Raw genomic sequence first — 115,343 nt, forward strand, 5'->3', positions numbered from 1 at the left:
CTGAGCTTGGGCGATAACTTCAACATAACTCTTGTTTGATTGGCTTTTTAAAAGTTGCTTTGGAAGAGTATCTGCATAATTAAAGCAGGATATTGAAAGTAAAAAATATAAAGCGCTTTTGTATATTTTATTTTTGTTATTTATATCATTGTTTTTCATATTAACCAGCCACGGTAGGGGAATGGCTTAAAATAAATTCATTAAATACGGGACGTTTTTTTAATGACTTTTCCCCTTTGTGTTTATAGTTTTTTTCAAATTCCAAGATGTTGTTATCAAGTTTTTTCAGTAATTTTTTCTTGGTTTTAGCATCTAAAAAGCTGAAAGATAATGAGTTTTTACTTAAGCTTGTTATTTCAGACCATGACAAATTAAAATATTTAACCCCTATAAAGAATTCATCGGTCATATTTGAATGCCACATACCTCGATCGTCTGTTGATAACGCTACAGGAATCCCTAAGCGTAAAAATTCAGGAAATGGATGCTGATTAAGGTCAGCCACGTAACCGAGTTTTAAATTACTGATCAGGTTAATTTCTATTAAATAATCATTATTGCGCATTAATAATAGTGTTTGCGGATCACTTAATAAGTTAATTCCATGGCCAATCCTTTTTGCACCTAACAATAGCGTATCGCGAATATTAAAATTAGGCGCTTCAGATTCACCCGCGTGTATGGCTAAATTAATAGCTGGGTATTTGCTCCTAAGTTTTTTCAGGGTAGGTAAAAAACGAAGAGGGTGGCCTTTAGGGTTATCTTCACGGCCTACCATATTTATACCTACATAAATATTACGGTGCTTATCAACAAAGTCATACATAGATGTTAAGGCTTGTTCGGCATTGGGTAAAAATCGTAATAAGGCATATTGTAGACGCACAGTTACACCTGTTTTAATTGCATCTGGTTGACTTAAACGAGCGATATATATGTTTAATGCTTCTTCCTGTGTATAAGGGCTACCGTCTACTTTATATTTTTGCGTTGCATTTAATTGTGCTTCTATATACAGAAGTCCTTCTTTACCGAAAGACTCCATGTTTTTTACTAACATTTCTGCTGCAATAAAAGGATTTGCAGTAAGTTCGTTAAGTCGTTGCCAATGAGTTTGGAAAAACTCATCTCGTCCCTCATGAGGTTTATCTAACCAAATGCTTTTTTTCCAAGATTCAATTTCACTGTTATTGAGTTTATTGAGGGCAGTGTAATTATTTTTTTCACATTCGTTTAATTTGTTATAACTACTACCACTAATAGTACGAAACATGAGGGTTTGAGTTTCCATACCAAATTCATTTTTACCGTAACCGTTACAAATGTTTAGGTGAGTTCGGGTGAAATAGGTGTATCCACCATTTTTTTCTTTGTTCAATGCAAGCTCGTACCACCATTTAGGTAGGTGACTACCACTAGAATGATGATGGAGATCTCCACCTTTAGGCATGTTATATAAAAAGTGATAAAGCTGTTTATCTGTTGCGTTTTTTTTAAATTGTTCAAACCAAAGATGATCGTTATTTGAAGATATAAAGGAAGAAGTCACAGTTTTGTTAGCTGTAATATTATTCTTATCAACTGCAAATGAGTGCGTAGCAAAAATTACGAGTAACCCAATTATGTAATGTATGCGCTTTATAAATAAGAACATTTAACTTTCCTTATTAGAGTAATGAATGAAATGGATATGAAATCCCTTAAAGTTTAATGATAATTTTGTGTAGCATTGTTGATCACGCAACAAAAGGTTAAGCATTTCTTAGATTTATAGATACAAGCAAAAACATAACCACTTGGTTTGTTTTTTGTTTTTTATATTTTATTTTGGTGTAAGTGGTTGTATTTTAATTGAATAAATCTTTATGACATTTGCTAGATATTTTCTTATGAGGTTTGGTTAGTAATAAGTTGCAATTTAAACAATCGATAATCCTCTTTGTTGCACCAAAATCGATAGGCTTTTTTGATGAAGAGAATACAGTTAATTTAAGCCTGTTTAGTTTGTTTAAGGCTTTACTGGTTTTATAAATTGCAAAAACAGGCCGATTTACTATGTTGTAAGGCGAAATGTGCGGAGTAAATCATAAAACATTCATCATAAATGACGAATGTAGAGTAGGGTTTAAGTCGTTATTCCTGTATACTACGCGACCTTAAATTTGAGTCTTTGTTATTTAATTTTTTATTTTTATATAGCTGTTAGCACAACCTAGGAATATCCTTTTGATCACTACATCTAACATTACAATGCAATTTGGCGCAGAGCCTTTGTTTGAAAACATCTCGGCTAAATTTGGCAACGGTAACCGTTACGGTTTGATTGGTGCTAATGGTTGTGGTAAGTCTACCTTTATGAAAATACTGACGGGTGAATTAACACCAAGTTCAGGTAATGTTTCCATTTCAACGGGTAATAAAGTCGGTACCTTAAGCCAAGATCAATTCGCTTTTGAACAATACAGCGTAGTTGATACGGTTATTATGGGCGATGTGGCTCTATGGAAAGTTAAGCAAGAAAGAGACGCTATTTACGCTCAAGCTGAAATGAGTGAAGACGACGGTATGCGTGTTGGTGATTTAGAAAGCCAATTTGCAGAAATGGACGGTTACAGTGCGGAAAGTCGCGCGGGTGAAATTTTATTAGAAGCAGGTATTGAAGAATCTTTTCATTACGGTTTAATGCAACAAGTGGCGCCCGGTTGGAAACTACGTGTGTTACTTGCACAAGCTTTGTTTGCTAATCCAGATATTTTATTACTGGATGAACCAACTAACAACTTGGATATTCATACTATTAGCTGGTTAGAAAACGAGTTAAATAAACGTAAATGCACCATGATCATTATCTCTCATGATAGACATTTTCTTAATGAAGTTTGTACACATATGGCGGATATTGATTACGGTGAGTTACGTATTTACCCTGGTAATTACGAATTCTTCCTCGCGCAATCCGCCTTATTACGTGAGCAATTATTATCAGGTAATGAGAAAAAAGCTGCTGAAATTGAAGAGCTACAAGACTTTGTAAATCGCTTTGGCGCTAATGCTTCTAAAGCAAAACAAGCCAGTTCTCGCGCTAAAAAAATGGATAAAATTAAACTTGATGATGTGAAATCGTCAAGCCGTATAACACCTAAAATTGCTTTTGCTGCGGGCAAAAAAATGCATCGCCAAGCGTTAGAGCTTGAAAACCTTAGTCATGGTTTTGATGGCGAAACACTTTTTAAAAACGGTGATTTACTCCTTGAAGCGGGTGCTAAGCTTGCCATTATTGGTGAAAACGGCGTAGGTAAAACAACATTCTTACGTTGCTTAATGAAAGAATTAGAGCCACTCGATGGCGTAGTTAAGTGGTCTGAAAATGCTTCAGTAGGGTATTGCCCACAAGACAGCGGACACTTTTTTGATAACGATTTAACCTTAATGGATTGGATGTCGCAATGGCGTAGACCGTGTCATAACGATTTAACTGTACGTGGCATGTTAGGACGTATGTTGTTTACTGACGACGACGCTAACAAGAAAGCCCGTAACTGTTCAGGTGGAGAGAAAAACCGTTTACTTTTCGGTATGTTAATGATGCAAGACGTTAATGTATTAATTATGGATGAACCAACCAATCATATGGATATTGAAGCGATTGACGCATTAAATAATGCGCTTAAAGACTTTGAAGGTACACTAATTTTTGTAAGCCATGACCGTGAGTTTGTATCAAGCTTAGCAACACGTATTATTGATATTAAAGATAAAAAGGTGATTGATTTTCAAGGCACATTAGACGAATATCTTGATAACCAAAAAACTGCGGACAAAGTAGCTTAGTTTTCTAAGCCATAGTTCAGGTTATTAAATTCAAACTGTTATTTGCTATAAAAAATGCCAATCAGGTAATACTGATTGGCATTTTTATTCATGATGCAATTTAGGTATTAATCTTCCTCACTTGATATTTCAACTCATCGTACCAATTTAATAATAACGTTTACTTATAAAAACTTATTATGTTGTCATTTCTGTTACCTATTATTATTTGTGTTTTACTTATAGGGTTTTCTGTAGGTAAACCTTATTGGCGTGAATATAAACGTAGTGTTATTCGAAAAAAGCCGTTTAACAAACAGTGGCGTAAAATTATTCAACAACGTATGCCATATTTCAGAAGAATGCCGGCTGATTTACAACTACAGTTAAAACAACATATTCAAGTGTTTTTAGCTGAAAAAGAATTTGTGGGTTGCAATGGTGTTGAAATAACCGATGAAATAAAAATTACCATTGCCGCACAAGCGTGTTTACTTTTATTGAATAGAAAAACTGATTATTACCCTAAATTAAATACTATATTAGTCTATCCAAGTGCATTTGTTAAAGAACAACAAATACGAAATGCAGACGGAGTGCAATACACAAAAAGAACCGCGCTAGCAGGTGAATCTTGGGAACTTGGTAAAATAGTGTTGTCGTGGCAAGACACCTTAGATGGTGCTGAAATTCCTGATGATGGGCATAATGTTGTTATTCATGAATTTGCCCACCAGCTTGACCAAGAAGACGGTAGCGCAAACGGAGCGCCTATTTTAGGTAAAGACCAAGATTATAAAAGTTGGTCTGATGCTTTTTCAAAGCAATTTGAGTTGTTAAAAAAACAAGCCATGTCAGGTAGTCCGTCACTTTTTGATTATTACGGAGCAACAAATCCGGCTGAGTTTTTTGCCGTGGCAAGTGAGGTGTTTTTTGAGCAATCGAATAAATTCAATCATCATTACCCTACACTTTACCGACAGTTAAGTCAGTACTATAAAGTTGATCCTGTACATTGGTAGGGTAAGCCATACTAAAATACAAAATGATAATTATAAAAATTATTGGTCGGTTATCCCTGCATTTGCTAGCTGCTTAGCTTCAGTAAACAAACGTTGTGTTAGTGCTTGGAGTTCATTTGGGCCGTCTACGCCATAAGTCACGCACTTCTCATAATCAGGTAAGGTAAAACAAACCGTTGCACTTGACGCGTCAACCATACGTAAAGCATTAGTACCAATAGAGCCATTTTCGTTTAGATAAACTGAATATTTAATGTTATGACGACTTGGTAGATCGAAAAAGCGAATTTGATAGAAACTATTTAATATTTTTATAATATCTTTAGATGAATAATTTAATGGGGTTAGGTTCCCGTTTTGTTCTAATGTTGAATTACCTCGTCCAAAAATGTTGAGGCGCTGAGCACTGCTACCTTTTTTAGCTCCAGCGTGTATTGTTAGGTTAATACTAAGCTCGTCTAGTTTGTAGGTTGCAGGAGGGAAATTTGTTGTGGTGTTTCTTTCTTTTGCCATACAAGCTGTTCCCGTTAATAAAGTTCCTACTACATATATTGCGATAAGTTGATTAAACCACATTGCTTGAATACCTCGGGACAAAAACAAAAAAAAGCTCGTTTCCGAGCTTTTTAATCATTTATTTTAACACTTGTAACCGTATTATGCTTTACGGCGACGTAAAAATAATCCAGCAAGGCCAAGAAAAGCTAAACCTAAAGTTCCTGTTTCTGGCACACTTGTTGACGCAACTCTAGTGTAACCAATATCTGTTAATATACCAACGTCTACAGGACTATAATCACGAGTTTCTGGACCAAAATCTCTATCGTATTTCATCATATCAGTTGGGAAAGGCGTACCATCAATATGGCTACCACTGCTGCCGTCAACCCAAGTAGTAGGGCTGAATATTTCAACAGCGTTACCACCATTAGCCGCTACAGCATTAGCGCCACCAAAGTATAAACCATTACCTGTTCCGCCAACACTAGCAGCGTCCCAAACTGGTTGATTGATAAAGAAAGTATCAGTAACAACTTTTTCGCCTGTAGAGTCTTGTAAAAACGTATCGAATGTTGACCATTCGTCATTAAAGAAACCAACACCGTTTTGATCGATTAGTGAACTAAAACCAAGCGCATGAGTTAATTCATGAAAAAGCGCTGCAAAAAAATCAAATTCATTTGCTGTTGCGTCAGCTGGAGTGTTTGGATCTAGTTGCCAATCCCATCCCCAGTTTACATCTACGCTACCATCTAAGTCAGTGCCATTAGCATCAACACCTGTTTGTAATTTAGTTTTAACAACTTCTGTAATAACACAACCACCAGAAACAGGACACGTACTTACAAGATTTGAACCAGCTGAAGCTAGCGTACCACTTGTACTATCGTCAGTTGACGTAACGCTAATATCTAGAGTAGCAGAGTCGCTAAAGTAGCTACCAAACATAGATGAAAACATGTTGCCTGCAGTATCTAATGCAGCACGACGTGCCACACCTTCGCTGCTATCTAAAAAGCCAACACCAGCAGTGTTACTTGAGTAGTCGAAATTAAATATCACGCTAGCTTGGCTAGGCATTACAGCCATAGCTGCAAACACTGACGCTGTTATTATTGATTTTTTTAGCATTTTATATTTATCCTTGATATTAAAATGAATTCTAGATTCAAGATGATTGCTATTACATTGTGATACAAATCCGACGACGCTAGTAAAAATAGCTTGATTTTTAATCACTATTTTTTGCTTTAAAAAGCTTTTTCAACTTTAGCAAGCATCAAGCCATGTTGTTAATTTCTTGTTAAGTTACTATAAAGTAAAACTAATTTTTATATTTGAATGTGTTAAATTGTATATATAAGTATGAAGTGTAAAGTATTTCGACATCTTACGTTTGTATACAAAATACATTTCTAATGTGCTGTTTTAATAAGGTTTAATTTATAGTCAGATATGGCAGGTATTTTACTTTTATAGAAAAGGAAACAAAGCTAATTGAGTTTTTTGTTACTTATAGGTTAAGAAATAAATTCTTACATTTGTTATTATTTTGTTAATATTTTTGAGTGTGCATGATATTATTCACGCGCAATTTTTGCAGGATAAAGCATTAACTCTATTAGTACCCCTTAAGAGCTATAGGGTTAATTTTATGACATTTACAAATGGAGTGCTGTCATGTTAACTAATCTAATAAAAAATTCTAGGAAATCCCCTAAACTCAACTCAACCGCTATAAAGGTATTAATGCTTACTGCTTTTATTGGTGGCTGTAATAATGATGATAAAGATGTTGTTGTCGTTGAGCCTAGCCCTGAATCACAAGTACATTTTATGTTGTCATCTGTTGATGAAGGTACCTGTTCGATTTATGCTAATAATGAAACTATTGCTTCGGCTATTACTGAAACAGGTGTTGCAACCTTTAAAGATATTCCTGCAGATTTAGGTTTTGCACTTATTGAATGTGAAGGTGGCGAATATAAAGATGAAGCCACTGGCGAATTATTTACAGCTGGCCTTACGCGTGCCTACTACAATGTAACGTCTTCTACTTTTAGCACTAGCGTAACCCCATTAACTGAAATAGCGACACAAGTTGTTGAGGTGTATGACCTTGACCCAATTTCGCAATACTCAGGTGTTTTAACGAATGTAGCTAATGCCTTTGGTATGAATGGTTTTGATCTTACCAGCGCTATTCCAATGGATTTAAACATTGAAGAAGCTGACGGTACTGCCGGTGGTCGCTACGGTGTTGTGCTTGCTGCGTTATCTCAAATGCAACAAGATATTGAAGCTGAAAGTGCTGATGAAGTGATTGAAACGTTAGTCTATGGCATAGCAAATAATGGCTTATTCACCAGTGATGAAATACGTGATTACTATTTTTATGCAATGGAGAATATGTTTGATAACCCGCTTATTGATCCTAATTTAGGTTATGACGTAGATCTTGATGCCTATTTCCATGACGTAGTGTTAGCCCCGCTTGCTTCACAAGTTGAGTATGTAGATGCGGAGCATCCTGATAGTAATGATCATGAAGCCTTTTCAAAAATCACAGCTTTTGAAACATCGACTTTTGATATTGTAGGAACACATTTATCAATGAGTTTAGACGTTACTTTAGCGGGTGAAAAGTGTGCGGTATACGATCTTCAATCATTAAGTGATACCAATAACGCAACTAAATACAATATTATGTTTGCTGATTGTCCGGCGCAGAATGAAGGTGAAGTTGACCTTGTGATCATGGATCACGGCCGATTAGAAAACACGACGACTATTACGGTTGAAGCACCTAACGCAACTGCAAATATTAAAGAGAAAGCACCTGCTCGTGTTTCTGCTATAGCTACAGGCACAAGTATTTTATCTGGCCATATAACGGCTGAAGCACCAGGTATCGTTTACACAGAAAGTGCAGCGCATAATTACAGTAGTAACAGCTTAGAAATATTTGCTGTTGCAGGTGTACCTGTTGATATGATTGACTCAAACGGTGCAGTAATTGCTAGTACCGTGTCAGATGATCAAGGTTTTTATCAATTTGATAATGCACCTGAATCAACAACAGTTAAAGTTGTTGTTAAAGCGCAAATTCAAAAAACTCGTTCAACACCTAATGTGGGCCCTGAGTATAATTTTGCCATTCGTGACAATACAAGTGCTGGCGCGGTTAAAAAATTATACCAACTGACCTCAGACGCTATAACCATTAAAGATGAAGCCGAAAGTACTAACAAGCTCGATATTAGAGCGAAAGTTGGTTTTGACAGTGATGGGTATGTGATTGCTGATAGCGAGCGTGAATCAGCACCATTCTCAATATTACGTATTGTAAAAAGTGCAGCTGATAAATTAACAACTCTTAATCCTAATATTGAAATGCCAGATTTAAACCTTTATTGGTCTCCTAAAAACATTGCTGTTTGGGGAGATAGATCAATAGGTGAAATAGGAACTTCTCATTATAGCGGTAGCGGTTTATCGCCAGGTGTATATGTATTAGGTAAAGCTGATGCTGATACTGATGAATTTGACAAAGGTGTAATCGGTCATGAATTTGGTCATTACTTACAAGCGCAATTATCTTATGCTGATAGCCCTGGTGATAGTCATTCTTATAATGAATATAAAGACGCAAGTTTAGCCTACGGTGAAGGCTATGGTACTGCTGTGGGTGGTTTGTTGTCTGGAAGTCATTACTACTGTGATACTGCAGGTGAGCAGCAACTTGATGGTGCCTGTGAAGATTTAAACGCACCTATTGGTGAAGACCGAGCAAATGGCTTTTATTCTGAAGAGACGGTTATTAAGCTAATGTATGCAATGGGTAATATTGATGGTAAAGGTTTTAATGAGTTTTTTGATGCTGTAACTAAAATGAAAACGGGTATTCATTCAGCCACTATTTTTACCTTTTTAGATTATTACTTAAAAGCTAACCCTGATGTTGAAACAGAGGTTAAAGATTTAATGGCAATAGCTAACGTTAAAACAAGTGACCCTTTTGGTATGTATCCAGCCAATACTCCTGCGGATCCTAAAATAAGTGCAGCGGCAAATAAAGGTGGTTCAAGTGTAGGTGCAAATGATTTAGAGCAGTTATATATCACTATTCCACTTATTCAATCTGAAGCTCCAACGGATGATGCTGTAGTGATTTCATCTAATTCACCTGAGTTTTGTATCAATAATAACTTACCCGGTGCTAATTCTAGTAATGGGTTAGGGATGAGACGTAGAGCATTATTTACAGCTAACTTTACTGGTTATGTGGGTATAAAGGCTTTAAACAAGTTAGGTCATGAGGTAAGTGATCAATCGGGTTATATAAAAATACGTACTAATGCAGGACAAGCAGTTTCTCTTTATGATTATGACGATGGCTACTTTGGTCAAATTAGTGTTGTAGAGGGGAATCAGTACTCTATTGTATTAAGTATGAATAATCCTGAAGTTATTCTTCAAGGCAGCCAGTGTGGCTTTAAGTTTGAATTAGTTAGAATTGCTGATTAATTTGAATGAAACATTCATCGTTAATAAAAAGGCAAAATAAAGTGAGGGTTGCAAACTCACCTTGTTTTGCTTTATTTGCTCCTATTATTATATCTTTTGTAATGATGGGGTGCTCGCCTGAAATGACAGATACAAAAGCGTCGCTTAGCTCTGGCCATGAAGATAAAGTTGAACATGTAAAAGTAAAAAAAGTGAGTGTAAATAAGCCACTTGAGTTTGCTGTAACTGTTGACGAATCTCGAAGTGGATTATGGTTAGGTGGTAGCCCACCAATTAATAAGCGCGCTTCAGGTATGGATACTTACTATAAAATGTCTGTAGGTAGTCAACCCAATCGTTTATTAGTCACTTTGCAATTTGAAAGAGTAACAGCAGACGATGCTTATATTTCTTTTAATGCGCTTGATGGGGCTGAAATTTCATTAACTCAACCATTAAAGTACAAATTGAAAGCAAATAAAGTATCAGAAGTAACGTTTGAGGTGGCTATACCAGAAACACCTAGTTACTTAGCTCTTTATACCTTTCAAAATGGTCGAGGGGCATCTAGAGCCTTTAAATTAAAAGAGACAAAACACCTATAGTTAGTGTTTCGTTGATATTATGAAATTAAAAAATCGAGCTACGGCTCGATTTTTTATCTGATATTATTTTAATCTCAACTCGGCTTAATGAATGTTAGATGATTAATTTAAAGTATTATTTATCAAAAGTTTAACCTACTTTTTTTCCTAACCTTGTTGAGTCACTTTGCTTATCCTGAGTTGAGGTTATTTTAGCTTTTCTATTTCAATCAACGGAATATGTACGTTGTAAGAGTGCTCTCTAGTTTCGTCTGCTGCACAAAATAAAATGGCGGGCTTTCCGTCTTTAAACCAAATCTGTGGTCGTTCTAAATGATTAATTTTTTGACGACCTGATTGCCAATTTATCTCAATTTTTGAAACGAGTGGATTATTCGCTTTATGCCAATCAAAACCGTCTTTGGAGTTAAATAAAGCTAACGATTTGCCTGAACCAGTGAAGGCGCCTTTCATATCTTTAACAATGGCCCAATATTGATCATCTTGAAGCCAAATATAAGGATCTTCAGCGGGAAATTTTTCACCAATTTTAGTAAATACAGGATCTACATGTTTAGTGAAAGGTCCTGTAGGGGATTTTGCTGTTGCCATTAAGTGAACCACTGGACCACCTGCGGGTAGGGGGGCTTTTTTAGCTACCGCTTTGTAAACCATGAGAAAGGTGCCATCTGCTTTTTGCAGTACAGAAGGATTACTCACCATAAGCGCATCCCAAGCGTTGTTATTTTCGCTGGTATTAATTAACGGTGTATCTGTTCTTTTCCAAGGGCCATACGGGCTATTTGCTACAGCAACACCAATTCTTTGATTGTTACGATGAGAAAAGTTAAAGCCTTTCATCACTTTGCCATCGCCTGTATTGCCCATGTAATAAATATAATATTTATCGCCAAATTTATGAACCGTTGGGTTATGCGTAGATAAACCATCCCAGTAATTTTTACCTCTTGCAGGTAAAGCTATGTCTACATGTTTGTATGGACCTAAAGGTTTATCTGCTACAGCATGAGCTATTTCTGAGTGAGTTAACCAAGCATTATGACCGTATGATTTAAGCCAGCGGCTATAAAATAAATGATACTTTCCATCATCTCCTTCAACCATGCTAGAACCCCAAATATAATAATCAGGATCTATGAACTTTGCTGTATCAGGTACTGCTTGCATCGATTGGCTAATATCTAACTCAGCTGTATTACTTGATACGCAGCCTGATAAGCCCCCGAAACAAGCGATTAATAACAGAATATTCTTTATCATTTAATTTTATACCTTACTAGGTTTTTTTATTTTTCATGTTTAAATTTTATTCGAATTAAATGCTTGTTGCTCGCGGTGCAAGGGATATAGCATAGTTGTTCTATGTAAATTCCTTGCAACAATAATTAGCAAATATAAACAGACTCTAATCAACTAGTGATTTTTTAATAACTCATTTAGCGTGTAGTAAACTTTATCAACACTCACTGCACGGCCTTTAATATCACGTAAACCAGTAAAGTCTATTTGCACAACTTTGTCGGCTGTTAATGGCATATCAATATCAATCGATTTTCCATCTGCAGATAGCTTTATGCTATTAAGTTTTAATGATGTTAAGTTCTTTTTAGGAGAGCCGTAATTACCAGAATAATGATAATTCCATTCTTGCGCGTTTAAGCTTTCTTTGACCACACTATTTTTAGCTAATGCTTCAGTAAAGGTTAATCGAAAACCTGTTGTTGTTAGTTTTATGTCTAATAACTCAAAAGGGTTAGTACCATCCCAAACCACTTTTTGTAATCCAAAAGGTTTTCCGCCTTGTGCTCCCCAGCCTCTGGCTGTTTGCCCAACCCAAAGTTGGCCTAAAGAGTCAAATTTTGTGCGGATGTTGCCGCTTTGAAATTTGTTCATAAAGTTGATAACAGCGCCTTGATATTTACCATTAACTTTATCGAGTAGTACCCTAAATAAGTTAGATTGGGTTTGATCGCCTATAAAGATTTGTCCTGCAAATGGGCCAAACTTTCCTTTCGTTGTATCCCATTCTGGATTACCCGGTGAATTAGCCACTTCAATATGAGGGATCCAAACGACAGGTTTTTCACTCATCGCGGCAAAAGCTTCTACCGGCATTTCTTTTAGTTTATCTCGGGTGTATCCTTCAACATCAATTAACGATACCGGATGGCCGTAAAATTTGCCTTGTTCTAGTAAATGTAATTTTGACGTAGGAACCCAATCACCTTGGTTATCAGTAAAAAAGATTAATCCTTCTGGGCTAGCTCCTATCCCTGCTGGTGAACGAAGTCCCCAAGCGTAAGGGGTAAATTCGCCTTTTGGTGTTACTTTAAATGCAAATCCTCTATAACCTCCAGCACTTCCCATAGCTCCTAAACTAAAGGCTCCTGGGTTGTTATGACTTAAATTTAAGGTGCCATAAAAGTTACCATTTTTGTCTTTAACTGGGCCAAAAGTGAATTCGTGGTAATTATCATGAAAGTCCCAACCGCTCGCTAAGTTATCATATTGATCGGCTACGCCATCTTTATCTGTATCAGTTATACGGGTTAATTCAGGTTTATGAGCGATTAAAATAGAGCCTTCATCAATTAATAACCCTGTAGGTTCATGTAAGCCTTCAGCAAAAATTTTCCATTGTTCATTTTTATATAACCACACATCACCCAGTCGTGTAGTAACGTATACACCTCCGTTTTTATCTGTGTCTATACCGGTAACATGGAAGCGAACATCTTTAGGTGTTTCTATGGTGACAATTTTATAACCATCTGGTTTGTAAATGTTTTTTGGTGCACCTTGAGCAAAACTGTTAAAGGCCAAACTACTCAGTAATAACGAGGCGATTGATGTGGTAAGTATTTGTTTTTTCATGTGAACCTGCTTATTTAGTCAAGGTAGCAATTATGGCGAAGTTTCCTGATGCGTCAGGGGTAATTGTGGCACTGTTTTGTGTAATTGTGCCGCTGGGGGTTCTCCAAATTATAGAGTCTGTTTTAGGTAATTGAAGTGTAAATGTTGAGCTGTTTTTGTTATTGGTTATACGATAGTTAAAGCTGATCTCATCTGATTTTTTACTTACGGCTGTTACGGTAAACGTGTCATTTCCAATATTAAAGGTGAATACTGGTTCTTGATTTACTAATTTATAACCTTTGTAAGTGCATGATTTAGAATCGATATTATTTAGGTGTAATGTCTCAGGTGAACGGAATAACCAATTACCAAGAGGTAAACTTGGGCTTTCTCCTCTACCTGAAACGTTAGGACCTATGTTGAGTAAATCACCTTTCCATAATCCAACAACTGAACATGAACGTGTATTAAATGCATAATTAACTTTACTAGGTAAACCAACTGAAATTGAATAACTCGGTAATTTATGTATTGTTTTTCGAAGTACAAGCGTTTTTTCTGTCGCTTTAACTTCAATTTTATTGTCTGATAACACTAATTTTGCACGTGTAGATACAGGGAACCATTTAATGGTTCTATCTGAATTAGTTACAATTAACGAAAGATTTCTTTGATTAGGTTTGTTATTACCTGCGCGGTATATAATTTTTAAATGTTGTTTACCTTTTTTCAGTTTCCATGTGGGATACCAAATGGGCTCTTCTCGCTCAATTTTTTCACCATCAGTATAAAAATCAATATCGATAGGGCGGCCCCATTCAACCCAAATTTTTGTGTCTTTATCTTTTGGCGCATAAAAATCACCTTCAAACTCAATGGCGTAATGTTTTATTTCTGCTAATTGAAAATCAGGAAGGTTAGAAGCTAACTCACCTGTTTTTATAATTTTTTCAGCAGAAATAACTTTATCGTTAGCATCTTTCATTTGATATATTTTGTAGGTAAGACCTTCAAAACCTTCTCTTTTAGATAATACATAAGCAACAATTGATTGAAGTTGTAATTCTGAAAATACATTATTGAAGGCGAGCATACCGGCATCTGCAAAACCACGTTTTACGTTTTCAATTATTTGTGATGGTTGGCTGCCGTGGATCCATTCCCCATCTTTTAGGTTAAAACCTGAAGCTCCACTTAAGTCTTTTGAATGGCAAGATGCGCAAACTTGTTCAAATAATACTTTGCCTTGAGCTGTTATTTCTTGCTTGTCCGCCATATTTTTTAATTTTTGATTTAAGTCACTATCGTAGGCGTAAGCATAAATAGTAAAAGAAAATAAACATATAATGTTAAATCCTTTTTTGATTAAGTTGTTCATAACTCTGTATCCTGTTTTGTTAGCGTTATCATTTTAAGTTAAACGTATCTAAATTGTGCAGTGCCTTAAAAGTGGGTTTAAATCAGATAATATTGTTAGTCTTTTAGGTTTATTGCTGAAATAAAGCTTTCCTAAATTTGCGACCGGAAATAATTGTTTAGCTAATTGCAGGTAAGTGCAATAAAACCTTTAGCTACTTTCATAAAATTATTACTTGTTATTTAACTTCTTTGATTTTATTTTTTGGGTAGTTTTGAAAATGTAAAAATATCACATGTAGGATAGTTTTTGTCAATTGTTAACTTGTTTTATTTGATTTGTTGTTTTTATATATAAAGTAGTGTTCGGGTTTGAATGAACATTTTAACAGAAAATATAAGAGGGAAGGTGTTGTTTGATATGATTAGGTCATTTATCTTTTAAATGTTTAATGAAAATTTACTAAAAGTCAGATCAATTTAATCGTTTCAATCAAAGTATATTACCAACAGCGATGATACGATTAAATGATCTGTTTTATTGGAAAATTACTTTTATTTAAACAGCTCTTTAATTGCTTTACCTGCTTTAGGATTAAAGGCTTGTGGATCTTCATTTAAAAGCATTAATGCCGTAGCTGCAATTTGTTCTTGTTTCACTTCTTCTGTTGTTTTTAGTTCGCCCTGAGCTTTTATTTTAGGACCAATAGCAGCAAACCAAATGTTTTCTGAACCGATAATACCTTTTGGAAACTCTTTCAGGTTTTTCATGTAGTTTTGAATGGCAAGAGGTGAAGCATGATGCTGCCAATCTTTAGCTGTACTACCTCGTCCATGATCTGTGGTGATCATTAATACGGTATTATCTTTATAGTTGGGCATTGTTTGAATGGTATCCCATAAGTCTGCAATAAAAGCATCGGTTTGATGAGCTGACGTTAAATAACTGTCGTAATGGCCGTCATGAGCAAAATCATCCGTTTCTCCAAAAGAAATTATCATAACCTTAGGTTTTACGTTTAATAGATAGTCTTTTGCATATCTGTAGGTGAAGCTGTCTAAACGTACATTATGCCAAGGGCTAGGAATTTCTTTTTGTAACTGGTTGAGTAATTTGGCTTCTTCAGACAAAGCATAACCTTTTGCTTCTATAAATCCTGCATTTACATATAATTTGCTACGTTGTGTATTTAATATATATGGGATCACATCCCAGCTACCAAAAGCTGCAAGTTTATTTTGATAAAAAGGTTTGTTGTTTAACCATTCTAAAAATGACACTTGGGGATTTTCTTTTTTAGCGTTGCTGTCGAGAGAGTGATCAACAACCCCTGTAAATATTTCACTGTAACCCGGATAAGAAAAGTGCCATTTATTAGCTACAGACATAGTAGAACCTATGTTTCTGTTACCTATTAATACACCTTCTTTTGCGACTGTTTGCCAAATAAAAGGCATTAGCATTTCTCTACGTTGTGCTTCATTTGTATGCCAAAATTTTTCTTTAACCTTGAAGCCTTCACGTACAAACTCTTTATTATTAAGTAAGTTTTTGTCAGCACCTGAAAACATTTCTTGCCAGCGTAGACCGTCAATTGTAACTAAAATAAGGTTGCTATCATTTGCAGCAAATACATTGGCTGTAAATAAATTTAGGGTGATTAAAAGTAGTGAAATTTTTTTATACATATTTGATCTATTTTTATGTTGAAAAGTATGGATAAGGTCAGTTTATTGAATACATATGACGGATTGTTTAATAAATAATGACGGTTAAGTTATCTGAATCATATTTCTTCAGGTGTTAGAGAAATAACTCGGTTAACTGAGCTACTATTTTTGAGAGGAACAGCGTAAAATAGCGCTTTCAACTCTTCCTATTTTATTTGCCTTTCATGATTTCTTTATTAAAAAACACTTTACCTGCCAGTGTGTGGTATATGCTTCTTTCTGCTCTGGGTTTTTCACTCATGGCGGCTTGTGTAAAATTAGTAAGTACCTATGGCATTCCAGTATTAGAAATTGTTGCGGCTAGGGCGATTGTTTCAGGTTTTATTAGTTATGTTGATATTAAGCGTAAAGGCATATCTTTATGGGGTAATAATAAACCTTGGTTAGTTGCACGAGGTGCTGTAGGGGCATTAGCCCTTATTTTTGTTTATTATGCTGTAACCACATTACCTTTAGCTGAAGCGACTATTTTACAATATTTACATCCGGTTTTTACTGCGGTGTTGGCGGTTATATTTTTAAAAGAAAAAGTTCAGCGTTCTACTTTACTTTGTATTGTTATAAGTTTACTGGGTTTAAGTGTAATGGTTTCGCCTAACATTCAATTTTCTTCTTCTGCAATATCCACAATGCAATATTCATGGATAAGTATCGGGGCTGCTATTTTGGGGGCTTTTGGTAGTGCGGTTGCCTACGTTATTGTAAAAAAACTCACAAAAACTGAAGACAGCTCAGTGATCGTTTTTTACTTTCCTTTTGTTTCGCTTCCTATCGCCATTGCTTTATTAGGTAGCGATTTTGTTATGCCTTCATTACCGGCTTTTGGACTGTTACTTTTGGTAGGGATTTTTACTCAAGTAGGGCAAGTGGGATTAACCAAAGCGCTGCATTGTGAAGATGCCAACAAAGCAATGGCTTACGCTTATGTACAAGTGGTGTTTTCGGTATTTATTGGTTGGTTATGTTTTAGCGAAGTACCGCTTGTTACTACCTTAATTGGTGGTGGCTTAGTGGTGGGTGGTGCGTTGATTAATGTTTTGTGGAAACGATAATTTTTATGGATGTATTCACTCAAATAAAATCACTGTTAAGTGATACCAGCATTGTACTTGAAGAGGAGGTGCAATCGCTATGGAGTGGCTATGGCCAAATTATTCGCTGTAAAAGTAATAAAAGTGGGCAAAGCTATATTGTAAAAGTTGTCGCTCCTGAAAACGCCGGTGAGCATCCAAGAGGTTGGAACACATCGGCTAGCCATCAACGAAAAATACAATCGTATCAAGTTGAAGCGAGTTTTTATCAACATTATTCATATCTTGCCAATACACCTAATTATAGCCCTTTTTGTAAAGTTCCTCATTTAATGGCTAGTAGTGCAAACGACAGCCATACATTACTGGTAATGGAAGATTTAGATAGTGCAGGCTACTCTATTCGTAAAGCCTCGGCTGATTGGAGCAGTTTACGCTTAGCTATACGTTGGTTAGCATATTTTCATGCGAGGTTTATGGGCAGTTCAGCAGAAGGTTTATGGGAAATAGGAACCTATTGGCACTTAGCTACTCGAAAAGATGAATGGCTAGCTATGACTGAAAGTGGCTATAAAACACATGCTCAGGCGATTGATAACGTATTAAATAAGGCTAAATTTCAAACTTTAGTGCATGGTGATGCGAAGTTTGAAAACTTATGTTTCCACGTTAATAATGAAGAGGTAGCCGCGGTAGACTTTCAATATATTGGCCGTGGTTCCGGTGTAAAAGATCTCGCTTATTTAGTGGGGAGTTGTTTAAGTGAAGACAAACTCATTGAGTTTGAACCGTTAATACTTAATGAATACCTAAAGCAATTGAAACAAGCGTTAACCGAATACCATATAGCGTTAGACTTTGATGCGTTAGCCGCTGAAACAACTTATCTTTATCCTGTCGCGTGGGCTGATTTTTATCGATTTTTATTGGGCTGGAATCCACAAAGTTGGAAAGTTTGCGACTTCATGAAAACTAAAGCTAAGCAAGGTTTAGATATTGTTTTATCAAATTAAATTATGTTGCTCATTTCTATTTTGTTACTTAATGCCCAACCACTAAATAAGCTTTTTAAGCTGTTCTACTTGATGATAAAAAATATCATCAAAAGCGGCAATTGTTGAGGTGGCTAATGCAAAATAGCGTTGGTGATCTATGGCTATTGTTGGGCTATTTACCAAATCGTTAGATATTACTTGAGTAAAATCCTCCATTTTTAACGTTGCAGCGTTTATATAGTCGTCGTGTTGATCTACTTCATCCGATAAATAATGGAGTTTATGTAATGTGTTTGTGGTTATTTTTTTCATATTTTCAGTTAAAAAATTCAATCTGATTTTATCAACACTTGAGCAAACTTTTTGCACACAAACACTGGTGCCTATGGCTCTGGCTTGGCCAATATTTTCAGTTGAAATAATTAACTCTCTCCAGGTGTAACCAATATTAGGGAAACCATTACAATACTCAGCGGTCAATAAATAGGTTTCTGACGTATCTTCTAGCAAATAAGATAAATTTTTAACTAGTAAGCAATGCTGTTCAAAGCTATTCGCAACAGAGGGTTTGGTTTTCAGGTTCAGTAAACGTTGCCAATGATCATTAAAACTTACCCAACGTTCATTGGTGTGTAACTCGGTTTTTTTTAGATCCTTGATCATGTTTGCAATTTGTTTTTGTAAACTGGTTATCTTAGGTTTAACCGTTATATCACCGTTTAACCATGCCGATGACAGGCCTCTGTGTTGTTGTACAAGAGAAATAAGAGGCTTTAATTGCGTAATATAACTAATGCCTAACAATTGAGTTTTTTTAATTTTATTTTTGTTAAATCGTTTAATTATTAAAATACAAATAGCTAACAAGCAAATTGCAGTTATAAAAAAGTATCCCATATATGCTCCTAAACACTCGTTTGAGTGAGTTTGCGTAAATGATTGGCAACAGATTCTGATTGGTCTGCTATTTCAGCATTTTCTTTAGCACCAATAACAACAAGTGAAATATGCTCTGCTATTTCATGGGTTGCGGCGGTTTGTTGCTGTGAAGCCGCACTTACTACCTCCATGCGTAATTTAACTTGGTCTGTTGCATCATAAATATTGCTAAATGCTTCATCTACTTGTGCGGTTTTTTCTAAGCTTTGATCTGTTTTTTCTACCACTTCGGTCATGGTTTTTACAATTTCGGAGGTTTCTACGAGTACTGAATTTATGTTGGTGACAATTGCGTCGGTCGCGTTATTGGTTTTTTTTGCAAGTTCACGTACTTCTTCAGCAACTACAGCAAAACCTCGTCCCATTTCTCCTGCTCGAGCAGCTTCAATAGAGGCATTTAAGGCTAATAAATTGGTTTGTTGTGATATTTGCTGAATAGACTGAGTAATTTTTCCAACGTCTTTTACTAAATCATTGAGTAATATCATACGTTGTTGGGTTGATTGCGCACGATTACTAACATCGGTTACCGCTAAGCTTAAAGACTGTAAGGCGCTTTTTCCTTGCTCAGCAATATTTGAGGCTAAACAAGAAGATTCGTGTGTACTTGATATTTCATTATTGACTTCAATTAACGACTGACTTAATTCTTCAATAGCAGCCGCGGTTGATCTAGTAGCATCTGATTGTTTGTGTACATTGTCTTTAACTTTCGATGAGGTTTCTATTACTTGAATAGCTGAAAACTCGACTTCTTTATTACGCTCTTCATTATAGTTATTAAGTCGGCCTAGTTCGCGGTAAGTGCGTAATAATTGATCTAATAATTCAGTGTTGAAAATACTATTAAAATGTACATCTCGGTGATCAAAATCGTGTACATTAATCCTTTTTAATACACGAGTTAAATGATCTATTTGGTTTCTTGTTATAATCGCGATACCAAGCAGTAAATAAAAATAACAGGCAAAAACAATAGATAAAGCAACACCTTCTATTGTTAAACAGGCAACATAAAGCGCTAATGTATATAACAAGGTAAAAATAGTTACCTGAGTAAAGCCCACTATTTTTATAAAAAAATTGATAGGTGAGAACAATAGGTTCAAAAGCACATACTCCTTAACTTAGTTGATATTAACTAAAGCAAAACATGAGCCATTGTTAAGTTGTTGATTTATAATTGCTATGGTCTTTTTGTTTTTTGTGGTGCACTATTTTGGAGCGATAAATTAGAAAAAATCATCTTTCTGTTGAAAAGGTGAAGTCAACAATCAGATACATTAAATCGTTAAAATACATTATAAAAATGAGAGCTAATATGAATTATTCTAACTTTGGTCAAAAATTCTCAGGCAAGTCAGGCATTGTGGAATTAATGGACGACCTTGGTAGCGCATTAAATGAAAATCCAAATATGTTATTTATGGGAGGCGGTAACCCCGGTAGAGTGCCAGAGGTAGAAGCGTATTTTGAAAAACAATTAACAAGTATTGCTCAAGATCCTATTGCTCGTCATAACTTATTAGGTATTTATCAATCACCTCAAGGAGAAAAAGGCTTTCGTGAGCAATTAGCAAACTACTTAGCTAAAACGTTTAATTGGAACATTAGTGATAAAAATATTGCGGTGTCAAACGGGAGTCAATCCGCTTTTTTTATTATTTATAATATGTTGGCGGGTACGATGGAAAATGGCGATAAAAAAACCATACATTTTCCACTGGCACCTGAATACGTAGGTTATGCTGACGCTGGCTTATCTGATGAGTTTTTTTCTTCAACCAAGCCGAGTATTGAAATTATTGACAATGAAACCTTTAAATATCATGTCGATTTTTCTACGTTAAATATAGATAACAGTATCGCTGCTTTATCTGTGTCTAGACCCACTAATCCAACAGGTAATGTGATCACCGATGAAGAAATTGTTCACTTAGACAAAATAGCCAAACAAGCCAATATTCCATTAATTATTGACGGTGCTTATGGTTTACCTTTTCCTAATATTTTATTTACTGATGCTAAACCTCACTGGAACGAAAATACGATTGTAGTATTAAGTTTATCGAAACTGGGCTTACCTGGAATTAGAACCGGAATAGTCATTGCCAATGAGCAATTTATTAAAGACTTTACCAATGCCAATATTATCACCAACCTTGCTTGCGGTAATTTAGGCCCCGCACTCAGTAAAGATTTATTTAGTAAAAATGATATTCAAACATTAACCGATAAAATCACACCGTTTTACCAAGAAAAAGCAGAAAAAACCGTTGAGTTATTAAAACAAAACTTAGCGGGAATTCCTTTTAAAATACATAAACCTGAAGGCGCTATATTTTTATGGTTGTGGTTAGAAGGTTTGCCTATTACTTCCAAAGAGCTATATCAACGCTTAAAAGCTAAAGGTGTGTTAATTATTCCCGGAGAAGATTTTTTTATTGGAATTGACGATAGCTGGCAACATAAATATGAATGTATACGTTTATCTTATGCGCAAGATGAAAGCGTAGTAGAGCAAGCGGTAAAAATAATTGCAGATGAAATTAAAGGGCTCTATGTGATTTAATATTTTTTAGTGTAATTTTTAGTGTGAGTTAACTCATTTAAATAAGGAATAAGTATGAATATATCTCTTAAAGTTTTTTCAATTTTTCCGCTGTTAGTGTCAGCATCTATTTTTGCGGGTTCTTTTACTTTAACGAGTAAAGATATTACAGCAGGTGTATTAATGAATAAAACACAGGTGTTTAATGGTTTTGGCTGTACAGGGAGTAATTTATCTCCTCAGTTAAAATGGAGTAATGCACCTAAAGATACTAAGAGTTTTGCTATTACAGTATATGATCCTGACGCACCAACAGGTAGCGGCTGGTGGCATTGGCAAATAGTTAATATACCCGTAACTGTTACTGAATTAGCAACTGACGCAGGTAATACTAAAACGAATAAAGCGCCAAAAGGTAGTATGCAAATTAAAAGTGATTTTGGTAGCCGTGGCTTTGGAGGCGCTTGTCCACCAGAAGGTCATGGTGTTCATCGCTATCAATTTACCGTACATGCACTTTCGGTAGAAAAGCTTGAACTACCTGAAGATGCCTCTGGTGCATTAGCAGGTTATATGATTAATGCGAATACGATTGAAACGAGTACGATAGAGGCTTTGTATAAGCGCGATAAAAAATAAACGTAAGTATGTATTGGTTTTTATATTCGTCAATTTAAACAACGGGCTTCGGCTCGTTTTTTTGTTTTATAAACATTCAGTTCCGATAATGGCCAGTTTTTATTAAAAAATTCGTTATGATGTCGTTATCAAAAACACTTATCTTAGGTCGTTATGTTAAACGTTAAAATTTGCCAAAAAGCTCGATTATCTCGCGACCCGCGTTTCGACGGTAAGTTTTTTACTGCAGTTAAAACCACTAAAATATATTGCCGAACTATTTGTCCTGTTTATCCACCTAAAGAAGAAAACGTTTTGTATTTTTCAAGCGCGGTTGAATGCGCCAATGCAGGTTTTCGTCCTTGTTTACGTTGTAGGCCAGACAGTGCTCCAAATTCACCTGCATGGAAAGGCGTAAACGCAACACTCGACAGAGCAATTTGTTTAATTGATAACGGTGCTTTGCAACAAAGCTCATTACCTAAACTCGCAGAACGATTAGGCATTAGCGATCGTTATTTACGACAATTATTTGATAAGCATTTAGGTATGTCGCCCAAGGCATACGCCCTTTATCAACAGTGTTTATTTGCCAAGCAGCTACTACATCAAACGCAATTACCTATTACGCAAGTGGCGTTGGCAAGTGGTTTTTCAAGCATTAGACGATTTAACGACTGCTTTCAATCGCAACTTAAATTAACGCCATCGTCATTACGTAAATCGGGAGGCAACAAGCAAAATACACTACAACTTAAGTTGTATTACAGACCTCCATTTAATTGGCCATATATGCAAAATCTACTTAAAGCCAGAGCAATTAAAGGACTTGAGTGGTGCGAAAAAAATAGTTATGGTCGAAATTTTACGTGGTTAGATACCGAAGGAAGTTTTACTGCAACACATGTTAATGGCAAAAATAGATTTGACGTAACTATAGAGCTAGACGATGTAAAACACTTAAAAGGTATTGTTAATAACATTAAACGTGTTCTAGATTTAGATGTAGATATGCAAGCAGTAGAGCACGATCTTCAACAAAGTTTTGTTGCTGAGTTTCAGCTCAACACAGGTATTAGATTACCTGGTATTTGGGATATGTTTGAAGCTGGCATTAGAGCCATACTTGGGCAACAAATATCAGTTAATGCTGCAAAAAATTTAGTTGAAACCCTAGTTGTTAATTTAGGAAATAAACTAGATAACAATAAAGTCACTCGTTATTTATTTCCAACGCCTGAAGCTATTGCTAATAACGAGTTAGATTTTTTTAAAATGCCCGGTTCACGTAAACAAACCCTACGAAACTTAGCTCAGCATTTTATAACTAGCGATACACCTAACGACCCCAGTCAGTGGCTTAAATTAAAAGGCATAGGTCCTTGGACTGTAGAATACGCACAGCTTAGAGGCTTAAGTGATCCTGATATATTTTTAGCAGGAGACTTAGGCGTGAAAAAAGCAATGGAACAACTTAAAACACAATTTAAAGCCGACTTCTCACCTGAGCAAGTATCGCCATGGCGTAGTTATTTAACCTTTCAATTATGGAGTCAGTTGTAATGAACACTCAAGTTTATACCGATACGTCGACTAAAACATATATCGATTATTTTAATTCGCCTTTAGGATTAATTGAATGTAAAGCGACAGAAAACGGCCTTGCTCATGTTATTTTTTGTGGTGAAGAAAAGGGGGGTATATCGCCTAATCACTTTACCACCTTATGTAAACAGCAACTTGAGCAATATTTTAAAGGTGAACTAAGACAATTTGATATACCGTTAGATCCTAAAGGAACCGAATTTCAAAAAAGTGTATGGCAGTGTTTATCTACAATACCTTTTGGTGAAACGGTGTCGTATCTCGATATTGCTAAAATGGTAAATAAACCTAAAGGTTCCCAAGCTGTTGGCGGGGCAAATGGTCGAAACCCTATTAGCATCATTGTACCGTGTCATCGAGTGGTGGGTTCTAATGGTTCGTTAACGGGCTATGCTGGCGGAATTGAACGTAAGCTATGGTTATTAAATCATGAGGGGATTGAAGTAAAAGCATCTAAAGAAACGCAGACGCTTGATATTAACCATGTGATCAATGCAAGACAGTCAAAAACAGAGTTTTTATAAGAACTTTATATTTTTAACTTAAGCGATGAGCTCATAAAAATATTTAACCTCGAACAATGACGAGGTTAAATATTATGTATCTAATACCGTTTAGCTAACCTATGTTTAGCTTATGTATTGCTTATTAACGCGGCGTGTTAAACCACAAAATAAAGCGTAAGCAATGGTTTCTGAATACTTAGCAACTTGGTTCGCTAAAATATTATTTCCCCATAGCTCAACATCAAAACCTACACAGTTTTGACCTTCGAACATAGATAAATCAACCATCAACATGTCCATAGATACTCGACCTAATATACGGCTCTTTTTTCCATTAATATAAACAGGAGTGCCGTTGGCTGCATGCCTAGGATAACCATCTGCATATCCAATAGAAACTGTGCCTATTTGTGTCGTGCTTTTAGCTTTCCATAATGCGTTATAGCCAACGCCATCGTTTATATTAACGGTGCGTTGAGCAATAACTTTGGCATTAAATAACATAGCGGGTTTTAGTGTATTAGCTATGTCATTATCTTCTACAGGTGAAGCGCCATACATCATAATTCCTGGTCGTATCCAGCTGTTTTTAATATCACGAACCTTATTAGCTGGGTTAACTGCGTTTGTTAAAATAGCTGATGAATTAGCTAAACTAATGACTCCAGGTAAATGGTTAATTGTATTTAAAAATAGCGCTGTTTGATGCTGAGTTGCCGAAGAGTTTACATCATCTGCCGATGAAAAATGACTCATGTGTACAATTTGCTCAACTTGATTCATTTGATCTAATTGCTGCCAAGCATGCGCGTACTCATCAGGTAAAAAACCTAAACGATGCATACCTGAATCCATTTTTAACCAAACATTTATTGGCTTAGTAAGTTGAGCCTTTTTAAGGGCATCAAGTTGATATTGCGTATGTATTACGCACCATAAATTGTTTTCGCTAATGTAGGTTAATTCGTCGGCGGTAAAAAAACCTTCTAACAATAAAATAGGTTGTTTAATACCCGCATCACGTAACTCTTTTGCTTCTTCAATGCATGCAACACCAAAGGCGTCAGCAACATCGGCTAATGCAGTAGCGACTTCAATAGCTCCGTGTCCGTAGGCATTTGCTTTAACGGTTGCAATAGCTTTAGCGGGTTTAGCGAGTGATTTTGCGTATAAATAATTTTGTTTAATTGCATTTAATTTAATAACTGCAGTTGCTGTCCTAGCCATATATCCTCCTAATGTCTGTAACGTGCTATTGATAAGCCCGATTCATCAATGTCAGGTGGTTTATTACTAATAACATCGCTAATAAACTTCGCCGATCCAACTGCCATAGTCCAGCCCAAAGTGCCATGACCTGTATTTAGGAATAAATTGTCGATACCCGTTTTACCTAAAATAGGCGTGCCGTCTGGTGTCATAGGTCTTAATCCTGTCCAAAATTCAGCTTTACTTAAATCAGCTGCATGAGGGAATAAATCAGCAATCGAAAATTCGATATTTTTACGACGTTTCTCTGATAATGCTAAGTTATAAGACGTGATTTCTGCTGTGCCGCCCACTCGTATTTGATCACCTAATCGAGTGATCGCAACTTTATATGTTTCATCCATAATGGTTGATTCAGGAGCTGCTGAAAAATCATCAATGGGTACTGTAAGTGAGTAGCCTTTAATCGGGTAAACAGGGATTTTTATTCCGATATCAGCCAGCATATGTGTAGAGTATGAACCTAAAGCCATTAAATAAGCGTCAGCAATAAATTCGCCTTTACTTGTTGATACACTGGTTAATATATCGCCTTGTTTATTGAGCTTTTGAATGTCGGTATTCATAACAAACTTCACTCCTAACTTTTCGCATTCTTGAGCTAATTGGGTTACAAACATATGACAGTTTCCTGTTTCGTCGTTGGGTAAACGAATACCGCCAACAACTTTATGAATAGTATGTTTTAGAGCTGGTTCGTACATTAAGCATTCGTCGGGTGTTAATACTTGATGATCAACGCCACTTTCGTTTAATACTTGAATGTCTTTTTGCGAGCTTTTTACTTGGCTTTGCGTACGAAATAATTGCAATGTGCCTTGCGTTCTATGGTCGTAATTAATAGAAATTTCGTTACGAAGTTCTCTTAAACAGTTACGGCTGTATTCCGCTACCCGCATCATTCTTGATTTGTTTATGTGATAATCTTTGCCATTACAATTAGCGACCATTTTGGTCATCCACGCGATGGTTTCTAGATCAAAATCTTTTACGTTAATCTTTAATGGAGCAAGCTCCTGCATAAGCCACTTCATTGCTTTTGCTGGAATACCCGGTGCTGCCCACGGAGCTGAATAGCCTGGAGAAATTTGACCTGCATTTGCAAAACTTGTTTCGTTAGCTACGGTTGATTGTCTATCCACCACAATAACTTCATGGCCAGACTTAGCTAAATACCAAGCACTGGTTACTCCTATAACACCAGAGCCTAAGACTAAAATTTTCATTTATACCTCACAATAATTTTATACCCAGTTGATTCATCTATTATTCAAATGGATACGAGTTAAAAAAGATATGATAGATGACATCAATAATGATTAATGTTGGTATTTACAGAGATTTCAGGATAAAAAACCAAATTAAAAATAAAAGCAGCGCTTTAATCTGAAAATGTAAGTGGTCGAACCTGTGTGATGTTTTAATGTACAAATGTTAATAGCGCAATATTCATTTTTAAGTCGTATTTAGCTGTTTAAATAAAACATATTAATTTAAATGAATAAGCTCGTTGAAACTCAAAAAAAGAGCCATATAATAAGTTTTCTAAGCGGTGGGATTATTTTCATGTGGCGTAAATTAACAATTTTATTGTTTTTATTCGTTCTGGCTAAAACAGCTGGTGCTTTGCCGATCTCTAAAATTAATCATAATGCTTATTTATCTCATGAGAATATTTCTCAGGTAGTACCGCAAACAGTTTTTGATCTAGACTTAGAAGAAGATTCAAGTATAGATACAGAAGCACCTCAAGTTTTATATAATTTGCCAAGTTCTAGTAGGCTTAACGCTTCGTTATTTTCTGTTGAGGTTCAAAACAGTCCTGAATATGTGCTTATTGTTGAATTTTTCAAAATTAAGCTTAACGCGGGTGTATTCAAGCATTTAGCGAATCCTCCTGTAATAACGCCATGGTTTGAACAATTAAGCCATAGCAGCAATTCATCGCGACTTTCTGGTTGGAAAGACGGCAACTCTTTGTATTCTTCTCGAACGACTTACCACAGCTAATTCATAAAATGCGTTTATGAAAGTACATATCTGTATTTTCTGAACGGCAAAATCAAAAAAGTTAATTTTCCATGCTGATGTTTATCATCAGTTATTTACCGTACTTGCGATCTATAAGTCTAGTTTTTTAGCTGGGTTTTAATTGAATTGTTTGAGCAAAGTACGGTGCTATTTGATTTATATCTGTTTCGTTTATTTATTATGAATTTATGGAATGGGTGTTAGAGATTTTATGATGAATTCACGTAATAAAAAGCACGTAAAACATACAAAATGGCAGAACATTGTCATTATCTTCGTATTGTTATTTATGATAGTTAGCGCGTTGCCTAACTTATATTCTGACAAGCTAACGGTTAATTTAGTCAACAATAACAGTCAAGCTGAACAGATATCTGCGCAAGAAATTAAGACCTTGTTAGCCGAGCACAATCTAGCCATTGATGAGATAAGAACCTCGGCATCAACAACGTCTATCAGCCTATCGAACGAAGCGGATCAAAAAGCCATTGAAAAGCTTTTAAATACTGAGCTTAGTGATAGTTTTTCTATTGAAAGTGTTACAGAAAATACAGCGCCGACTTGGTTAAAAATGTTACACGGACAACCCATTAAACTGGGTTTAGATTTAAGTGGCGGCGTATTGTTTGTACTCGATGTAGATACTGAACGCGCATTACTTGATAAGTTAACGGGTATCGCTTTAGACGTTAAAACGTTAGCGATAGATAGCCGCATTCGTTTAAGTAAAGTTGCTCAGCCAGATAATCACTCAATCGTGATTAACTTTTCTTCTGCAAAGCAGTTAAGTGAAGGCACATTGTTGTCTGAAATTAAGAAAATGTACCCTGAACTGAGCCAAAAGAAACTTGATGATAACCAAGTTGTTTTAACCTATTCAGAGAAAGAACAAGTACTGTTTCGTCAAGAAACTATGACCCAAACCCTTAAAACCATGCGTGGCAGAATTGAGGAGCTAGGTATTACCGAAGCGGTAACTCAAAAGCAGGGTAAAAACAGAATTCGCATTGAATTACCGGGTGTTCACGATCCTGAAGAAGCGAAAAGAATTATTGGTGCAACGGCTTCGTTAGACTTTTACCAACTGGCTGAAAATTCAAAAGCCGCTGGTATTATTCAAATGACAGATAAAAATGGTCAACGACTTCGCATGAATAGCCAAGTGGTGTTTTCTGGTAGCCACATTAAAAATGCACGTTCAGGTGTGGGTGAAATGGGTATGCCGCTAGTTAATTTAACCTTAGATGATGTTGGCGGTAAGCAAATGTCTAACTTTTCTAAGAAGAATATTGGCAAGCCTATGGTGACTGTTTTTTCTGAGTTTTATCGTGATGTTAACGATGTGATGGTGAAGAAGAGCAAAGTAATTAACGTTGCAACGATTCAGCAACACTTAGGAGCGCAATTCAGTATTACCAATATGTCGAGCCCACAAGAAGCGCAAGAGTTAGCGTTATTGCTGCGTGCAGGTTCTTTGACAGCGCCTGTAACGATTGTTGAGCAACGTAGTATTGAAGCAACTTTAGGTGCAGACAATATAGACAACGGTATTAAAGCGTTAAGCATAGGCATAGGTATTACTTTAGTGTTTATGTTTGTTTGGTATCGCAGTTTAGGTTTGATCGCTAACGTAGCTTTAGCGCTAAACTTAGTGAGTTTACTTGGATTAATGTCTTTATTACCTGGCACGGTATTAACGCTTCCCGGTATTGCAGGCTTGGTGTTAACGGTTGGTATGGCGGTTGATACTAACGTACTTATTTTTGAAAGGATTAAAGAGGAATTGAAACGCGGTCGTAAAGTACTTTCAGCGATTGAATATGGCTATAACAATGCTTTTTCAACGATTTTAGATGCAAACATTACCACAATGATCACAGGTATTATTTTATATGCCATTGGCTATGGAGCGGTAAAAGGTTTCGCCATTATTTTATGTTTAGGTATTTTAACCAGCATGTTTACTGGCGTATTCGTATCAAAAGCATTAACTAACTTTTCTATTCGTGAAAACAAGTCTCAGTTACTTGGAGTAAAACTATGAACAACTTTATTTTAAATCAAACAGAAACCTTAAGTAAATTTCGTGTTGTCAGCTTATATTTTGCGGCCGCTTTAGTTATTTTTTCGCTAGCAGGTGTATTGAGTAAAGGTTTGAATTTAGGTTTAGACTTTACCGGTGGTTATTTAACAGAATTTACCACTCAAGAGCCTGTGAATAAAGCAGACATGGAAACCTTATTAACTGACTATCTACCCGATACATTTGGCTTAGCTTCAGCCGAAAATGGTACACATTGGAGCGTACAGCAAGCCGATAACGATATTAGCTTGAAAGGTAAAACGTGGTTAACTGACTTTTCTCAACAAAATGGCTTAAACATTACACCGCAAGACTCTATCTATATTGGTAGCCAAGTAGGAGATGAGCTGATTGATCAAGGAGGACTCGCTTTGATAACGGCTGTAATCGTTATATTGTTTTACTTGTCGTTTAGATTTGAATGGCGTTTAGCTGCGGGCTCTGTTATAGCTTTGTGTCATGACGTTATTGTGGTTCTGGGGCTATTCGCTTGGCTTGGTATTAAGTTTGATTTAACTATTGTGGCTAGTTTACTGGCGATTATTGGTTATTCACTCAATGACTCGATTATTGTCGGCGATAAGATACGTGAAATTATGAAACGTAATTCAGGCGCCAGTATTGAAAATATTGTTAACTTAGCAATTAAATCGACTATTGTAAGAACTTTGATCACTTCAGGTACAACACTGGCAACTATTCTAGCGATATGGATATTTGCAGGTGAGTCGTTATCTGGCTTTGCTATTTCATTGTTTACGGGAATTTTGATTGGTACTTTTTCATCAATTACCATTTCAGCAACAGTACCTCAGTTAATTGGTTTGTCTGCTGATTATTACAATAAACAAGAAGAAGAGGTTTGTGCGTTACCTTAATTGAAGAGGGGGGAATGCTTAATTTATAATGTGCCTGCTGTTATTTGGTAGGCACACTTATTGTTTTTTATTTACGTTTAAGCGAATTTGTTATCGTTTTAATGAATGCCTATACCTGCAATCATACTATCAATACTGTATTCAAGCTGTGACTGTTCAATACCTGAACGAGCCATTGACGCTGTTCCTTTTAGTATAGTGTAAATACTTACCCCATTGGCTTGTGCGTTTTTATTCAATCCTAAGTTTATGGCTTCAACATCATTATTAAATAAGTCTGTATAAAGCTGGCTCGGCATTACATCGGCTTTTTTAAGTAATTCTTTGGCTTGCTCTGGAATGTCGCCACTAATCAGTTCTGACTGGCATAATGCTAGGTAGCATCCTTTCGATTGTTCAGAAGCACATTGCATCGACACAATAGACATCATGTGGTTTTTTAAGCGTTGTTTTAAAGTAATGCCTTCTTCAAATAAAAATTTAATATGAGGCTGTATTTTAGTATCAATATAACATTGTGTGGCTTTAACAAATAAAGTTTCTTTATTACCAAAAGCACTATACATGCTGGGTTTGTTAATCCCCATACGTGTTGTTAGGTCTGTGAGTGAAGCACCCACATAGCCTTTTTGCCAAAATACATCCATAGCAGCATTTAAAGCTGTTTTTTCATCAAATGATTTTTTTCTGCCGCTCGTCACAATGAATGATCCTAAATTAAAAGAGATTAATAACCAATCTATTGTACCTATCGGTATTTTTTAGTCAATATGGCTGACAGGTACATAAAGCTTGCCTAACTTATTGATAATTTAGACTCATTGAAGAAGCGCTTGAACAAAATTACTTTCACTTTAATACTTTTATAAGGGAGTAACGATTATTACAAAGCACAGCTTTGAATTGATATCGATCAAGAGCTATGAAATATGCATATTGACGGGTAACGGGTATAACTGGCGCTGTGTCGATAATAGTTACTTGATTTTGATGTTTTTAAATATCATTATTTTTAAGTTTTAATGCTAGCACATTGTCAATATCTTCAGCGCTATGGCGGTTTTCAAGTTGTTCCCATGGTTCGCCCCAAGTTCGGTTGATAATACATCCTCGTTGTACACTCGGACGTTCTGACATTGCTTGAGCCCAACGTTGAACATGGGGGTAATCATCAACCTGAAGAAATTCTTTTGCATCATAAAGATTACCTAATACCAAGTTACCGTACCAAGGCCAAGTCGCAATATCGGCAATACTTAGTTCATCACCTGCGATAAATTCATTTTTTTCTAACTGTTTGTTTAATAGGTCTAACTGGCGTTTAACTTCCATGGTAAAACGATTAATAGGGTACTCAAACTTCTCTGGTGCGTAAGAATAAAAGTGGCCAAAACCACCACCTAAATAAGGTGCAGCACCATGTACCCAAAATAACCAGTTAAATACTTGGGTTCGCTTAATGCCTCTTTCAGGTAATAAAGCATCAAACTTTTCTGCAAGATAAACCAAAATAGAAGCCGATTCGAATATAGGTTCAGGCATTTCATTTGAGTGATCAACTAAAGCAGGAATTTTTGAATTAGGATTAACCGCTACAAAACCTGAAGAAAATTGATCACCTTCGCCAATGTTTATCATGTGAGCGTCGTATTCTGCACTTTTACCTAATGCTAATAACTCTTCTAACATAATTGTTATTTTTTGGCCGTTAGGCGTACCCATAGAATAAAGTTGTAGGGCATGCTTACCAACAGGTAGGGTTTTTTCATGAGTTGAGCCTGAAACTGGACGATTAATACTTGCCCATTTGCCACCACTTTCAGTATCGTGAGTCCAAATATTAGGTGGTGTGTATTGGTTTTCCATTGTTACTTTCCTCGGCTTTGTTAAATGTTATAAATGTAGGTTTTTTCTATAAAACTATAGGCTTATAAGTTCTTGGTTATTAAGGTACTTTGTGATCATTAACCTTTAAAGTCCCGCGAGTTCTTTTAATACTTCTTCATAAGTACTTTGCGGATGCGCACCTGTTATCGCGCTATTACGATTGAATATTACTGTTGGTACGCTCGAAATACCTTGTTGCTGCCATTGTTTTTCTTGATTTGATACGCGAAGGCGGCGAGCTGTGTCAGCTAAAGCTAATTTGGACGCTTCGAGATCTAGACCTACTGCTTGAGCTTCAGCGAGTAATACGACACGGTTTGAAATATCTTTATGTTCAGTAAAGAAAGCCGCAAATAAACGTTGTTTTAGCTGATGCTGTAACCCTTGTTCATGGGCAAAGTCTAGCAACAAATGAGCATCACGAGTGTTCACCATTTTCATTTCTTCAAAATAGTCAAACTTAAAACCATATTCAGCACCAAGCGCACTAATATTATCGCGTGCTTTATTGCTGTCTTCACGGCTAGCACCATATTTACGTAATACATGTTCACGTAAGTTTTCACCTTGTTCTGGCATATTTGGATTTAATTCAAACGGTTGCCATTCAATTTCTATTCTTTCTTGGAGACCTAATTCATTAATAGCAGCTTCAAGATGTTTGTATCCAACGATGCACCATGGGCACACAATGTCAGAAACAATATCCAGTTTAATTTTATCGTTCACAGTGCCTATCCTTGTTATGTATTTTTATGATGTAAAGGAGACAGTAACTAATATATGAGCAAATTCGATCAATATCAGGACTTGGTATAAGCACACTATAGAACTACTTGAATAAACGTTCAAGTTTTGTTTGAGCGATCGTTTCTGTGTTCTCTTCATGGATGCAAAAGCGTTTTGTTAAAGGAAACTGTTTTTAAATAATTTATTTATAAATTTTAAATATCCCTTTGATTTGTACCTATCGGTATGTTAAATTTACGTCATGTACCGACCGGTCGGTCTTTATGCTGTATTGCTGATTCATACTATTGTTCTGTTAAATAAGTCCTGAAAATAATAGTAAACAAAATACAGCTATAGGGTGCCGTTGTTTTTAGCCGCGGCGTTGATTTAACTAATTTTTAGAAGGTGAGATGAATATTGAATGTGTCACTTATTTAGAAAGCATTTCAATAGTCATGTAAAACTTTTACAACAACTTAACTTGAATAACATGATGAAATTTATATCTATTAATTTACTATTATTAACAACGCTATTTTTAGCATCTTTTTCTTCAATATCAGCCCCTTACTCTAGTTCGAGTGCCGTTGCGGTTGATTTATTAGTTGGCTCTGACGATATTACTGGCTTACGTTTGGCGTATAGGCCTTTTGTATATGAAATTAACAATGTCCCTTATTTAGATCAATTGAATATTTATTGGGAAGTTAGTGCAAACTTTTGGGAGTTTGGTGATTTAAATCACCATGAAACTAATTATGTATTAGCGCTTTCTCCTGTTATAGGTAAAACGTTTTATCATCTTTACCATAAGTATCCTGTGCGTTGGGAGTTTGGTATAGGGGTGTCTTTGGTACAAGATACTCGGTTTGCAGGTAAAAATATTGGTTCACACTATCAATTTGAAGATAGGTTGGGGATTGCCGTTGATTTTGATAAAGAACGTAAGCAGTCTGTAGCTATTCGTTATATGCATTATAGTAATGGTGGTCTTAACAGTCGAAACCCTGGCGTTGATTTTTTAAATTTATCGTATGCTTATTCTTTTTAAAAAATAGCGATAAATAAATGTTTAATTAAAAATGAACCTTAGCTTTGTTAATTTTTATAAATGTGTAGGCGTAATACTCTCTAGATGAGTTATAATACCGCAATATTTTGAAAAACCTTTCAAAGCAATTTTACCTTCTAGGCAATTTAATGATAAATAATGTAACTCTTAAACGTGTGTGTAATATTTTTGATTTTAACAATGAGAAAATATGCGCTGTATTTGGGCTTGGCCAATGTGAAATATCAGCAGAGCAATTAACTCAAATTTTTGTAGAAAAAAATGATCCTACATATAAAGAGTTACTTGATGTTGAATTTGCTGGCTTTTTAAATGGTTTGATTGTGGATCAACGCGGCCCAAGCGACGGTCCTGATCGTGCTGCTGAAGTGAGCCTGAATAACAATGCAGTATTTAATAAACTTAAAATTGCTTTAAATCTAAAAGCTGACGATGTAATTACTGTTTTAGGATTAGGTAAAATAACATTGGATAAATATGAATTAAGTTCATTTTTTAGAAACGTGAATAATAAACATTATAAAGAATGCTCTGATGATGTTTTATCAGCGTTTTTAACGGGTCTTAAAACTCAAAAAGAACAGTAATATAATTATTCGTACGTTTAATTGGTTCCATCAACAAAGTAATAAATAACCATCTAATTTAGATGCTTAGTTTATTGCTTTGTTCTTTACGCTCTCTTTTAATTAAATCATTAATCTCTGTATTAAGTTATTACTCTTCTTTAGCTATGTTTACGCTTTTAACATGCATGAGTTGTCTTTCTAACTGCACGCGTTGTCGCAAAAACGCTTCTTTTCAGGCTATTTGATATATATTTAACGTATAGAGTTACTGAACTAGAGGCTAAAATTAAAGTTCAGCAGCCTCCATATTTATTAATTACATGGTTTAATTGATGTTATGAAAGTAAATAAAACAGCAAGTACGCTCGAATTAGGCGCACAATCATTTTCAAAACAAAGTCATCAATTTTGGACCTTACAAATTGCAGGTTGGCTGGGTTATAGCATTGTTGTGTTTTTAGCTATTATTAGGCCGCAATTAGATCTGCCTGAATTTAACCTTGCTAGGCAATTTACCAATTTAATATTAGAAACCTTAAGTGGCTTTTTATTATCGTACTTTCAGTGGCTACTCATTCGAAAAATAGTTCATTTACCTCTTAAACAAACCCTGTTTTATAGTTTTATATCAGCCGCTGCTTTGGGCTTGGTTTTCAATGTAATGAAGCTGAGTTTTTATAAAACAATTGTATATCAACAGCAGTGGAATGAAGCTTGGAATATGTTGGAGTTTGGTGGTTGGTTATTGTTTTCGTTAACCACTATGTTTGTTTGGACCTCTATCTTTTTTATTATGTTGTACAACACTAAGCTTCAAAAAGAGCATGAAATGTTGCTAAGAGCACAAACTTCAGCCAAAGAGGCTCAGTTAGAAATGCTACGCTATCAGCTAAATCCTCATTTTATGTTTAATACTATGAATGCTATTTCAACACTTATTTTTAAGCATGAGAATGACAAAGCTAATGAAATGTTAGATAAACTATGCGAGTTTTTTAGGTATTCTTTAGACAAAAACGACAAAAGCAAAACTACATTACAAAAAGAATTAGAGTTACTCGATCTATATTTTTCGATTGAAAAAGTACGATTTGGCCAACGGTTAAATGTTGAACTTAATATTGATAATAACGTTATGGCTTGCCAAGTACCGAGTATGTTATTACAACCTTTAGTTGAAAATGCAATTAAGTACGCTATTGAATTACGTAAAGAAGGCGGCACCATTACCATTCAAGCTAAAAAAGTAAATGAAAGGTTAGTGATTAAAGTTATTGATGACGGTCGAGAATTAAATAAAAAAATGAGAGAAGGTTTTGGTATTGGGATAACTAATACGAAAGCGCGATTAGATGCTATGTTTAATGGAGACTTTGATATAAATCTCGCCAATAGTGAAGAGGGCGGTGCAACTGTATTAATTTCTATTCCTTGTGAACAATAGGCTTAATGATGAATGTAAAACCCTTAACGGCAATAATTGTCGATGATGAACCCCTTGCATTAGAAGGGCTTCGCCTTCGATTAGAAAAAATCCCTGAAATACATGTTATAGCTGAAGCGAGTGATGGTGACCAAGCTATCCATTTGTGCCAAACATTAACGCCTGACGTACTTTTTTTAGATTTACGTTTGCCTGGGCTTAACGGTATTGAAGTGGTTCAAGCACTACAGTCAGACATTTTGCCTATGATTGTTTTTGTTAGCGCATATGGCGAATATGCAATTGAGGCTTTTGAGTTAAACGCTATCGATTACGTATTAAAACCAGCTAACTTAGGTCGACTTCAAAAAACGGTTGAACGCATAATGCAGCGTGCTCAGCCTGTTAACATTAATGGTAACTCAGAAAATCATAGTGAAAGAAACGCCGCTAAAGAGAAATATAAGTTACTTAAAGCATTGGGTGAAACTTCAGGCATTGCCGTATCTGAACTAGAAAATTGGTTAGGATCAGACAGCCCTTTACCGACCTTATTTAACCAAGAGCTAGTGATTAAAAATAATGATCATGAAAAAGTATTTGTATCCGTTAAAGACATTCGTTGGATAGATGCTGCGGGCGACTATATGTGCATTCATGACAGTAATGAAACACATATAGTTCGTATAACCATGAAAAAACTAGAAAGCCAGTTAGATCCTAAATTATTTACACGTATTCATAAGTCCACTCTCGTAAACATTAACTATATTAAGAGTATTAAACCTATGCGAAATAGCGAAAGTATTCTTGATTTAGGTAATGACGTTCACCTTAAAGTAAGTCGAAATTATAGCTCTGTTATTCAACAAATACTTGAGTCGAAACAGCTTTAACATTTCATCTTATTTTTGTATCGCTTTATCTCTTAATTTTTTTCTACACCAGCATTGCCGCATGGTTTAACCATGATGCCGCATTTCAATTGTTAGTTTTATTTATTTAAACCAAGATAATTCTAGGGAGCAATTTAAAATTAAATTGTTTATCTACAAGTTTGGTTGTTTTGTATTGAGTGTTGTTAGCTAAAAACTCTCATAAAAATAGTTATAAAAAATACAAGAATACAAAAAACGAACAAATAAATCGTGTGAACTCGGGGACATTTATGAAAAAAGCTACGCATAAAGCTATGTACAAGGTATCGCAGTTAGTTGCTTTAGTTTCAACTGTATCGCTATTAGGATGTGGCAGTGGTGCAGAAACTGAAACAAATACTCGCGCTGTTGATGTATCTCAACCCGACAGTGGTTGGAAAATGGTTTGGGCAGACGAATTTGATAGCTCAGCTATCGACAGTAAAAAATGGACACATGAAGTTAACTGCCAAGGCGGTGGAAATAGTGAAAAGCAGTGTTATACCGATAGCGCTGATAATTCGTTTATTACTGACGGAAAACTTAATATTGTTGCATTACCTGCTGAAGAAGGTGCTCAACAACCTTATACATCAGCACGTTTAATTACACGTTATAAAGCAGATTTTAAATACGGGCGTTTTGAAATAAGCGCTAAATTACCGAGCGGACAAGGAAGCTGGCCAGCGTTTTGGATGCTACCAACCGATGAAGTATATGGTGGTTGGCCAAAATCTGGTGAGATCGACATTCTTGAAACCGTCAACCTTAAAACAACTGATGCAGATGGAAACGTAGAAAGTACGGTTCATGGCACATTGCACTATGGTAAAGAATGGCCTGATAACGTTAATTCAGGAAAAGCCTATAACTTACCTAACGACTTAAACCCAGCAGATGACTTTCACACTTACGCTGTTGAATGGCAAGAAGGTGAAATTCGCTGGTATGTAGATGACTATTTATATGCAACTCAACGTAAATCTGAAGTTAGAACGAACAGTAAAGACGAAGCCGTTGGCTTGTCTCACAGAGGTTGGTTTACTGAAAACTTTGATAATGTGAGTGGCGAGCTAACAACTTTTTGGGAAAATGCTCCATTTGATCAAGAATTCTATCTTATTTTAAACTTTGCAGTAGGCGGCGACTGGCCAGAAAATGTAAATAACTTAGGTATAGACGCTGAAGCTTTTGCAAATGGCCAATCATTTGAAATTGACTACGTACGCGTATACGAATGTCAGCAAAACCCTGATACAGGTAAAGGTTGTGAAACTGTTCGTCCTGGTTACGATAGTTTAGAAGATGCACTAGTAGAAGGCGAAGCACCAATTCCTTCACCTCCATCAACGGGTATTGCGGAAAACTTAACTATTTTTTCTGGCACTGTTAACCCTAACTGGCCTGCATGGGATTGTTGTGGTGGGTCAACCCCCGCGATTGTTGCAGACGGTGAAAAAGGTAATGTTACGGAATTCTCTATAGGTGCAGAACCTACAGTAATGGGCTTTATTTCTCGAGATGCATTTATAAACGACGAAGCAGGTAAAGCAAGTCCGTTTGATGCCTCACCTTTAATTGAAACCGGTACCGTTTCGTTTGATATGAAAGTGGTGTCAGCGCCTAGTAATACTGATTCAACCTGGGTCGTTAAACTAGAAAGCCAAGAAGGGACAACTGCCGCAGAGTTACCTATAACCCAAAGTGTTGAAGGTTTAGCGCCAACAACGGGAGAATGGCAAACTTATACTTTTCCTTTGAAAATGCTTGCTGATGCAGGTTTAGACCTAAGTGCAATTGACGTAGTTATGATTTTTCCTGTATGGGGAGCAGGTGATGGGGCTGTATATCAAGTCACTAATCTAACCATAGCTTCAGATGAATTATCATCTCCAGAATTGGTACTTTTTGAAAATTCAGAAAACCCTAGTTGGCCATTATGGGATTGTTGTGGCGGTTCTACACCTACTGTTGAATTAGATGACGATGCTCATACTAATGTTTCAGAGTTTTCTATTGGTTCAGAACCAACAGTAATGGGCTTTATTTCAAGAGACCCTAATACAACTCAACCTGCTCCGTTTGATGCTACAGGTATTATTACTAATGGTGTTATTCAGTTTGAGATGAAAGTAGTTAACATGCCAAGCGATTCAAGCACTGATTGGATTTTTAAAGTTGAAACCGACAATGCAGCATCTGCTTTTGAAGTGTCTTTAACAACAAGTGTTGAAGCTACTGCTCCTGTTGAAGGCGAATGGCAAACTTATACTTTTAATTTATCTGATTTAGCAACGGCTGGTTTTGATTTAAGTGCTATTGATGTTCTTATGATTTTCCCAGCATGGGGCGCAGGTGAAGGTGCAGTTTACCGTGTTGATAACGTAAAGATTTACGATCCTACAGCTGAAAGTAATTCAGATGGTTTTGTTTTATTTGATGAGCAAGCTAAAGACATGTGGAGTATTTGGGATTGTTGTGGTGGTTCAACACCAACTCTTGAAAACGATGGTACTGAACATGGCATGACTGCTCAATTTGTTATTGGCGCAACACCTACTGTTATGGGGTTGTTAGCTGATGATGACGTTTATTTAGATGTCTCTCATTTATTAGCAACTGGCGTTGTTAAATTTGATATGAAAGTGATTACTGCACCAAATGATCCTGATTCAACTTGGATTTTCAAAATTGAGTCAGGTGATACAGAGACTGCGGTTGAATTACCTATCACGGCAAGTCAAGAAGGTGTTGCGCCTGTAACGGGTGAATGGCAAACCTATACTTTTTCTTTACAAACTTTATTTGATGCCGGTTTAGATATTAGCCAGATAGATGTTGTGATGTTTTTCCCTCTATGGGCAACAGGCGAGGGTGCTGAGTACCGAATTGATAACGTACTTATTAGTAACCCTTAGCCCAAGCCATAATTAAAAATCGAGCGGTATTTACTTCTCAATTCATATAAATTTTTAAAAAGTAGAGTCAATATGAAAAACATTAAATTTAAACAAAAACATATAGCGACATGTATCTCATTAATTTTAGCTTCAGGTTTAAGTCATAGTGTATTCGCTGAAGAAGCTGCATTAACTGAGCCGAAGGCTGAAATAGAAGTTATTGAAGTAAAAGGTATACGCGGCAGTTTAGTACGTTCAATGAATATTAAACGTGATATGTCGGGTGTTGTAGATGCTATTTCTTCCGAAGAAATGGGTAAATTCCCTGATACTAACTTAGCTGAGTCATTGCAACGTATTACTGGTGTTTCGGTAAGTCGAAGTAATGGTGAAGGTAGTGAAATTACAGTACGTGGTTTCGGTCCCGAGTTTAACTTAGTTACTTTAAATGGTCGTCAGATGGCGGGTACAGGTTTTACTCGTTCATTTAATTTTGAAAACCTGTCTTCTGAAGGTGTAAGTTCACTTGAAGTAATGAAAACAGCTCGCGCTGAAGTACCAACAGGTGGGTTAGGCGCAACAGTAAATATTGTTACTGCAAGACCTTTACAAAATCCAGGTCAGAAATTCTCTATTATGGCGAAAGGTATCCATGATACATCGGTAGACGCCGGTGATAGTATTACGCCTGAAATTGCAGGTATTTATAGTAATACTTTTGATGACGATCGTTTTGGTGTTTCAGCAAACTTTTCTTATCATCGTCGAGACTTTCAACGTCAATCAGCTAATGTTCGTTCTTGGGTTGTTAATCCGAGTTTGACGGTAGATCCTGAAAATATTATTGATAACCGTCCTTTAGATGCAGATGGTAATGTGTCAAAACAGTTTTATGACCCAACTGCAGGAGAAGGAGGAGAATACATTTCAGCTTCATTCTTCCCACAAGAACTAAGCTATTCAAGAGATGACATACAACGTGAGCGAACTAATGCTCAAGTCACTTTTCAATTTGCTGCAACCGATGACTTAATATTTACGCTTGATCACACAATATCTAACGCAGTAACGGGTACTAATGCGTTATCTTGGGGTGTTTGGAATGGTTCGTTTGGTGGAAATGCTAATGCTTATGAATTAGATGAAAATGGTACTGCTATTTATTATGAATCAGCTGGAGATGACGGCTCTTTTACTTCGTTTCGTGAGACTAATGAAGTTGATTCAAAAGCAACCGGTATTAATATTGAGTGGTTCGCAACTGATGACTTAAGCTTTACATTTGATGCACATAACTCAAAAACCACAACTGATAATGGTAAGGATGCAGGTTTAGGCGCAAATGCTAGAGTGATATTGGGATCTGCTGACCTTTCAAGTAAAGAATATTTATTTAAAGAAGGTGATGTTCCTGGTTTTAATATTAATTGGAACAATGGTTCTCAAGAGATAGACCCAAGTCAGATTGGTTCTAACTTTAGTATCTTTACTAGAACTCCAGCAGAATCTGAAGTTACACAAGTTCAGTTAGACGGACAACTTCTTTTAGATACTAACTTTGGTTTAGAAACTCTTAAGTTTGGTACCGCTTATACAAAACAAACATTAACGGGATGGGGCGGTTCAAATAATGCAAATGCTCCAGGATTCAACAATGGAACATATGCTGAAATATTCCCTGATAGTATGTTTGAAAGGGTTGATTTAAGTGATTTCCTTGATGAATTTTCTTTTGGCTCTAATGGCGTTCAACCTGCCTATGCTTATACCTATAACCTTGACGAAGCTTTCACAAGACAAGCTTTATTCTTAACTGAAGATGTTGTGGGAAGTGACGTTTATGAAGTAGGAAGTTTTGACGAATTCCCAGTGAATAAAGTGGAAGAAGAAACTATCAGTTTATATCTTTCAACAGCATGGGCTTTTGAGGTTAGTGGTTATGATGTGCAGTTAAATTTAGGTGTGCGTTATGAAGAAACAGACATTGTTAGCCCTGCAAAAAGCCAAGTAGCTGAACAAGTTTACTGGGCGGGTGGCTCTGAGTGGATCACAGAATTTGCGGGTGGTGGTGAGCTTATAGAAGTAGATTTTGAAGGTGAATACGATCTGCTACTTCCTATGTTAGATATCAAGGTCGATCTAAGTGAAGATTTAGTTGCAAGAGCGTCTTGGGGACAAACTATTACAAGGCCAACACTAGACTCTATGTTGGGTAACCTTAGCTTAACATCGTCTCCTAAACTTAACTCGAGAAGTGGAAGCCGTGGTAATCCTAATTTAAAACCATTTAAATCAACGAACTTAGATCTAACTCTTGAATATTACTATGACGATGCAAGTTATGCTGCCATCGGCTTGTTCTGGAAAGATGTTGATGACTGGATTGATAACACTGAAGTTAAAACAACTTTTGAAGGTTTACATGATATTTATTTAGGCCAACGTTGGAATAATGCTGTAACTGCTATTGAAGGTCGAGGAGAGCAAGCTACTGACTCTGCTATCTACAATGAAATAGTAGCCAATGGTGTAGGTATCGGTGAAAACAATCGTGTATTACCTGATTCTGCAACTGATCCATTAATTGAATGGACTATTGGCTCACCTGAAAACGTTGGTTCACGTAAAGTAAATGGAATTGAATTAGCTGTACAACATTTATTTGGTGACTCAGGTTTTGGTGCTGGCTTTAATGCCACTTTTGTTGATGGAGATGTGGAATATGATAACTATATTCTTGCCTCTCAGGCTGTACTTTCGGGCTTAAGTGACTCAGCTAACCTGCAAGTTTTTTATGAGAAAGACGGCTTGTCTGTGAAAGTAACAGCTGCATGGCGTGACGAGTATTTGATTGGTCAAGGGTTACCTGATGCTGCAGGAACACCTCCACAATATGAAGAAGAGTACCTTCAGTGGGACTTAAGTGTTAATTACGAAGTTACTGACAAAATGACAGTGTTCTTTGAAGGCATTAACTTAACCAACGAAACCGAACGTTCATTTAGTCGTTTTGAAAGTCAATTCTTAGATGCCGCTCAATACGGACCAAGATATGCAGTTGGCTTTAGATACACTATGGACAATTAATCGACACTTAAGTTTAAGGTGGCTTATTAAAATAAGCCACCTGTTGTAGCTTGCGCTTATACGTAATGTAAGCGCACTTTCTTTCATCGGTGGACTGGTTGTTTAGCGGTTAAATTATTTCTATCTGCATAAATATAGGCAGCCAACATCGACTTATCTCAATATAGGAACTTATCTTATGGCTGGACATTCGGTCATTTTAGATCAAAACAATACTACGACTAATATTGGTTCGCCGAGTCAAAATCGTTTTGCTCTGATCTCATTAACAACGTTGTTTTTTATGTGGGGCTTTATTACCTGCTTAAATGACATTCTTATTCCTCATTTAAAAGCAATTTTTGACTTAACGTATACCCAATCAATGCTGGTGCAGTTTTGTTTCTTTGGTGCTTACTTTTTAGTGTCGTTACCGGCAGGGCACCTTGTAAAAAAAGTGGGTTATCAAAGAGGTATTGTTGCTGGATTGGTAGTTGCGGCTTTAGGCTGCTTGATGTTTTATCCTGCTGCGTCAATGCATAGCTATCCTATGTTTTTATCTGCATTGTTTGTTTTGGCAAGTGGTATCACTATATTACAAGTGTCGGCTAACCCTTATGTTACTTTACTTGGACCAACAGAGTCTGCGTCATCACGCTTAACTATGACTCAAGCATTTAATTCATTAGGTACCACAATAGCGCCATATTTAGGGGCTTTGTTTATTCTTAATGAAGCTGCCAGTTCTATGGCTGTTGCACCTTCAGCAGACTCAGTAAAAGTTCCTTACTTAATACTAACGGCCGCTTTGTTATTGCTAGCCGCTATTTTTGCTTGGTTAAAACTTCCTCATATCAGCAGTGCTGAAACGGCACCTAATGAAGTGGTATCAGGCTCTGCTTGGCAGTATCGTCATTTAGTTTTAGGAGCTCTGGGGATCTTTGTTTATGTTGGCGCAGAAGTGTCGATAGGGAGCTTTTTAATTAACTTTTTTGGTGAAGCCAATATTGCAGGTTTAGAAGAATCTCAAGCGGCCAAGTACTTAACCTATTATTGGGGAGGCGCTATGGTGGGGCGTTTTATTGGTGCCGCTGTAATGCAAAAAGTATCAGCGAGTAAAGTGCTTAGTTTTAATGGGACTTTTGCTGTTATTTTAGTGTCTGTTGCTATTTTGACAAGCGGTAGTATTGCGATGTGGTCGATCCTTTTAGTGGGGTTATGTAACTCGATTATGTTTCCTACGATTTTTAGTTTGGCGTTAAACGGCTTAGGTAAGCACACCAGTCAAGGCGCTGGCGTTTTATGTCTAGCCATCGTTGGTGGTGCTATTGTGCCGTTACTTCAAGGTGTTCTTGCTGATATTGTTGGTGTGCAATTGTCATTTATTATCCCTGTAATTTGCTATAGCTATATCGTTTATTACGGCATGAGTGGTGCTACACCAACCACAGACTTAAATCAGGAGCGCACGTAATGATTAAATTGACCTATGCAATTCTATCTGCAGCAGTTTTATTTGGTATACAGGCCTGTAACTCAGTAACTAAAGATAAAGTAAATAACAGTGAAGCTAGTGCGGAGTTATCAGATAAATCATCCTCAATTTGGCCAACAATTATTTCTGAAGTGAAAACAGATGTAGCTCTTGAGCAACAAGTAAAATCTATGCTGTTGACTATGACATTAGAGCAAAAAGTTGCACAAATGATCCAACCTGAAATTCGCGATATTACACCTGCTGATATGCGTAAATATGGTTTTGGTTCGTATTTAAATGGTGGTGGGGCATTTCCAAATAATAATAAGCACTCTACACCACAAGACTGGATTGCCTTGGCAGAAGAAATGTATCAAGCCTCAATTGACGACTCATTAGATGGAACAAGGATCCCAACCATGTGGGGCACCGACGCCGTTCATGGTCATAATAATGTTATTGGGGCGACTTTATTTCCTCATAATATTGGTTTAGGTGCGGCAAATAATCCTGAATTAGTCGAACAAATTGCCAAGATAACTGCTACCGAAGTTATGGTAACGGGCATTGATTGGGTTTTCGCACCAACCGTTGCTACAGTTAGAGACGACCGGTGGGGTAGAACCTATGAAGGCTATTCTGAAGATCCAGATATTGTAAAATTATATGCTGCTTCAGTTGTTAAAGGCTTACAAGGTCATGCGGGAAGTGACTTTTTAGGTGACGACAGAGTTATTAGTACCGTTAAACACTTTATTGGCGATGGCGGTACTATAGCGGGTAAGGATCAGGGAAATAATCCATTATCAGAGCAAGATCTTTATAAACTTCATGCACAAGGCTATGTCAGTGGATTAGCTGCGGGTGCTCAATCAGTAATGGCATCATTTAATAGCTGGAATGGTGAAAAAATTCACGGTAATCGTTATTTACTAACAGAAGTACTTAAAGAAAAAATGGGGTTTGACGGCTTTGTTGTAGGTGATTGGAATGGCCATGGGCAAGTTAAAGGCTGTAGTAACGAAAGCTGCCCACAAGCAGTAAATGCAGGACTTGATATTTTTATGGTGCCTACAGATGCATGGAAGCCGTTAATGGAAAACACCATCAAACAAGTCAACCAAGGTGTAATACCTATGTCGCGTATTGATGATGCTGTTACACGGATATTACGCGTTAAATTTAGAGCTGGTTTATTTAAAAAGCCAAGCCCAGCTAAACGCTTATATTCTGGAAAAACAGAACTCATTGGAAGTGATAAGCATCGTCAAGTTGCAAGACAAGCAGTACAAGAGTCTTTAGTGTTATTGAAAAATAAAGGTAATTTATTACCTTTATCGCCAAAGCTTAATATTTTAGTTACTGGAGATGGCGCGCATAATATTGGTAAGCAATCGGGTGGTTGGTCTATTACTTGGCAAGGTACAGGCAATACCAATGCAGACTTTCCTGGAGGTACTTCAATATTTGAAGGTATTGCAAATCAAACCTCTAAAGCGGGTGGTAAAGCTGTATTAAGTGTTGATGGACGTTACGAAGAAAAACCTGACGTGGCTATTGTTGTATTTGGTGAAAACCCTTATGCAGAAGGGCAAGGCGATTTAAAAGACCTTAACTTTCAGTCTGTTGACGAAAAATCGCTAACCTTGTTAAAGAAATTTAAACAGCAAGGTATACCCGTTGTTTCATTATTTATTAGTGGTAGACCTATGTGGGTAAATGCTGAAATTAATGCGTCTGATGCTTTTGTTGCTGCTTGGTTACCTGGCTCTGAAGGTGAAGGTATTGCCGATGTTATTTTAGCTGACAGCAATAATAATATTCAGCACAACTTTAAAGGTAAGTTGTCGTTTTCATGGCCAAATGAATCTAATCAAACCACAGTTAATCGACATGATGAAAACTATAACCCATTATTTTCTTACGGTTTTGGTTTGTCTTATGGCGATAAAGATGTGCTAACAGATACTTTAAATGAAACGGTAAGTCATACTGATTCAGTTGTTAAAGATGGAGATACTGTTCGAGCAATATTTAAAGATTCAATTAAAAAGCCTTGGTCGTTATGGTTGTATTCAGGTACTGAACAGTTAGCCGTTAATGCTAATACACATAAACTATCAGGTATTAGTTATCGAACCGTTGATAAAAGAGTGCAAGAAGACGCCTTTAAAATAACGTTAAATGATAGCGATTTAACAAGCAAAACAGCGAAGAGTTATTCTGGAATGTTTATTAAAAATAATAGCTCATTAACTGAAAACCTTAATATAACATCATCAAATAAATCGGTTTTACAACTTAGTGTGAATCTTGTAAGCAAACCATCTGATGAGGTTTTTGTGTCAATGTCTTGTGAAGGAATAAATAAATGTGGGTATAGCTACAATATTACCCAATATTTAAATGAACTCTCGATGAATAAATGGCAAACGATATCTATAGACTTATCTTGTTTTAGTCAAAATGGAATGGACTTTACTCAAACAACAGAACCTTTTGGGCTTTCATCAAAGGGTAAGTTAGAAATAAGCATTGCAGATATTGTTATTAAGCCTAAAACAAATGATGGCTTATTTCTTAGTTGCCCGTAGCTCTTTAATAAGCGCATTTTTATAAATAATAAAGAAAGTTAATAAGGTGATATACCCATAACCAATCAAGATGCTTATTTCATAGCTTTTGAGCGATATGAATTCAAGGCAATGCTTTGTAATAATGGTTGTTCCCTAAAAGCATTAACGAAGAAGTGACTTTGCTCAAGTGCTTCTTCGATGGGTTTAAAAACAATTTATGGGGCTTATTAATTTTAGTCAGGTTTCTACATGGATGTAGGACAGTTTCTTATACACACGTTTCCAAAAGCTGTTGAGTATGATCTAATACACCTCATGTGAAACTTATTTTATCAATACAATGCAGCAACTCACTTCTCAACAATGGGCTGAACAAGTATATCTCTTCTGAGGCTATTGCTGAAGCAGGATTTAAACACACAAGTGAACAGCTCCAATACGTACCACTTGTTATCATCATTCAAGATACCACCGAATTAAGTTACGAGCATAATGTCACTCAAGAGCTCGTAATGTAATTAACTCAAAGGCAGCAACCAGTCGAAAGCGCTCCTTACATGCTCACTCAACATTAATGTTAGACGCACATTCGGAAAAATATCGGACTTGCCAATCAACAATATTGGTTTAGAGAAAACAAAATTTATACCCTAAATATCAACATGCTCGTGTTACTATTTTTTGTATTTAAGGCATAAACCTGACGTATTCTTCATTCTACTTCTTTCTTCTTTTTAGTCTGGCTAAATCCCTCCTGAATAAATGATTATTATGGTACTGCTGTTATTTTTGTAACAAAACGGGGATATTTTTTAATACTCGCTATAATAGTAGAATGATCTAGAAAATTTTATTACGTAAACTACGTTAAAGAACTTTACCTGAAGTGATGTTAATTATGGAAAGTGAATAGATTTTAAGAAGGATAAGTATGAAATTCGTCTCCAAGTACGCTTTAGTTATGGTGGTTGGTATAGCATTAAGTGCTTTAATTGTTCTACCTAATCAAGCGCATACAATGCAAGCACAGCAGGGCACATTAGATATTGTCGGAAATGAAGTGTTTATTATGTTATCGCTACCTGTTTCAGCTTTTAAAAATATAGATGATGACCGTGATGGAAATTTATCGCAAGAAGAGTTTGATTTTCATCAGCAGTCTATTGTAAATACTATTAAAAAACACATTACACTTAGCGATACAGAAGGTGCTTTAGCGTTACAAGAGCTTCTAATTAAACCTATTTTAGGCCATAGTCATGGTCGTAAAACAGAGCCTGCATTACAGTTGACTCTGACAGGTAAATTTATATTAAAAGATATACATTCACCTTTAACTTTTTATATTGATTTGTACGGAAAATATACAAAAGAAAAATCATTTAAAATTACCGTAACACGTAAACTTGATAACACGAAACAAACTTTCGAACTAACACCGCAGCACTCCTTACAGCAGTTATAATTTGAAAAAAATTTATATCAAAAGGTCAAACGCTCTAAAATAAATGACATTTATTGTGTTATATAACCGAAAATTAGAGTCTAGGTTGAGGGGAGTATTTTACAGGAAAGGTATTCATTTTAAGAAAGGTATTTATTAAAAGAGTTGTGAGGTAGTAGTTATAAGGTGGTAATCTGTTAGCTTACACTCGGTATTTAACTAACAAGTTTAAGTTTTACCACCTTATTTTCTAACTATCACTCACACCCTTTGCTGTCGAATGAATAGAATATTTATTGTTATTATATTTTTAAACATATTATTCCTCGTAATATTTAGTCTGCGTAGGTTGAGTAGCTAGTATCATCACTTAATTCAACTTTACTGCTGATTAATGATAAATTTTCTTTAACTAATGGGTTACTGTCTAAAGATTTAGCAAAAGCTAAGTCGCTCATTGCACCAACCATATCATCTTTTAAGTAACGAGCAACCGCACGGTTGTTGTAACTAATAGATTGTAAGTAACGCATTTTTTTACTATTCGTATCTAATTTTTTTGCACTTCTGATTGCTGCTGTACAAGCCGTTTCAGACATTTCTTCGTTATTCGACTTTAAGTAAGCTACACATAATGTAGTGCTTTCTTCAAAATCTTGGTTCTTACTAGAAAGGTTAGCAATAGCTTCTTTGTATTCACCGTTAAGAATTGATTCGCTATCTGTAGCATCTTTAATTACAGCAACTTTAAGGTTCGCTTCACTAGCTATTGCTGCTAATGGGGCCGTAAGTATTGTCGAGCTAATCAGTGTTGTTAATAATAAAGGTTTAAGTTTCATGGGTATTCTCCGTTTGTTTAATGCCATCACCGTGATGACGGAGTAAATGTAATTAATTTAAGTGAGTACGACAAACGATTAAAATAAATGCCATGAGTGAAGAAAATTCATCTTTAATGTTTATCTAGTTTCTATACTTACTGGTTATTCTCTTGGGGCTGCATTATTTTATGAACTATATATAAATTTTTTATTGTTATTTTTTATTAAGAAAATTTTTATAGGGAGGATAAATTTAAGGCAAAAAAAAGGGTATCCGAAGATACCCAAAAATTAAACAAATTCAAACAAAACAACATTTCGTTAAAAGAAATCGGGGAGATTTCAAAACAAGTTCAGCTTACCTATGCGTAATATTGAACACAAACGGGAATTTATCATCCAACGGTTTAATTTTATTCACTTATATTGTTTCGTTGCATTGTCTTTAGTCACTTCAACTCGACTAATGTGTAGATCATTTTGAATAAAAAATAAATAAGTGAGAAATAAAACAACAGGCAAAAAAAAGGGTATCCGAAGATACCCAAAAATTAAACAAATTCAAACAAAACAACATTTCGTTAAAAGAAATCGGGGAGATTTCAAAACAAGTTCAGCTTACCTATACGTAATATTGAACACAAACGGGAATTTATCATCCAACGGTTTAATTTTATTCACTTATATTGTTTCGTTGCATTATCTTTAGTCACTTCAACTCGACTAATGTGTAGATCATTTTGAATAAAAAATAAATAAGTGAGAAATAAAACAACAGGCAAAAAAAAGGGTATCCGAAGATACCCAAAAATTAAACAAATTCAAACAAAACAACATTTCGTTAAAAGAAATCGGGGAGATTTCAAAACAAGTTCAGCTTACCTATGCGTAATATTGAACACAAACGGGAATTTATCATCCAACGGTTTAATTTTATTCACTTATATCGTTTCGTTGCATTGTCTTTAGTCACTTCAACTCGACTAATGTGTAGATCATTTTTAATAAAAAATAAATAAGTGAGAAATAAAACAACAGGCAAAAAAAAGGGTATCCGAAGATACCCAAAAATTAAACAAATTCAAACAAAACAACATTTCGTTAAAAGAAATCGGGGAGATTTCAAAACAAGTTCAGCTTACCTATGCGTAATATTGAACACAAACGGGAATTTATCATCCAACGGTTTAATTTTATTCACTTATATTGTTTCGTTGCATTATCTTTAGTCACTTCAACTCGACTAATGTGTAGATCATTTTTAATAAAAAATAAATAAGTGAGAAATAAAACAACAGGCAAAAAAAAGGGTATCCGAAGATACCCAAAAATTAAACAAATTCAAACAAAACAACATTTCAATATAAAGAAATCGGGGAGATTTCAAAACAAGTTCAGCTTACCTATGCGTAACATTGAACACAAACGGGAATTTATCATCCAACGGTTTAATTTTATTCATCTATTGCTTTGTTTTTTATCTAATTATCTTTTCTACTAAATTAGTCAATTTAATAATGAAATGGGTATAATAAGTGAAATGCACATAATAATAGGATGTTGGATGAAGCAACTAGCCGCTAGTATTGTTTTATTACTTTTCAGTGTGAATACTCAAGCCGAAAATTTATCGATAGATCAACAAGTTGATCAAATGCTTCAACCCATCGCCGATGTATTTACGAGTATAATCTTTTATACCGTTAATATTGGTGGAGTAGACGCGCCATTAATTGTTATGTGGCTTATTGTTGCTGCCGTTGTGTTTACTGGTTATTTTGGTTTCATTAATATTAGAGGCTTTAAACACTCTTGCCGAGTTATTCGAGGAGACTTTTCTGATCCAAACGATCCCGGTGAAACTACTCACTTTCAAGCATTAGCTACCGCTATTTCTGGCACGGTAGGTTTAGGTAATATTGCAGGGGTTGCTATTGCTGTTTCTATTGGTGGACCCGGTGCTACCTTTTGGATGATGCTGGCTGGCTTTCTGGGAATGTCGACTAAGTTTTTAGAGTGTACATTAGGGGTAAAATACCGACACATAAACGCCGCAGGTGAAGTACGTGGTGGCCCTATGTATTACTTAAGCGAAGGTCTATCACAACTAGGTCATCATAAATCAGGTAAAGCACTCGCTTACTTTTTTGCTGTTTGTTGTATTGTTGCTTCGTTATGCGGTAGTAATATGCTGCAAGCTAACCAAGCTTATCAGCAGTTTGTAAGTGTATTAGGTAGCGAACAAGGTTTTTGGGCAAATAATGGTTGGGTATTTGGTACCATTTTAGCTGTTATTATTGGTGTAGTTATTATTGGCGGTATTAAAAGTATTGCTAAGGTTACTGAAAAAGTTGTGCCACTAATGGCAGGTATATATTTATCAGCGGCTTTATTTATTTTGGCTTACCATTATGCCGAAATACCTCATGCATTTTCCCTTATTATTGAAGGTGCGTTTAATCCTACAGGCGTTGTAGGTGGTATGATTGGTGTTATGTTGCAAGGCTTTAAACGTTCAGCTTTTTCAAGTGAGGCTGGTATGGGCGCGGCATCTATTGCCCATGCAACAGCAGCAACTAAAGAACCTGTGCGCGAAGGTTATGTTGCCTTAATTGAGCCATTTATTGATACCGTGGTTATTTGTACTATTACCGCACTGGTTATTGTTATTACCGGAAGTTATCAAAATGTAGATGGTATTAGTGGTGTTACTTTAACCTCAAACGCATTTGCCAGTGTGATTTGGTGGTTCCCTTACGTGTTAAGTGTATGTGTTTTATTGTTTGCTATTTCAACTATGATCTCTTGGGCTTATTACGGTTCAATTGCATGGGCTTTTGTCTTTGGTGAATCTAAAAAATTAGCTATGTTGTATAAATTGATTTTTTGTTCGGCAACCATTATTGGAGCTTCAGCAAGTTTAGGTGCTATTATCGCAATTTCAGATTCTGCATTTTTCTCAATGGCAATCGCGAATATTATTGGCCTTTATTTACTAGCACCTCAAGTTAAAAGAGATTTGAAAAAATACCAAAATACCTACTGTGAAAATAAATAAAGCGAGCTAAACGTGTTTGATTCGTCAGTATTATTGGTGTTTATACCTACATTCTTTTTTGTGTCCATAACTCCTGGTATGTGTATGACCTTGGCAATGACATTAGGCATGAGTGTAGGTATTCGCCGAACAATGTGGATGATGATTGGAGAACTTATCGGCGTTTCTATTGTTGCTACTGCTGCTGTTATTGGTGTCGCGAGTTTAATGCTAAATTATCCTGACGTGTTTGTTGCATTTAAATGGATTGGTGGTGCTTACCTTGTTTATATTGGCGTTAATATGTGTCGCTCAAAAGGTAAAATGTCTGCCTCAAAAGGTCAACAAACTAGCATCAAAAGAAGTGCCTTATTCTATCAAGGGTTCATAACCGCCATAGCAAACCCTAAAGGGTGGGGATTTATGGTTTCTTTATTACCTCCCTTTATTAACGCCAATTACAACCTTGCTCCTCAATTATTAGTATTATTAAGCATAATAATCTGTACTGAATTTATCAGCATGATGGCTTATGCCACGGGTGGGAAAAGCTTACGCTTATTTTTAAACCGTGGTGATAATATTAAATGGATGAATATTATTGCAGGGGGCCTAATGATATTAGTTGGTATTTGGTTGGGGTTTAGTTAATTTTTTATATGATCAAAATTTTTTTGTAAATAACCTCAGCTCGGGATAAGCAAAGTTACTCAACAAGCTATTTTTATGCCTAACTTCGTTGAATTTATTACTAATAGCCAGCTATTAGATAGAAAAATTCGCCTTGTTATACACAAAAATATCAATGTTGAGGACTAATATAACTTAGGAAAACAACGATACAGATTAAGATTTTGATAAATAAGAATTTTAATTCATTATCTAACATTCATTAACCCGAGTTGAGGTTAAATAGGTTTTATTTTTACATACCATTCTACATGGTATGTTTTTTTGAAAAAATGGAGTTAAATACATGGAGTTTTTTACCAGCATAAAAGTGTTAAATAAACCTTTTAACGATCGTCTTGAGCAAAAAGCAGTTAATCATCATTTTCGAGATGCTTTATCCGTTAAGCGTAATAATAAAGAGCTCACACCTAGCCAAATACAATATAGAATTTTCGCTTATTTACCCCATTGGGTTAATGCTTTAATGCGTATAAGAAATTATATTGTTTCGTTTTTTGGTTTTGAAGTTGGTAAGGAAGGGCTTAGCCCTAAAGCTGAGGAATTATCGATAGGTGATAAAGCCGGCTTTCTTACGATAACTGAGAAATATGATGATGAAATAATATCGTTTGCTGAAGATAAACACATAATGATTTATATATCGGTAGCGATAAACGACAACGACATTACTGTCTCTACTTTAGTTAATAAAAAAACCTTAATAGGTCGACTTTATGTTAATTCTATTCTTCCTTTTCATTATTTTATAGCCAGAACCGTTCTTAATAATGCTCTTAAAGCAGGGAGAATATGAAGAATAAAAAGCGAAATAGAATATCTCTTCATTTATTTACGAGTTACATCTTAATATAATCGATATGGGTTTTTATTTGTGATACATTTTATTCATATATAAATACTTCTTGTGGTGTTAATAATGAAAAAAACACATTCAGTTAATAAACTTATCTCCGTTGCACTAAGCCTTTTTCTTACTGCATGTAATAGCCAACACTCTATTGATGCAGAACAAGAGAACTGGCTGTCTTTATTTAATGGAAAAGATTTAACTGGCTGGGATATTAAGTTCGCAGGTTTGCCCATTAACGAAAACTATCTTGAAACATTTGTTGTTGAAGATAATATGATCCGAATAAAATATGATAATTACAAAAACTTTAATAATGCTTTCGGTCATTTATATTATAAAACCCCTTTTTCATATTATAAATTAACCTTTGATTATCGCTTTACGGGTGAACAAATGGAGGGGGGAGCAGTTTGGAATGAACGTAATAGTGGCGTTATGTTGCATGCTCAATCCGCTCAAAGTAATGAGTTAACACAAAACTTTCCTATGTCTATTGAGCTTCAAATACTCGGTGGACTAAACGATGGTAAAGAGCGATCAACAGGAAATGTTTGTACTCCGGGTACGGCAGTAGAAATGAATAAAAAAGTAAATTACAAACATTGCATTCCATCTGCTTCTAAAACATACCACGGTGACCAATGGGTTCAAGGTGAAGCAATAGTGATGGGAGGCGAATCGATGGTTTTCAACATTGAAGGAGAAACTGTTTTATCGTTTCAAAAACCTCAATTTGATGGTGCATTTGTCAGTAAAAGCGACAAAGACAAAGATTGGGAAATGGCTGGAATGAGCCGTGATATAGAAATGTGGAAAAATAAATCAGGTCAATTATTATCCGAAGGCTATATTGCATTACAAGCTGAAAGTCATGCTGTAGATTTTAAAAATATTAAATTACTTAATTTAGTTGGATGCATGGATAGTAATGCCTCTAATTATAAGAGTTATTATGTAAAAGATAATAATCAATCTTGTATTTATTAGGTATTGTTGCAAGGAATTTACATAGAACAACTATACTCAGTCCTTTGCGCTGCCATCAACAAACATTTAATTAGAACAAAATATCAACATGAAAGTTCAACAGACCCTAATATATTAAAAATATAGTGAGCATGTCGCTAATACAAAGCTTCGAGCTATTTTTTACAGTAATCTTTTCTTGCTGGATTAACCAAAAAAATAAAGTAGCAACTTTCTCAACCCTAAAATTGATTATTTTATGTACATGAACCAAACTTATGTAAAACAGCATAGGATGAATCATCATGTTAAAAAAGCTTGTGGTAATTGTTCTAATAATTCTTATTATTCCGTTAGTTGTTGCGGTCTTTACTGATAGGTCATATGAAGTTGAACGTTCGGTGGTTATTAATAAACCTAAAGAGGAAGTATTTAATTATATCAAATACTTAAAAAACCAAAACTTTTACAGTAAGTGGGCACAAATGGACCCATACATGTTAAAAACATACCGAGGTGTTGATGGTCAAGTCGGTTTTGTTTCTGCATGGAATTCTGAAAAAGAAGACGTAGGTGCTGGCGAGCAAGAAATTATAGCTATTGATGAAAACTATCGTATTGACTTTGAATTACGATTTTTAAAACCGTTTAAATCCACAGAACCTGCCTTTATGGTAACTGAGGCTGTAGACGATAATACGACCAAAGTGGTTTGGGGATTTAGCGGGCACATGGATTACCCAATGAACCTTATGTTGTTATTTATAGATTTTGAGCAAGTCATAGGTGACGACTTACAAACAGGGTTAAATAACTTAAAAGCTATTCTTGAGTAGAGTCAGCTAGATGTTTCATATAATGATTAGGTTCAGTTTGTTATTAAAATTTTGTTAAAATTAAATGCTATTTATTATAAGTATTACGGCTGTAAAATACTCAGCGTTGCAAAAACATACGGTAAAAATCAATACGCTCTAAACAATTTAGCGTATGATCGGTTGTTTGATAGAGTTGAATTTAGCAAGGTAAAACATGACACAAAACTTAAGTGTTTTGATCACAGGTTGTTCTACAGGTATTGGTTTAAATGCTGCCATTACATTATCACAATTAGGCTATCAGGTATTTGCAACGGCTCGCAAACAAACCGATGTTGATAACTTAATCGCGCTTGGTTTAAATGCTCATTTACTTGATTTAGCGGATGAAGCATCTATTGATGCCGCGTTTAGTTGGGTGTTAAAACAAACGGGTGGCTCACTCTACGCGCTATTTAATAATGGCGCATATGGTCAAGCGGGAGCAATAGAAGACTTACCATCACAAGCACTAAAAGAACAGTTTCAAATTAACGTTTTTGGTTGGCATTACCTTACTCGACTCGTTATTCCTGTTATGCGAAAACAAGGCTTCGGCCGGATCATTCAAAATAGTTCAGTATTAGGTTTAGTTGCAATGCCTTATCGCGGAGCTTATAACGCATCAAAGTTTGCGATTGAAGGTTATACCGATACGTTACGATTAGAGCTAACAGGCAGTGGAATTCAAGTGAGCTTAATTGAACCAGGCCCAATAGAAACTCAATTTAGAGCAAACGCGTTAGCCAAAACAGTTGAATTTATTGATGTAAAAAACTCAGTCCATAAAGACAATTACAAAATTCAGATTGATCGCCTAAGTAAAGAAGGGCCGAGTAATAAATTTACCTTGCCAGCTTCAGCGGTTACCAAAAAAGTGATCCATGCGTTATCAAGTAAAAAAGCTAAAACACGGTATTACGTTACTCAGCCTACTTATATCATGGCGTTTTTTAAACGAGTACTGCCTTTTACGTGGTTAGATAAAATACTTATTAAAGGCTAATACCAATCGCAATAACAAACAATAAAAAAGCGAATCAAGTGATTCGCTTTTTTGCTTTTACAACAATTGAAAAAAATTATCCTTTAGGGATATGAATTTTCTTTTCTGGTGATTGACGGTAAATAACTAAAGTTTTACCAATAACCTGAATTTTTGTTGAGTTAGTTTCTCTACAAATCGCTTCAACAATAAGTCCTTTAGTGTCGCGATCTTCAACATTAATTTTAACTTTAATTAATTCGTGATGGTTTAATGCGAAATCTATTTCCGCTACAACAGCTTCAGTTAAGCCATTATTTCCTAGTAAAACTACTGGTTTAAGCGAATGCGCTAAACCTTTTACATGTTGGATTTGCTTTTTATTTAAGTTCATTAACAATTTTCGTTACAAGTTAGCTTGAATTATCACTATTTTAACTCCATCTTCTTTGTAATACTAATTTAATGTTTACTTATTGCTAGTTTAAATAAATTAAAATTATTAATAATTAAACATAAATAGTCATTTAATATCGAATTAAGCAGAGTTCATGAGTAAAAAAAAACAAACCGTTAGCAGCGCACGCTGGATGCAAGAACATTTTGATGACGAATACGTTAAAAAAGCACAAAGGTTAGGGCTACGTTCCCGAGCTGTTTTTAAAATTGAAGAAATCAACAATAAAGACAAATTAATCAAACAAGGAATGAAAGTCGTTGATTTAGGGGCTGCTCCTGGTGGGTGGTCTGAGTATGCTGTAAAAGCAGTAGGTGAGTCTGGGCAAGTTGTTGCATGTGATATTTTATCAATGGACCCTATTGTTGGTGTCGACTTTCTTCAAGGTGATTTTAGAGAAGAAGCTGTTTTAGATGCTTTATTAAATCGCATAGGTGGAAAGAATATTGATGTGGTTATGTCTGACATGGCAGCCAATATGACAGGTAACGAAACGGCTGATTCTGCCCGTAGTATGTATTTAGTCGAACTCGCTTTAGAAATGTGTCATCAAGTATTAAAAACTAATGGCTCTTTTGTAGTTAAAGTTTTCCAAGGCGACGGTTTTGATAACTTTGTTAAAGAAGCCAGAAAGGTTTTTAAAACAGTAAAAACGCGTAAACCAGCTTCTTCAAGAGCAAGATCAAGAGAAGTTTATCTTGTTGCGACAGGATTTAAATAGCAGCAAGCAACAAATTATAGTAAATTAGAGCAATCATGCGCTTAGTTAAGTCAATTATTTTAACTAAGGCACTTTTTAAACATTATGTACAAGTTACAAAGAGGTCATTAAGTTGAGCGATATGGCGAAAAATCTTATTTTATGGTTGGTTATTGCAGTTGTTTTGATGTCAGTTTTTCAAAGTTTTACACCTGACAGCAGCAATGGACAACAAGTTGATTACACCCGTTTCATCGAAAGTGTTCGTCAAGGACAAGTTCGAGAAGCAACCGTTGATAGAAGCGGTGTTATTAAAGGTGTTAAAAGAACAGGCGAAGAATTCGTTGCTGTGATCCCTGGGGGTTACGATCGTGACTTAATAAACGATTTAGTTAAACAAGGTGTAAAAGCGTCAGGTCAATTACCTGAAGAAACTAGCTTTTTAACTACTATTTTTGTTTCTTGGTTCCCTATGATTTTGCTGATTGGTGTATGGATTTTCTTCATGCGTCAAATGCAAGGCGGTGGCGGTAAAGGCGCTATGTCTTTCGGTAAAAGCAAAGCGCGCTTATTAAGTGAAGACCAAATTAAAACTACATTTGCAGATGTTGCAGGTTGTGATGAAGCTAAAGAAGAAGTTTCTGAATTAGTAGACTACTTGAGAGAACCATCAAGATTTCAAAAACTGGGTGGTCGTATTCCATCAGGCGTTTTAATGGTTGGTCAACCGGGTACAGGTAAAACACTATTAGCTAAAGCTATTGCTGGTGAAGCTAAAGTACCATTTTTTACTATTTCAGGTTCTGACTTCGTAGAAATGTTTGTTGGTGTTGGTGCATCTCGTGTAAGAGACATGTTTGAACAAGCTAAAAAATCAGCGCCTTGTATTATCTTTATCGATGAAATTGATGCAGTAGGTCGCCAACGTGGTGCTGGTATGGGGGGCGGACACGATGAACGTGAACAAACACTTAACCAAATGCTAGTAGAAATGGATGGTTTTGAAGGTAATGAAGGTGTAATCGTTATTGCTGCAACTAACCGTCCAGACGTATTAGACCCTGCGCTATTAAGACCTGGTCGTTTTGACCGTCAAGTAACCGTAGGTTTACCTGATATTCGTGGTCGTGAACAAATTCTTAAAGTACACATGAGAAAAGTACCATTAGGTGATGATGTTAAACCAGCGGTTATCGCTCGTGGTACACCGGGTTTCTCAGGTGCTGACTTAGCTAACTTAGTTAACGAAGCTGCTTTATTTGCTGCTCGTACTTCACGTCGCTTAGTTTCAATGGAAGAGTTTGAAAGAGCTAAAGACAAAATATTAATGGGTGCAGAACGTCGCTCTATGGTGATGGACGATGCTGAAAAAGAAATGACAGCATATCACGAAGCCGGCCATGCAATTGTTGGTCGTTTAGTACCAGATCATGATCCTGTTTATAAAGTAAGTATTATGCCTCGTGGTCGTGCGTTAGGTGTAACTATGTACTTACCAGAGCAAGATAGATTTAGTCATAGCAAACAGCATTTAGAAAGTAACATTTCGTCTTTATACGGCGGACGTATTGCTGAAGAACTTATTTACGGTTTTGACAAAGTATCTACAGGTGCTTCAAACGATATCGAACGTGCAACAGAACTTGCTCGTAAAATGGTTACTCAGTGGGGCTTATCTGAAAAAATGGGTCCAATGTTATTTGCTGAAGAAGAAGGTGAAGTTTTCTTAGGAAGAACCTCATCAAAATCATTAAATATGTCTGACGATACAGCACAAGCAATTGATGCTGAAATTAAAGAATTTATTACTCGTAACTATAAAAGAGCAGAGCAAATTCTTAAAGACAATCGCGATATCTTAGAAGCAATGAAAGACGCATTAATGGAATATGAAACAATTGATGCACTGCAAGTTGATGACTTAATGGCACGTCGCGACGTTAGACCACCAACAGATTTTCATGGTGATCGCTCTAACGACAAAAACGAACCACCTAAAGCAGATGCTAAAAAAGATATTGAACCTGACTTAACAACACCAACGGATGCGCCTGCTAAATAGTAGGTACATCTAGCGTATTTACAGCCTCAATATGTTGCTTCTACTTTAATGTAGAATCCAACTATCGAGGCTTTGTTTTATCTGTACTTTGAGAAGAACACATTGACTGAAGCAACAGCTAATATTAACCAATCAATCGACATAATGGGCATATTAAATATTACCCCTGATTCATTTTCTGATGGTGGTAAATTTACTCAAATAGATGCAGCGTTAGCTCAAGTTGAACGCATGATAGAAGATGGTGCTTCAATTATTGATATAGGTGGTGAATCGACAAGACCCGGTGCTGTAGATGTTTCAGTTGAAGATGAAATAGCTCGTGTTATCCCTTTATTAAAAGCAATAAAAGAACGATTCGATATAAAAGTATCAATAGATACCAGTAAAGCCAGTGTTATGGCTGAATCTATCGCACATCAAGCCGACATTATAAACGACGTAAGAGCCTTACAAAATGAAGGTTGTTTAGCCGTTATGTCGCAAACAAATTTACCAATTTGCTTAATGCACATGCAAGGCTTACCTCGTACTATGCAAGCTGCCCCTCAGTATGACGATCTTATTAACGACATTCATACTTTTTTCAAAGAGCGCATAGCTCACTGTAACGCCCATGGTATTGCTACCAAAAGAATTATTTTAGACCCCGGTTTTGGTTTTGGTAAAACACTTGAACAAAATTACGAGTTACTTGCCCAGCTTTCTACTTTTAAAACCTTTAATTTACCTATACTAGCCGGCTTGTCGCGTAAATCTATGATAGGTAATTTATTAAATAGAGAAGTAGACGAACGTTTAGCTGGCAGCATAACAACAGCTTTAATAGCGGCTCAGCAAGGTGCAAATATTATAAGAGTGCACGACGTAAAAGAAACCGTTGATGCACTTAAGGTTTTAGAAACCGTTAATAAATTTAAAAGATAACGAACAAGGATTAAAAGCATGTCAGAAAGAAAATATTTTGGTACCGACGGCATCAGAGGCTTAGTAGGTAAATACCCAATTACTCCTGATTTTGTAATGAAGCTTGGCTTTGCGGCAGGTAAAGTATTAGCGGCTAAAGGAACTAAAAAAGTCTTAATTGGTAAAGACACCCGTATATCTGGTTACATGCTTGAGTCAGCTTTAGAAGCCGGTTTTTCAGCTGCCGGTGTTGATATTGGATTACTAGGACCAATGCCAACCCCTGGTATTGCTTACCTAACTAAAACATTCCGAGCTCAAGCAGGTATTGTTATTAGTGCATCACATAATCCATATTACGACAATGGTATTAAATTCTTTTCACAAGATGGTCAAAAATTACCAGACGATATTGAACTCGCTATTGAAGCAGAATTAGATAAAGAAATGGTGTGTGTTGAATCGGCTAAACTTGGTAAAGCTAACCGAATTGACGATGCTGCAGGGCGTTATATTGAATTTTGTAAAAGTAATTTCCCAAGTAGATATTCATTAAATCACCTGACTATTGTTGTTGATTGTGCTCACGGTGCTACCTACCACATTGCGCCTAACGTATTTAGAGAGCTTGGTGCAAAAGTTATTGAAATTGGTGCACAACCTAACGGTACAAATATCAACGACGGCTGTGGTGCAACGTCAATGGACGCTATCAGCAAAGCTGTAGTAGAGCATAATGCCGATTTAGGTATCGCATTAGATGGTGATGGCGACCGCTTAATGATGGTTGATCACACAGGATACGTACTTGATGGTGATGAGTGTGTTTATGTAATCGCTTGTAACGACATTCAGTCGGGTAAAATGCAAGGTGGTGTTGTTGGTACCTTAATGAGTAACATGGGCTTAGAAATAGCCCTTGCTGATATGGATGTACCTTTTGCGCGCAGTAATGTAGGCGACCGTTACGTAATGGAAATGCTTAAAGAAAAAGGTTGGCAGTTAGGTGCAGAAAACTCAGGGCATGTTATTAACCTTAAACATACCTCTACGGGTGACGGTATCATTGCAGCACTTAATGTACTAACCGCCGTTTGTAAAAGTGATAAAACATTACACGAGCTGCGCCAAGGTATGACCATGCTACCTCAACTTCTTGTAAATGTAAGATTTGAAGGAGATACCGATCCTCTACAAGCTGAATCTGTATTAGCCTCAGTAGATGAAGTTAATAAAATACTTGTAGGAAGAGGCCGTGTGTTATTACGTAAATCAGGCACCGAACCTTTGATCCGTGTTATGGTTGAAGGACCCGATTTAGATGAAGTAACATCATTAGCTAACTTAATAGCTGATGCAGTAAAAAAAGCTTCTTAATTCATTAGCGTATTTTATAACGCTTAAATACACACTTAAATTGTTTTTACGCGTAAATAATAGCCACTTGAATAAGATATTAAGCATAATACTTGTATCTTATTCACTTGTTAGTTAATATCTCGCCGCTTTAATGTAGGAATAAATATGCAAAGACAAAAAATAATAGCTGCTAATTGGAAAATGAACGGAAATTTAGCACTTGTTAACACAATGACAAGTGAATTAAATAACATAAATTTTTCTGAAAAGGTAACCGTTGTTATTTGTCCAAGTTATGTATATTTAGGTGCGTTATCTTCAAAAATAGCAAACAAAAACATTAAACTAGGCGCACAAAACATCAGTGAACATGCAAGTGGCGCGTTTACCGGTGAAATTTCTGCCGATATGCTTAACGAAATGTCAGCTAACTATGTGATAATTGGTCATTCAGAAAGACGTAGTATTTTTGGTGAAACAGATACACAAATAGCACAAAAAGTTAAGTTCGCTTTAGCTAACAATTTAACACCTATTTTATGTATTGGTGAATCAGAAGCTGAACGCGTAGAAGAAAGAACAGACGCCGTATTATCTCAACAGCTACAACCTGTTATAGATGAAATAGGCATAGAAAAATTTAAAGACGTTGTTATTGCATACGAGCCTGTATGGGCAATAGGTACTGGAAAAACAGCTTCACCGGAAATGGCACAAGAAACTCATCAATTTATTCGACAGTTTTTAGCTAAAAACAATGCTGAAATCGCCGAAGGTGTGTCATTATTGTATGGTGGTAGCGTAAACGCTGCTAACAGCAAAGAATTATTTGCACAAACTGATATAGACGGTGGTCTTATTGGTGGTGCTAGTTTAAAAGTCGACGAATTCAAAACAATTTGTTCGGCAGCTCAAGGATCATAAAATGTTATATCAAGTATTAATTATTATATATTTAATCGTTGCTTTATGTTTAATCGGCTTAGTGCTTATTCAACATGGTAAAGGTGCAGATATGGGCGCATCTTTTGGTGCTGGTTCTTCTGCAACTATTTTTGGTTCAAGTGGTTCAGGTAACTTCTTAACTAAAGCAACAACATGGTTAGCCATCGCATTTTTCGGCATTAGCTTAGTGCTAGGTAACTTAACGGCTAATAACGTTAAAGCCGTTGACGAATGGAACAACCTTGATGCAGGTATTGAACAAACTATACCGGGTAATAGCGATATCCCAACGGATGTTGTTGCTCCAGTAGTAGAAAACACTGACGTACCAGCAAGTACTGTAGAAGCCGCTAAAGAAAGCGACATTCCACAGTAATAAGTAAAGTTAAATAGTTAAAAGTTACAATGCAGATGTGGCGGAATTGGTAGACGCGCCACCTTGAGGGGGTGGTGACTTAGGTCGTGAGAGTTCGAGTCTCTCCATCTGCACCAACTTTTAATTAGTAAGCACAAAATTAAAAACAAAAGCTCAATACACATGTATTGAGCTTTTTTTGTATCTGAACTTTAAAAATAAAATTACCTGTATATAAAATAAACTAACAAAATTAATTTAATTGACAAGCCATATTGAATGTAGCAACTTAGAATAAATAAAGGATTTACAATGGTATAAAATAGTAATGGAAGACTTCTCTCCCTCTGATCTAAAAACAATACTTCACTCTAAACGTGCAAATATTTATTACCTAGAATACTGCCGCGTAATGCAAAAAGACGGTCGAGTTTTATACTTAACCGAAACCAACAAAGAAAATCAGTACTACAATATCCCAATAGCAAACACCACCGTATTACTCTTAGGTAACGGCACATCTATCACCCAAGCAGCTATGCGCATGTTAAGCCAAGCAGGTGTGTTAGTTGGTTTTAGTGGTGGCGGTGGTACACCGCTTTATATGGCAAACAATGTAGAACACGCCATTGAATGGATGACCCCACAAAGCGAATACCGACCAACTGAATACCTACAAGGTTGGATGCAATTCTGGTTTGACGACGCAAAACGCCTTGCCGCAGGTAAACAAATACAAACAGCACGTATTGAATTCTTAAACCGTGTATGGCAAAAAGATGGAGACTTAAAACAAAACGGCTTTAACTTCAACGACACAGCTATTCAAACCGCATTAACAACATTTACCACACGAACCGAACAAGCGAAAAAACAAAGTGATTTACTACTTACAGAAGCACAGCTCACCAAAGCGCTGTACAAATTTGCCGCCAATAACACCAAGCTAGACGGCTTTACCCGACAACACCAAAGCACCGATTTAGCCAACGACTTTTTAAATCACGGTAACTATTTAGCTTATGGGCTAGCTGCATGCACATTGTGGGTATTAGGTATTCCGCATGGTTTTGCCGTAATGCACGGAAAAACACGCCGTGGAGCATTAATTTTCGATATTGCCGACCTCATTAAAGACGCCATCGTACTACCTTGGGCGTTTATTTGTGCCAAAGAAAACGCAACCGAGCAAGAATTTAGGCAACAAATACTACAAGCCTTTACCGACCACAAAGCGCTCGACTACATGTTTGAACAAGTAAAAAACATAGCGCTAAACAATTATAGCGATACACCGAAAATAGAAGATAAAAAATTATGATGGTGACCTTTGTAAGCCAATGTGAGAAAAACGCCCTTAAAAAACAAGGCGAGTACTCGACGCCTTCGCTAACCGCATTGGCGACAACACATGGCAAACGGTAATAACAGAAGACGGCCTAATAACCGTTAAAAAAATGCTACGCCAAACCGCCAGCAAAAGCACCGCAGTAAGCTGCCATTGGATCCGTTCACGCGCAAGAAGTCAGTTTTTGTGGGTGGTGGGGAATAAGAGTAAGTTCAATAGTGAGGGTGTTGTGCCAGTTAACTATACAAGCAAAGAGGTAATAATGGATATCAATATTGGAAAACCAATTAAAGGCGTAGTTTATGCCAATACTCATTTACAAACGTTAGTGGAACACTTATTTGCGGTTGGTTACGTTGCAGAGTTACTGCATAAAAAGCTGTTTCCCAATTTAGATGAAAACTCAAGTAAACAATATGCCACAACAAGTTTTGTTTCAGGTTGCTTACATGACCTTGGTAAATTAGATCCAAATTTTCAAAAGTGGGTGGTAAACCCTAAGAAAAAATCATTTGTTGCTGATGATGGTCAGCATATAGACGATGCAAAATTTAGTTTTGAAAAACACCCAAGACATAATGAATTATCGCTCTTGTTTTATCATTTGTTAGATGATGCAAAATTACAATTTGTTAGTACAGGAAACAAACGTACTATTCGACATGCGGTTTATTGGCATCATGCTAAAGCTTATCGTAATGATAAAATTGCAAAAGAGTTTGATACATACAAAGGGTTAGCAAAAAAATTCTTAGCCAATAATAAAGGAAAAGTGTTATCAGGTTTTATTGAACAAGCAAAAGTTATCTTACAAAAAATAGTTAATATAGAACTAAATTATCGTGGGCAAGAATGTTCTCTTTTACAGGGGGCTTTTCTAGAAGAGGTGCTTGATGGATTAGAAGAGTTACTACCCAACGCACCTATGTTACCGGAATACAAAGAATACGAACCAGAAGACGAGACTGAAGATTACCAAAAAAATATAAAAATAAACGCCAATAATAATATTACTAGAACTTGTTTAATAACGGCTGATCGCCTTGTTTCTGCTTTATCAGCAAATGATTTACATCAGGCGATTAAAAATAAAACGCTCGAAGACATAATTAAAGACACATTAGAAAATGATTCAACATTAACAACCCACATTACAAACTGTTTAACGAATTTTCCTGATAGTGAGCGCACTCAAAAGCAGCATAATATTGCGCAATTATTAACAAAGGTCGAAGATGTTGGTGTATTAGCAGGTGCCGCAGGTTGTGGTAAAACTAAAATAGCACTTGAATGGGCAGCGTTGAAAAATGCTAAGCAAATTATTTGGGTGTGTCCTAGAGTGCAAGTATGCCAAGGATTGTTTGCTGAATTAACCTCGGAACGTTATTTACCTAATGCCACCATTGAAATAATGACAGGGGAATTTAAATTTCAGGATAAGTGGGGAAATGATTCTGTACCTGAACGTTATTTTACTGGCGATGTAGTTATTACCACTATTGATCAAATATTAGGATCCGTGATCAGCCACACTAAAGCGAATACCCTAATAGATTATTTAAATGCACATGTCGTATTTGACGAGTATCACGAATACATCAACATGTCGGCGTTTAACTTATTATTCGCTGAATTAATCGCCTGTAAAAAAATGCAAGCAGAGTCCGCGAATACCTTACTTGTTTCTGCAACGCCACATTATGTGTTTTTAGAAGATGTATTAGATATAGATAAAGATGACATTATCGAAATGCCATCTTTTAATACAAGCCAGTATAAAATTGAATTTGATGTTTTTGATGATGCTAATTTATGTGCTTCAAATCCATTATTTAAAGTACAACAAAATAAAACCTTTGTTATAAGTAATACGGCGCTATCGGCACAAAATAGTTTTATTGCTAACCAACAAACTGAAAACAACATACTACTGCATTCAAAATTCAAAAAAAGCGATAAACAAAAGTGGTTTACTGAAGTTTATGAGTCATTTAAACAAGATGGAACTAATAAGTATGAAGTGTTACGCAGCGGTCCTATAGTACAAGCCTCGTTGAATATCAGTTGTGATCACATGGTGGCGGAAATATCTAACCCTGAAAATACTTTACAACGTTTAGGAAGGCTTGATCGCTTCGGAATCAATTCACAAGTGAATACCTATTGTTTAGCAGTACCACTAACCATTGCTAACAACAAAGGGCAAAGTGCAGCGTCACGTTTTTTAAGTAAATTGTATAGCTTGGCAACAACGCGTGCTTGGTATCAGGCATTAGTTGAGCACTTTGAAAATAAAACCTTTACCTTGCCTGAAATTTATAAAATGTATCGTTTATTTAACGAACAAACGGTAACGCGAAAAATGATTGAGAGTGATCTGGTTGCAGCGTTAAAAGCGAGTGTGTTAGATATTAATTACAAAGTGGTTGACCCTATTGTAATTCCGCCTAAAAAGCAGCAAGAAAAATCACGTGCAAAAGTGAGTAAAAATTCACTGCGTGGTAATAATCGATTTGTGCAAATGGCGATGTGTGATTTAAGCGAAGTTAATACGCCAACATTTATTGACCAATACGCTTATACCATGCCGTTAGATGATACAACCGACATTGACAATCTTACTTATTCAACCCTTGCAATTCAAGGGTATGGAAAAAGTGATCAAGATTTATTGTCACATATGTTTAAAAAATATCGCAGCATACATGGTGTAAGACCTTTCAATGATAACGTGTTATTAAGCCAAGCACGTGATCCTGAAATGCCGATTTATTTAAGCTATACATCGCAAGACCTTGTTGCAGTAGGAGGTGAATCTGCTCGACATAAACACTCTATTTATTATATGACCTGTGACAAGCAACCGATCGGCGCAATGTCACTACAACAACTTAACAATACAACTGAAAATGAGGAATAAATCATGGAAAAAGTAACTGGAATTAAAAGTGTTGATTTCAAAATTACTGCGTTAGGACATGGGGTGGTTAATTGGAATGGCTCTCCGAATTTAACAATAGTTAATGATAATAAATTTAAAAATATCACCAATCATTCAATGCCTAAACTGAGAGGTTATAGTAACGTCAAAGAATATAACGAAGATGGTACGGCTAAGTTTTACAAACATCCTGAAGACGTCGATTTTTCGAATATAAATCTTTATATAAGTCAAAACTGTATAAGACATCACTTATTTCGCGGCGAGCATTATAATTTAAATTCGCCACAACTAGCTGAAAATATTATTAAACTATTGTGTTCAACAACTGGTTTATTAAGAGGGTATGTTAATCCTAAAAATGAAAATAAAAGAACTAGCCCGTTATTATTAACTGATTTTGTAGATGAGTTAAATAATGGTAATTTTGAACAATTAGGTCGTTCAGGCAGTAAGGAAAAAGAAACTAATAAAGCAGGTAAAGATTCAAGTAATTCATTGTTTTCGAAGTTCACCTTCGGTGATACGAAATATACGGCTTATGGCTCTATAAGTATTGAACAATTACAGTTTATTCCTTTATGTGCTGATTTTGGTCGTGAATCGATGAAAATCAACAACCATAAAGAAGGAAAAGAAGTTGCAGAAAAGCTTACCGTGTATTTACAGTCTTTATCAGAAAATAAAGAAGCGGAAGCAATATACCATGAAAACTACGTACGCCGTGGCTCAATCTTTGATGAAGGTGAGCAAGGTATTTTATTAAATGATGCGGCAATTGATGAATTGGTTAACCAAGCTATTGAATTAATACAAACCTTAAGTATTAGACAAGCCAAAGGTTACATGTATGTTGATGATGTGCAGATCGATTACAACGATAGTTATATTGCCAAAGATATGTTCCGAATAAAAAAAGATGAAAGCTCAATTCAGCCGACAAAAAACACTAATAAATATGCGGTTTATTATGAAGGTAAGTGATCATGAGAATATTAATTGAATTTGATTCTTGTTGGCAAACAAGTTTTCTTGGAGATGATACAAAAAAGCCAATAGGTAAAGTATCTTCAAAAATTAATAAGCCATCAAGTGATGGCTATATGCAAAAATTTGTAGCTACCTCAGGCACTCGTGGCGAAACACCTGTGTCTATAAGCTTGAGTACAATATTAGGCGTATTGTCTCGTTTAATTGGTGATCAGAGAAAGCTTTATCAATCTAGGCAAAGTGGTAATTATTACTTTTCAGACTTAGAGGATAAAATCACCTGGAGTTTATCTGAACCTAAAATGGTAAATGAGTTGATCTATTTAACTAATAAATCTGATGACCGTTGTGGTCAATCATCTTTTTTAGGTGTACTAGAAGATGATAATCCTTGGTTTTTCGCTAAGGATTCTAATTTATTATGGTCCGTATTGTTTTTAAATCAGGAGCAGCTTGTTGAATTTATTTTAAGTAAAAATATAAATTTAATTACAACTGAAAACTGCTTGCCAAAAGATTTAATTGAGAGGGTTAATAAAATATCTGATTCTAAAAGTGAAGAAGGTCAGGTATTGAAAACTCGTGATAAATTAATCAGTGAAAAAGAGATCGTGATTGAAAAAAGTACCAAATCACTAAAGGACTACCTTGAAAAAATTAAAAATAACCCACCAAAAACTTCAACTCAAGGAGTAAAGGTAAAATCCCAATTAATCAAATTAGAGGCGGAATTAAACGATGCTAAATTAAGTTTAGAAAATTTTTTGAAAGATGATGAATCATTAATGTTTGATTCTAAGCTTATAAAAGCAATTGAGTTTTTATCAAGTAAATATCCTGATGTTAAAAAGGCTGGTGAAGAATACTGCAAAAATGGGATGGTTTATCCTATGAGCTTATATTCGGCAGCTCTTTATTTACAGGCAGAATATTTACTAGTTGCTGAGTATGATATGTCGTATCTCAAAAATTCAAAATCTGAAATACAGATCAAAGGGTTTTCTAAACGAGGGTTTAATGGCGTCCGAGATTGGCTTAATGCTATGAGTGGAAATAGGAAAAAGGAAGTTGGCACTCCTTGTATTGTAAACAAACATTCAGGCAAATTAGAAATTGAATTATCGTTAAATTCTAAAAGTGATAAAGGCAGTATTAAAAAAGATATTAGCAGGGCAGAAGAACTTGCCGAACTTATCGGAAACGCAGGTGTATCTTCATTTTACCTTGGTAAAAAAGGCTTGGCCTACGTGACTAAAATAAGGGTATAAATATGGAATATTATATTGATGTTCAAATACAGCCTGATACAGAGATGCGTGAAAATGTATTGATGAATAAGGTTTTTACCAAGCTTCACAAAGCGTTATTCGATTTTAAAAGTACCGGAATTGGTGTTAGCTTTCCTGAATACAAGGTGTTATTAGGGCGAAAAATACGTTTGCATGGTAACTCGTTGATGTTGAATGATTTACAAGGTTTAAACTGGTTAGGCGGTTTGTCTGGTTATTGTAAAATTTCTGAGATATTACCAGTTCCACAAAATGCACAATATCGAGTAATATCTCGTAAACAAAGTACCATGACCAATGCTAAATTAAATCGTTTGATTAAACGTGGAACTATATCTGAAGAAAATATAAAGGCTTACAAAGCTAAAATGTTTTCTAAAGGTTTAGATAACCCATACCTAGAATTAGTTAGTGCTTCAAATGAGCAGTTACACCGAAGATATATACAATTTAGCGAGGTTTTATCTGAACCTATTAAAGGAGCGTTTGACTATTTTGGTTTAAGTAAAACAGCCACAGTACCTTGGTTCTAACCATAAATTTAAGCCCATTGAACCTAATGGGCTTAAATTATTTATTTGGTTAAGACCAAATTTGGTTTATATTTAGCCTTATCTTGTCTTTGGAGTTAACACCATGTCATTAAGCGACCATATAAAACCGATCAGTTATTTAAAAGCCAATGCAGCCAAAATTGCTGCAGAGTTAAAAGATGATGGCGAAGCCTATATTATTACTCAAAATGGTGAAGCCGCCATGATAGTGCAATCAGTAGCAGAATATGAACAAACTCAAGAAACACTAGCAATGTTAAAGTTGATCACACAGAGCGATAAAGATATTGCACAAGGTAACGTACATGATGCAAAAAGGGTTCTAGCTGAATTGCGAAACCGTAGAAGGTTATAGTGACTAGCTATACGGTAACTTTAACTGACAATGCGAATAAAGATTTAGAAAATATTTATCAGCATTATATGTTGCGTGCGGACGACAAGGTTGCAGACAAGCTTCTTTCTGAAATTGAAGAGGCAATTATCTTATTGACTTCAAAACCTTTGTTAGGCTATTTACCGCTCGAATTACATTCAACAGACAAAGACTGCTTAGAAATGTTCACCAAATCATTTCGTCTCATTTATAAAATAGAAAAACAGCAAGTCATCATATTGATAGTTTTACATCAAAAACAAAGTGTTACTAAAGCGGTGTTTAATCGTTCGTTGCATTAGAGCACTCATCGTTATTTTGATTATAGAAAACAAAAAAAATCGCTCTTTAAAAATTCGTATAAATATTAATAAGTTACAAATAGGCTAAAAATTTAGGGTAAAACACTTTAAATTACCCCTAGCCTTTGTTGTGGCTTAATTTTTTGATATTATTTCATTGTTCACTGCCGCACAGGCAGCTTAGAAATTGTATATTTGATAAGTGCTTATAACTGCTGAGTTCACTGCCGCACAGGCAGCTTAGAAAAAGCGTGGTTGATACTTTACTAACAAGTAACGGTTCACTGCCGCACAGGCAGCTTAGAAATTTTGTTGCATTACCATCGTGAACACCAGCCTGTTCACTGCCGCACAGGCAGCTTAGAAAATGGGTAAAAGTCTGCCGCCACTGTCGGTAAAGTTCACTGCCGCACAGGCAGCTTAGAAATTAGTGGTTTTAGATGTTATTTTCACAGGTTAGTTCACTGCCGCACAGGCAGCTTAGAAAAACAATTACACGCTCAGTTCGACAAGAAGAACGTTCACTGCCGCACAGGCAGCTTAGAAAGCAAGGTTGGAATACAATCCGCGATTGGAATGGTTCACTGCCGCACAGGCAGCTTAGAAATGTTAATAAATCTGACAATACCGGCTCTTGTGGTTCACTGCCGCACAGGCAGCTTAGAAATGAAACGGCTTATATGCTTTCAATTACTGGTTGTTCACTGCCGCACAGGCAGCTTAGAAAAGTATTTCAATTCGCCCTTGGTTGGCTGGTTTGTTCACTGCCGCACAGGCAGCTTAGAAATCTTACGTCAAAAGAAATACCCTCTTCAGTAGGTTCACTGCCGCACAGGCAGCTTAGAAAAGACAAACACATTTGACGCTCTTTTTCTCTACGTTCACTGCCGCACAGGCAGCTTAGAAATATCACTAGCCTTTCAAGGTAAAAATCATGCAGTTCACTGCCGCACAGGCAGCTTAGAAAGAGGTGGTCAACAACAACCTAGACAACAACCTGTTCACTGCCGCACAGGCAGCTTAGAAATTATTTACTAATTAATTATAAACCAATTAACAGTTCACTGCCGCACAGGCAGCTTAGAAACAAGCCCAGCCGCGTTTAACAATATCAGGTATGTTCACTGCCGCACAGGCAGCTTAGAAAGTATTACATGGTTGAACCGGCAAACTGTTTAAGTTCACTGCCGCACAGGCAGCTTAGAAAAATTACGAAACGCCGAGTCGTTAGAAACCTCCGTTCACTGCCGCACAGGCAGCTTAGAAAATAAAGGAGGTGGTTGGAAAACCTCACTTTCTGGTTCACTGCCGCACAGGCAGCTTAGAAAATTGTTTTTTCAGCTAAAGGTTTCTTTCTGTTGTTCACTGCCGCACAGGCAGCTTAGAAATTTACTTGCTATGGCGTTATCTGATAGCACGTGTTCACTGCCGCACAGGCAGCTTAGAAAACTTACGATAGGTGTTGCCATGTTAATTCCTCGTTCACTGCCGCACAGGCAGCTTAGAAATATACCAATAAAACCAACATCTAAACCCGTTGGTTCACTGCCGCACAGGCAGCTTAGAAATAGATGCGTGGGTATACCTAAACTTTTCAACTGTTCACTGCCGCACAGGCAGCTTAGAAATCTTGTGAATTAAAAACGGGGGCAAACCAGCGGTTCACTGCCGCACAGGCAGCTTAGAAAAAAAACGTTATGACCCTGTAAAATTTTATTAAGTTCACTGCCGCACAGGCAGCTTAGAAATGTTTTTATTAACACTTCGCCTTGATTTATTGGTTCACTGCCGCACAGGCAGCTTAGAAAATTTAAATGTTTTTCTTTACCGGAGCATGTGAGTTCACTGCCGCACAGGCAGCTTAGAAATGTAAAACCTGTGCCGGGTGTTACGCCTAAATGTTCACTGCCGCACAGGCAGCTTAGAAAAACAGCGACAGTTTTTACACGCCAAGCTTTTAGTTCACTGCCGCACAGGCAGCTTAGAAAGATTTAACAGTTGAAACTAAAACTTCATTACCGTTCACTGCCGCACAGGCAGCTTAGAAAACCAAAACCATCTACGCCATAGAAATAAACCCGTTCACTGCCGCACAGGCAGCTTAGAAATTAAAGGGGAATCTTATGAATATGTTAAAAACGTTCACTGCCGCACAGGCAGCTTAGAAATGAAGCTAAATAATCAACTTCAGAATAACTAAGTTCACTGCCGCACAGGCAGCTTAGAAATATACTGTTCACTATTAGATTAATAGCCCATTGTTCACTGCCGCACAGGCAGCTTAGAAATTTATTCTTCGCAGTAAAACACGATAAATTCCGTTCACTGCCGCACAGGCAGCTTAGAAATTGCTCGATTTCTTCTTGTTCGTTTTCTTCTGGTTCACTGCCGCACAGGCAGCTTAGAAATGATGTTCGTTTTGAAAACGAAGCAAAGTTTAGTTCACTGCCGCACAGGCAGCTTAGAAATGTAATTGGGTGGTAAAAACTTAATCGACCACGTTCACTGCCGCACAGGCAGCTTAGAAAGTAATCGCGCGTTATTGCTTGTACACTAATGTGTTCACTGCCGCACAGGCAGCTTAGAAATATAACATCAAAACCAACACATGCCACGCTTGGTTCACTGCCGCACAGGCAGCTTAGAAAATGACCAGTAAAGCAATTAAAAATGCTTGTGAGTTCACTGCCGCACAGGCAGCTTAGAAAAATAGGGATAGTTCCCACATGTAATTCGAATGGTTCACTGCCGCACAGGCAGCTTAGAAAATTTTTTGCTTTTGTTCGGTAGGTGTACTCATGTTCACTGCCGCACAGGCAGCTTAGAAACTTTGGTGCGCATAGTGTAACAATTCTTCGTTGTTCACTGCCGTACAGGCAGCTTAGAAATACAAAATAGCGCACAGAACCGTCTTGGTATTGTTCACTGCCGCACAGGCAGCTTAGAAAAACAACCCTAAGTGCAAATGTACTTTCACTACGTTCACTGCCGCACAGGCAGCTTAGAAATGTAAGTTCTAGTGAATCAATTTCTTTGTATTGTTCACTGCCGCACAGGCAGCTTAGAAATCAAGATGTCAAGCAAGCTCTTGTTTCTATGAGTTCACTGCCGCACAGGCAGCTTAGAAATGAAAAGCCAAGATAAAAAAACAACTTACTTAGTTCACTGCCGCACAGGCAGCTTAGAAACAACAAAAAAACATTGAAGAAGGATGCCAAGAGTTCACTGCCGCACAGGCAGCTTAGAAAAATAAAGCAGCAAGGCTTTTTTTAGCAACAACGTTCACTGCCGCACAGGCAGCTTAGAAATCTAAGCGTATCGGTTTCTTGTTGGTTCTTGCGTTCACTGCCGCACAGGCAGCCAAGTAAAGAAGAAACCTTTTTACTGAAATACTTTAAAATTTGGATTTATCAGGTTTTTTAACAAGTCAAATATTTATCAAAAATATTTATTTTTAAACCATAAATAATTAATTACGCTTTTTGTTAAAATATATTTACGTTTTTGAAGCTTTTTTTAACGGGCATCTTCTGTTTACACTGAGTATGGTGATATCATTAAAAAAACGAATAATTTAACGATTTACTTGAGGAAATATAATGTCTATCACGATTCAGCCACTTGATGTGAATCAACGCCGATCTTGTCCTGAGAATTTTGCGTTTGGTACTACCTTTTCAGATCACATGTTTACACAAGAATACGACCAAACATCTGGCTGGAACAATGCTTTAATTAGCCCTTATCATTCATTATCGCTTGATCCTTCTGCTGCTGTTTTTCATTACAGCCAAGAAATTTTTGAAGGTTTAAAAGCTTACCGATCTCCTACAGGTGTTATTAATTTATTTCGTCCTGAAGAGAATATTAAACGCTTCAATCGTTCTGCTAATCGTATGGTTATGCCTCAAGTTGATGAAGCTTTACATTTAGATGCTATTAAGTCGTTAATTGCTTTAGATCATCAGTGGGTGCCGTCTCAAAATGGTTCGTCGCTTTATATTCGTCCAACTATGATTGCTACAAGCCCTAAACTAGGTTTAGGTGCTAGCTCTAGTTATCAGCACTTTATTATTTGTGGGCCAGCAGGCGCATACTTTAAAGGTGGTTTAGAGCCTATTGCTGTGCATGTTGCTGATAAATACCGTCGTGCTGTTGTTGGTGGTGTTGGTGAAGCTAAAACAGGCGGTAACTATGCGGCTAGTTTATATGCGTCTGAAGATGTTGTTAAAAAAGGTTATTCTCAAGTGCTTTGGTTAGACGCTGTAGAAGGGCGTTATGTTGAGGAAGTGGGCGCGATGAATATCTGTTTTGTTTATGAAGGTAAGCGTATTGTAACGCCTTCATTAAGTGGCAGTATTTTACCGGGTGTTACGCGCGATTCTTTGTTAAAGCTTGCTCCTACATTAGGTTATGAAGTTGCAGAAGAGCGTTTAGATATTGAGGTTATTCTTGCTGATATCGCGAGCGGTAAAATAACTGAGGTATTTGGTTGTGGTACGGCTGCGGTTATTTCACCTGTTGGCGTATTGTGCTTTAAAGATAAAGATTATGTTGTGAATAATCAAAAAACGGGTGCTGTGTCTAAACATTTATATGATGTGTTAACGGGTATTCAGTACGGCACACATGAAGACACGTTTAACTGGATTCAGCCGGTTGAATTATAATTAGTTGTGTTTTTTGATGTAGAGATGGTTTGTTACTTTGTGGTAACAAACCATTTTTTTATGTCTTTTTAATTACTACGAAACATATGCTCTATAAAAGGCTAATAAACTGTTTCAAAAATAATCAGCAAAGATCAACAGCTCCTAAACAAAGCTAATTGATTTATTAAAAGGTAGTTCTCTAATTCTTTTACCTGTTGCGGCAAATATAGCATTACCTAAAGCTGGAGCGGCTGGTGGTGTACCCGGCTCTCCGATTCCTCTTATTTTTTCTCCGTTTTCTAATACTTTTACTTGAATGTTAGGTGCTTGATTCATTCTAATGGCATCGTATTGATGAAAATTAGTTTGTTCTACTTTTCCGTCTTTTACTGTGATCTCTCCCATCATAGCGGCGGATAATCCAAAAATAATACCAGACATTACTTGAGCTTTAATGTTTCGAGGATCTAATGCTATACCTACATCTACCGCGGCATATACATTTAGTATTTTTATACCGTTTGGTGTGTTTTCTACTTCTACTATTTCAGCTACGGGCACGCCAAAAGATAAGGTGAAAGCGATACCTAATCCGATGTTTTTAGGGCGTTTAGTATGCCAGTTTGCCATTTTAGCCACGGCTTCAATAACTTTTTTACTGGGGTGATGATTAATAAGGTTGAGTCGACAAGTGAGTGGATCTATACCTGCGCTATGGGCTAATTCGTCGATAACACTTTCATGAAAAAATCCATTTTGTGAAGCACCAACTGATCGCCAAGAGCTAATAGGTAACATTTCAGGTACTTTGTAACCTCGTACCTGATAGTGTTCAATATTGTAGGGTTGTTCCCAAGCTGCTTGTACTATGGAAACATCAGGCCCAGCTAAAGGAATTCCCATTCTACCCATTTGAGAGGTTAATACTGAAGGGCAGGCGAGTTGTAAGTCGAGTGCTTTTATTGTGTTATTTGTACTTATACCTTTAAATTTAGCCAGTGCTAAAGGTCGGTAGTAATCGTGTGTGGTATCTTCTTCTCTCGACCAGGTAACTTTTATGGGTTTACCTTGTGTGTGTTGCGCTATTTCAATGGCGTATTTAATAAAGTCCATTTCTGCTCTTCGGCCAAAACCACCGCCCATATAGGTGGTATGCACAATAATATGCTGAGGTGAAAAACCTGTTATTTTTTCTGCTTCTTTTACTATTTGAGTGGGGTTTTGATTACCTGCCCATATTTGAATTTCATATTGCCCCAGTAATACTGTGGCATTAAGTGGTTCCATTGTGGTGTGGGCTAAATAAGGAACCTTGTATTCGCCTTCTATTATCGATTCAGATGATTCATTTATATTTGCTATTGCAGTATCTATGTCACCTTCTTGTTTGAGGGTGCTGTCTATATGTTTTTCAGAAAATGAATTTTTGACTACTTCGAACATTTCATCTGTAGACGCAGGGTAGGCAGCGTTCTCCCAAGTAAAGTTTATATTTTTAGCGGCTTGTAATGCATACCAAGTATTACTGGCTATAACGGCTACACCTTTGTTATTTAAGTTAATAACTTGTTTTACGCCAGTCATAGATATTGCATTTGAATCGTCGTAGGCGAGTAGCTTAGCGCCTAAGTTTGGATTCATTTTAACGGTAGCATACAATAAATCATCAGTATTTACGTCTATTGAAAACTCAGCTGTTCCGGTACATTTCGCTACCATATCTATACGAGGTAACGATTTTCCCAGCAACTTCCAGTCTTCTTTTCTTTTTAATTGTATATCTGTAGGTGGTGTTATTTTTTGTGCTGTAGGTGCAAGTTCACTGTAAGAGATTTTTTCTCCGCTACTACTTACAACATGCCCTTGGTAAGTAAAGAGTGTTGTTTTGTCTACTTTTAATATTTGTGCTGCAGCTTCAATAAGTACGGCTCTGGCTGTTGCTCCGGCTAATCGCATTTTTTCATATGCATCAACAATTGAAGAAGACCCGCCTGTAATTTGCATACCTAAAAACTTGGCCGGTATTTTGGTTAGTTTTCTAATGCTGTTAGCCATAAGGCCATTATTGGTGGCGGCAAAAGGTAAGCCTTCTTCTAACACTGCTGCATTATGGTAGGTGCTTGATGCTGGGCCATGTTCTACTCTTATTGTTTCCCAGCTTAAGTCGAGCTCTTCAGCCACTAAAGCGGCTAGCGTTGTGTGTATGCCTTGCCCCATTTCTGCTCGGGGAGTAATGATGGTAACGCCTTGCTGATCAATTTTGATATAAGGCGTGATAATAGACTGGTTAAGTTTAGGAAATTTAAGTAATGGGTTGTCTTGAGGCTGTTTGTATTGGTAATAACCAAAAGCTACGCCACCCGCAATAGCGGTAGAGCCAATTAAAAAACTTCTGCGGGTAAATGTTTTTAGCTTACCCATTACTGTCACCTTCAGCCGATGTGCCGATTAAGGACATGGTGTTTTTTTCTTGAATGATATTAATAGCGGCGGTTTTTATGGCGGCTTTAATTTTTGGATACGTACCACATCGACACAAGTTACCAGACATGGCGTTGTCTATATCTGAATCTGTAGGAGAGGTGTTTTGTGTAAGCAGTGCAACAGCCGACATAATTTGACCTGGCTGACAGTAACCACATTGCGCGACTTGATGCTCTACCCAAGCTCTTTGCACTATATGCATGGCTGATGGCGTGCCTAGCCCTTCAATGGTAGTTATGTCGTCATAAACTTGTCCAACCGGAAATGAGCATGAACGAATAGCTGTTTTACCTATATGAACAGTACAAGCGCCACACATGGCAATGCCACAACCGTATTTGGGGCCATTGATGTTTAACTCGTCTCTTAATACCCAAAGTAAGGGCATGTTGTTATCTACAATCAGTGTATGGGTTTTTCCATTAACTTTAATGTCCATATAAACCTTTTATTATTATTATTATTGTGATTAGGCACAATAGAATACCACTGAAAAAGCAAAGTTGGCAACAATGGCTTTATTTGTTAATGGATTGTTTTAAAAAGATAAAATTTATGTTTTTACGAGGTGTTAAAGACTGTTTTTATGTGATTTAAGCTAATCTTGGTCATGCAGTATCTAAATAACCTCAGCTCGGGATAAGCAAAGTTACTCAACAAGCTATTTTTACGTCTAACTTCGTTGAATTTATTACTAATAGCCAGCTATTAGATAGAAAAATTCGCCTTGTTATACACAAAAATATCAATGTTGAGAAGCTAATATAGCTTAGGAAAACAACGATACACATTAAGTTTTTGATAAATATTAACTTTAATTCATTCGCTAACATTCATTAACCCGAGTTGAGGTTAAATAATGTAATCGTCACTTGGTATTATTAAGTTCTTTATTAAGCCAGTCTAAACCAGATTGCCAGCCAAGCTCTAAGCCTGAAAACATTTTTAAATTAAAGTTATCAACTTCACGTGCTTTCAAAATATTGCTGGTTGATTCTTTACTCACTTCATTATAGTAAATAACAGCCATCGCTTTTAGTCCTTCTAATGAACCTATACTTAACTGAGCTTCGAAAGTGAAGCTATAGTGGTTAATTCTATTAATTAATAAGCCAAAATCTTCTTTAAAATGCTCAGCTAAAAATTGATCGTATTCGTCGATCATTTCAAGCGTTATTACCACATTATTATTAATAATAATTTCGGCAATATTCTCAGATAAAATGTTAATAAATCCAAAGCTTAAAGTTTTTTTCATTAATCTACTTATTTCACGTATTAGCGCTTTAATATTGTATATTTTGATAAGTATATATCATATTTCATATTAGACAGGGAAAGCCAAGGTGTAGATAGGTAATAACTTGAATAAACTAGGAAAATAAATGGAATTAAATTTAATTAGGGTTAATAGTGCTTAATATATGAACTATTAAAACCAAGGGCCTTAAAAAAGGCCGCTGGTGTAAATGAGGTTTTTTATGATATTCGGCTACTCATATAGTTTTCGTAGTCAGGAATTTTTTTCTCGTATTCGGTATCAAACAAGGTTGAGTTAATTAAAAAATCAGCAGAGGCTTGATTACAGGCAACAGGAATATTCCAAACTGCGGCGAGTCTTAAAAGAGCTTTTACGTCAGGGTCATGAGGTTGCGCTTCTAATGGATCCCAAAAGAAGATAAGCATATCTACTTTTTGTTCAGTAATAAGTGCGCCTATTTGTTGGTCGCCACCTAATGGACCACTAATGAGTTTATTAATGGTTAAGCCTGTATTGTTAGCTAATAATGTGCCGGTAGTACCGGTGGCATATAATTGGTGTTCGGTAAGCTTAGATTCAAATTTTTGGCACCAAAGTAGTAAATCTTTTTTCATATTGTCGTGGGCAACGAGAGAGATAGATTTTCTTTGAGGAGATGTAACCGTTGTGTATAACATGAAGGAACTCGTATTTTCGTTATTATTACTATTATCTTTAAATATTACAGACACAAAGTAAACACTAGAACGCTATAAATTAACTTTGTTTTACATTGTAAAAGTTTTATTTTTAAAAAGGTTTTTACGGGTTGACTTATGTTTCAACAATAGCGAGTATGTTAGGGCTATTATTAACTTATTAAATATTAAGAACGCTAAAATATGTTTAACCTTCTCATTACAGTATTAAATCCTATTCTTAATCGTATGGTCATTGCGGCCAAACGCTGGGAAGTTTTTTCTGTGGTGAATTGATAATAAAGTAACTAATCATTTTAAAGCCGCAGAACGAAAATTCTGCGGCTTTTGTCTTTTTTATATAACAAAGTTTGCAGTTATTCTTCGGCATCATTAATACCGTTAGGTATAACAAGGAGATATATTATGTCGGTACCAGCTGCTTACTTTGCTGTTGTATTAATTTGGTCAACAACACCGTTGGGGATTACTTGGAGTAGTGAAACCGTTAACCCAACGCTAGCAGTACTGGCTCGTATGGTTATTGCTGTTGTTCTTGGCGGGTTAATTTTAAAAATAAGTAAGATAGAGCTTCCTTTAAACCGACAAGCATTTAAGTTATATGGTTATTCAACTATTGGTATTTTTGGTGGTATGTCGTTTGCTTATGTTGCTGCCCAGTATATTGCTTCGGGGTTAATATCTTTGATTTTTGGTTTAGCGCCTATTTTTTCAGGTGTTTTAGCCCAAAAAATATTAAACGAACCTAAGTTTAGTAAAACCAAAAAGTTTGCATTATTATTTGCCATGATAGGTTTAGCTATTGTTTGTTACGACAAGGTTTTTGCACAAACAGGCGCTTTATCTTCAGATAGTTATTTAGGTATTGCTGCAGTTTTATGTGCTGTTTTCTTTTTTAGTATCAGTGGAGTATTAGTAAAGAGTGTTGATATAAAAATAAATGCTTTGGCTTCAACTGTTGGTTCATTAGTGTTTTCAATTCCATTTTTTGTTGCTGTATGGTTGATTTTTGACGGAACTCTGCCAATAGATGAGTGGGAAACTAAATCGTTATTAGCTATTTTATACTTAGGTGTATTTGGTTCTCTAATTGGTTTTATTGCTTATTATTATGTATTGCAAAAATTAGATGCGAGTACGGTAGCATTAATAACTATGATTACGCCTGTTATTGCCATATGTTTTGGTGCATTACTTAATAATGAAACTGTTACCGACAATTTAATTATTGGTGCTTCGTTTGTTATGGGCGGTTTAGCTTTATATCAATGGGGCGGGAGAAAACGAACTAAGGTTACGGCTCCAACTTAGTTATCCCTATTCGGGTTAGTTACTAATCTAGCTATTATTCTTTTTATAAAACGCTTATTCTTGTTATTTTAATAAGAATAAGCGAGGTTTACGTTTAAATGAAGTTGTCTGTTGGTTTTAGGCGTGCGGTAAGTACTGATATTGATTTTTTATTATTGTTAAGAAAATCGACAATGACAGAGCATTTGAATAATGCTGGTTTTAATTTTTCTGAGCAAGATCATATCAACCGTATTAATGAGTTTTTTAATGATTCATTTATTATTACTAATCATCAACAAAATATTGGTTTAATTAAATTAGGTGTGTTTTCAAACCGTATTCATATTCGACAATTTCAAATACTCCCTTCATTTCACAGAAAAGGCATTGGTAGTTATGTTTTAAATGTGGTGAAAAAGAAGGCGAGAGAAAATCAATTACCCGTTACATTAAATGTATTATTTGATAACCCCGCAAAAAATTTATACATAAGGCATGGTTTTTATGTTGAAGATCAATCAACACTTGAATATAAAATGAGATGGGAAGAACAATAGCTTAAATGCAAGCTATTGTTCTATAAGTTATTAATATATTTTTCCGTGAGCATCTACTTTAGATACATCCACTCGTGTTGGCGTTATTTTACCATTAACTATGTCTTTACTGGCTATTGATAATGACTCAATAACTTTGTGCATAGAGTTTAAATCTAAGCTGTTAATGTCGTCTGACGTTTGATGGTAATGCTGGTCTTTATCAAGTTGTGTACTACTAAAACTATGAGCAGGAACACCTAAACGCGCTAATGTTGCGTTGTCTGAACGGTAGAATAAACCTTGTTCAGGATATGGATCGGTGAATATTTCCATGTTGTGCGGAGCTAAACTTTTATTTAATAATTCGCCTAGGTTAGATCGCTCCATTCCTGTCATCCATAAAGTACCCGCACCAAATTTTGATGGTTTACCTATCATTTCAATATTTATCATAGCGATAACATTGTCTGGATTGAGTTGTTGAGATAAATAACGTGAGCCGTACCCGCCAATTTCTTCAGCCGTAAAAGCGGCAAACATTAAGGTTCTGGCGTTAGTGCCTTGTTTAGCAAAATGTTCAGCTAAGTTAATAACAGCTGTAGTGCCTGAAGCATCATCGTCTGCACCATTGTAAATTTGTTTACCATCAGGCGTTGTGCCTAAGTGGTCGTAGTGCGCTGAAAACATAACAATTTCATCTGCTTTACTATTACCCGGTAATATACCCACTACATTCGTTAATGATTTTTTACTTATAGTGGTTGAAGCTTGAACCTGAATTTGTTGAACATCTGTTTCATTTGTTAGTACAAGTACAATTGCGCCTTGATGATTTTCACCATTACCTTCTACCACAAGTTTAGTTAAACCACGGTTTAAAAATTGTTGGTACTTTTGAAAAATATCGTTATGCGCTGTATTCACTAAGATGAGATTTTGTCCGCCTGCATTATTCACTTTGCGCAGTAAATCTCTGAAATTGTCTTTTTTACCTAAAATATGAGTTTTTATTGCATCAGGATTTGTCCATGTCAGATCTTTCATGGTGCTGGCAACGGTAATGTTACTTTTAGGTATTTCTTTACCATTTAAACTGACTGAAAATGCACTGGGTGTAATACTGGTAATAGTAAAGGTTTGTTTGTAAGTGGATAATCCTTCTAAAGTTTTTAGGCCAATATCAGAAAAACGTTTACCTATATAGTCAGCGGCAATATCTATTTCAGGCGAAAAGCTTGCTCTACCTTTTAGATCATCGCTGGCTAGGTAAGTGATGTCTGTTATCATCTGCTTTTTTGATATGTTGTCAGCGAGTAAAGGGGCTGATAATAAAGCTAAACATGAGGTTATGCCTAAGGTTAACCTACGTATTTGATTGGTTTTTAACATGTAAATTTGCCAGTTTTTGAAAAGTAATAATAAGGCTACTATCGAGCAAAAATATTAATTTTGCAACTACTGGCTGTTGTAAAGCTTTACTTGATGGAATATATGATTTTTAAAGTAGTTTAGTGGTTTCAATCAACAAGCTTTCATCACCTGCTGTTAACCATAGCTGACCATCTTGAATACTACATTGAAACTCCATTGTTCTTGATATTAATTGTGCTAGAGCGTCTGTTGTTTCTTCGCTGAATTGTTCAATCGATAATTTGTCAAATTGGCGTAGTTTACTTTCTGATTGTTTCCACCAAGTGTCAACACTGCTGCCATAGCAATACAGTTTTACTTGTTGTGATCTATTGCAGGCTTTTTTAATGCGTTTCTCGTCAAGCTGGCCTAGTTCAATCCATAGTTCTATTTCTTCAGAGTAATTGACTTGCCATATAGCGGCTTCGTCTTCATCACTTACGCCTTTGCCAAATTGCAGGTTTTCATTGGCATTTAATATAAAGGCGATTAAACGAACCATCATACGAGAGTCGGTTTCAGAAGGATGCTGAGCAATGGTCAGGTTAATGGTGTCGTAATAGTTACGGTCCATATCTGATAAATGAATTGTTGCTTTGTTAATTGTTGCTTTTAACGCCATGTTTAGTTCATCACATTTTTTGAATGAGTAATTATACTCTGTATTTATCTTATACCAAACGCATTAATGAATTGACCTATTTTATACGAAGAATAAATGGTCAAATACACAGGTTCACCGTTCCCGACGGAACCTAAGCACCTACGTCCTGTAGGCGAGGCATTTATTTTAATAACTAGTTATTCTAATTATTAAATAAATAACGATGTAATTGGCTATTTAAACAAGTATAAATGATCAATTGGTTATTGCGATTGGTATTACTATACCTAAATTATGCTAAAGCTGCTTAAAGATGTTTGTTTGAGAAGAATTAAATTGCTTAGCTATTCCTTACATGTAGACTTTTTATTATTTGTTTTTAAAAGAAAAAATTTTTAATCGAGCTCCTTAGAGCAAAATGCATATTTGGATATATTGAGTATAAGCATAATCATTGTGCATTGACGCTGGTATATGTTTACAGTTGATGTATTATTATGCTTGTAGTTGACACTTGTGTCAGGTTTTGTTCGTGTTTATTTTTAATCTTCATATGAAATATATTTTAAATCTTTTAGGTGATGCGTAATGTCTATTAAATCTTTTATTCCTGTACCACGTACCTTAATGGGGCCGGGTCCTTCTGATGTAAGCCCACAAGTTTTGTCGGCTTTATCTCGTCCTACTATTGGTCATTTAGATCCTCTTTTTGTTGGAATGATGGACGAAGTTAAGTCGTTATTACAATATGCTTTTCAAACCAGCAACCCTTTTACTATTGCTTTATCAGCACCTGGTTCAGCAGGTATGGAAGCATGTTTTGTTAACTTGGTAACGCCTGAAGATACGGTTGTTGTATGTGTTAATGGTGTTTTTGGCATGCGAATGACCGAAAACGTTAAACGTTTAGGCGCTAAACTTGTTGTTGTAGAAGGCGAATGGGGCAGAGCTGTTGACCCACAAGCGCTAGAAGCTGCGTTAAAACAAAATCCAAACGCTAATTTTGTCGCTTTTGTACACGCAGAAACATCAACGGGTGCATTGTCTGACGCTAAAACTTTGTGTCAAATAGCTCAGCAGCATGATTGTTTAACAATAGTTGATGCGGTTACCTCTTTAGGTGGTGTTGAGTTACGTGTTGATGAGTGGGGCATAGACGCTATTTATTCGGGCAGCCAAAAATGTTTGTCTTGTGTACCGGGGATTTCTCCTGTGAGTTTTAGTGAACGTGCCACTAAAATTGTGCAAGAAAGAACAACACCTGTGCCTAGCTGGTTTTTAGATCAGTCTTTAGTGATGGATTATTGGTCGGGCGAAGGCAAGCGTTCATATCATCATACCGCACCGGTTAATTCTTTGTATGCTTTGCATGAATCGTTACTTATGCTTAAAAACGAAGGATTAGAAAACAGCTGGGCTCGCCATGCTAAACAACATAAAGCGCTTGCCGCTGGCCTTGCTGATTTAGGCATTAATTATATTGTGCCTGAAGATGAACGCTTACCTCAGTTGAACTCTGTTTATATTCCTGATGGCATTGATGACGCGAAAGTTCGCTCTTATTTACTTGAAGAGTACAACTTAGAAATCGGTGCAGGTTTAGGTAAGTTTGCCGGTAAAGCTTGGCGTATTGGTTTGATGGGATATGCGGCGCGTAGCGAAAATGTCGCGTTATGTTTAGCAGCGTTAAAAGATGCACTAAGCAAATAAATACTGAGTTATACAACTAAAAAAGGTTGGCGTAATGAATATGCCAACCTTTGTTGTTTTTAAATGACTTATATTTGAAAGTTAAGTTACTCTTCGTTCGCTTCTCTTATACGCTCTAATCGATTTTGCTCTTCTTCAAATGCGGCTTTTATCTCTTCTAATACGGTATCTACATCAGCAGATTCTGTACTTTCAGTAAATAGGCCTGTTAATTCTGTTTCAGGCGTAAGCTCGCCATCTTCATATAATGCCCACATTTCTTGAGCATATTTACTTTGTGCTAAATCAGGTGCGTATTGAGCGTAATAGGTTGTCATGTTTTCAACATCACGTATTAACATGCTTTTGGCGTTGTTATTTGATGAGGCGTCTACGGCTTGCGGTAAATCGATAATAACAGGGCCGTATTCATCAACTAACACATTAAATTCAGATAAGTCACCATGCACAATACCTGCACACAACATGCGCATAATATAAACCATAACAACCGCGTGATCTTCGCGAGCTTGCTCTGCATCCATGGTTATGTCGTTTAATCTGGGAGCAACACTACCTTCATCGTCGGTAATAAGCTCCATAATTAAAACACCGTCAAAACACCCATAAGGTTCTGGAACTCTTACACCAGAGCTAGCTAATAAATAAAGCGCATCAACTTCTGAGTTTTGCCAAGCTTCTTCTTGCTGGGCTTTACCATATTTAGAGCCTTTTTGTATGGCTCTTGCTCGGCGGCTGTTTTTACTTTTACGACCTTCTTGATATTGAACCGCTTTTTTAAAGCTACGTTTGTTTGCTTCTTTATAAACTTTAGCGCATTTTACTTGATCGCCACAGCGCACCGTATATACGGTGGCCTCTTTGCCACTCATTAGTTGGCTAAGTACTTCATCAACGATCCCCTCATCAACAAGGGGTTGTAAGCGTTTTGGTATTTTCATGGCGCTTTTATACCTTACTTACGTGCAATTTGGAATAGCAGATCATTTTCTTATGCATTTATATTCACAGTTCCAGCTAAATGGGGTTAAGTTCTCATTTCATTATATCACTTTAATGAGGAGGTTAAGCAATCGTTGTAAATAATGAAAAAGTTGACAAGTATGTAGGTTTTTTTAGTTATAATAACGACAAAGTAAGAATAGAGTATAAAAATTTGATTGAACAATGGGTTGGTACGATTAACGGATATTTATGGGGAAGTGTTCTTATATATCTCTTAAGTGGTTGTGGAATATGGTTTACGTTGCGTTTGAAAGGACTGCAATTTACGCATTTTTTTCACATGTTTACCTTGTTAAAGTTAAGTCGATCAAGCTCTAAAGAGGGTATTTCTTCTTTCCAAGCTTTGTGTACATCGTTAGCTGCTAGAGTGGGAACAGGCAACTTAATGGGGGTTGCTGTTGCTATTACTTTAGGTGGTGCTGGCGCTGTATTTTGGATGTGGTTAATTGCGTTAGTGGGGATGGCAACCGCCTTTGCAGAAAGTACATTAGGCCAATTGTATAAAGAAAAAGATGAGCAGGGTAACTTCAGAGGTGGCCCCGCGTATTACATGCGTAAAGGCCTGAACAGTAAAACTCTCGCTATAACGTTTTCATTATGTTTATTTTTTGGTTATGGCTTTGTTTTTAGTTCAGTTCAAGCAAACTCAATTACTGATGCTTTTTATGGTTCATATGGTTTAGACAAACTCACAACAGGTATTGTTATTACCATTTGCGCGGCTTTTATTATATTTGGCGGCTTAAAGAAAATAGCGCGTTTTGCTGAGTTTACTGTTCCTTTTATGGGGGTTGCTTACTTACTCGTATGTTTATATGTAATAGCAATAAATATTACATTAATTCCTAATATTATTGCTGATATATTTGCCTCTGCTTTAGGTTTAAAAGAAGCAGGTGGTGGGCTTGTAGGTGCTGCTATTGTTCAAGGTGTTAAGCGAGGTTTGTATTCAAACGAAGCCGGTATGGGCAGTGCGCCCAATGTAGCCGCTGCGGCTTCACCTAATCCTCCTCATCCTGTTGCTCAGGGGTATATACAAATGTTGGCGGTGTTTTTTGACACCATTGTTATATGTTCATGTACGGCATTTCTTATTTTACTTTTTAAAGATACGGGTTCACAGGCACAAGGTATTCAATTAACGCAACAAGCTATGGCGTTTCAAGTTGGCGGCTGGGGGAGTGATTTTATTACCTTTGCGATTATGTTATTTGGTTTTACTTCAATTGTTGGTAACTTTGCTTACGCTGAGAATAATCTTAAATACTTAAATTTAGATAACTTATATGGCCATTCATTTTTAAAAGTAGGCTTTTTAGCCATGTTGGTGTTTGGCTCTGTTGCAACTTTACCGGAAGTGATTGCTTTAGCGGATCTTTCTACAGGCTTGATGACAGTGTTTAATGTTATTTCATTGATCTTACTGACTAAGGCTATTTCAATGGTAACTAAAGATTATCATCAGCAAAAAATGCAAGGTAAGATACCGACTTATTGTCCGTCTGAAGATGAGCATAAAAGTCTTAATTTAACTCAAGGTATTTGGCAGAAAGATAAGTAACCTGTTGCTTAGATAAACTGTTATAATCCGCGAAAATTGAACATGTGTTCGAAAATTATTAGTGTATATTTGGTGAAAAAATGAGTGTTGATGCAATTGGCTTATCGGCTAATTTATTAAAAGCAGTAAAGGCGTGTGGTTATAAAAATTTAACGCCAGTACAGCAACAAGCTATTCCTGTTATTCGTACAGGCGTAGATTTATTAGCTAGTGCTCAAACGGGTACAGGTAAAACCGCTGCTTTTAGTTTGCCTATTTTAGATGCGATTAGTCGTAATATTAAAGACGACACTCAAGTTACAGGTCAAACGATTAAAGCGTTAATTTTAACGCCAACCCGTGAACTTGCAGCACAAGTTGCCAAAAACATTGAAACGTACAGCCAATTTTTACCGATTAAATCGGGTGTAATTTATGGTGGTGTAAATATGCCACCTCAAAAAACAATGTTGAAAAATGGGGTCGATGTTTTAGTGGCAACACCTGGTCGTTTACTTGAGCATTTAACTGAGCGTAGTGTTGATCTTTCGCATGTTAAATATTTAGTGTTAGATGAAGCCGACCGTATGCTTGATATGGGGTTTTTAACTGATATTGAAAAGCTTATTGAAGCAATGAAACAAAAACATCAAACCTTAATGTTTTCAGCTACCTTTTCAAACAAGGTTAAAACACTTGCAAAAAAAGTGTTAAGAAATCCTAAAACATTAGAAGTTTCTCGCCAAAATTCTACATCAGGTAAAGTAAAACAATCAGTTTATTGGGTGTCTGAAACGCGTAAACGTGAACTTTTATCTGAAATTATTGGTGTAAATAACTGGAAACAAGTACTGGTATTTGCAGGTACAAAAGAAAGCGCAAATCTATTAGCTAAAGAGCTAAAACTTGATGGCATTAAAGCGGCACTTTGCCATGGTGATAAAACGCAAGGCGCTAGAAATAGAGCGCTAGAAGAGTTTACCGAAGGTAAGGTGAGAGTTTTAGTTGCAACGGATGTTGCTGCACGAGGTTTAGATATTGCCGATTTACCTTACGTTGTTAATTTTCACTTACCGTTTTTAGCTGAAGATTACGTACACCGTATAGGTAGAACCGGTAGAGCAGGTAAATCTGGTACGGCTATTTCTTTAGTTAGCCCAAAAGATGAGCGCTTTTTAGAAAATATTGAAGAGCTAATTGGTCGTAAATTTGAGCGTATAGTGGCACCAGGTTATGAAATAGATAGACCATTACCTGCGCAATACAAAGAAAGTTTAGATGCGCCAGTTAAGAAAAACCGCTATCAAGCAACCCAAGATAAAAACCAAGCGATTGCTAAAAAGAAAAAAGTAAAACCAGCAGCTACTAAAAAATACAGCAAAAAAATACAGAAGAAGCGCTAGCGTTTTCTTATTTAAATCATTCAATGTTAACGGTTGTTACTTAAACTTATGAATGTTGATTATTGTTTAACAGAAGCACCTTTTGAATATCGTCATTTTTGTTGGTTTTGTGGAGAGCCTAAGCATTCGTTGTTTGGTTTTCCGCATAATAATTGGCTGGTATTTAATTGTCCTCATATCCCAATTCAGATCCCTAGCTGTAAAGAATGTTATCAATTCGCTTATTCAGCTAAAGTCGATAGCATTTGGCAAGTTCATGTACATGTTAAACAGCAATTAATGAAGCATTATCATAAAGATCTTGCTATCGGTTTAAATTGGACGAAAGAAGAATTAGAGAATAGTGGATTTGAAGGTGGTACCTTTGAAGGTTTTCAAAGAAGTGCGTGGTTTATGTACGAAGTAGCAAAAGGTCGAGTTAGCTATAAACCTTGGCCTCTTATTGTTAACGGCGTTACATTAGAGTACATAGATGAAAAAGAAACCTTTTACTTTGATGGGATGCGTTATCCTACAATTGATGATGCAATTAACCATTATGTAAAAATATTTGATTTAAATCTTAATTTCTTTAAGCAAGTATTAGCCAGAGTCGGCGATGCTAAGTTTTCTCAAGCGATTAGGTATTCACGAATATACATAGGAGCAACACCACAAGAGCAAAGAGCAGCGTTAGCAGATATATCTCTTACTCTTTAAGTGTTAAACCTTTTCTAATATCTTAATGACTTTAATTTCGTTATTTTCTAACCGAACGAAATAATGTGTCCATATTTTTTTTCTATATTTTTCAGAATAAAGGATAACTTTGAACTCGCCTTCTGTTGGGCTAGTGAGTTTTATATCGTATATCTCTTTTACTTCAGTCTCATCTTCAGGATAGTTGGCAATTTTTTTAAGAAAGTAAATTAAGTTTTCATTATCAAATGACAAAATAAAACCATGTACACGAGAGCCAACATTAAACTCTAAAGTAAAAGCTTTTGATAAAACAGCTAAAAAATCTTGCATGTTTTCGTTATTAATTTTGTTAAGTTTTTGGCTAAAAACATGTATTTTTTCTTTAGTTAATACGGTATTGGCTTCTTTAGCAAAGCTCACATTAAGAAAAAGAGTAAAGAATAGAGAAATGATTATCCCACAAGAATATTTCATATAAATCCTTTTTAGTTGAAATTTTTTGGCTATTTTATCAGATAGTTATTTATTTAAATAGCCGCATAATCATTCGATGATAATGAGGTGATAAAGTGATATTAAGAAAGAGGTAAAGGAGGGGGAATAGTTAAGCTCGCTAGCGCTCACTTAACTCGTTAATGTTGTATTTTATTAAGTAAAAGCTAATTACACTAAACTTAAGGACATGGGTTGACTAAATTTTTGTTGGTATAACGCTTGATCTGCTCTTTCAAAAAAGCTTTTCTCATCATCAGCTCTGTTCATAAAAGTATAACCTAAGCTACAGCCTACATTATATTTAGTAAGAAGCACGTCAGTATCGAGTGCTTTTTGGATGCGAGCTTCAATCATGAATAAAGACTCTTGGCTTGCCTCTTCAACAATAATAACAAATTCGTCACCACCAAATCTAAATACACTGTCAGAATCGCGAACACTAAGCTCTAAAGCTTTTGCAAAACTTTTTAGTATTTCATCGCCTACATGATGGCCAAAGGTATCATTAACTGCTTTAAATTTGTTTAAGTCTGCAACCACCAAGCCTACCTGATGTTTTTGACGATTTGCGTGATGCATAGCGCGTTTTAATTGCTCGTCAAAATAACGTCGATTGGCTAAGCCTGTTAAGCTGTCTTGCATGGCTAACGACATAGCATTTTTATATTTAATGGCATTGTTAAGTGGGTGAAGAATATATTGGTGTAATTCCTCTAAAATTTTATAGCTGGCTAAACTAATAGGACTATTAATTGCGTAGGTTAATGTACCTAAAAATTCATTATTTATTTTAAGTTCAAACAGACGTTCTGCTTTACCTTGTTTACTTCCTCGGATAGCCGTTCTTACATTCCCTTGGGTAAAATAAAGCCCTGAAAAAGCAATATATTTTGAAGCTTCCATAGCAAAAATATTCAATATTTTGTCAAGTTCAAGCGTGCACTGTAGTTGTTCCATAAGCGCAAGTTTACGTTGAGTATTTTCTTTATTGTTTAAATCGAATATTTTAAAGGCGTTATACTCATATGTTTGGCTTTCGAGTAAATTTAATGTTTGCATGTAACCACCTATTTCTATTTTAATGGTTATTATTTAGCAAATTCTGTACCTAAAGTGATTGTGTTTTTTATTATGTATAACCCTTTGATTTTTAATTTTTAATTTTGGTCGTTTGCACAGTCATTTTTTTGTCAAAGTAAAATTCGGCAATGTTTTGCCGCTTTTATTATGCTGTTTTTTATAAATAGATTTTAAATCATTTTGATGTCTGTAAAATGAGACACTATGCTTTTATATTCTGTTGTTTAGCATGCTCATCATTATTTAAGGAGTTTTCGTGGAAGGTTATTTTGAAATTCTTGCTATTTTAACCAGTGCTGTTTTTATTGTTTGGTTATTTAGATATCTAAATCTACCTGCTATTTTAGCCTATTTAGTTACAGGAATGTTGGTGGGCGAACATGGTTTTGCATGGGCACATCATCATGTTGATTACGAACACTTTGCAGAATTAGGCATTGTATTTCTACTCTTTACTTTAGGCTTGGAGTTTTCATTACCTAAACTGCTTGCTATGCGTAAGTTGGTATTGGCTGTGGGGAGCTTACAGGTTGGTATATCCCTTGTTATTTTTATTTTAATTGCTTTGGCTTTAGGACAATCTTTTCCTAGTGCACTGGTAATAGGCGGTGTTTTGGCACTTTCTTCTACTGCTATTGTTATCCGGCAATTAAGTGAAGCTGGGGCAACTAAACGTAAGTCGGGTCAAATTTCAGTGTCGGTTTTACTTTTTCAGGATGTGGCGGTAGTTCCTCTTCTTATTATTATTCCTATGTTTGCTATGGATTCTGATACTTCCATGGGATTAGCCTTACTTATTGCGCTAGTAAAAGGTGTGTTTGTAGTTGGTGTATTACTGTTTACCGGTAAGTGGTTATTACCACGTTTGTTTAATGTAATTGCCCAAGTACGAACAGATGAACTCTTTGTATTAACCACGTTACTTGTCACCTTATTAGCATCAGCTTTAACGCTATGGTTTGGTTTATCTATGGCTTTAGGTGCATTTTTAGCGGGTATGATGTTAGGTGAAAGCCAATATAAGCATCAGTTAGAGGCAGACATTAGACCTTATAGAGATATTTTATTAGGCCTGTTTTTTGTTACTGTAGGTATGAAGCTAAATATTAATGTGCTGATTAATTCACCTTTAGTTGTTTTAGGTGTTATGTTGAGTTTTATGGCGGTAAAAGTCTGCGTTATAAGGTTTTTAGCGGTTAAAGCAGGAGAATTGCCTAAAGACGGTTGGGCTTCAGGTTTTATGTTAGCGCAAATGGGCGAATTTGGTTTTGTGTTAATTGCTCTAGCCACGCAAGTTGAAATATTACCTATGGATGTAGCTTCAATCTTATTAGGCGTTGGTGTTCTTAGTATGGCGATAACGCCTTTTATGATTAATAACGCACGCAAATGGTCGTTAATGCTAACGCAAGATAAAGGAGTAGATACAACAGAATTAGAAACATTACCAGATAATAGCCAGTTAAAAGATCACGTTATTATTTGTGGTTTTGGTCGTGTAGGGCAAACAGTTAGCCGCTTTTTAAAACCAGAAGGTATTGATTTTGTTGCAATAGATATCGACCCTTTGCGTGTGACAAAATCAAGAGATGCAGGAGAGAACGTTTTATTTGGTTCTTCAAGACAAACAGAGTTGTTACATGCTGCTAATTTATCGGAGGCTAAATTAGTTGTTATCGCTTTTGGTGAAGATAAACAATCGTTAGACGTTATTGAAAAAGTAAGACGACTATCAAAGGATGTTCCTATTTTAGTAAGAACTCGAAATGACGACCAATTACAAATATTGAAAGATGCTGGGGCAAATGAAGTTGTACCTGAAATTTTAGAGGGAAGCTTAATGTTGGTTTCTCAAGTATTATCGTTAACAGGTGTACCATTCTCACGAATTTTCAAACGCGTACAAAAAGAACGTAATAATCATTACAATCATTTACATGGCTTCTACCAAGGTGAACATACAGATATGAGTCCAGAAGCGATTGAACGTATTGAATTTGCTCATGCAATACAGTTAACGAATGATTCATATGCTGTAGGGCATTCTATAGCAGAATTAAAGCAAGGTAATTCACACATGATTATAGTTGCGCTTAAACGTGGTGAAGTCGAAACAGAAGAGCCTGATGATAATATTGTATTACAAAACCAAGACACGTTAATTGTAAGAGGTAAACCTCGCCGAGTTGAATTAACTGAGCGCTTTATTCAAGAGGGGAGATAATAGCGTTATAAATTAAGGAAGCTTCTAATTGATGCTTCCTTTTCCATTGCATCTTCAAAACCTAATTTAATGAGCTGTTTACAGTAATTTTTTTCGAATAATAAATAACTGATAATACTTGATTCTGAATCGTTAGTGATCCCGATTGAACGTAATAATATTTTAATAGAAAGGGGTAACTCATCAAAATATTCTACTGCCATGGCATTAAAATCGTGGGTAGGATTAAGTAATAATGTATCTATTTTTTTTAATCCTGATTTTTCTTTACGTACATCTTCAGGGATTAAGGCGATGGTTTCGTTAATACGTTGAGCTCTTTCTATATCGCTTTGTAAGGTATCTGAGAATATTGAATCAAGTAAATGACCGGCTACACTTGATGCGGTTGGTGGGTGAGGATTGTTTTCATTAGCATATACCGGTTCTGTTGGTTGTTCTACGCCCACAATAAATATACGTTCAGCTCCTAAATGAATAGCAGGGCTCAACGGAGATAATTGATGAATAGAACCATCACCAAAGTGTTGTCGTTTAATATTAATTGAAGGGAAAACCATAGGAATAGCAGCAGATGCCATCAAATGTTCGCTATTAATTTGAGTTGGTTCGCCTCTTCGGTTTGCTCTAAACCAAGGTGAAATATGTTCTTCAGATTGATAAAAACTGATTGAATCGCCCGTGTTATAGCTAGATGCTGTAATAGAAACGGCAGATAAATAACCTTTTAAAATATTATTATCTATTCGTTTAAAATCGATAACCTCATTCAGCAGTTGACGTAACGGATCATTGTTAAGCAAGCTTCTGGCAGGACGGCTAGCGTAGTCTGCTTGAAAACTACCAAATATCCCTTTAGCTATATGACTAAATACTCTGTATGGATCTCCGTGATAAATGCGATTTGTGTTTAAGTTTTTCCAAACCCATTCAAGTTTTTTAACCCCTAATTGAAAACAAGAAGCATAACAGGCTAACGCTGTGGTGTTTATTGCACCGGCCGACGTACCACTAATAATAGGGAAAGGGCAACCATGATTACGGGGGATAAATTGGGCAATAGCAGACAACACCCCAACTTGATATGCGGCTCTTGCACCACCACCTGTAAGTATTAAGGCATTGTTTGTGTGTTTGTATGAACGTTTTTTAGCCATAAACTACTTTATCAATTTCAATATGTTAAGTGTAACGCTTTTTTTATTTTATGTGAAAAATATCCCGAACTTAAAGAAAAAATTATTTTATTTTTGCGGCTAATCAAACGATTTTTTTGTAAGTAAAGGAATTTTCAATAAGTACTAGCATAGTTTTGTGATGGCATTTTACCTATAATGCTCGCCCGTTTACGTATGCTGTTTCATATGGCGTAGATTAATTATATTTGGAAAAACTTTGGAAATCTGGATCTATTTCACCTTACTTGCTGCATTTATGCAGGCACTAAGAACCGCCGGTCAGAAAAAATTATCAGGCCACTTAAGTTCTATGGCAACTACATCGGTTAGGTATGTTTTTGCTTTACCCTTTGCTTGGGGTTACTTATGGTGGTTACTTGATTATAAAACGGTTGAAATTCCAGAACTGAATGCCTCATTTATACAATTCGCATTATTGGCTAGTGTGGCTCAAATAGTAGGGACAGCCTGCTTAGTTACCGCCTTTAGATACAGAAATTTTTCAGTCGCAACGAGTTTATCTCATACTGAAGCTGTTCAAGTCGCTATTATTGGCGCTACTGTTTTTTCAGCTTCGTTAAGTTTTTGGGGCTGGGTATCTGTTGTAATAGGTGTAATTGGTGTCCTTATTGTATCAAAAGTTAAATTTACTTATGACGATTTATTGAGAAACCCTGGCGCTGGTTTTGGTTTAGCTTCTGGCTTAGGGTTAGCTATTACAATGCTATTGGTACGAGAATCGAGTTTAGCTTTGAATACTGACTTAATGGTGAGCGCTGCTGTGACTTTAGTGTTTATGGTAACAGTACAATCTGTTGTATCTGTGGCATATGTTGCTGTTCAGAATACATCACAGATTATTTTAATGCTTAAACATTGGCGTGTGTGCGCCTTTGTTGGGTTAACCAGTGTTATTGGTTCTATTGGTTGGTATACAGCGACAAGTTATCAAGATACTGCTTATGTTAAGGCGTTGGGTCAAGTTGAATTCTTTATTACACTTTTTATTACTTATCGAATATTTAAAGAATCAATTAGTAAAATGGAATACTTAGGAATGTTTTTAATTCTATTAAGTGTATTTATTTTACTGTTATGGGCATAAAATATTGTAATATAGCGCCATTAAAATTAGCGTTAATCAAAATAAATAGGTAAAAAATGAAAATAGCAGAAAAAACAGTTGTTCAGTTTCACTATGTATTAAAAGAAGAAGACGGTACCGAAATTGAGTCGTCGTATGACAATGATCCAATGGCTTATCTACACGGTGCTAATAACACGTTAGTGGGTCTTGAAAACGCTTTAGCGGGTAAAGAAGCTGGCGATAAGTTTTCCGTCACATTACAACCTGATGAAGCTTATGGCGAGCGTCAAGAAGATATGATCCAACGTATCCCTGTAAAACATTTACAAGGTGCAGCAAAATGGAAAGCAGGCATGACAGCTGTTGTTCAAACGGAACAAGGTCAACGTCAAGTTACTGTAGTTAAAGTAGGCAAATTTATGGTGACGGTTGATATTAACCCACCATTAGCGGGTAAAGTATTAACGTTTGATTTAGAAGTAGTTGATGTAAGAGAAGCGACTGAAGACGAAGTTAAGCATGGCCATGCTCACGGAGTAGGTGGTCATCATCATTAGTTATAACCGATGATAGATAAATTAAACCAATGATCTTCATTGGTTTTTTTTCGTCTTGGATTTATATCAAAATATAAATTAAAGACGAAAAAAAACCTGCTAAAAGCAGGTTTTTTAATGTGGCTCCTCAACCTGGACTTGAACCAGGGACAAACGGATTAACAGTCCGTTGCTCTACCAACTGAGCTATTGAGGAATTGTTCTTTACTACTAACGTAACCGCTTTAAAAGCACTTACTAAAATGTGGCTCCTCAACCTGGACTTGAACCAGGGACAAACGGATTAACAGTCCGTTGCTCTACCAACTGAGCTATTGAGGAATTGTTCTTTACTACTAACGTAACCGCTTTAAAAGCACTTACTAAAATTTGGCTCCTCAACCTGTTCTAGAATCAGGAAGCAAACGCTGTTCTAATAAATAGCACAGTCCGTTGCTCTACCAATTGAGCTATTGAGGAATTGTTCTTTACTACTAACGTAACCGCTTTAAAAGCCATTACTAAAATTTGGCTCCTCAACCTGGACTTGAACCAGGGACAAACGGATTAACAGTCCGTTGCTCTACCAACTGAGCTATTGAGGAATTGTTTGCTAACCAACTTGGTTAACGGGGCGGAATATTAAAGGCCACGTGATGAACTGTCAATATAAAATTCTAAAAAATTTAAATATTTGTTTGTTTGCTTGTTTTGCAGGCAAATTGGGAGCTTTAAGAGCTATTTTTGTTGTAAATTTAGGCATGTTAATTTATTACGTTATTTGATTACAGTTATCCACTAATGCTGTGGATAACTATGTGCATTAAAGTGTAGATAGAGGTAGTTAAAACATAAGAATAGTGGGTAGAGCGAAGTCAATCTTTTTCATATAAAATAAATTAATCTATTTAAAACAGGTTGTTAGTGTGTTTTTGGTGTTAAAATGAACGTCTCGGTTTGTTTTTTGTGCAAAGTTGGCATTTTATACAATTGCCTGTGAATTTTTATGCAATTCAAATATTGCAAATATTATCTGTATTTTTTTAATAGGTAACTTGTTTACATTTATTTTCAAATTAAAGAGGAGAAATAAAATTTAAGCATAGCGACTCTTAGAGCTATCTTTTACAATACAAGTTCTTCCGCTTTTTATACCACGGGTTTTAAACTTTTAATGACTACATCTGTAAAAAAAAATCAAATTGACCTATTAAAAGATCCCGTGCCTCAAACATTAAAAAAAATGACTGTTCCTATGATATACGGAATGATCCTTTTAATGACTTTCAACCTTGTAGATACCTTTTTTGTTGGTTTATTGGGGACTCAGCCTCTAGCAGCAATAAGCTTTACTTTTCCTATCACTTTTACGGTTATTAGTTTAACCATTGGTTTAGGTATAGGAACCTCTGCCGTTATTGGTAAAGCTTTAGGTAAAGGTAATCATGCATTGGCAAAAAATTTAGCTACATCGGCTATGTACATGACCGCTGTTATTGTTGGGCTATTGTCTTATGTTGGTTATATATTTATTGATGAAATCTTTTTATTATTAGGCGCAAGTAATGACTTATTGCCGCTTATTCATGAATATATGGACGTATGGTTTTTAGGCAGCGTTTGTTTAATTGGACCTATGATTGGTAATGCTATATTACGCTCTGCTGGCGACACAAAAACTCCCAGTATAATTATGGGAAGCGCAGGCTTAATTAATGCGGTATTAGATCCTATTTTAATTTTTGGTTTTGGGCCTGTTCCTGCATTAGGAGTAGAAGGCGCGGCTATTGCGACTTTTATTTCATGGATACTTAGTACTGCTTTAGTACTTTATATTCTTATCCGTAAGAAAAACCTAATACATGCGACATTAATCCCATTAAATGAATTTATAGCCTCATGTAAAGAAATTTTAAACATTGGTTTACCAGCGGCGGGTGCTAATATGTTAACGCCAATTGCAACGGCTGTTTTAACTGCAATAGCGGCAACCTTTGGAGACTCTGCTGTTGCTGCATTTGGCGTAGGTTCAAGAATTGAGTCAATTGCTTGCTTAGTGGTGCTGGCTTTATCAATGACATTACCCCCATTTATTAGCCAAAACTTTGGTGCATCAAATATGAATAGGGTGAAAGAAAGCTATAAATCTACCGTTAAATTTGTATTAGCGTGGCAGGTACTTATTTACCTTGTACTTATACTTATTGCGCCTTACATCAGTCATACCTTTGCGAAAGAAGAAAAAGTTGCTGAGCTTATCGAGTTATTTATTTGGATATTACCTTTAGGGTACGGTTTTCAAGGTATCATTATTTTAACCAATTCGTCTTTTAATGCTTTGCATAAGCCTATGGTAGCTTTAGCTTTGAGTATTGTTCGTTTATTTGTGTGTTATGTACCTATCGCTTATTTAGGCAGTTATTTATACGGTTTAACAGGTTTCTTTGTGGGTGGGGTTATTGGTAATTTATTAATGGCGTTTATCTCTTACTGCTTATTTAGTAGGCAATTTACAACCGATGCTTTTAATATTGAATCAAAAGAGGTGTCAACCTAATGATGAAAGATATGGAACTGGTATCTAACTACACACCCAGTGGCGATCAACCTACGGCGATTGCAAAGCTGCTTGATGGTATTGAATCAGGCTTAGCACATCAAACCTTATTAGGTGTTACCGGCTCAGGTAAAACGTATACCATTGCTAATGTTATTGCTAAGCTTAATCGTCCTACTATGATGCTGGCGCCTAACAAAACACTTGCAGCGCAGTTATATGGAGAAATGAAAGAGTTTTTCCCGAATAATGCCGTTGAGTACTTTGTTTCTTATTACGATTATTACCAGCCTGAAGCCTATGTACCAACAACCGATACGTTTATTGAAAAAGACGCTTCGGTAAACGAACATATTGAACAAATGCGTTTATCAGCAACTAAAGCTTTGCTAGAGCGTAGAGACGTTATTATTGTTGCTTCTGTTTCTGCTATTTATGGTTTGGGTGATCCCGACTCCTACTTAAAAATGATGTTGCACATTAGCCAAGGCGATATTATTAATCAACGAGATATATTAAGACGTTTAGCAGAATTGCAATACACACGTAACGACGTAGCCTTTCAGCGAGCAACTTATCGTGTACGTGGCGATGTTATTGATGTATTTCCTGCTGAATCTGACAGGCTTGCCATACGTATTGAATTGTTTGATGAAGAAATTGAACAAATAAGGCAGTTTGACCCACTTACAGGTCAAATAGAGCGAACCTTGCCGCGAGTCACTATTTACCCTAAAACTCATTACGCAACGCCTCGTGAGAAAATATTAGCCGCGGTTGAAAATATTAAAATTGAGCTAAAAGACAGATCTGCGCAACTCAAAGAAAATAACAAGTTAGTTGAAGAACAACGCATTGTTCAACGTACGCAATTCGATATCGAAATGATGACAGAGTTAGGTTATTGCTCAGGTATCGAAAACTATTCACGGTACCTCTCAGGCAGAGGAACAGGTGAAGCGCCACCCACGTTATTCGATTACTTACCGAACGACGGCTTACTTATTATTGATGAATCCCATGTTACGGTTCCTCAAATAGGAGCCATGTATAAAGGCGATAGATCAAGAAAAGAAAACTTAGTTGAATATGGCTTTAGGTTGCCGTCTGCTTTAGATAATAGACCGATGAAATTTGAAGAGTTTGAAGCCTTAGCACCTCAAACTATTTATGTTTCAGCAACGCCGAGTCATTACGAAGTTGAAAAGTCGGGTGATGATATTGCACAGCAAGTGGTAAGGCCTACAGGTTTACTCGATCCTGTTATTGAAGTAAGGCCCGTTGAAACACAAGTTGATGATTTACTATCTGAAATTCGTAAGCGTATTGTTATTGAAGAAAGGGTACTTGCCACCACGTTAACTAAGCGTATGGCAGAAGATTTAACCGACTATTTAGATGAACACGGTATAAAAACTCGTTACCTACATTCTGATGTAGATACTGTAGAACGTGTTGAAATTATAAGAGATTTTAGATTAGGAAAATTTGACGTACTTGTAGGTATCAACTTACTACGTGAAGGTTTAGATATGCCTGAAGTGTCGCTTGTTGCCATTTTAGATGCCGATAAAGAAGGCTTTTTACGCTCTGAACGCTCACTTATTCAAACCATAGGACGCGCAGCTCGTAATATTAATGGTAGAGCTATTTTATATGCAGGACGTATTACTGGCTCTATGAAAAAAGCCATTGATGAAACCGAAAGAAGACGCGCTATTCAACATCAATATAATATTGACCATGGTATTACACCTACAGGCGTAAAACGTAAAATATCTGATGTAATGGGCCTAGGAAATGGCACGAGTCGAGTCGAGTTACGAAAAGTCGCAGAAGAACACGCGTCTTACAAAATAATGTCGACTAAAGAGATAGACGACAAAATTAAGCAACTTGAAGCTGAAATGATCAAACATGCCCAAAACCTAGAGTTTGAACTTGCTGCTAAAGCTAGAGATGAAATTGCTTCACTTCGTATTCAACAATTATCGACTTAATTTTAATGAATTCTATTGCGCTCTAACATAGTATAGTAAGTCATAATATTGACTATTTCTTCCTTTGTGCAAAGGGGAGAGCTGCTAATATCTTCAATAATTTTATCTTGAATATCTAAAGGGAATGATAAAAGTTGTTGGAGGTATTTTTGTTCATTCATTAAATTCAAAAGCTCATCGGCATGCTTTGTCCAAACGGCACTCATAATATACCTCAACTACGGTGTTTATTAATTTTAAGTGTAGAAGCTAGGTGGAAAAATATTATATAAATTTAGTATAAACAGCGATTATATGAAGTAATTAAATCTATAAAACTTTAAGTACTTCATTAAAAAGAAATTAATAGAAGAGTGAGTGAAAAAGAATATTGTAATATTTTTTGCTTTGCATAAAAGACATACAAAAAATATGACTTACAACAAGCTTTTGATAGCTGATTCTAGTTTATAAGGTTTAGTTATAGCTGCAAATCGCTTAACGACTTCCCCTTCTTTATTAATTAAAAACTTTGTGAAATTCCATTTAATACTTTCAGTGCCTAGAATTCCAGGTGCTTGTGTTTTTAAAAACTTGTAAAGGGGATGGGCGTTTGGTCCGTTCACGTCAATTTTACTGAATAAATCAAATTTAATATTAAACTGTAAATCGCAAAACGCTTTTATGTCGGCGTTGCTGCCTTTTTCTTGTTGTTTAAACTGATTACAAGGAAAAGCTAATATCTCTAATCCTTGCTCGTTATATTGTTCGTATAACGCCTGTAAACCTTTATATTGATCGGTAAAACCACACTCGCTGGCGGTATTTACAATTAATACGACTTTTCCGACGTATTGTGACAACTCAACCTTTTCACCGCGGTAATTGTCGGCAGTAAATTGATAAATTCGAGTATGCATTGTTTGACTTCCTTTAACTTACCCATGCGAATTATAAAATAACTAACCCGCTTGAACGTATTGATACAGTGCTTTTAACACTTTCATTTTTTCAGGATTGTTTTCATGTTCAAGGGCTAAATTTTCAATTTTCATGATAAATTCATCAACACTTAATAAACCTGCTTCACCATATTGTAGTTTATTCTCGCAATAATTCTTCCATTTATATTGCTCATCGCTTGATAAGGTATATGGGTAGTTTCTTGCTCTATATCTAAATAATAAAGTCGGTAACCGGGTGTCTTGAAACTCAAAAGGGTGGCTAGCTAATTGTTCTGGGCTAATTTGATGAAGAATTTCCATTTGCGCTTTATCGCCATGAGAAAAGAAACTTCCCCCGTATAATGATTGCTCAGCGTCTACAACAGTATCGTTATCATAACTTTGTGCAAACACATCGGTAAGTTTGTCTCGAATCTCAGTGTTTTTCTTAAGTTTGGCTAAATTCGCTAAACATGTCTCACGTGGAATATCTAACCTTGCTGCATTTTCAGGTAATAATGTTTTAGCCGGAGCGACAATAGGACACTTATTTACATGAATAAGTTTAACAGGAATAGGTAATTCACCTTCTTGTAACTCATCGTGTCGGGTGTATAAACGTTCTTTAATTTGTTCGCTGGTTAGATCGAATAAAGGCTGTGGATCTCTGGCTAGATCTATCGCGATAACTGCATTTTTATTAGTGGGGTGATAACTGATGGGGGCGAACCAACTTGTGCAACCATGAGCTGAAGAAACCTTACTTGATGTATGAACAATAGGTGTCATGTTGTATACATCAATCAGTTCTAACACTTGTTTTTTATTTTTTAAATTAAAAATAAAATCGTAAAGCTTAGGTTGTTTTTCTTTAATGAGTTTAGCCATCGCAATGGTTGCATACACATCGCTCATAGCATCATGGGCTGCTTCGTGACTAATACCATTGGCTTTGGTTAATAGTTCTAACCTAAAGCTAACTACACCATCGTCGTTAACTGGCCATTCAATACCTTCAGGTCTTAGCGCGTAGCAAGCTCTAACCATATCAATAATATCCCAACGGCTATTACCATTTTGCCACTCACGCGCGTATGGGTCGTAAAAATTACGGTAAAGTAAATAACGAGTCACTTCATCATCAAAACGAATATTGTTATAGCCAGCAACACAGGTATTAGGTTGCGTAAATAAGGTATGAATACGATCGGCAAATTCAGCTTCAGTTAACCCTTCTTGTAACGCTTTTTGCGGCGTAATACCTGTAACTAAACAGGCTTCAGGATGAGGCAAGTAATCTTGAGGAGGTTGGCAATAAAACATCTCTGGCTCGCCAACAATATTTAAATCGTAATCAGTGCGAATACCCGCAAATTGAGAAGGTTTATCTAACTTGGGAGAAATCCCCCACGTTTCATAATCGTGCCAGAGAATCGTCGCCTGTGCTGTGTTGTTCTGAGATGTTCTGTCTTGCATGTTTATCTCTTTATTCTTGTGGGTTACACCGATTTTGTTGTTTCACTGTGATAATATTTTTAGTGCATCAAATTAATTTAGTTTGTGACCCAATATCATAATGGCACTGTCCGATACCAAATTACGAAAAATAAAAGCACCATATAATGGAGAAGCTGAACTAGCCGATAGAGATGGTTTATCCGTAAGAGTCAGTCCTAAAACACTAATAACTTTCAATTATCGCTTTAGATGGGAAGGTAAGCAACAAAGAATTAAACTTGGTAGGTATCTAGGCTTGAAATTAATTGATGCCAGAAAAAAGTTAATAAATATCGACAGAATTTAGATGAAGGTCTAGACCTAAGGGCAGTACAACATGAAAGGCTAAGCCATAGTGTATTTGATGATATGTGTGAAGCATTCATGATTAAGTATGTTATGACAGAATTGCGGCCTAAAACACAAACATTATATAAATCTACTTTTTATAAATATGTCACACCTTATCAAAACATTGATATTGAACGATATAGATATCGATTGGATCGCTTACTTTGATTGGGTTAAAAAGGAGTCCAGTTCGGCTAATGCAGGTAGTGTTTTAAAACGATTTAAAGCTGTAGCTAATTGGGCGAAAGCTAGAGGTCAAATCAAACATTCTCATTTAATTGATATCCCGATAAAAGCAATTGGTAGTTATCAACAAAAAAGAGAACGAGTGGGATGAGGTCATTACCACAATGATGGCTACAGTGTTAACACGGCACAAATATCAACTACGTCTGGACTTGGGGTGATGATTTTTTAGCATGATTACTTTTTCCTAGTGAAAAATATGAAATCACTACAAAAGTACTGACTATGGCACCTAAAATCTTATAAGTCTCCGGAAAGCCAATGCTATCGTACATTGCGCCAACCACAACCGAAAGGCCACTCGCAATCACTTGCGACATAAACTGAAAGCCAACAATATAAATTGTTGCAGAATACTTATTGTCAAATGTAATAGAAATATACTTAAAGATGGCTACTAACATAATAGGTAATTCTGCAGCATGGAGTAATTTCATAATTGAGATGGTTACTGTGTCGTCAGCATAGCCTGAACCTACAATACGCATTGCCATAATAACACCACTTAATAATAAGCCATTCTTAGCGCCAATTTTGTTAACAATAAACGGCGCTAAAAACATCCCTCCAGCTTCAAGAAATACTTGGAAGGAATTTAAATAACCATACATAGCGTTACCTTCGTCTTGAGTAGGAAATAAAGACGAGAAGTAGATAGGAAATTGTTGGTCGTAAACGCCGTACACACACGACACGCCCATAATAAAAGTGGCGAATCCCCAAAACTCTTTTAGGGTAAGAATTTTTACAGCATCTTTAAAATTAACTTCATTGTCTTTAGCCACTGTATTATCAACATCTAACTTATCATTTTTAAGTTCATCACTATTTAACAGCGCTATAGACACTAAAAATATACAAGCGGATATGCTGGCTAAAATAAAGTTGTATGAGGGATCTAAATTAAACAAGTAACCAGCAAAGAAAGTCGCTGTGGCCCAACCTAATGACCCCCACATTCTTGCTCTACCGTATTCAAAGTCGGCTGCTCGGCTAACGCGTTCAACATAGGTTTCAACAGCACCCACACCTGCAGAAAAGGCGGCACTAAAAAATATTGCACCTAAAATAGCACCCAAGTAGAAGTTGCTAATAAGTAACGGGCCGTAAATGAAAATAAAGAAGGGGCCTGATAAAAAGAGTAATGCACCTACTGTAAATAATAAGCCTTTACCTAAGCCCAGTTTGTCCTGTATAAAGCCGTAGCAAGGCATAACGGCTAATGCAGCGAGTGCACTAATACTAAAAATAATGCCGGTTTGTTCGCCGGTTAATCCTATGGTTTGATTTAACCAAATAGGAAATAATGAAAAGCCAAAAGACCATGTGAGGAAAAATGAAAAGAGGGCGCAACTCAGCAGCCAGTATTTAGTGTTATTTGAAGTGTTCATTTTTCCCCTGTTTTACATTAATTATGCTTATTTAAAATGGATAGCCGCTCAACAAATTCGCCGCTAACCTTATGTGTTTCTGCCGTTTGATCTTCTGATATTGCTAATTTTGCTGCTAACTGACCCATGCTAAAATAAGGTAGTGTTACAGTACTTAGTTTTGGCACTAAGTTTTCGGCGATCATTTTATAGTTATCGTATCCAACAATAGATATTTGCTCTGGTATTTTGTAGCCCATTACTCCTCTAACTAGCATAAATACACGCATTGCCATTTTGTCGTTACCACACATAATTGCAGTAGGTGGGTTTGGTAATGCCATTAACTCTCTTAAAACATCTTCTAAATCTACAAATTCGTCGTTGTCATCTCTAAAAACACCACGGCGAATTAAGTCATTATCAATCTCAATGTTATGTTCTTTATGAGCCGTTTTATAACCTTGTAAACGTAAATTAGTTGCTACCATTTCTTCAAAAAGCGTTAACGATGCAATTCTCGTATGACCTTTACTTATGAGATGTGACGTTGCATCAAAAGCACCTTTTTCATCATCCGGCAAAATAGTAGGATGCGTGGTATTTTTTTCGAAACAGTTCACTAAAATAAGTGGGCATTGTTTGAACGCTTGCGTTATTTCTACTTCTCTGTGGTAAACCGTCGCAAGAATAATTGCTTGTGCTCGTTGTCTTCTAAAGTCATCAACAAGTTTAGAAAAGTTAGCCATGTTACCGCCGGTTTCACCTATCATTAGTAGTAGGCCGTTCTTTTCACAAATGTCTTGTATACCGGCAACAATGCCGTATGAATAAGGCGTTGTTGTTAAGCTATCGGTAATTAAACTCACAATACCTGCGCCCACACCTTTTAAAGCCTGAGCCGCCGCTGAAGGGTAGTATTCTAATTCCTTCATGGCTTTATCTACTTTCTCAGCTGTTTTAGGGCTAACGCCTTCATAGCCGTTTAAAATTCGCGATACGGTTTTAACTGAAACACCTGCAAGTGCTGCTACATCTTTGATTGAATTCATACGTTTAATCATATTAAGGTGAAGTTTCTGCAAGTATATCAAGCTAAAATTATCTTTCAGCGATTATTTATTTAAACCGTTTAAACAAATTTCTATTGGATTAGATTAGCAATTATAATTTATAATGTCTAACGTTAGACAAAAATAAATTTTTAAGGTAAATTACATCATACGTAAATTACCTCTCTGGAGAGTTATGAAAAATACAGAAACAATGATGACGAAACAGTGGCGTCCATTTATTCACTTTACACCAGAAAAAAATTGGCTAAATGATCCCAATGGTATGGTGTATTTTAATGATATGTACCATCTGTTTTTTCAATATAACCCAACCGGCGATAAGCATGGCAATATGCATTGGGGCCATGCTCAATCGACAGACTTAGTTAATTGGCAAGAAAAAGATATCGCAATTTATGCTGATCCTGATGGCCTAGGCTATGTGTTTTCTGGTGGCGCTATTGTTGATGTTAATAATACCAGTGGCTTAGGTAATGGAACTGTACCGCCGTTAGTTGCTACTTTTACTCATCACTCAAAAGATGAAGTGCAAGTACAAAGCCTTGCTTATAGTCAAGATGGCGGAGATACTTGGGTTGAATATGCTAATAACCCTGTTATAGCTAACCCGGGTTTAAAAGACTTTCGTGATCCTAAAGTTATTTGGGATGAAGAAAATAGCCAATGGGTTATGGCATTAGCCGTTGAACATTTTATTTATTTTTATGTTTCATCAAATTTAATTGATTGGACCTTTGCCAGTAAGTTTGGAGAAGGTCACGGAACGCACGGGCGTGTTTGGGAATGTCCAGATTTATTCCCATTAACAACACCATGCGGAATAACTAAATGGGTGTTAATTGTTAGTTTAGATCCTGCGGGTCCTAATGGTGGAACTGGAACTCAATATTTTATTGGTGAGTTTGACGGTAAACAGTTTATTTCTGATCATACAGAAACTCGCTGGTTAGATTACGGACCAGACAATTATGCTGGCGTTACTTGGGATGGATTACAACCAACAAGCAATAAACGCATTTTTATCGCGTGGATGTCTAACTGGGTATACGCTAACGATTTACCGACAAACCCATGGCGTGGTGGCATGACCTTACCGAGAGAATTAACTCTAGTTAATTCAAGCAAGGGCATAATGTTAGCAAACTTACCGAGCGATGATATTACTTCGTTAAAAGCTGCATTTTCTTTAACTGACGCTAATACGCTGCCTGAGTCATGCGCTTATGAAGTAGTATGGAAATTTGATAAGTCGTTAGGTGATAACAGCATAACGTTTTTCAATTCAGAAGATGAAAAATTAGTTATAAGTTATGTTGCCGAAAACAATGAAATTCAACTTGATAGAACACAGTCGGGTTGGATTGAGAAAGACTTCGGGCGTGTGGCTACAGCACCTTTAAAAATGACAGATGAAAACACAATTGAATGTTCAATTATTATCGACCAATCGTCAGTAGAAGTATTTACTGAAAAAGGTTTAACAACGTTAACGTCAAACATTTTCCCTAAAGTGCCATATAGTGAATTTACAACGACTCGTACAAGCCAACTTGAGTGCTTTACGTTAATAAATAAAGCAACAAGTTAAGCGCTTTTAAACAGGCGATTGCACTGAACTTTAAGTTGAGTTTTAGGTTGTAAGTTACTTGTGCCAAATGACTTAAGTCTACATACGTTAAATTGAATAAGTCTTAACTTGAACTGTCAGATTTGATTTTTAGGGCTGAATCAAATCTGACAGTGGATAGCCGCTTTGTGCCATAAGCGGACCTTCACGCGTAACTCGTTTCTGCCCCATTGCTTGCTAGGAAGGTGATTTTAAAGAACTCAACCAGTACAGCTGTTGGCGAAATATTTCTAAGGCTATAATAGTGAAAAACTGAAAAATGGCTGAAAGTTATGGCAAATAAAAAACGAAAAAAAATTTTTCCTCTAGAGCTACTTACCCCGAAGATACTGCCCGCGATATTAGAGCCTGAATTACAAGAACTATATAAGCTTGCCTGTAAAAACTCTGCGTCGGTGTGGCCAAAATTTAAAGCTGAAGATGGACAAAAACCATCTAAGGACGTCATTGATGAGTTTATAGATTTAACGCATCGAGGAATGCGTATGGCACAAGATAAGATGGTCAACAAACTTCTTTTATCCATAGAAAATGATGATGTCAGTCATGCTCGGCGTTTTGCGTATATGGGGATTGCTGATGCGATTGGTTGGCAGCTTTTTAAGAATGAGCTTGCCTATGTAAAGCGGTTTTTTATGGCACAGCAGCCGCCAACGCTTCAAGAATCAAACATTGAATCAGTTCTTCTTACTGTTGAACAATGTCACATACAAGACCCTGATTCTATAGCATTGATTTCAGACTTAACGACCTTCATTCAGGTAGGTGATATTTACCACATTAAAAAAGACGGCAGTACCAACATCTATGAAGTGAAAGAGGGTAAAACTAACAAACAAATATTACAAATATTAGCAGAGATGCCCACATTAGTTGACGATAGTGATGTACCAAATCAGTTTTCCGACAAACCAGTTAATTTTCAAAAACAAGTCCAGCGAACACTTCGCCAAAAACAACGAATGCAGTCATTACAAGATACGTTATCAAATGACGAAGGGATTGATGCCTTAACTGGAAAATCGGTTAAAATTTTAGATTTACCGACAGATGTTGGAACATGGTATAGCGCTATAATTGATTTAAGTAAACAATGTGAGTTAAAAGGTTATGCTATTGATGTGATTCAAGATTGTTTGTATATCGGTTGCTACGATACAGGTCGATTTAAAGCTCCAGGGCAATTGGCATTTGAAGGATGGTTTGCTGGTATGGGTGCTAGTCCTGATTGTCCGAGAACATCATTGGTCAACTGTATGATGGATCCACTCGGCTTACCAATCTACAACTTACCTATCCCCGACGAACTAAAGTTTGACTTACTGTTTGGCAGAAAACATATTTCTTTAGGCATTCACATGCAAAAGTTAATCGAAATTTGTATCGGCACTGGTATACCTATAAGACTTGCTGACAAAAAAGAGACGGCAAGGCTAAAACAAAAAAATAAGTATCTCTGGAGGTACAACGGGCAGGCTATCGTTTTTGGCGAGGGTCCAGAGCAGGGTTGTCTGGGAGAGGGTTTTGCTTTACGAGTATTTTATCACGGTGAAAAGCCAGTAGATGCAATGACTGCTCTTGCTACACTTTAAAACAGCAGTTTCACGGCGAGTATTTATTAATACTGAGAAAACTTACCCATACTTGTCATAATGTGAATATATGATTTTAAGTATTAGTTCTAACCAGTTTCTGTCCAGAGGTATGTTAGAGCGAACTTCCGCTTTTCGCTCTAAGCAGTCTGTCAAATTATGTCGAAACCTGTCAACACAAAGTGTCAGTTTAAGTATGAGCTACTACAGTTATATACTAAAAAGTCGCCTTAAGGGGCGACTTTTTTATTTCATCTTTCCAGTTAAATTATTCTCAGTTATTACTGTAATATGATATTTAATTGGCTGATTTTAACTGATGTATTTCAACGTTTTTGAAATGAGTTTCAGCACTTTTTGAATATAAATATAAACCGGTGCTGTCGGTTCTGCTTGGATATATTCGGTTAGCAAAAACAGCTTTGTCATTTATAAACACTGAAATGATAGAGTGATCAATAAACACTTGGAACTTTTCAGGTTTTCCAAATACTTCCTTATCGTAGTCACCTTTATAAATAGCGCTTTCTTCAAGCCCCTGAGTTAACGTCGATTTTAGTTTATCAATAACGATATTTTTTCCATCGTAATAAACCTTTGTAAACTCTTCTTTATTAGGGGAGGTGGCTATTAAAAATCCATATTCACTGGCTTGTGTATTTGCATCAAGTGTTAGGGTCATTTCTAGTTGGTTACCACTTTCAGCAAGCTTGTGTTCACCATTCACTTTTAGATTACTTTCGCTGTAAGCTTGGGTGTTTTTTCGTAATGAGTTAAGTTGAGGAGCAGGTACTTGGCCTATAGTTTGCCCGTCTTCAAGTAAACGTAAAATACGAGGTAAGCTAAAGGTATGTGCCCAACCTAGGTCATTTTGAAATTGTGCATTACTGCGTTCATCAACTATTCCAATAGCAACTAATTCATTATTGCTATTTCTAACGACAGAAGGTGATATATGACCATGAATAATATCTAAGTGTTTAGGAGTGGTGTAATCAGGTGTAAATTGTCCAGATCCACCTTTACCATTAGATTTCCATGTTCCCGTCCAGTAAACACTACGAACATATGGGGCTTGATTTTTTTTCATAGAGCCGCCAATAGGACTAACAATTAGAACATATTTTTTTTGACCATTGTGCATACCTAAGTATTCAAATACGGGCATTTCCCAAATAGCTGAACCAATATCCATTTTTGAAAATGCCACTGAAGAAAAGCTATTTTCAGCGCGTTGCCATTTACCTGAATTTATATCTGTTGAGGTGTAATACTCTACGCCACCATTGTTGCCTTCAGCACTACCAATAATCATGTGCCATGTGTTTCCTTCTTGCCAAAGGTAGGGATCTCTAAAGTCTGCAATTTTTCCTCTATTTGGGGTGTTTTTATCTATTATTCCACCGTGTTGAGTCCATTCTTCAAGTAAAGGATCTGAACTACTTGCCCATGCAATACCGGGATCATAAGCACCATCAAAATTTACGGTCGTATAAAAAGCATGTGCTATGCCTTTGTTATCAATCACAACATCACCAGACCAAATTCCTTTTGAACCTAAGCCTAGTGTTTTATCAGTATTAACACGTGGATAAAATGCATCTTTTAGGTGAGTCCAATTGACAAAATCTTCACTGGCCATATTGCCCCAATGCATCATCCACTTATAAGGACCGTTAGGCGTTCTTTGATAAAACATATGGTATTTACCTTGATAGGCGACCAAACCATGGGGCTCGTTTGTCCAATTAGCTGGTGGCATAGCATGATAACGAGGGCGTAAATGGTCGTCTTCAAAACGACTAGTAGGCACTGCAAGTGAGACTTGCCACGGTGTATTTTTACCTTTGTTATATTCGCCTAACAACTCATACGTACTTTTAGCTTTATCGTTTATTTTAGTTTCGTCGTAAGCGGCATTAATAGCGTTTACTTCAAATACATTAAATGAAATTTGTGGTGTTAACGCTTTGCCAATTACAAGTTTAGTATTTTGTGCTAGTTGAATATTGCCATTAACTGTCATTTTTTCGGCGATAATTTCACCATTAAGAAACAAACGTACTAATCCATTATTTACAGTAAATGCAACATGACTCCAGTGATAAAGGGGAAAGTTCTCTGGTGCGTTAACTCGAAAGTTTTGCTGGTTAATATTGATATCTAACCACCATTGGCCATAAGTGTTTATACCTAAATTAAAACCTTCATTATCTGATCTTTGATGTAATAAAGAAGACTCTTTAAGGTTTAACTCTTCCGTTGATGGATAACTTTCTAATGCAACCCAAGTTTCTAAAGTTATGGCATTGAGGTTAGGTGAGTTAAATGCTCCTGTTATCCATGTTGAATAGCCATCGGTTCGAAAAGCGTTACCTGATACACCAGGAACGCGTTCAGGCGGGTTGTTTGTGTGTTGTACTGTAAAAGGTGTGTTATCTATTTTATTTTGTGTAGTAACGCTGCCATTTTTTTCATTATAAGTTAAATGGAGCAATGACTTTGCATGGGCTAAATTTGTGTTAACAAGAGTTGTTAAAATAACGAATAAGCAGTAGGCGTTTTTCATAAATATTTATTCTTTATTTGGTTGATAGCTAATGTTCAATAGCTAAAGGGTAATGTGATTTTAGGTTAAAACTATTAAAAATCTCAAAAAAAAGGCCGCTAGTAATAGCGGCCCAAAAGGGTGAAGCTTTAATCTAATTAAAAATTAGAAACTATATGTTAATGAAGCTTTCATTGTTCTACCTAATAATGGTCTAGCTACACCAGAGTAACTTCCATCTGAGAATGATAAACCACTCTCAACTGAAGAACCTTCTGTGAAACTATCTGCATCATTTAAGTTACTAACGTGGAATTGAAACTCTAAATCGTCAGTAAACGAGTAAAGAGCACCTGCGTTAATTTGTGTGTAAGCAGGGTAAATAGTTACGTTAGTATTAGCGTCTGAAGCGAAACGATCACTGTAGTACATTACTTGTCCGTATAGCGTTAATGGAACTTCGCCAAAGCTATATGAAGGACGAATGTTAACTAACCATTGTGATTGTCTTCTTGGACGACGTTTGTCACCTGTAGAAACATCATAAACACGTGTGTCATTGATATTGTCATTGTTGGTATCAATTTCTGAAATACCACCTCTGATTTCGTTACTTTGACTTTGTTCAGGATCTTGCCAAACAACACTACCTTGAATAGTTAAACCTTCGATAGCATCAGGTGAATAAGAAGCTTCTAACTCAATACCAACAGTTTCTAGCGTTGTTCTAAAGTTATCTCTAATTTTAGGACAGTTAGCTGGTTCAGGGAATGTTGAACAGCTAATACCGCCTGTACCCGTTGCGCTTAGGTCATCAAGTACTGGGGCTAAGTTTTCTTTAGCAGCAAAGTCGATGAAGAAAGCACTAAGACCAAGCGTAAGTTCTTTGTCTGAAAATCTAAATCCACCTTCAATTTGGCTAATACTTTCAACTAAGTCACCACGAGCAATTTCACCTGTTGAAGGGTTTGTTGCTGGACCACCGAAGATGTAATCTTCAAAGCCTGGTAAACGGAAAGAATCAGAAACTGTTAAATAAACTGAGTAGTTGTCATTAACTTTGTAGTTTGCACCTATTGACCAACCAATATCGTCGTATTCTTCAGAAGCAAATTGTGGTGTGCCGTCAGGAACGTTTACGAAGTTATCAGATAATGTGTCACTGGTTGAACCAACAACTACATCACTAGGAGTAAAGTCGTTTGAAGTGTTACCTGGGTCAAATGAGTTGGTTGTTACACGGTCAACTGAAAGCTCTTGCCATCTGAAGCCGAAATCAAGCTGTAATGTATCATCAAGTAATGAAACATGGTCAAGTACGTAAATTGCATTTGTACGCATTGTTGAGTCTGCACCTAAACCAAATAGTGCAGGTTGATCAACACCACCTAATGTAATTGAAGGACCAACTTGTTGTTCATTCGCGTCGACTGCATAAAGATCAACTAGTCTTGAACTTTCACTGATATCACTCCATGCACTAGCAAATACAGATGATACGTCATATGTATAGTGACTTGTGTAAAGACCAAATGTAACTTGATGGAAAGTATCAGCTAATTCAAATTCTTTACTTAATTGGAAATCACCTGTGCTGCTTGTTGCATCAACTTTACCGTAAACAGGAATGTTGTGAGCTAAAATGCTTGGTGCTTCAACAGCTGTTGATAAATCAGTACCTGTTACAGTATCTGTAAAGTAAGCTTTAACACCTGTAGCATTATCGTATGCGCCATCTAAGCTGTCGTTAAGGCCTTGAATTCGGGCAAATTGTTCTGCAGTTAATGCTGATGTTTCTCTTGCCGGATCGTTAAATAGCGCGTTGAAACCATTTGTACCAGAAGTTGAACGTAATGACGCTTTAAAGCTCCATTCGTTAGCAAAATCCTTGATAAATTCAGCTGTGTAAATATTGAACTTTGGTGCA

Annotated in this window: 90 protein-coding genes, 4 tRNA genes, 1 pseudogene and 1 CRISPR repeat array (2 of these 96 cut by a window edge); of the genes and pseudogenes, 58 read left to right on the top strand and 37 right to left on the bottom strand. The window is 36.2% G+C overall.

Translation table 11 applies throughout. From position 1 onward, the window contains the following. Both AC0L5Q_RS20390 and AC0L5Q_RS20395 read right to left on the bottom strand, forming a co-directional pair. Window positions 1-159 carry the 5' end (the start) of a hypothetical protein gene (locus tag AC0L5Q_RS20390; protein ID WP_473613371.1) on the bottom strand. The gene continues 864 nt to the left of window position 1, outside the view, so 159 of the gene's 1,023 nt are visible here — the first part of the coding sequence; its start codon is at window positions 157-159; its stop codon lies beyond the left edge, outside the window. A gap of 1 nt (window position 160) precedes the next feature. Continuing rightward, a complete protein-coding gene (locus AC0L5Q_RS20395; RefSeq protein WP_473613372.1) occupies window positions 161-1,654 on the bottom strand; it encodes an adenosine deaminase family protein in 1,494 nt (497 codons plus the stop codon). 572 nt (window positions 1,655-2,226) lie between these two features. Between AC0L5Q_RS20395 and AC0L5Q_RS20400 the strand changes: the two genes are divergently transcribed. Both AC0L5Q_RS20400 and AC0L5Q_RS20405 read left to right on the top strand, forming a co-directional pair. Further along, window positions 2,227-3,831 carry an ABC-F family ATPase gene (locus AC0L5Q_RS20400; protein ID WP_473613373.1) on the top strand — a complete coding sequence of 535 codons (1,605 nt, stop codon included), beginning with the start codon at window positions 2,227-2,229 and terminating at the stop codon, window positions 3,829-3,831. 179 nt (window positions 3,832-4,010) lie between these two features. Next, a complete protein-coding gene (locus AC0L5Q_RS20405; protein ID WP_473613374.1) occupies window positions 4,011-4,832 on the top strand; it encodes a M90 family metallopeptidase in 822 nt (273 codons plus the stop codon). A 39-nt stretch (window positions 4,833-4,871) separates the two neighbouring features. Here the strand turns inward: AC0L5Q_RS20405 and AC0L5Q_RS20410 are convergent, their stop codons facing one another. After that, entirely contained in the window at window positions 4,872-5,408 is a 537-nt protein-coding gene (locus tag AC0L5Q_RS20410; RefSeq protein WP_473613375.1) for a hypothetical protein, read from the bottom strand. Window positions 5,409-5,489: 81 nt separating this feature from the next. Next, window positions 5,490-6,464, bottom strand: a complete 975-nt coding sequence (locus AC0L5Q_RS20415; RefSeq protein ID WP_473613376.1) for a hypothetical protein — start codon at window positions 6,462-6,464, stop codon at window positions 5,490-5,492. Between the two features lie 549 nt (window positions 6,465-7,013). On the opposite strand from AC0L5Q_RS20415, the gene AC0L5Q_RS20420 reads away from it, so the two are divergent. After that, window positions 7,014-9,860 (top strand): hypothetical protein, encoded by a 2,847-nt coding sequence (locus AC0L5Q_RS20420; RefSeq protein WP_473613377.1) that lies wholly within the window; start codon window positions 7,014-7,016, stop codon window positions 9,858-9,860. A 41-nt stretch (window positions 9,861-9,901) separates the two neighbouring features. Then, complete coding sequence (locus tag AC0L5Q_RS20425) at window positions 9,902-10,444, top strand: hypothetical protein (protein WP_473613378.1); 543 nt, start codon at window positions 9,902-9,904, stop codon at window positions 10,442-10,444. A 186-nt stretch (window positions 10,445-10,630) separates the two neighbouring features. Here AC0L5Q_RS20425 and AC0L5Q_RS20430 read toward each other — a convergent pair whose 3' ends face one another. From AC0L5Q_RS20430 to AC0L5Q_RS20445, 4 genes are all read right to left on the bottom strand, one after another. After that, a complete protein-coding gene (locus AC0L5Q_RS20430) occupies window positions 10,631-11,704 on the bottom strand; it encodes a glycoside hydrolase family protein (protein WP_473613379.1) in 1,074 nt (357 codons plus the stop codon). A 153-nt stretch (window positions 11,705-11,857) separates the two neighbouring features. Then, a complete protein-coding gene (locus AC0L5Q_RS20435) occupies window positions 11,858-13,318 on the bottom strand; it encodes a DUF7133 domain-containing protein (RefSeq protein ID WP_473613380.1) in 1,461 nt (486 codons plus the stop codon). Between the two features lie 10 nt (window positions 13,319-13,328). Continuing rightward, a complete protein-coding gene (locus AC0L5Q_RS20440) occupies window positions 13,329-14,678 on the bottom strand; it encodes a c-type cytochrome (protein WP_473613381.1) in 1,350 nt (449 codons plus the stop codon). 533 nt (window positions 14,679-15,211) lie between these two features. Continuing rightward, on the bottom strand, window positions 15,212-16,345 hold the full coding sequence (locus tag AC0L5Q_RS20445) for an alkaline phosphatase family protein (protein ID WP_473613382.1): 1,134 nt from the start codon (window positions 16,343-16,345) through the stop codon (window positions 15,212-15,214). 206 nt (window positions 16,346-16,551) lie between these two features. Between AC0L5Q_RS20445 and AC0L5Q_RS20450 the strand changes: the two genes are divergently transcribed. Continuing rightward, complete coding sequence (locus AC0L5Q_RS20450) at window positions 16,552-17,439, top strand: DMT family transporter (protein ID WP_473613383.1); 888 nt, start codon at window positions 16,552-16,554, stop codon at window positions 17,437-17,439. Between the two features lie 5 nt (window positions 17,440-17,444). After that, on the top strand, window positions 17,445-18,431 hold the full coding sequence (locus AC0L5Q_RS20455) for a phosphotransferase (RefSeq protein WP_473613384.1): 987 nt from the start codon (window positions 17,445-17,447) through the stop codon (window positions 18,429-18,431). A gap of 42 nt (window positions 18,432-18,473) precedes the next feature. On the opposite strand, the gene AC0L5Q_RS20460 is transcribed toward AC0L5Q_RS20455, so the two are convergent. Both AC0L5Q_RS20460 and AC0L5Q_RS20465 read right to left on the bottom strand, forming a co-directional pair. Further along, window positions 18,474-19,310, bottom strand: coding sequence for a nitrate- and nitrite sensing domain-containing protein (locus tag AC0L5Q_RS20460; RefSeq protein WP_473613385.1), 837 nt, complete (start codon window positions 19,308-19,310; stop codon window positions 18,474-18,476). Between the two features lie 8 nt (window positions 19,311-19,318). Beyond that, window positions 19,319-20,467 carry a methyl-accepting chemotaxis protein gene (locus AC0L5Q_RS20465; protein ID WP_473613386.1) on the bottom strand — a complete coding sequence of 383 codons (1,149 nt, stop codon included), beginning with the start codon at window positions 20,465-20,467 and terminating at the stop codon, window positions 19,319-19,321. Between the two features lie 206 nt (window positions 20,468-20,673). Here AC0L5Q_RS20465 and AC0L5Q_RS20470 point away from each other — a divergent pair, with 206 nt between their 5' ends. From AC0L5Q_RS20470 to AC0L5Q_RS20485, 4 genes are all read left to right on the top strand, one after another. After that, window positions 20,674-21,924 (top strand): valine--pyruvate transaminase, encoded by a 1,251-nt coding sequence (locus AC0L5Q_RS20470; protein ID WP_473613387.1) that lies wholly within the window; start codon window positions 20,674-20,676, stop codon window positions 21,922-21,924. Between the two features lie 54 nt (window positions 21,925-21,978). Next, window positions 21,979-22,542: a YbhB/YbcL family Raf kinase inhibitor-like protein gene (locus tag AC0L5Q_RS20475; protein ID WP_473613388.1), complete on the top strand. Its 564-nt coding sequence runs from the start codon at window positions 21,979-21,981 to the stop codon at window positions 22,540-22,542. A 153-nt stretch (window positions 22,543-22,695) separates the two neighbouring features. Beyond that, window positions 22,696-24,084: a DNA-3-methyladenine glycosylase 2 family protein gene (locus tag AC0L5Q_RS20480; protein ID WP_473613389.1), complete on the top strand. Its 1,389-nt coding sequence runs from the start codon at window positions 22,696-22,698 to the stop codon at window positions 24,082-24,084. Further along, window positions 24,084-24,650 carry a methylated-DNA--[protein]-cysteine S-methyltransferase gene (locus AC0L5Q_RS20485; protein WP_473613390.1) on the top strand — a complete coding sequence of 189 codons (567 nt, stop codon included), beginning with the start codon at window positions 24,084-24,086 and terminating at the stop codon, window positions 24,648-24,650. Before AC0L5Q_RS20480 ends, AC0L5Q_RS20485 begins: the two co-directional genes overlap by 1 nt. A 105-nt stretch (window positions 24,651-24,755) precedes the next feature. Here AC0L5Q_RS20485 and alr read toward each other — a convergent pair whose 3' ends face one another. Beyond that, window positions 24,756-25,859, bottom strand: a complete 1,104-nt coding sequence (alr, locus tag AC0L5Q_RS20490) for an alanine racemase (RefSeq protein WP_473613391.1) — start codon at window positions 25,857-25,859, stop codon at window positions 24,756-24,758. Window positions 25,860-25,867: 8 nt separating this feature from the next. Further along, entirely contained in the window at window positions 25,868-27,127 is a 1,260-nt protein-coding gene (locus tag AC0L5Q_RS20495; protein ID WP_473613392.1) for a D-amino acid dehydrogenase, read from the bottom strand. A 340-nt stretch (window positions 27,128-27,467) separates the two neighbouring features. Between AC0L5Q_RS20495 and AC0L5Q_RS20500 the strand changes: the two genes are divergently transcribed. The 3 genes from AC0L5Q_RS20500 (at window position 27,468) to secF (ending at window position 30,893) form a co-directional block, all read left to right on the top strand. Continuing rightward, window positions 27,468-27,911, top strand: coding sequence for a hypothetical protein (locus AC0L5Q_RS20500; protein WP_473613393.1), 444 nt, complete (start codon window positions 27,468-27,470; stop codon window positions 27,909-27,911). 232 nt (window positions 27,912-28,143) lie between these two features. Further along, window positions 28,144-29,976 (top strand): protein translocase subunit SecD, encoded by a 1,833-nt coding sequence (secD, locus tag AC0L5Q_RS20505; protein WP_473613394.1) that lies wholly within the window; start codon window positions 28,144-28,146, stop codon window positions 29,974-29,976. Continuing rightward, a complete protein-coding gene (secF, locus tag AC0L5Q_RS20510) occupies window positions 29,973-30,893 on the top strand; it encodes a protein translocase subunit SecF (RefSeq protein ID WP_473613395.1) in 921 nt (306 codons plus the stop codon). Before secD ends, secF begins: the two co-directional genes overlap by 4 nt. Window positions 30,894-30,991: 98 nt before the next feature. Here secF and AC0L5Q_RS20515 read toward each other — a convergent pair whose 3' ends face one another. The 3 genes from AC0L5Q_RS20515 to AC0L5Q_RS20525 form a co-directional block, all read right to left on the bottom strand. After that, a complete protein-coding gene (locus AC0L5Q_RS20515; RefSeq protein ID WP_473613396.1) occupies window positions 30,992-31,594 on the bottom strand; it encodes a TetR/AcrR family transcriptional regulator in 603 nt (200 codons plus the stop codon). A 295-nt stretch (window positions 31,595-31,889) separates the two neighbouring features. Further along, window positions 31,890-32,759 carry a glutathione-dependent disulfide-bond oxidoreductase gene (gene yghU / locus AC0L5Q_RS20520; RefSeq protein ID WP_473613397.1) on the bottom strand — a complete coding sequence of 290 codons (870 nt, stop codon included), beginning with the start codon at window positions 32,757-32,759 and terminating at the stop codon, window positions 31,890-31,892. A gap of 105 nt (window positions 32,760-32,864) precedes the next feature. Beyond that, window positions 32,865-33,509, bottom strand: a complete 645-nt coding sequence (locus AC0L5Q_RS20525) for a DsbA family oxidoreductase (RefSeq protein WP_473613398.1) — start codon at window positions 33,507-33,509, stop codon at window positions 32,865-32,867. A 496-nt stretch (window positions 33,510-34,005) separates the two neighbouring features. On the opposite strand from AC0L5Q_RS20525, the gene AC0L5Q_RS20530 reads away from it, so the two are divergent. From AC0L5Q_RS20530 to AC0L5Q_RS20570, 9 genes are all read left to right on the top strand, one after another. Further along, window positions 34,006-34,563, top strand: coding sequence for an acyloxyacyl hydrolase (locus AC0L5Q_RS20530; RefSeq protein ID WP_473618343.1), 558 nt, complete (start codon window positions 34,006-34,008; stop codon window positions 34,561-34,563). Window positions 34,564-34,712: 149 nt separating this feature from the next. After that, entirely contained in the window at window positions 34,713-35,171 is a 459-nt protein-coding gene (locus AC0L5Q_RS20535; RefSeq protein ID WP_473613399.1) for a YehS family protein, read from the top strand. Window positions 35,172-35,490: 319 nt separating this feature from the next. Continuing rightward, window positions 35,491-36,597: a sensor histidine kinase gene (locus AC0L5Q_RS20540; protein WP_473613400.1), complete on the top strand. Its 1,107-nt coding sequence runs from the start codon at window positions 35,491-35,493 to the stop codon at window positions 36,595-36,597. A 5-nt stretch (window positions 36,598-36,602) separates the two neighbouring features. After that, window positions 36,603-37,472, top strand: coding sequence for a LytR/AlgR family response regulator transcription factor (locus AC0L5Q_RS20545; protein WP_473613401.1), 870 nt, complete (start codon window positions 36,603-36,605; stop codon window positions 37,470-37,472). 272 nt (window positions 37,473-37,744) lie between these two features. After that, window positions 37,745-40,411: a family 16 glycosylhydrolase gene (locus AC0L5Q_RS20550; RefSeq protein WP_473613402.1), complete on the top strand. Its 2,667-nt coding sequence runs from the start codon at window positions 37,745-37,747 to the stop codon at window positions 40,409-40,411. A 72-nt stretch (window positions 40,412-40,483) separates the two neighbouring features. Continuing rightward, complete coding sequence (locus tag AC0L5Q_RS20555; protein WP_473613403.1) at window positions 40,484-43,480, top strand: TonB-dependent receptor; 2,997 nt, start codon at window positions 40,484-40,486, stop codon at window positions 43,478-43,480. 178 nt (window positions 43,481-43,658) lie between these two features. Continuing rightward, window positions 43,659-44,933, top strand: coding sequence for a sugar MFS transporter (locus tag AC0L5Q_RS20560; RefSeq protein WP_473613404.1), 1,275 nt, complete (start codon window positions 43,659-43,661; stop codon window positions 44,931-44,933). Continuing rightward, window positions 44,933-47,530, top strand: coding sequence for a glycoside hydrolase family 3 protein (locus AC0L5Q_RS20565; RefSeq protein WP_473613405.1), 2,598 nt, complete (start codon window positions 44,933-44,935; stop codon window positions 47,528-47,530). Before AC0L5Q_RS20560 ends, AC0L5Q_RS20565 begins: the two co-directional genes overlap by 1 nt. Window positions 47,531-48,443: 913 nt before the next feature. Further along, entirely contained in the window at window positions 48,444-48,977 is a 534-nt protein-coding gene (locus tag AC0L5Q_RS20570) for a hypothetical protein (RefSeq protein WP_473613406.1), read from the top strand. Between the two features lie 314 nt (window positions 48,978-49,291). On the opposite strand, the gene AC0L5Q_RS20575 is transcribed toward AC0L5Q_RS20570, so the two are convergent. Then, window positions 49,292-49,795, bottom strand: coding sequence for a hypothetical protein (locus AC0L5Q_RS20575; protein WP_473613407.1), 504 nt, complete (start codon window positions 49,793-49,795; stop codon window positions 49,292-49,294). Between the two features lie 1,546 nt (window positions 49,796-51,341). Here AC0L5Q_RS20575 and AC0L5Q_RS20580 point away from each other — a divergent pair. From AC0L5Q_RS20580 to AC0L5Q_RS20605, 6 genes are all read left to right on the top strand, one after another. Then, window positions 51,342-52,835: an alanine/glycine:cation symporter family protein gene (locus tag AC0L5Q_RS20580; RefSeq protein WP_473613408.1), complete on the top strand. Its 1,494-nt coding sequence runs from the start codon at window positions 51,342-51,344 to the stop codon at window positions 52,833-52,835. Between the two features lie 12 nt (window positions 52,836-52,847). After that, on the top strand, window positions 52,848-53,465 hold the full coding sequence (locus tag AC0L5Q_RS20585; RefSeq protein WP_473613409.1) for a LysE family translocator: 618 nt from the start codon (window positions 52,848-52,850) through the stop codon (window positions 53,463-53,465). Window positions 53,466-53,790: 325 nt separating this feature from the next. After that, entirely contained in the window at window positions 53,791-54,300 is a 510-nt protein-coding gene (locus AC0L5Q_RS20590; protein ID WP_473613410.1) for a DUF2867 domain-containing protein, read from the top strand. Window positions 54,301-54,423: 123 nt separating this feature from the next. Further along, window positions 54,424-55,344 (top strand): 3-keto-disaccharide hydrolase, encoded by a 921-nt coding sequence (locus AC0L5Q_RS20595; RefSeq protein ID WP_473613411.1) that lies wholly within the window; start codon window positions 54,424-54,426, stop codon window positions 55,342-55,344. A gap of 284 nt (window positions 55,345-55,628) precedes the next feature. Next, window positions 55,629-56,159, top strand: coding sequence for an SRPBCC family protein (locus AC0L5Q_RS20600; protein WP_473613412.1), 531 nt, complete (start codon window positions 55,629-55,631; stop codon window positions 56,157-56,159). A gap of 196 nt (window positions 56,160-56,355) precedes the next feature. After that, window positions 56,356-57,186: an SDR family oxidoreductase gene (locus AC0L5Q_RS20605; protein WP_473613413.1), complete on the top strand. Its 831-nt coding sequence runs from the start codon at window positions 56,356-56,358 to the stop codon at window positions 57,184-57,186. Window positions 57,187-57,262: 76 nt separating this feature from the next. Here AC0L5Q_RS20605 and yhbY read toward each other — a convergent pair whose 3' ends face one another. Beyond that, the gene (gene yhbY, locus AC0L5Q_RS20610; RefSeq protein ID WP_077338631.1) at window positions 57,263-57,559 is read right to left on the bottom strand and encodes a ribosome assembly RNA-binding protein YhbY; all 297 of its coding nucleotides are present in this window, start codon (window positions 57,557-57,559) and stop codon (window positions 57,263-57,265) included. Between the two features lie 157 nt (window positions 57,560-57,716). Between yhbY and rlmE the strand changes: the two genes are divergently transcribed. The 15 genes and pseudogenes from rlmE (at window position 57,717) to AC0L5Q_RS20685 (ending at window position 76,419) form a co-directional block, all read left to right on the top strand. Continuing rightward, window positions 57,717-58,343 (top strand): 23S rRNA (uridine(2552)-2'-O)-methyltransferase RlmE, encoded by a 627-nt coding sequence (rlmE, locus tag AC0L5Q_RS20615; RefSeq protein WP_473613414.1) that lies wholly within the window; start codon window positions 57,717-57,719, stop codon window positions 58,341-58,343. 112 nt (window positions 58,344-58,455) lie between these two features. Further along, window positions 58,456-60,384, top strand: coding sequence for an ATP-dependent zinc metalloprotease FtsH (gene ftsH / locus AC0L5Q_RS20620; protein WP_473613415.1), 1,929 nt, complete (start codon window positions 58,456-58,458; stop codon window positions 60,382-60,384). Between the two features lie 144 nt (window positions 60,385-60,528). After that, window positions 60,529-61,311 (top strand): dihydropteroate synthase, encoded by a 783-nt coding sequence (gene folP / locus AC0L5Q_RS20625; protein ID WP_473618344.1) that lies wholly within the window; start codon window positions 60,529-60,531, stop codon window positions 61,309-61,311. A gap of 18 nt (window positions 61,312-61,329) precedes the next feature. Then, window positions 61,330-62,667 (top strand): phosphoglucosamine mutase, encoded by a 1,338-nt coding sequence (gene glmM, locus AC0L5Q_RS20630; protein WP_473613416.1) that lies wholly within the window; start codon window positions 61,330-61,332, stop codon window positions 62,665-62,667. A gap of 147 nt (window positions 62,668-62,814) precedes the next feature. Then, complete coding sequence (gene tpiA, locus AC0L5Q_RS20635; RefSeq protein WP_473613417.1) at window positions 62,815-63,573, top strand: triose-phosphate isomerase; 759 nt, start codon at window positions 62,815-62,817, stop codon at window positions 63,571-63,573. Window position 63,574: 1 nt separating this feature from the next. Further along, complete coding sequence (gene secG, locus AC0L5Q_RS20640; RefSeq protein WP_473613420.1) at window positions 63,575-63,970, top strand: preprotein translocase subunit SecG; 396 nt, start codon at window positions 63,575-63,577, stop codon at window positions 63,968-63,970. 31 nt (window positions 63,971-64,001) lie between these two features. Beyond that, window positions 64,002-64,086 (top strand) — tRNA-Leu (locus tag AC0L5Q_RS20645). Window positions 64,087-64,277: 191 nt separating this feature from the next. Further along, a complete protein-coding gene (gene cas1f / locus AC0L5Q_RS20650) occupies window positions 64,278-65,270 on the top strand; it encodes a type I-F CRISPR-associated endonuclease Cas1f (RefSeq protein WP_473613423.1) in 993 nt (330 codons plus the stop codon). Next, window positions 65,267-68,217 (top strand): annotated as a pseudogene (locus AC0L5Q_RS20655) (CRISPR-associated endonuclease Cas3''). The gene cas1f and the pseudogene AC0L5Q_RS20655 overlap by 4 nt, the downstream one beginning before the upstream one ends. Window positions 68,218-68,220: 3 nt before the next feature. After that, window positions 68,221-69,222, top strand: coding sequence for a type I-Fv CRISPR-associated protein Cas7fv (cas7fv, locus tag AC0L5Q_RS20660; RefSeq protein ID WP_473613424.1), 1,002 nt, complete (start codon window positions 68,221-68,223; stop codon window positions 69,220-69,222). A 2-nt stretch (window positions 69,223-69,224) separates the two neighbouring features. After that, window positions 69,225-70,496 (top strand): type I-Fv CRISPR-associated protein Cas5fv, encoded by a 1,272-nt coding sequence (gene cas5fv / locus AC0L5Q_RS20665; RefSeq protein WP_473613427.1) that lies wholly within the window; start codon window positions 69,225-69,227, stop codon window positions 70,494-70,496. 2 nt (window positions 70,497-70,498) lie between these two features. Continuing rightward, window positions 70,499-71,050, top strand: coding sequence for a type I-F CRISPR-associated endoribonuclease Cas6/Csy4 (gene cas6f, locus AC0L5Q_RS20670; protein ID WP_473613428.1), 552 nt, complete (start codon window positions 70,499-70,501; stop codon window positions 71,048-71,050). A 103-nt stretch (window positions 71,051-71,153) separates the two neighbouring features. Further along, window positions 71,154-71,426 carry a type II toxin-antitoxin system Phd/YefM family antitoxin gene (locus AC0L5Q_RS20675; RefSeq protein ID WP_473613429.1) on the top strand — a complete coding sequence of 91 codons (273 nt, stop codon included), beginning with the start codon at window positions 71,154-71,156 and terminating at the stop codon, window positions 71,424-71,426. Then, the gene (locus AC0L5Q_RS20680; RefSeq protein WP_473613430.1) at window positions 71,426-71,749 is read left to right on the top strand and encodes a type II toxin-antitoxin system RelE/ParE family toxin; all 324 of its coding nucleotides are present in this window, start codon (window positions 71,426-71,428) and stop codon (window positions 71,747-71,749) included. The genes AC0L5Q_RS20675 and AC0L5Q_RS20680 overlap by 1 nt, the downstream gene beginning before the upstream one ends. A gap of 159 nt (window positions 71,750-71,908) precedes the next feature. After that, a CRISPR array of direct repeats spans window positions 71,909-75,117; the repeat unit is 28 nt; unit sequence GTTCACTGCCGCACAGGCAGCTTAGAAA. Between the two features lie 231 nt (window positions 75,118-75,348). Next, window positions 75,349-76,419 (top strand): branched-chain amino acid aminotransferase, encoded by a 1,071-nt coding sequence (locus tag AC0L5Q_RS20685; RefSeq protein WP_473613431.1) that lies wholly within the window; start codon window positions 75,349-75,351, stop codon window positions 76,417-76,419. A gap of 144 nt (window positions 76,420-76,563) precedes the next feature. Here AC0L5Q_RS20685 and AC0L5Q_RS20690 read toward each other — a convergent pair whose 3' ends face one another. From AC0L5Q_RS20690 to AC0L5Q_RS20705, 4 genes are all read right to left on the bottom strand, one after another. Next, entirely contained in the window at window positions 76,564-78,822 is a 2,259-nt protein-coding gene (locus AC0L5Q_RS20690; RefSeq protein ID WP_473613432.1) for a xanthine dehydrogenase family protein molybdopterin-binding subunit, read from the bottom strand. Beyond that, on the bottom strand, window positions 78,815-79,324 hold the full coding sequence (locus AC0L5Q_RS20695; protein WP_473613433.1) for a (2Fe-2S)-binding protein: 510 nt from the start codon (window positions 79,322-79,324) through the stop codon (window positions 78,815-78,817). The genes AC0L5Q_RS20690 and AC0L5Q_RS20695 overlap by 8 nt, the downstream gene beginning before the upstream one ends. Before the next feature lie 429 nt (window positions 79,325-79,753). Further along, a complete protein-coding gene (locus tag AC0L5Q_RS20700; RefSeq protein WP_473613434.1) occupies window positions 79,754-80,143 on the bottom strand; it encodes a hypothetical protein in 390 nt (129 codons plus the stop codon). Window positions 80,144-80,364: 221 nt separating this feature from the next. Beyond that, a complete protein-coding gene (locus AC0L5Q_RS20705; RefSeq protein WP_473613435.1) occupies window positions 80,365-80,823 on the bottom strand; it encodes a methylglyoxal synthase in 459 nt (152 codons plus the stop codon). 426 nt (window positions 80,824-81,249) lie between these two features. Between AC0L5Q_RS20705 and AC0L5Q_RS20710 the strand changes: the two genes are divergently transcribed. Both AC0L5Q_RS20710 and AC0L5Q_RS20715 read left to right on the top strand, forming a co-directional pair. Continuing rightward, window positions 81,250-82,155 (top strand): DMT family transporter, encoded by a 906-nt coding sequence (locus tag AC0L5Q_RS20710; protein WP_473613436.1) that lies wholly within the window; start codon window positions 81,250-81,252, stop codon window positions 82,153-82,155. Window positions 82,156-82,253: 98 nt separating this feature from the next. Further along, a complete protein-coding gene (locus AC0L5Q_RS20715; RefSeq protein WP_473613437.1) occupies window positions 82,254-82,694 on the top strand; it encodes a GNAT family N-acetyltransferase in 441 nt (146 codons plus the stop codon). A 30-nt stretch (window positions 82,695-82,724) separates the two neighbouring features. Here AC0L5Q_RS20715 and AC0L5Q_RS20720 read toward each other — a convergent pair whose 3' ends face one another. Next, window positions 82,725-84,065: a M20/M25/M40 family metallo-hydrolase gene (locus AC0L5Q_RS20720; protein ID WP_473613438.1), complete on the bottom strand. Its 1,341-nt coding sequence runs from the start codon at window positions 84,063-84,065 to the stop codon at window positions 82,725-82,727. 109 nt (window positions 84,066-84,174) lie between these two features. Then, entirely contained in the window at window positions 84,175-84,708 is a 534-nt protein-coding gene (locus AC0L5Q_RS20725; protein WP_473613439.1) for a YaeQ family protein, read from the bottom strand. A gap of 570 nt (window positions 84,709-85,278) precedes the next feature. Between AC0L5Q_RS20725 and AC0L5Q_RS20730 the strand changes: the two genes are divergently transcribed. Further along, window positions 85,279-86,400 carry a pyridoxal-phosphate-dependent aminotransferase family protein gene (locus AC0L5Q_RS20730; protein WP_473613440.1) on the top strand — a complete coding sequence of 374 codons (1,122 nt, stop codon included), beginning with the start codon at window positions 85,279-85,281 and terminating at the stop codon, window positions 86,398-86,400. A gap of 86 nt (window positions 86,401-86,486) precedes the next feature. Here AC0L5Q_RS20730 and AC0L5Q_RS20735 read toward each other — a convergent pair whose 3' ends face one another. After that, on the bottom strand, window positions 86,487-87,341 hold the full coding sequence (locus AC0L5Q_RS20735) for a PA4780 family RIO1-like protein kinase (protein WP_473613441.1): 855 nt from the start codon (window positions 87,339-87,341) through the stop codon (window positions 86,487-86,489). A 215-nt stretch (window positions 87,342-87,556) separates the two neighbouring features. Between AC0L5Q_RS20735 and AC0L5Q_RS20740 the strand changes: the two genes are divergently transcribed. The 3 genes from AC0L5Q_RS20740 (at window position 87,557) to AC0L5Q_RS20750 (ending at window position 91,047) form a co-directional block, all read left to right on the top strand. Then, entirely contained in the window at window positions 87,557-88,966 is a 1,410-nt protein-coding gene (locus AC0L5Q_RS20740) for an alanine/glycine:cation symporter family protein (protein WP_473613442.1), read from the top strand. Between the two features lie 80 nt (window positions 88,967-89,046). Next, a complete protein-coding gene (locus tag AC0L5Q_RS20745) occupies window positions 89,047-90,348 on the top strand; it encodes a DEAD/DEAH box helicase (protein WP_473613443.1) in 1,302 nt (433 codons plus the stop codon). A 48-nt stretch (window positions 90,349-90,396) separates the two neighbouring features. Continuing rightward, window positions 90,397-91,047, top strand: a complete 651-nt coding sequence (locus tag AC0L5Q_RS20750) for a hypothetical protein (RefSeq protein WP_473613444.1) — start codon at window positions 90,397-90,399, stop codon at window positions 91,045-91,047. 3 nt (window positions 91,048-91,050) lie between these two features. Here the strand turns inward: AC0L5Q_RS20750 and AC0L5Q_RS20755 are convergent, their stop codons facing one another. Together AC0L5Q_RS20755 and AC0L5Q_RS20760 are read right to left on the bottom strand one after the other, a co-directional pair. Beyond that, entirely contained in the window at window positions 91,051-91,503 is a 453-nt protein-coding gene (locus tag AC0L5Q_RS20755) for a hypothetical protein (RefSeq protein WP_473613445.1), read from the bottom strand. 189 nt (window positions 91,504-91,692) lie between these two features. Further along, on the bottom strand, window positions 91,693-92,583 hold the full coding sequence (locus tag AC0L5Q_RS20760) for a GGDEF domain-containing protein (protein WP_473613446.1): 891 nt from the start codon (window positions 92,581-92,583) through the stop codon (window positions 91,693-91,695). Window positions 92,584-92,860: 277 nt separating this feature from the next. Between AC0L5Q_RS20760 and AC0L5Q_RS20765 the strand changes: the two genes are divergently transcribed. Further along, a complete protein-coding gene (locus AC0L5Q_RS20765; RefSeq protein WP_473613447.1) occupies window positions 92,861-94,828 on the top strand; it encodes a monovalent cation:proton antiporter family protein in 1,968 nt (655 codons plus the stop codon). A gap of 5 nt (window positions 94,829-94,833) precedes the next feature. Here AC0L5Q_RS20765 and AC0L5Q_RS20770 read toward each other — a convergent pair whose 3' ends face one another. Beyond that, complete coding sequence (locus tag AC0L5Q_RS20770) at window positions 94,834-95,985, bottom strand: patatin-like phospholipase family protein (protein WP_473613448.1); 1,152 nt, start codon at window positions 95,983-95,985, stop codon at window positions 94,834-94,836. A 238-nt stretch (window positions 95,986-96,223) separates the two neighbouring features. Between AC0L5Q_RS20770 and AC0L5Q_RS20775 the strand changes: the two genes are divergently transcribed. Together AC0L5Q_RS20775 and AC0L5Q_RS20780 are read left to right on the top strand one after the other, a co-directional pair. After that, complete coding sequence (locus AC0L5Q_RS20775) at window positions 96,224-97,111, top strand: EamA family transporter (RefSeq protein ID WP_473613449.1); 888 nt, start codon at window positions 96,224-96,226, stop codon at window positions 97,109-97,111. Between the two features lie 56 nt (window positions 97,112-97,167). Continuing rightward, window positions 97,168-97,650, top strand: a complete 483-nt coding sequence (locus AC0L5Q_RS20780) for an FKBP-type peptidyl-prolyl cis-trans isomerase (RefSeq protein WP_473613450.1) — start codon at window positions 97,168-97,170, stop codon at window positions 97,648-97,650. Between the two features lie 120 nt (window positions 97,651-97,770). Here AC0L5Q_RS20780 and AC0L5Q_RS20785 read toward each other — a convergent pair. The 3 genes from AC0L5Q_RS20785 to AC0L5Q_RS20795 form a co-directional block, all read right to left on the bottom strand. Then, window positions 97,771-97,846: transfer RNA gene (locus AC0L5Q_RS20785), tRNA-Asn, on the bottom strand. A 49-nt stretch (window positions 97,847-97,895) separates the two neighbouring features. Beyond that, window positions 97,896-97,971, bottom strand: a tRNA-Asn gene (locus AC0L5Q_RS20790). Between the two features lie 187 nt (window positions 97,972-98,158). After that, window positions 98,159-98,234, bottom strand: a tRNA-Asn gene (locus AC0L5Q_RS20795). Between the two features lie 569 nt (window positions 98,235-98,803). On the opposite strand from AC0L5Q_RS20795, the gene AC0L5Q_RS20800 reads away from it, so the two are divergent. Together AC0L5Q_RS20800 and uvrB are read left to right on the top strand one after the other, a co-directional pair. Continuing rightward, on the top strand, window positions 98,804-100,186 hold the full coding sequence (locus tag AC0L5Q_RS20800; RefSeq protein ID WP_473613451.1) for an MATE family efflux transporter: 1,383 nt from the start codon (window positions 98,804-98,806) through the stop codon (window positions 100,184-100,186). After that, window positions 100,186-102,186, top strand: coding sequence for an excinuclease ABC subunit UvrB (gene uvrB, locus AC0L5Q_RS20805; RefSeq protein WP_473613452.1), 2,001 nt, complete (start codon window positions 100,186-100,188; stop codon window positions 102,184-102,186). The genes AC0L5Q_RS20800 and uvrB overlap by 1 nt, the downstream gene beginning before the upstream one ends. A 2-nt stretch (window positions 102,187-102,188) precedes the next feature. Here uvrB and AC0L5Q_RS20810 read toward each other — a convergent pair whose 3' ends face one another. From AC0L5Q_RS20810 to sbcB, 3 genes are all read right to left on the bottom strand, one after another. Further along, window positions 102,189-102,392: a hypothetical protein gene (locus AC0L5Q_RS20810; RefSeq protein WP_473613453.1), complete on the bottom strand. Its 204-nt coding sequence runs from the start codon at window positions 102,390-102,392 to the stop codon at window positions 102,189-102,191. Window positions 102,393-102,602: 210 nt separating this feature from the next. Beyond that, window positions 102,603-103,085 carry a glutathione peroxidase gene (locus AC0L5Q_RS20815; RefSeq protein WP_473613454.1) on the bottom strand — a complete coding sequence of 161 codons (483 nt, stop codon included), beginning with the start codon at window positions 103,083-103,085 and terminating at the stop codon, window positions 102,603-102,605. A gap of 42 nt (window positions 103,086-103,127) precedes the next feature. Next, complete coding sequence (gene sbcB / locus AC0L5Q_RS20820; RefSeq protein ID WP_473613455.1) at window positions 103,128-104,585, bottom strand: exodeoxyribonuclease I; 1,458 nt, start codon at window positions 104,583-104,585, stop codon at window positions 103,128-103,130. A 100-nt stretch (window positions 104,586-104,685) separates the two neighbouring features. Here sbcB and AC0L5Q_RS20825 point away from each other — a divergent pair, with 100 nt between their 5' ends. Beyond that, window positions 104,686-104,913, top strand: coding sequence for an Arm DNA-binding domain-containing protein (locus AC0L5Q_RS20825; protein WP_473613456.1), 228 nt, complete (start codon window positions 104,686-104,688; stop codon window positions 104,911-104,913). A gap of 174 nt (window positions 104,914-105,087) precedes the next feature. Beyond that, complete coding sequence (locus tag AC0L5Q_RS20830) at window positions 105,088-105,294, top strand: hypothetical protein (RefSeq protein ID WP_473613457.1); 207 nt, start codon at window positions 105,088-105,090, stop codon at window positions 105,292-105,294. 49 nt (window positions 105,295-105,343) lie between these two features. On the opposite strand, the gene AC0L5Q_RS20835 is transcribed toward AC0L5Q_RS20830, so the two are convergent. Next, window positions 105,344-106,594 carry an oligosaccharide MFS transporter gene (locus AC0L5Q_RS20835; RefSeq protein ID WP_473613458.1) on the bottom strand — a complete coding sequence of 417 codons (1,251 nt, stop codon included), beginning with the start codon at window positions 106,592-106,594 and terminating at the stop codon, window positions 105,344-105,346. Between the two features lie 17 nt (window positions 106,595-106,611). Beyond that, a complete protein-coding gene (locus AC0L5Q_RS20840; RefSeq protein WP_175623871.1) occupies window positions 106,612-107,625 on the bottom strand; it encodes a LacI family DNA-binding transcriptional regulator in 1,014 nt (337 codons plus the stop codon). A gap of 196 nt (window positions 107,626-107,821) precedes the next feature. On the opposite strand from AC0L5Q_RS20840, the gene AC0L5Q_RS20845 reads away from it, so the two are divergent. Together AC0L5Q_RS20845 and AC0L5Q_RS20850 are read left to right on the top strand one after the other, a co-directional pair. Further along, on the top strand, window positions 107,822-109,237 hold the full coding sequence (locus AC0L5Q_RS20845; RefSeq protein WP_473613459.1) for a glycoside hydrolase family 32 protein: 1,416 nt from the start codon (window positions 107,822-107,824) through the stop codon (window positions 109,235-109,237). 311 nt (window positions 109,238-109,548) lie between these two features. Next, window positions 109,549-110,868 carry a hypothetical protein gene (locus tag AC0L5Q_RS20850; protein WP_473613460.1) on the top strand — a complete coding sequence of 440 codons (1,320 nt, stop codon included), beginning with the start codon at window positions 109,549-109,551 and terminating at the stop codon, window positions 110,866-110,868. A gap of 298 nt (window positions 110,869-111,166) precedes the next feature. Here AC0L5Q_RS20850 and AC0L5Q_RS20855 read toward each other — a convergent pair whose 3' ends face one another. Beyond that, window positions 111,167-113,437: a GH32 C-terminal domain-containing protein gene (locus AC0L5Q_RS20855; protein ID WP_473613461.1), complete on the bottom strand. Its 2,271-nt coding sequence runs from the start codon at window positions 113,435-113,437 to the stop codon at window positions 111,167-111,169. A 144-nt stretch (window positions 113,438-113,581) separates the two neighbouring features. Further along, a protein-coding gene (locus AC0L5Q_RS20860; protein ID WP_473613462.1) for a TonB-dependent receptor domain-containing protein crosses the window boundary here: on the bottom strand, window positions 113,582-115,343 show its 3' portion. 983 nt of this gene lie beyond the right edge of the window; only the last 1,762 of its 2,745 coding nucleotides appear in the window; its start codon lies off the right edge, out of view; it ends in the stop codon at window positions 113,582-113,584.

The sequence above is a fragment of the Pseudocolwellia sp. G5-9 genome (genome assembly GCF_055808995.1).

What these genes read in the sequence shown, in the direction of transcription:
- AC0L5Q_RS20745 (WP_473613443.1), top strand. Translation starts at nt 89,047, where the DNA reads ATGAGTGTTGATGCAATTGGCTTATCGGCTAATTTATTAAAAGCAGTA.
- AC0L5Q_RS20450 (WP_473613383.1), top strand. Translation starts at nt 16,552, where the DNA reads ATGATTTCTTTATTAAAAAACACTTTACCTGCCAGTGTGTGGTATATG.
- AC0L5Q_RS20470 (WP_473613387.1), top strand. Translation starts at nt 20,674, where the DNA reads ATGAATTATTCTAACTTTGGTCAAAAATTCTCAGGCAAGTCAGGCATT.
- AC0L5Q_RS20735 (WP_473613441.1), bottom strand. Translation starts at nt 87,341, where the DNA reads ATGAAAATACCAAAACGCTTACAACCCCTTGTTGATGAGGGGATCGTT.
- sbcB (WP_473613455.1), bottom strand. Translation starts at nt 104,585, where the DNA reads ATGCAAGACAGAACATCTCAGAACAACACAGCACAGGCGACGATTCTC.
- yghU (WP_473613397.1), bottom strand. Translation starts at nt 32,759, where the DNA reads ATGGAAAACCAATACACACCACCTAATATTTGGACTCACGATACTGAA.
- AC0L5Q_RS20530 (WP_473618343.1), top strand. Translation starts at nt 34,006, where the DNA reads ATGAAATTTATATCTATTAATTTACTATTATTAACAACGCTATTTTTA.
- AC0L5Q_RS20480 (WP_473613389.1), top strand. Translation starts at nt 22,696, where the DNA reads ATGTTAAACGTTAAAATTTGCCAAAAAGCTCGATTATCTCGCGACCCG.
- AC0L5Q_RS20435 (WP_473613380.1), bottom strand. Translation starts at nt 13,318, where the DNA reads ATGAAAAAACAAATACTTACCACATCAATCGCCTCGTTATTACTGAGT.
- AC0L5Q_RS20835 (WP_473613458.1), bottom strand. Translation starts at nt 106,594, where the DNA reads ATGAACACTTCAAATAACACTAAATACTGGCTGCTGAGTTGCGCCCTC.
- AC0L5Q_RS20440 (WP_473613381.1), bottom strand. Translation starts at nt 14,678, where the DNA reads ATGAACAACTTAATCAAAAAAGGATTTAACATTATATGTTTATTTTCT.
- AC0L5Q_RS20555 (WP_473613403.1), top strand. Translation starts at nt 40,484, where the DNA reads ATGAAAAACATTAAATTTAAACAAAAACATATAGCGACATGTATCTCA.
- AC0L5Q_RS20570 (WP_473613406.1), top strand. Translation starts at nt 48,444, where the DNA reads ATGAAATTCGTCTCCAAGTACGCTTTAGTTATGGTGGTTGGTATAGCA.
- AC0L5Q_RS20550 (WP_473613402.1), top strand. Translation starts at nt 37,745, where the DNA reads ATGAAAAAAGCTACGCATAAAGCTATGTACAAGGTATCGCAGTTAGTT.
- AC0L5Q_RS20810 (WP_473613453.1), bottom strand. Translation starts at nt 102,392, where the DNA reads ATGAGTGCCGTTTGGACAAAGCATGCCGATGAGCTTTTGAATTTAATG.
- AC0L5Q_RS20395 (WP_473613372.1), bottom strand. Translation starts at nt 1,654, where the DNA reads ATGTTCTTATTTATAAAGCGCATACATTACATAATTGGGTTACTCGTA.
- glmM (WP_473613416.1), top strand. Translation starts at nt 61,330, where the DNA reads ATGTCAGAAAGAAAATATTTTGGTACCGACGGCATCAGAGGCTTAGTA.
- AC0L5Q_RS20675 (WP_473613429.1), top strand. Translation starts at nt 71,154, where the DNA reads ATGTCATTAAGCGACCATATAAAACCGATCAGTTATTTAAAAGCCAAT.
- AC0L5Q_RS20600 (WP_473613412.1), top strand. Translation starts at nt 55,629, where the DNA reads ATGTTAAAAAAGCTTGTGGTAATTGTTCTAATAATTCTTATTATTCCG.
- yhbY (WP_077338631.1), bottom strand. Translation starts at nt 57,559, where the DNA reads ATGAACTTAAATAAAAAGCAAATCCAACATGTAAAAGGTTTAGCGCAT.
- AC0L5Q_RS20705 (WP_473613435.1), bottom strand. Translation starts at nt 80,823, where the DNA reads ATGTTATACACAACGGTTACATCTCCTCAAAGAAAATCTATCTCTCTC.
- AC0L5Q_RS20455 (WP_473613384.1), top strand. Translation starts at nt 17,445, where the DNA reads ATGGATGTATTCACTCAAATAAAATCACTGTTAAGTGATACCAGCATT.
- AC0L5Q_RS20500 (WP_473613393.1), top strand. Translation starts at nt 27,468, where the DNA reads ATGTGGCGTAAATTAACAATTTTATTGTTTTTATTCGTTCTGGCTAAA.
- AC0L5Q_RS20715 (WP_473613437.1), top strand. Translation starts at nt 82,254, where the DNA reads ATGAAGTTGTCTGTTGGTTTTAGGCGTGCGGTAAGTACTGATATTGAT.
- AC0L5Q_RS20415 (WP_473613376.1), bottom strand. Translation starts at nt 6,464, where the DNA reads ATGCTAAAAAAATCAATAATAACAGCGTCAGTGTTTGCAGCTATGGCT.
- uvrB (WP_473613452.1), top strand. Translation starts at nt 100,186, where the DNA reads ATGATGAAAGATATGGAACTGGTATCTAACTACACACCCAGTGGCGAT.
- rlmE (WP_473613414.1), top strand. Translation starts at nt 57,717, where the DNA reads ATGAGTAAAAAAAAACAAACCGTTAGCAGCGCACGCTGGATGCAAGAA.
- AC0L5Q_RS20560 (WP_473613404.1), top strand. Translation starts at nt 43,659, where the DNA reads ATGGCTGGACATTCGGTCATTTTAGATCAAAACAATACTACGACTAAT.
- AC0L5Q_RS20605 (WP_473613413.1), top strand. Translation starts at nt 56,356, where the DNA reads ATGACACAAAACTTAAGTGTTTTGATCACAGGTTGTTCTACAGGTATT.
- cas1f (WP_473613423.1), top strand. Translation starts at nt 64,278, where the DNA reads ATGGAAGACTTCTCTCCCTCTGATCTAAAAACAATACTTCACTCTAAA.
- cas5fv (WP_473613427.1), top strand. Translation starts at nt 69,225, where the DNA reads ATGAGAATATTAATTGAATTTGATTCTTGTTGGCAAACAAGTTTTCTT.
- AC0L5Q_RS20725 (WP_473613439.1), bottom strand. Translation starts at nt 84,708, where the DNA reads ATGGCGTTAAAAGCAACAATTAACAAAGCAACAATTCATTTATCAGAT.
- AC0L5Q_RS20760 (WP_473613446.1), bottom strand. Translation starts at nt 92,583, where the DNA reads ATGCAAACATTAAATTTACTCGAAAGCCAAACATATGAGTATAACGCC.
- AC0L5Q_RS20475 (WP_473613388.1), top strand. Translation starts at nt 21,979, where the DNA reads ATGAATATATCTCTTAAAGTTTTTTCAATTTTTCCGCTGTTAGTGTCA.
- alr (WP_473613391.1), bottom strand. Translation starts at nt 25,859, where the DNA reads ATGGCTAGGACAGCAACTGCAGTTATTAAATTAAATGCAATTAAACAA.
- AC0L5Q_RS20855 (WP_473613461.1), bottom strand. Translation starts at nt 113,437, where the DNA reads ATGAAAAACGCCTACTGCTTATTCGTTATTTTAACAACTCTTGTTAAC.
- AC0L5Q_RS20695 (WP_473613433.1), bottom strand. Translation starts at nt 79,324, where the DNA reads ATGGACATTAAAGTTAATGGAAAAACCCATACACTGATTGTAGATAAC.
- AC0L5Q_RS20545 (WP_473613401.1), top strand. Translation starts at nt 36,603, where the DNA reads ATGATGAATGTAAAACCCTTAACGGCAATAATTGTCGATGATGAACCC.
- AC0L5Q_RS20595 (WP_473613411.1), top strand. Translation starts at nt 54,424, where the DNA reads ATGAAAAAAACACATTCAGTTAATAAACTTATCTCCGTTGCACTAAGC.
- AC0L5Q_RS20540 (WP_473613400.1), top strand. Translation starts at nt 35,491, where the DNA reads ATGAAAGTAAATAAAACAGCAAGTACGCTCGAATTAGGCGCACAATCA.
- AC0L5Q_RS20460 (WP_473613385.1), bottom strand. Translation starts at nt 19,310, where the DNA reads ATGGGATACTTTTTTATAACTGCAATTTGCTTGTTAGCTATTTGTATT.
- cas7fv (WP_473613424.1), top strand. Translation starts at nt 68,221, where the DNA reads ATGGAAAAAGTAACTGGAATTAAAAGTGTTGATTTCAAAATTACTGCG.
- AC0L5Q_RS20720 (WP_473613438.1), bottom strand. Translation starts at nt 84,065, where the DNA reads ATGTTAAAAACCAATCAAATACGTAGGTTAACCTTAGGCATAACCTCA.
- AC0L5Q_RS20685 (WP_473613431.1), top strand. Translation starts at nt 75,349, where the DNA reads ATGTCTATCACGATTCAGCCACTTGATGTGAATCAACGCCGATCTTGT.
- AC0L5Q_RS20750 (WP_473613444.1), top strand. Translation starts at nt 90,397, where the DNA reads ATGAATGTTGATTATTGTTTAACAGAAGCACCTTTTGAATATCGTCAT.
- AC0L5Q_RS20710 (WP_473613436.1), top strand. Translation starts at nt 81,250, where the DNA reads ATGTCGGTACCAGCTGCTTACTTTGCTGTTGTATTAATTTGGTCAACA.
- AC0L5Q_RS20575 (WP_473613407.1), bottom strand. Translation starts at nt 49,795, where the DNA reads ATGAAACTTAAACCTTTATTATTAACAACACTGATTAGCTCGACAATA.
- AC0L5Q_RS20495 (WP_473613392.1), bottom strand. Translation starts at nt 27,127, where the DNA reads ATGAAAATTTTAGTCTTAGGCTCTGGTGTTATAGGAGTAACCAGTGCT.
- AC0L5Q_RS20410 (WP_473613375.1), bottom strand. Translation starts at nt 5,408, where the DNA reads ATGTGGTTTAATCAACTTATCGCAATATATGTAGTAGGAACTTTATTA.
- AC0L5Q_RS20405 (WP_473613374.1), top strand. Translation starts at nt 4,011, where the DNA reads ATGTTGTCATTTCTGTTACCTATTATTATTTGTGTTTTACTTATAGGG.
- AC0L5Q_RS20800 (WP_473613451.1), top strand. Translation starts at nt 98,804, where the DNA reads ATGACTACATCTGTAAAAAAAAATCAAATTGACCTATTAAAAGATCCC.
- AC0L5Q_RS20565 (WP_473613405.1), top strand. Translation starts at nt 44,933, where the DNA reads ATGATTAAATTGACCTATGCAATTCTATCTGCAGCAGTTTTATTTGGT.
- AC0L5Q_RS20845 (WP_473613459.1), top strand. Translation starts at nt 107,822, where the DNA reads ATGAAAAATACAGAAACAATGATGACGAAACAGTGGCGTCCATTTATT.
- folP (WP_473618344.1), top strand. Translation starts at nt 60,529, where the DNA reads ATGGGCATATTAAATATTACCCCTGATTCATTTTCTGATGGTGGTAAA.
- AC0L5Q_RS20430 (WP_473613379.1), bottom strand. Translation starts at nt 11,704, where the DNA reads ATGATAAAGAATATTCTGTTATTAATCGCTTGTTTCGGGGGCTTATCA.
- AC0L5Q_RS20535 (WP_473613399.1), top strand. Translation starts at nt 34,713, where the DNA reads ATGATAAATAATGTAACTCTTAAACGTGTGTGTAATATTTTTGATTTT.
- AC0L5Q_RS20850 (WP_473613460.1), top strand. Translation starts at nt 109,549, where the DNA reads ATGGCAAATAAAAAACGAAAAAAAATTTTTCCTCTAGAGCTACTTACC.
- AC0L5Q_RS20590 (WP_473613410.1), top strand. Translation starts at nt 53,791, where the DNA reads ATGGAGTTTTTTACCAGCATAAAAGTGTTAAATAAACCTTTTAACGAT.
- AC0L5Q_RS20840 (WP_175623871.1), bottom strand. Translation starts at nt 107,625, where the DNA reads ATGAATTCAATCAAAGATGTAGCAGCACTTGCAGGTGTTTCAGTTAAA.
- AC0L5Q_RS20485 (WP_473613390.1), top strand. Translation starts at nt 24,084, where the DNA reads ATGAACACTCAAGTTTATACCGATACGTCGACTAAAACATATATCGAT.
- AC0L5Q_RS20780 (WP_473613450.1), top strand. Translation starts at nt 97,168, where the DNA reads ATGAAAATAGCAGAAAAAACAGTTGTTCAGTTTCACTATGTATTAAAA.
- AC0L5Q_RS20445 (WP_473613382.1), bottom strand. Translation starts at nt 16,345, where the DNA reads ATGTATAAAAAAATTTCACTACTTTTAATCACCCTAAATTTATTTACA.
- AC0L5Q_RS20730 (WP_473613440.1), top strand. Translation starts at nt 85,279, where the DNA reads ATGTCTATTAAATCTTTTATTCCTGTACCACGTACCTTAATGGGGCCG.
- AC0L5Q_RS20420 (WP_473613377.1), top strand. Translation starts at nt 7,014, where the DNA reads ATGTTAACTAATCTAATAAAAAATTCTAGGAAATCCCCTAAACTCAAC.
- AC0L5Q_RS20700 (WP_473613434.1), bottom strand. Translation starts at nt 80,143, where the DNA reads ATGAAAAAAACTTTAAGCTTTGGATTTATTAACATTTTATCTGAGAAT.
- AC0L5Q_RS20815 (WP_473613454.1), bottom strand. Translation starts at nt 103,085, where the DNA reads ATGCATACTCGAATTTATCAATTTACTGCCGACAATTACCGCGGTGAA.
- cas6f (WP_473613428.1), top strand. Translation starts at nt 70,499, where the DNA reads ATGGAATATTATATTGATGTTCAAATACAGCCTGATACAGAGATGCGT.
- AC0L5Q_RS20825 (WP_473613456.1), top strand. Translation starts at nt 104,686, where the DNA reads ATGGCACTGTCCGATACCAAATTACGAAAAATAAAAGCACCATATAAT.
- AC0L5Q_RS20770 (WP_473613448.1), bottom strand. Translation starts at nt 95,985, where the DNA reads ATGGCTAAAAAACGTTCATACAAACACACAAACAATGCCTTAATACTT.
- AC0L5Q_RS20755 (WP_473613445.1), bottom strand. Translation starts at nt 91,503, where the DNA reads ATGAAATATTCTTGTGGGATAATCATTTCTCTATTCTTTACTCTTTTT.
- AC0L5Q_RS20690 (WP_473613432.1), bottom strand. Translation starts at nt 78,822, where the DNA reads ATGGGTAAGCTAAAAACATTTACCCGCAGAAGTTTTTTAATTGGCTCT.
- secF (WP_473613395.1), top strand. Translation starts at nt 29,973, where the DNA reads ATGAACAACTTTATTTTAAATCAAACAGAAACCTTAAGTAAATTTCGT.
- secG (WP_473613420.1), top strand. Translation starts at nt 63,575, where the DNA reads ATGTTATATCAAGTATTAATTATTATATATTTAATCGTTGCTTTATGT.
- secD (WP_473613394.1), top strand. Translation starts at nt 28,144, where the DNA reads ATGATGAATTCACGTAATAAAAAGCACGTAAAACATACAAAATGGCAG.
- AC0L5Q_RS20580 (WP_473613408.1), top strand. Translation starts at nt 51,342, where the DNA reads ATGAAGCAACTAGCCGCTAGTATTGTTTTATTACTTTTCAGTGTGAAT.
- tpiA (WP_473613417.1), top strand. Translation starts at nt 62,815, where the DNA reads ATGCAAAGACAAAAAATAATAGCTGCTAATTGGAAAATGAACGGAAAT.